This is a genomic window from Sinorhizobium meliloti, from assembly GCF_017876815.1.
Taxonomy (GTDB): Bacteria; Pseudomonadota; Alphaproteobacteria; order Rhizobiales; family Rhizobiaceae; genus Sinorhizobium; species Sinorhizobium meliloti.
The window spans coordinates 1-113,102 of the sequence record NZ_JAGIOS010000001.1; the positions used below are offsets into that span (position 1 = coordinate 1).

General features: G+C 62.7%; 108 protein-coding genes and 2 pseudogenes (1 of these 110 running past the window's edge). 52 read left to right on the forward strand and 58 right to left on the reverse strand.

Features of this window, described 5'->3' with window-relative positions; all coding sequences use genetic code 11:
- Positions 1-1,843 (reverse strand): molybdopterin-dependent oxidoreductase (locus JOH52_RS00005; RefSeq protein WP_209566030.1); only part of this gene is annotated, 1,843 nt, incomplete at its 3' end.
- Positions 1,844-1,911: 68 nt separating this feature from the next.
- Between JOH52_RS00005 and JOH52_RS00010 the strand changes: the two genes are divergently transcribed.
- The 4 genes from JOH52_RS00010 to JOH52_RS00025 are packed head-to-tail and all read left to right on the forward strand — an operon-like array spanning position 1,912 to position 4,693.
- Positions 1,912-2,781, forward strand: a complete 870-nt coding sequence (locus tag JOH52_RS00010; protein WP_010969089.1) for a 23S rRNA (adenine(2030)-N(6))-methyltransferase RlmJ — start codon at positions 1,912-1,914, stop codon at positions 2,779-2,781.
- Positions 2,782-2,832: 51 nt separating this feature from the next.
- Entirely contained in the window at positions 2,833-3,276 is a 444-nt protein-coding gene (locus JOH52_RS00015; protein WP_017266916.1) for a hypothetical protein, read from the forward strand.
- A 53-nt stretch (positions 3,277-3,329) separates the two neighbouring features.
- Entirely contained in the window at positions 3,330-4,088 is a 759-nt protein-coding gene (locus tag JOH52_RS00020; RefSeq protein WP_010969088.1) for a ribonuclease T2 family protein, read from the forward strand.
- A gap of 14 nt (positions 4,089-4,102) precedes the next feature.
- Complete coding sequence (locus JOH52_RS00025; protein ID WP_003531606.1) at positions 4,103-4,693, forward strand: glutathione S-transferase; 591 nt, start codon at positions 4,103-4,105, stop codon at positions 4,691-4,693.
- Positions 4,694-4,938: 245 nt separating this feature from the next.
- Here the strand turns inward: JOH52_RS00025 and JOH52_RS00030 are convergent, their stop codons facing one another.
- Positions 4,939-5,577: an outer membrane protein gene (locus tag JOH52_RS00030; protein ID WP_003531607.1), complete on the reverse strand. Its 639-nt coding sequence runs from the start codon at positions 5,575-5,577 to the stop codon at positions 4,939-4,941.
- A gap of 362 nt (positions 5,578-5,939) precedes the next feature.
- Between JOH52_RS00030 and JOH52_RS00035 the strand changes: the two genes are divergently transcribed.
- From JOH52_RS00035 to JOH52_RS00055, 5 genes are all read left to right on the forward strand, one after another.
- Positions 5,940-6,704: an SDR family oxidoreductase gene (locus JOH52_RS00035; protein WP_003531608.1), complete on the forward strand. Its 765-nt coding sequence runs from the start codon at positions 5,940-5,942 to the stop codon at positions 6,702-6,704.
- Positions 6,701-8,725, forward strand: coding sequence for an excinuclease ABC subunit UvrC (uvrC, locus tag JOH52_RS00040; protein WP_014526665.1), 2,025 nt, complete (start codon positions 6,701-6,703; stop codon positions 8,723-8,725). The genes JOH52_RS00035 and uvrC overlap by 4 nt, the downstream gene beginning before the upstream one ends.
- Positions 8,726-8,959: 234 nt before the next feature.
- Entirely contained in the window at positions 8,960-9,547 is a 588-nt protein-coding gene (gene pgsA, locus JOH52_RS00045; RefSeq protein WP_003531610.1) for a CDP-diacylglycerol--glycerol-3-phosphate 3-phosphatidyltransferase, read from the forward strand.
- Positions 9,544-9,804 carry a molybdopterin converting factor subunit 1 gene (moaD, locus tag JOH52_RS00050; protein ID WP_003531611.1) on the forward strand — a complete coding sequence of 87 codons (261 nt, stop codon included), beginning with the start codon at positions 9,544-9,546 and terminating at the stop codon, positions 9,802-9,804. The genes pgsA and moaD overlap by 4 nt, the downstream gene beginning before the upstream one ends.
- 4 nt (positions 9,805-9,808) lie before the next feature.
- Positions 9,809-10,276 (forward strand): molybdenum cofactor biosynthesis protein MoaE, encoded by a 468-nt coding sequence (locus JOH52_RS00055; RefSeq protein ID WP_014526664.1) that lies wholly within the window; start codon positions 9,809-9,811, stop codon positions 10,274-10,276.
- A 132-nt stretch (positions 10,277-10,408) separates the two neighbouring features.
- Here JOH52_RS00055 and JOH52_RS00060 read toward each other — a convergent pair whose 3' ends face one another.
- On the reverse strand, positions 10,409-11,305 hold the full coding sequence (locus tag JOH52_RS00060) for a branched-chain amino acid ABC transporter permease (RefSeq protein ID WP_010969084.1): 897 nt from the start codon (positions 11,303-11,305) through the stop codon (positions 10,409-10,411).
- Between the two features lie 67 nt (positions 11,306-11,372).
- On the opposite strand from JOH52_RS00060, the gene JOH52_RS00065 reads away from it, so the two are divergent.
- The gene (locus JOH52_RS00065) at positions 11,373-11,933 is read left to right on the forward strand and encodes a CGNR zinc finger domain-containing protein (RefSeq protein WP_010969083.1); all 561 of its coding nucleotides are present in this window, start codon (positions 11,373-11,375) and stop codon (positions 11,931-11,933) included.
- Positions 11,930-12,433: a hypothetical protein gene (locus JOH52_RS00070; protein WP_003531615.1), complete on the forward strand. Its 504-nt coding sequence runs from the start codon at positions 11,930-11,932 to the stop codon at positions 12,431-12,433. The genes JOH52_RS00065 and JOH52_RS00070 overlap by 4 nt, the downstream gene beginning before the upstream one ends.
- A gap of 52 nt (positions 12,434-12,485) precedes the next feature.
- Here the strand turns inward: JOH52_RS00070 and ndk are convergent, their stop codons facing one another.
- Together ndk and JOH52_RS00080 are read right to left on the reverse strand one after the other, a co-directional pair.
- Entirely contained in the window at positions 12,486-12,908 is a 423-nt protein-coding gene (gene ndk / locus JOH52_RS00075) for a nucleoside-diphosphate kinase (protein ID WP_003531616.1), read from the reverse strand.
- 102 nt (positions 12,909-13,010) lie between these two features.
- Entirely contained in the window at positions 13,011-13,700 is a 690-nt protein-coding gene (locus JOH52_RS00080; RefSeq protein ID WP_010969082.1) for a glutathione S-transferase family protein, read from the reverse strand.
- Positions 13,701-13,835: 135 nt separating this feature from the next.
- Between JOH52_RS00080 and JOH52_RS00085 the strand changes: the two genes are divergently transcribed.
- Positions 13,836-14,348, forward strand: a complete 513-nt coding sequence (locus JOH52_RS00085) for a DinB family protein (RefSeq protein ID WP_003531618.1) — start codon at positions 13,836-13,838, stop codon at positions 14,346-14,348.
- On the opposite strand, the gene JOH52_RS00090 is transcribed toward JOH52_RS00085, so the two are convergent.
- Together JOH52_RS00090 and JOH52_RS00095 are read right to left on the reverse strand one after the other, a co-directional pair.
- Positions 14,289-16,946, reverse strand: coding sequence for an AMP-binding protein (locus tag JOH52_RS00090; protein ID WP_010969081.1), 2,658 nt, complete (start codon positions 16,944-16,946; stop codon positions 14,289-14,291). The two genes, JOH52_RS00085 and JOH52_RS00090, sit on opposite strands and share 60 nt — an antisense overlap.
- A gap of 232 nt (positions 16,947-17,178) precedes the next feature.
- Positions 17,179-17,460, reverse strand: coding sequence for a hypothetical protein (locus tag JOH52_RS00095; RefSeq protein ID WP_017264791.1), 282 nt, complete (start codon positions 17,458-17,460; stop codon positions 17,179-17,181).
- A gap of 310 nt (positions 17,461-17,770) precedes the next feature.
- On the opposite strand from JOH52_RS00095, the gene JOH52_RS00100 reads away from it, so the two are divergent.
- Positions 17,771-19,660 carry an ABC-F family ATP-binding cassette domain-containing protein gene (locus JOH52_RS00100; RefSeq protein ID WP_017271815.1) on the forward strand — a complete coding sequence of 630 codons (1,890 nt, stop codon included), beginning with the start codon at positions 17,771-17,773 and terminating at the stop codon, positions 19,658-19,660.
- 19 nt (positions 19,661-19,679) lie between these two features.
- Here the strand turns inward: JOH52_RS00100 and JOH52_RS00105 are convergent, their stop codons facing one another.
- On the reverse strand, positions 19,680-20,519 hold the full coding sequence (locus JOH52_RS00105; protein WP_015241121.1) for a GNAT family N-acetyltransferase: 840 nt from the start codon (positions 20,517-20,519) through the stop codon (positions 19,680-19,682).
- A 189-nt stretch (positions 20,520-20,708) separates the two neighbouring features.
- On the opposite strand from JOH52_RS00105, the gene JOH52_RS00110 reads away from it, so the two are divergent.
- Positions 20,709-21,635: a Gfo/Idh/MocA family protein gene (locus JOH52_RS00110; RefSeq protein WP_003531624.1), complete on the forward strand. Its 927-nt coding sequence runs from the start codon at positions 20,709-20,711 to the stop codon at positions 21,633-21,635.
- A 44-nt stretch (positions 21,636-21,679) separates the two neighbouring features.
- Here the strand turns inward: JOH52_RS00110 and JOH52_RS00115 are convergent.
- The 3 genes and pseudogenes from JOH52_RS00115 to JOH52_RS00125 all read right to left on the reverse strand — a co-directional run bounded on the left by JOH52_RS00115 (position 21,680) and on the right by JOH52_RS00125 (position 24,861).
- A pseudogene (locus tag JOH52_RS00115) lies at positions 21,680-22,757 on the reverse strand (ISAs1-like element ISRm21 family transposase).
- 141 nt (positions 22,758-22,898) lie between these two features.
- Positions 22,899-23,348 (reverse strand): DNA polymerase III subunit chi, encoded by a 450-nt coding sequence (locus tag JOH52_RS00120; protein ID WP_010969075.1) that lies wholly within the window; start codon positions 23,346-23,348, stop codon positions 22,899-22,901.
- A 19-nt stretch (positions 23,349-23,367) separates the two neighbouring features.
- Positions 23,368-24,861 (reverse strand): leucyl aminopeptidase, encoded by a 1,494-nt coding sequence (locus JOH52_RS00125; protein WP_003531642.1) that lies wholly within the window; start codon positions 24,859-24,861, stop codon positions 23,368-23,370.
- A gap of 313 nt (positions 24,862-25,174) precedes the next feature.
- Here JOH52_RS00125 and lptF point away from each other — a divergent pair, with 313 nt between their 5' ends.
- From lptF to rsmA, 6 genes are all read left to right on the forward strand, one after another.
- Positions 25,175-26,347, forward strand: a complete 1,173-nt coding sequence (gene lptF, locus JOH52_RS00130; protein WP_003531650.1) for an LPS export ABC transporter permease LptF — start codon at positions 25,175-25,177, stop codon at positions 26,345-26,347.
- Entirely contained in the window at positions 26,344-27,426 is a 1,083-nt protein-coding gene (lptG, locus tag JOH52_RS00135) for an LPS export ABC transporter permease LptG (protein WP_003531651.1), read from the forward strand. The genes lptF and lptG overlap by 4 nt, the downstream gene beginning before the upstream one ends.
- Complete coding sequence (locus tag JOH52_RS00140; protein ID WP_014529827.1) at positions 27,426-29,771, forward strand: LPS-assembly protein LptD; 2,346 nt, start codon at positions 27,426-27,428, stop codon at positions 29,769-29,771. The genes lptG and JOH52_RS00140 overlap by 1 nt, the downstream gene beginning before the upstream one ends.
- A 191-nt stretch (positions 29,772-29,962) precedes the next feature.
- Positions 29,963-30,913, forward strand: a complete 951-nt coding sequence (locus JOH52_RS00145) for a SurA N-terminal domain-containing protein (RefSeq protein ID WP_003531653.1) — start codon at positions 29,963-29,965, stop codon at positions 30,911-30,913.
- Between the two features lie 9 nt (positions 30,914-30,922).
- A complete protein-coding gene (gene pdxA / locus JOH52_RS00150; RefSeq protein WP_014529828.1) occupies positions 30,923-31,951 on the forward strand; it encodes a 4-hydroxythreonine-4-phosphate dehydrogenase PdxA in 1,029 nt (342 codons plus the stop codon).
- On the forward strand, positions 31,951-32,775 hold the full coding sequence (gene rsmA / locus JOH52_RS00155; RefSeq protein WP_010969072.1) for a 16S rRNA (adenine(1518)-N(6)/adenine(1519)-N(6))-dimethyltransferase RsmA: 825 nt from the start codon (positions 31,951-31,953) through the stop codon (positions 32,773-32,775). Before pdxA ends, rsmA begins: the two co-directional genes overlap by 1 nt.
- Positions 32,776-32,996: 221 nt before the next feature.
- On the opposite strand, the gene JOH52_RS35865 is transcribed toward rsmA, so the two are convergent.
- The 8 genes from JOH52_RS35865 to fabD form a co-directional block, all read right to left on the reverse strand.
- Positions 32,997-33,125: a hypothetical protein gene (locus tag JOH52_RS35865; protein WP_003531656.1), complete on the reverse strand. Its 129-nt coding sequence runs from the start codon at positions 33,123-33,125 to the stop codon at positions 32,997-32,999.
- Between the two features lie 62 nt (positions 33,126-33,187).
- Positions 33,188-33,847: a guanylate kinase gene (gene gmk, locus JOH52_RS00160; RefSeq protein ID WP_003531657.1), complete on the reverse strand. Its 660-nt coding sequence runs from the start codon at positions 33,845-33,847 to the stop codon at positions 33,188-33,190.
- Between the two features lie 3 nt (positions 33,848-33,850).
- Positions 33,851-34,738, reverse strand: coding sequence for a YicC/YloC family endoribonuclease (locus tag JOH52_RS00165; protein ID WP_010969071.1), 888 nt, complete (start codon positions 34,736-34,738; stop codon positions 33,851-33,853).
- Between the two features lie 246 nt (positions 34,739-34,984).
- Positions 34,985-36,184: an endolytic transglycosylase MltG gene (gene mltG, locus JOH52_RS00170; protein WP_010969070.1), complete on the reverse strand. Its 1,200-nt coding sequence runs from the start codon at positions 36,182-36,184 to the stop codon at positions 34,985-34,987.
- A gap of 324 nt (positions 36,185-36,508) precedes the next feature.
- The gene (gene fabF / locus JOH52_RS00175; RefSeq protein ID WP_014526659.1) at positions 36,509-37,774 is read right to left on the reverse strand and encodes a beta-ketoacyl-ACP synthase II; all 1,266 of its coding nucleotides are present in this window, start codon (positions 37,772-37,774) and stop codon (positions 36,509-36,511) included.
- A 305-nt stretch (positions 37,775-38,079) separates the two neighbouring features.
- The gene (locus tag JOH52_RS00180) at positions 38,080-38,316 is read right to left on the reverse strand and encodes an acyl carrier protein (RefSeq protein WP_003531676.1); all 237 of its coding nucleotides are present in this window, start codon (positions 38,314-38,316) and stop codon (positions 38,080-38,082) included.
- A 336-nt stretch (positions 38,317-38,652) separates the two neighbouring features.
- The gene (fabG, locus tag JOH52_RS00185; RefSeq protein WP_003531678.1) at positions 38,653-39,390 is read right to left on the reverse strand and encodes a 3-oxoacyl-[acyl-carrier-protein] reductase; all 738 of its coding nucleotides are present in this window, start codon (positions 39,388-39,390) and stop codon (positions 38,653-38,655) included.
- A gap of 24 nt (positions 39,391-39,414) precedes the next feature.
- Entirely contained in the window at positions 39,415-40,359 is a 945-nt protein-coding gene (gene fabD, locus JOH52_RS00190) for an ACP S-malonyltransferase (RefSeq protein ID WP_010969068.1), read from the reverse strand.
- A gap of 334 nt (positions 40,360-40,693) precedes the next feature.
- On the opposite strand from fabD, the gene JOH52_RS00195 reads away from it, so the two are divergent.
- A complete protein-coding gene (locus tag JOH52_RS00195; protein ID WP_010969067.1) occupies positions 40,694-41,737 on the forward strand; it encodes an aldo/keto reductase in 1,044 nt (347 codons plus the stop codon).
- Between the two features lie 26 nt (positions 41,738-41,763).
- On the opposite strand, the gene JOH52_RS00200 is transcribed toward JOH52_RS00195, so the two are convergent.
- Positions 41,764-42,096 (reverse strand): four-helix bundle copper-binding protein, encoded by a 333-nt coding sequence (locus JOH52_RS00200; protein WP_010969066.1) that lies wholly within the window; start codon positions 42,094-42,096, stop codon positions 41,764-41,766.
- Between the two features lie 343 nt (positions 42,097-42,439).
- Here JOH52_RS00200 and rpsF point away from each other — a divergent pair, with 343 nt between their 5' ends.
- The 4 genes from rpsF to rplI all read left to right on the forward strand — a co-directional run bounded on the left by rpsF (position 42,440) and on the right by rplI (position 44,921).
- Positions 42,440-42,889: a 30S ribosomal protein S6 gene (gene rpsF / locus JOH52_RS00205; RefSeq protein ID WP_003531690.1), complete on the forward strand. Its 450-nt coding sequence runs from the start codon at positions 42,440-42,442 to the stop codon at positions 42,887-42,889.
- Between the two features lie 25 nt (positions 42,890-42,914).
- Positions 42,915-43,163, forward strand: a complete 249-nt coding sequence (gene rpsR / locus JOH52_RS00210) for a 30S ribosomal protein S18 (RefSeq protein ID WP_003531693.1) — start codon at positions 42,915-42,917, stop codon at positions 43,161-43,163.
- 193 nt (positions 43,164-43,356) lie between these two features.
- Positions 43,357-44,310, forward strand: a complete 954-nt coding sequence (locus tag JOH52_RS00215) for a YybS family protein (RefSeq protein ID WP_010969065.1) — start codon at positions 43,357-43,359, stop codon at positions 44,308-44,310.
- A gap of 35 nt (positions 44,311-44,345) precedes the next feature.
- On the forward strand, positions 44,346-44,921 hold the full coding sequence (gene rplI, locus JOH52_RS00220; protein WP_003531697.1) for a 50S ribosomal protein L9: 576 nt from the start codon (positions 44,346-44,348) through the stop codon (positions 44,919-44,921).
- 246 nt (positions 44,922-45,167) lie between these two features.
- Here the strand turns inward: rplI and JOH52_RS00225 are convergent, their stop codons facing one another.
- The 3 genes from JOH52_RS00225 to JOH52_RS00235 are packed head-to-tail and all read right to left on the reverse strand — an operon-like array spanning position 45,168 to position 48,297.
- Entirely contained in the window at positions 45,168-46,235 is a 1,068-nt protein-coding gene (locus JOH52_RS00225) for an HlyD family secretion protein (RefSeq protein ID WP_029727998.1), read from the reverse strand.
- A 17-nt stretch (positions 46,236-46,252) separates the two neighbouring features.
- Positions 46,253-47,848, reverse strand: a complete 1,596-nt coding sequence (locus tag JOH52_RS00230) for an MFS transporter (protein ID WP_014529831.1) — start codon at positions 47,846-47,848, stop codon at positions 46,253-46,255.
- Positions 47,845-48,297, reverse strand: a complete 453-nt coding sequence (locus JOH52_RS00235; RefSeq protein WP_010969062.1) for a MarR family winged helix-turn-helix transcriptional regulator — start codon at positions 48,295-48,297, stop codon at positions 47,845-47,847. The genes JOH52_RS00230 and JOH52_RS00235 overlap by 4 nt, the downstream gene beginning before the upstream one ends.
- 321 nt (positions 48,298-48,618) lie before the next feature.
- Between JOH52_RS00235 and JOH52_RS00240 the strand changes: the two genes are divergently transcribed.
- Positions 48,619-50,118 (forward strand): replicative DNA helicase, encoded by a 1,500-nt coding sequence (locus JOH52_RS00240; RefSeq protein WP_003531702.1) that lies wholly within the window; start codon positions 48,619-48,621, stop codon positions 50,116-50,118.
- A 151-nt stretch (positions 50,119-50,269) separates the two neighbouring features.
- Here JOH52_RS00240 and JOH52_RS00245 read toward each other — a convergent pair whose 3' ends face one another.
- The 3 genes from JOH52_RS00245 to JOH52_RS00255 all read right to left on the reverse strand — a co-directional run bounded on the left by JOH52_RS00245 (position 50,270) and on the right by JOH52_RS00255 (position 52,261).
- The gene (locus tag JOH52_RS00245; RefSeq protein WP_003532749.1) at positions 50,270-50,572 is read right to left on the reverse strand and encodes an AzlD family protein; all 303 of its coding nucleotides are present in this window, start codon (positions 50,570-50,572) and stop codon (positions 50,270-50,272) included.
- Entirely contained in the window at positions 50,569-51,222 is a 654-nt protein-coding gene (locus JOH52_RS00250; RefSeq protein ID WP_014529832.1) for an AzlC family ABC transporter permease, read from the reverse strand. Before JOH52_RS00250 ends, JOH52_RS00245 begins: the two co-directional genes overlap by 4 nt.
- Before the next feature lie 181 nt (positions 51,223-51,403).
- The gene (locus tag JOH52_RS00255) at positions 51,404-52,261 is read right to left on the reverse strand and encodes an AraC family transcriptional regulator (RefSeq protein ID WP_010969060.1); all 858 of its coding nucleotides are present in this window, start codon (positions 52,259-52,261) and stop codon (positions 51,404-51,406) included.
- Between the two features lie 133 nt (positions 52,262-52,394).
- Between JOH52_RS00255 and alr the strand changes: the two genes are divergently transcribed.
- The 6 genes from alr (at position 52,395) to JOH52_RS00285 (ending at position 59,729) form a co-directional block, all read left to right on the forward strand.
- The gene (gene alr, locus JOH52_RS00260) at positions 52,395-53,534 is read left to right on the forward strand and encodes an alanine racemase (protein WP_010969059.1); all 1,140 of its coding nucleotides are present in this window, start codon (positions 52,395-52,397) and stop codon (positions 53,532-53,534) included.
- A gap of 123 nt (positions 53,535-53,657) precedes the next feature.
- Positions 53,658-55,061, forward strand: a complete 1,404-nt coding sequence (gene radA, locus JOH52_RS00265) for a DNA repair protein RadA (RefSeq protein ID WP_003532745.1) — start codon at positions 53,658-53,660, stop codon at positions 55,059-55,061.
- A 68-nt stretch (positions 55,062-55,129) separates the two neighbouring features.
- Positions 55,130-55,729 carry a CvpA family protein gene (locus JOH52_RS00270; RefSeq protein WP_003532741.1) on the forward strand — a complete coding sequence of 200 codons (600 nt, stop codon included), beginning with the start codon at positions 55,130-55,132 and terminating at the stop codon, positions 55,727-55,729.
- A gap of 146 nt (positions 55,730-55,875) precedes the next feature.
- Positions 55,876-57,366, forward strand: coding sequence for an amidophosphoribosyltransferase (gene purF, locus JOH52_RS00275; RefSeq protein ID WP_010969057.1), 1,491 nt, complete (start codon positions 55,876-55,878; stop codon positions 57,364-57,366).
- An 11-nt stretch (positions 57,367-57,377) separates the two neighbouring features.
- The gene (locus tag JOH52_RS00280) at positions 57,378-58,118 is read left to right on the forward strand and encodes an SDR family NAD(P)-dependent oxidoreductase (RefSeq protein ID WP_003532733.1); all 741 of its coding nucleotides are present in this window, start codon (positions 57,378-57,380) and stop codon (positions 58,116-58,118) included.
- A 447-nt stretch (positions 58,119-58,565) separates the two neighbouring features.
- Positions 58,566-59,729 (forward strand): IS4-like element ISRm16 family transposase, encoded by a 1,164-nt coding sequence (locus tag JOH52_RS00285; protein WP_014529144.1) that lies wholly within the window; start codon positions 58,566-58,568, stop codon positions 59,727-59,729.
- A gap of 301 nt (positions 59,730-60,030) precedes the next feature.
- Here the strand turns inward: JOH52_RS00285 and pssA are convergent, their stop codons facing one another.
- From pssA to JOH52_RS00305, 4 genes are all read right to left on the reverse strand, one after another.
- Complete coding sequence (gene pssA, locus JOH52_RS00290; RefSeq protein WP_010969056.1) at positions 60,031-60,900, reverse strand: CDP-diacylglycerol--serine O-phosphatidyltransferase; 870 nt, start codon at positions 60,898-60,900, stop codon at positions 60,031-60,033.
- 9 nt (positions 60,901-60,909) lie between these two features.
- Positions 60,910-61,608, reverse strand: coding sequence for a phosphatidylserine decarboxylase (locus JOH52_RS00295; protein ID WP_010969055.1), 699 nt, complete (start codon positions 61,606-61,608; stop codon positions 60,910-60,912).
- Positions 61,609-61,714: 106 nt separating this feature from the next.
- A complete protein-coding gene (locus tag JOH52_RS00300) occupies positions 61,715-63,598 on the reverse strand; it encodes an ABCB family ABC transporter ATP-binding protein/permease (RefSeq protein WP_010969054.1) in 1,884 nt (627 codons plus the stop codon).
- Between the two features lie 197 nt (positions 63,599-63,795).
- Positions 63,796-65,505, reverse strand: coding sequence for a LysM peptidoglycan-binding domain-containing protein (locus JOH52_RS00305; RefSeq protein WP_014529143.1), 1,710 nt, complete (start codon positions 65,503-65,505; stop codon positions 63,796-63,798).
- A 242-nt stretch (positions 65,506-65,747) separates the two neighbouring features.
- On the opposite strand from JOH52_RS00305, the gene JOH52_RS00310 reads away from it, so the two are divergent.
- Positions 65,748-66,365, forward strand: coding sequence for an LOG family protein (locus tag JOH52_RS00310; RefSeq protein ID WP_003532718.1), 618 nt, complete (start codon positions 65,748-65,750; stop codon positions 66,363-66,365).
- 71 nt (positions 66,366-66,436) lie between these two features.
- Here the strand turns inward: JOH52_RS00310 and rarD are convergent, their stop codons facing one another.
- From rarD to cysS, 7 genes are all read right to left on the reverse strand, one after another.
- Entirely contained in the window at positions 66,437-67,378 is a 942-nt protein-coding gene (rarD, locus tag JOH52_RS00315; RefSeq protein ID WP_003532716.1) for an EamA family transporter RarD, read from the reverse strand.
- Between the two features lie 213 nt (positions 67,379-67,591).
- Complete coding sequence (gene cimA, locus JOH52_RS00320) at positions 67,592-69,208, reverse strand: citramalate synthase (RefSeq protein ID WP_010969053.1); 1,617 nt, start codon at positions 69,206-69,208, stop codon at positions 67,592-67,594.
- A 54-nt stretch (positions 69,209-69,262) separates the two neighbouring features.
- On the reverse strand, positions 69,263-70,225 hold the full coding sequence (gene pip, locus JOH52_RS00325; RefSeq protein ID WP_014529142.1) for a prolyl aminopeptidase: 963 nt from the start codon (positions 70,223-70,225) through the stop codon (positions 69,263-69,265).
- Complete coding sequence (locus JOH52_RS00330; protein WP_010969051.1) at positions 70,222-70,722, reverse strand: GFA family protein; 501 nt, start codon at positions 70,720-70,722, stop codon at positions 70,222-70,224. Before JOH52_RS00330 ends, pip begins: the two co-directional genes overlap by 4 nt.
- Positions 70,719-71,198: a GFA family protein gene (locus JOH52_RS00335; RefSeq protein ID WP_014529141.1), complete on the reverse strand. Its 480-nt coding sequence runs from the start codon at positions 71,196-71,198 to the stop codon at positions 70,719-70,721. The genes JOH52_RS00330 and JOH52_RS00335 overlap by 4 nt, the downstream gene beginning before the upstream one ends.
- Entirely contained in the window at positions 71,195-71,677 is a 483-nt protein-coding gene (locus JOH52_RS00340) for a GFA family protein (protein ID WP_010969049.1), read from the reverse strand. Before JOH52_RS00340 ends, JOH52_RS00335 begins: the two co-directional genes overlap by 4 nt.
- A gap of 50 nt (positions 71,678-71,727) precedes the next feature.
- The gene (gene cysS, locus JOH52_RS00345) at positions 71,728-73,128 is read right to left on the reverse strand and encodes a cysteine--tRNA ligase (RefSeq protein ID WP_010969048.1); all 1,401 of its coding nucleotides are present in this window, start codon (positions 73,126-73,128) and stop codon (positions 71,728-71,730) included.
- Positions 73,129-73,542: 414 nt separating this feature from the next.
- On the opposite strand from cysS, the gene JOH52_RS00350 reads away from it, so the two are divergent.
- Positions 73,543-73,692, forward strand: coding sequence for a hypothetical protein (locus JOH52_RS00350; protein ID WP_003532697.1), 150 nt, complete (start codon positions 73,543-73,545; stop codon positions 73,690-73,692).
- A 186-nt stretch (positions 73,693-73,878) separates the two neighbouring features.
- Here the strand turns inward: JOH52_RS00350 and JOH52_RS00355 are convergent, their stop codons facing one another.
- Positions 73,879-74,709: an SOS response-associated peptidase gene (locus tag JOH52_RS00355; protein ID WP_003532696.1), complete on the reverse strand. Its 831-nt coding sequence runs from the start codon at positions 74,707-74,709 to the stop codon at positions 73,879-73,881.
- On the opposite strand from JOH52_RS00355, the gene JOH52_RS00360 reads away from it, so the two are divergent.
- From JOH52_RS00360 to JOH52_RS00395, 8 genes are all read left to right on the forward strand, one after another.
- Positions 74,708-75,172, forward strand: a complete 465-nt coding sequence (locus JOH52_RS00360) for an NUDIX hydrolase (protein WP_003532695.1) — start codon at positions 74,708-74,710, stop codon at positions 75,170-75,172. The two genes, JOH52_RS00355 and JOH52_RS00360, sit on opposite strands and share 2 nt — an antisense overlap.
- On the forward strand, positions 75,169-75,612 hold the full coding sequence (locus JOH52_RS00365) for a TIGR02301 family protein (RefSeq protein ID WP_003532694.1): 444 nt from the start codon (positions 75,169-75,171) through the stop codon (positions 75,610-75,612). Before JOH52_RS00360 ends, JOH52_RS00365 begins: the two co-directional genes overlap by 4 nt.
- Before the next feature lie 158 nt (positions 75,613-75,770).
- Complete coding sequence (locus JOH52_RS00370) at positions 75,771-76,040, forward strand: hypothetical protein (RefSeq protein ID WP_010969047.1); 270 nt, start codon at positions 75,771-75,773, stop codon at positions 76,038-76,040.
- A 15-nt stretch (positions 76,041-76,055) separates the two neighbouring features.
- A complete protein-coding gene (locus JOH52_RS00375) occupies positions 76,056-76,799 on the forward strand; it encodes a hypothetical protein (RefSeq protein WP_010969046.1) in 744 nt (247 codons plus the stop codon).
- Positions 76,800-76,907: 108 nt separating this feature from the next.
- Positions 76,908-77,756, forward strand: coding sequence for a CAF17-like 4Fe-4S cluster assembly/insertion protein YgfZ (ygfZ, locus tag JOH52_RS00380; RefSeq protein ID WP_013844248.1), 849 nt, complete (start codon positions 76,908-76,910; stop codon positions 77,754-77,756).
- Positions 77,753-78,361 carry a YfbR-like 5'-deoxynucleotidase gene (locus JOH52_RS00385; protein ID WP_003532680.1) on the forward strand — a complete coding sequence of 203 codons (609 nt, stop codon included), beginning with the start codon at positions 77,753-77,755 and terminating at the stop codon, positions 78,359-78,361. Before ygfZ ends, JOH52_RS00385 begins: the two co-directional genes overlap by 4 nt.
- A gap of 2 nt (positions 78,362-78,363) precedes the next feature.
- Positions 78,364-78,897, forward strand: a complete 534-nt coding sequence (locus JOH52_RS00390; protein ID WP_003532678.1) for a tyrosine phosphatase family protein — start codon at positions 78,364-78,366, stop codon at positions 78,895-78,897.
- Positions 78,851-79,855, forward strand: a complete 1,005-nt coding sequence (locus JOH52_RS00395; RefSeq protein ID WP_010969045.1) for an NUDIX hydrolase — start codon at positions 78,851-78,853, stop codon at positions 79,853-79,855. Before JOH52_RS00390 ends, JOH52_RS00395 begins: the two co-directional genes overlap by 47 nt.
- A gap of 173 nt (positions 79,856-80,028) precedes the next feature.
- Here the strand turns inward: JOH52_RS00395 and JOH52_RS00400 are convergent, their stop codons facing one another.
- The 11 genes from JOH52_RS00400 to JOH52_RS00450 all read right to left on the reverse strand — a co-directional run bounded on the left by JOH52_RS00400 (position 80,029) and on the right by JOH52_RS00450 (position 94,792).
- Positions 80,029-80,526 (reverse strand): toxin-activating lysine-acyltransferase, encoded by a 498-nt coding sequence (locus tag JOH52_RS00400; protein WP_003532674.1) that lies wholly within the window; start codon positions 80,524-80,526, stop codon positions 80,029-80,031.
- The gene (locus JOH52_RS00405; protein ID WP_013844246.1) at positions 80,523-81,845 is read right to left on the reverse strand and encodes an HlyD family type I secretion periplasmic adaptor subunit; all 1,323 of its coding nucleotides are present in this window, start codon (positions 81,843-81,845) and stop codon (positions 80,523-80,525) included. Before JOH52_RS00405 ends, JOH52_RS00400 begins: the two co-directional genes overlap by 4 nt.
- A gap of 1 nt (position 81,846) precedes the next feature.
- Entirely contained in the window at positions 81,847-83,547 is a 1,701-nt protein-coding gene (locus tag JOH52_RS00410; protein WP_017265096.1) for a peptidase domain-containing ABC transporter, read from the reverse strand.
- Positions 83,548-84,428: 881 nt separating this feature from the next.
- On the reverse strand, positions 84,429-84,947 hold the full coding sequence (locus JOH52_RS00415) for a superoxide dismutase family protein (RefSeq protein WP_003532668.1): 519 nt from the start codon (positions 84,945-84,947) through the stop codon (positions 84,429-84,431).
- A gap of 103 nt (positions 84,948-85,050) precedes the next feature.
- Positions 85,051-85,950, reverse strand: coding sequence for a carboxylating nicotinate-nucleotide diphosphorylase (gene nadC / locus JOH52_RS00420; protein WP_010969041.1), 900 nt, complete (start codon positions 85,948-85,950; stop codon positions 85,051-85,053).
- A gap of 49 nt (positions 85,951-85,999) precedes the next feature.
- Positions 86,000-87,598 carry an L-aspartate oxidase gene (locus JOH52_RS00425; RefSeq protein WP_010969040.1) on the reverse strand — a complete coding sequence of 533 codons (1,599 nt, stop codon included), beginning with the start codon at positions 87,596-87,598 and terminating at the stop codon, positions 86,000-86,002.
- Positions 87,599-87,647: 49 nt separating this feature from the next.
- Complete coding sequence (nadA, locus tag JOH52_RS00430) at positions 87,648-88,727, reverse strand: quinolinate synthase NadA (protein ID WP_013844243.1); 1,080 nt, start codon at positions 88,725-88,727, stop codon at positions 87,648-87,650.
- A gap of 182 nt (positions 88,728-88,909) precedes the next feature.
- Positions 88,910-90,148 carry an MFS transporter gene (locus tag JOH52_RS00435; RefSeq protein WP_010969038.1) on the reverse strand — a complete coding sequence of 413 codons (1,239 nt, stop codon included), beginning with the start codon at positions 90,146-90,148 and terminating at the stop codon, positions 88,910-88,912.
- Between the two features lie 127 nt (positions 90,149-90,275).
- Entirely contained in the window at positions 90,276-91,127 is an 852-nt protein-coding gene (locus tag JOH52_RS00440) for an MOSC domain-containing protein (protein ID WP_003532657.1), read from the reverse strand.
- A 78-nt stretch (positions 91,128-91,205) separates the two neighbouring features.
- Entirely contained in the window at positions 91,206-91,862 is a 657-nt protein-coding gene (locus tag JOH52_RS00445; RefSeq protein WP_003532655.1) for an HD domain-containing protein, read from the reverse strand.
- Positions 91,859-94,792: a DUF2339 domain-containing protein gene (locus JOH52_RS00450; protein ID WP_017272294.1), complete on the reverse strand. Its 2,934-nt coding sequence runs from the start codon at positions 94,790-94,792 to the stop codon at positions 91,859-91,861. Before JOH52_RS00450 ends, JOH52_RS00445 begins: the two co-directional genes overlap by 4 nt.
- Before the next feature lie 98 nt (positions 94,793-94,890).
- On the opposite strand from JOH52_RS00450, the gene JOH52_RS00455 reads away from it, so the two are divergent.
- Complete coding sequence (locus tag JOH52_RS00455) at positions 94,891-96,894, forward strand: PhoX family protein (RefSeq protein WP_010969036.1); 2,004 nt, start codon at positions 94,891-94,893, stop codon at positions 96,892-96,894.
- A 305-nt stretch (positions 96,895-97,199) separates the two neighbouring features.
- Here JOH52_RS00455 and recO read toward each other — a convergent pair whose 3' ends face one another.
- On the reverse strand, positions 97,200-97,943 hold the full coding sequence (recO, locus tag JOH52_RS00460; RefSeq protein ID WP_014529139.1) for a DNA repair protein RecO: 744 nt from the start codon (positions 97,941-97,943) through the stop codon (positions 97,200-97,202).
- Positions 97,944-98,166: 223 nt separating this feature from the next.
- Between recO and JOH52_RS00465 the strand changes: the two genes are divergently transcribed.
- On the forward strand, positions 98,167-98,907 hold the full coding sequence (locus JOH52_RS00465) for a L,D-transpeptidase (protein WP_013844239.1): 741 nt from the start codon (positions 98,167-98,169) through the stop codon (positions 98,905-98,907).
- 5 nt (positions 98,908-98,912) lie between these two features.
- On the opposite strand, the pseudogene JOH52_RS00470 reads toward JOH52_RS00465, so the two are convergent.
- Positions 98,913-99,274, reverse strand: a pseudogene (locus JOH52_RS00470) (hypothetical protein).
- 9 nt (positions 99,275-99,283) lie between these two features.
- Positions 99,284-99,766, reverse strand: coding sequence for an SRPBCC domain-containing protein (locus JOH52_RS00475; RefSeq protein WP_014529137.1), 483 nt, complete (start codon positions 99,764-99,766; stop codon positions 99,284-99,286).
- Between the two features lie 51 nt (positions 99,767-99,817).
- On the opposite strand from JOH52_RS00475, the gene JOH52_RS00480 reads away from it, so the two are divergent.
- From JOH52_RS00480 to rkpK, 3 genes are all read left to right on the forward strand, one after another.
- Entirely contained in the window at positions 99,818-100,150 is a 333-nt protein-coding gene (locus JOH52_RS00480; protein ID WP_010969033.1) for an ArsR/SmtB family transcription factor, read from the forward strand.
- 71 nt (positions 100,151-100,221) lie between these two features.
- Complete coding sequence (locus JOH52_RS00485) at positions 100,222-101,247, forward strand: NAD-dependent epimerase (protein WP_010969032.1); 1,026 nt, start codon at positions 100,222-100,224, stop codon at positions 101,245-101,247.
- 145 nt (positions 101,248-101,392) lie between these two features.
- Positions 101,393-102,706 carry a UDP-glucose 6-dehydrogenase gene (gene rkpK, locus JOH52_RS00490; protein WP_010969031.1) on the forward strand — a complete coding sequence of 438 codons (1,314 nt, stop codon included), beginning with the start codon at positions 101,393-101,395 and terminating at the stop codon, positions 102,704-102,706.
- Between the two features lie 85 nt (positions 102,707-102,791).
- Here the strand turns inward: rkpK and JOH52_RS00495 are convergent, their stop codons facing one another.
- From JOH52_RS00495 to cfa2, 3 genes are all read right to left on the reverse strand, one after another.
- Entirely contained in the window at positions 102,792-103,106 is a 315-nt protein-coding gene (locus tag JOH52_RS00495; RefSeq protein WP_010969030.1) for a hypothetical protein, read from the reverse strand.
- Positions 103,107-103,346: 240 nt separating this feature from the next.
- On the reverse strand, positions 103,347-105,653 hold the full coding sequence (locus JOH52_RS00500; RefSeq protein ID WP_010969029.1) for a Tex family protein: 2,307 nt from the start codon (positions 105,651-105,653) through the stop codon (positions 103,347-103,349).
- Positions 105,654-105,858: 205 nt separating this feature from the next.
- Positions 105,859-107,115 carry a cyclopropane-fatty-acyl-phospholipid synthase gene (gene cfa2 / locus JOH52_RS00505; RefSeq protein ID WP_010969028.1) on the reverse strand — a complete coding sequence of 419 codons (1,257 nt, stop codon included), beginning with the start codon at positions 107,113-107,115 and terminating at the stop codon, positions 105,859-105,861.
- A gap of 566 nt (positions 107,116-107,681) precedes the next feature.
- Here cfa2 and JOH52_RS00510 point away from each other — a divergent pair.
- The 5 genes from JOH52_RS00510 to arsH are packed head-to-tail and all read left to right on the forward strand — an operon-like array spanning position 107,682 to position 110,992.
- Complete coding sequence (locus tag JOH52_RS00510; protein WP_010969027.1) at positions 107,682-108,683, forward strand: glycerophosphodiester phosphodiesterase family protein; 1,002 nt, start codon at positions 107,682-107,684, stop codon at positions 108,681-108,683.
- Between the two features lie 57 nt (positions 108,684-108,740).
- Positions 108,741-109,154, forward strand: coding sequence for an ArsR/SmtB family transcription factor (locus JOH52_RS00515; protein ID WP_013844238.1), 414 nt, complete (start codon positions 108,741-108,743; stop codon positions 109,152-109,154).
- On the forward strand, positions 109,154-109,855 hold the full coding sequence (aqpS, locus tag JOH52_RS00520) for an aquaglyceroporin AqpS (protein ID WP_017265739.1): 702 nt from the start codon (positions 109,154-109,156) through the stop codon (positions 109,853-109,855). The genes JOH52_RS00515 and aqpS overlap by 1 nt, the downstream gene beginning before the upstream one ends.
- The gene (arsC, locus tag JOH52_RS00525) at positions 109,852-110,274 is read left to right on the forward strand and encodes an arsenate reductase (glutaredoxin) (protein ID WP_010969024.1); all 423 of its coding nucleotides are present in this window, start codon (positions 109,852-109,854) and stop codon (positions 110,272-110,274) included. The genes aqpS and arsC overlap by 4 nt, the downstream gene beginning before the upstream one ends.
- Positions 110,267-110,992 (forward strand): arsenical resistance protein ArsH, encoded by a 726-nt coding sequence (gene arsH, locus JOH52_RS00530; RefSeq protein WP_014529132.1) that lies wholly within the window; start codon positions 110,267-110,269, stop codon positions 110,990-110,992. Before arsC ends, arsH begins: the two co-directional genes overlap by 8 nt.
- 12 nt (positions 110,993-111,004) lie before the next feature.
- Here the strand turns inward: arsH and era are convergent, their stop codons facing one another.
- The 3 genes in view from era to lepB are tightly spaced (at most 8 nt apart) and all read right to left on the reverse strand, a layout consistent with a single transcriptional unit that may run on beyond the window.
- The gene (gene era, locus JOH52_RS00535; protein ID WP_013844236.1) at positions 111,005-111,934 is read right to left on the reverse strand and encodes a GTPase Era; all 930 of its coding nucleotides are present in this window, start codon (positions 111,932-111,934) and stop codon (positions 111,005-111,007) included.
- Positions 111,935-111,942: 8 nt separating this feature from the next.
- Positions 111,943-112,659, reverse strand: coding sequence for a ribonuclease III (gene rnc / locus JOH52_RS00540; RefSeq protein ID WP_010969021.1), 717 nt, complete (start codon positions 112,657-112,659; stop codon positions 111,943-111,945).
- A protein-coding gene (gene lepB, locus JOH52_RS00545; protein ID WP_003527287.1) for a signal peptidase I crosses the window boundary here: on the reverse strand, positions 112,659-113,102 show its 3' portion. 300 nt of this gene lie beyond the right edge of the window; only the last 444 of its 744 coding nucleotides appear in the window; its start codon lies off the right edge, out of view; its stop codon occupies positions 112,659-112,661. The genes rnc and lepB overlap by 1 nt, the downstream gene beginning before the upstream one ends.

Here is a 113,102-nt window from a genome sequence, read left to right on the forward strand (position 1 = left end):
AGGACGGGGTTTCGGCGAAGGTGGAATTGAGGAAGGAACGCGCCGGCGACGTGGCCAGCCGGAACGGATGCCGCTCGTCGGCCACCTCGATGAGGTCGACGTGATCGGGAAACTCGGGAAGCTGACCGTGTGGCCCCTGAGCCCCCATCGCCTTCGGTGGCCGGTTCGGCGCGGGCGTACCCGTCCAATCCGCCTTGAACCGGAACCTGCCGTCCGGATGCCCGAAACCGTTGAGGAAATGCGCCTCGTCGAAAGCCGGTTGGCAATCGAGCCATTTCCGCTCTTTCATCTCGTCGTAGCCGATGCCGTAATTGGCGAGCAATTGGTCGATATGCTGCCGTTCCGTCAGGCGGAAGCCGGGACAGTCTGCAACGCCGAGACGCTTTGCCAGCTCTTCGATGACGAAAAGATTGGTGCGCACGGTCGGCGGCGGCTCGACGACTTTCGGCCCGAGCAGGATATGCTGGTGGCCGCCACCGCGATAAAGATCGTCGTGCTCGAGGAACATGGTGGCCGGCAGGACGATATCCGCGAGCTGCGCGGTGTCCGTCATGAATTGCTCGTGCACGGCGACGAAGACGTCGTCGCGCAGGAAGCCGCGCTTCACCAGCCGCTGCTCCGGTGCGACATTGACCGGATTGGTGTTCTGGATGAGCAGTGCCGTCACGGGGCCGCGATGGCGAAGCGCTTCGGCATCTCCGGTCAGAACGCGGCCGATCTGCGACTGGTCGAGCATGCGCACATCCGGATCGTGAAAGGCGCTGCCGACGAGTTCGCGCTTGTCCAGCCGGAAAATGTCGTTGTTCGAATGGAAGGCGCCGCCGCCCTCATGTTTCCAGGAGCCGAGCACCGTGGCAACGGAGGCTGCGGCATGGATCGCGACGGAACCGTTGCGCTGGCGGGTGAAGCCGTAGCCGAGACGGAAATAGGTCCGCGGCGTCGTTCCGACGAGTCTCGCGAAAGCTTCGATCTCCTCCACCGAAAGCCCGGTGATCGCGGAGGCCCATTCCGGTCCGCGCGTCTTCAGATGCGCTTCGAGTCCCGCGGGATCGTCGGCGAATTCAGCCATGTAGGCGCGGCCCGCATGACCGTCGCGGAAGGCGACGTGCATGACGGCGCAGGCGAGCGCCGCGTCGGTGCCGGGCTTCAGGACCAGCCCCATATCGGCCTGCTTGATCGTCGGATTGTCGTAGACGTCGATGACGACGATCTTGGCGCCGCGCTCCTTTCGCGCCTTGACCGCGTGGGTCATGACGTTGACCTGCGTCGCCACCGCATTGGTGCCCCAGATCACCACGCAATCGGACTTGGCCATCTCCCTTGGGTCCGGTCCGCGCAGGGTACCGGTCCCCATGGTGTAGCCGGTCCAGGCCATGTTGGTGCAGATCGACCCGAAGAAGCCGGAATAACGCTTGGCGTGGCGCAGCCGCTCGATGGAGTCGCGCTGCACCTGCCCCATGGTCCCGGCATAGAAATAGGGCCAGACCGCCTCCGAGCCGTGTCTCTGTTCGGCCTTGACGAACTGGTCGGCGATCTCGTCGAGGGCCGTCTCCCAGGAAATCTCCTGCCAACGCCCCTCGCCCTTCGCACCGACCCGGCGTTGCGGCACCATCAAGCGGCCGGGATGATAGATACGCTCCGCATAGCGGGCGACCTTGGCGCAGATGACCCCGGCGGTGTAGGTGTTTTCCGCCGCGCCGCGTACGCGCCCGATCCGGCCCTCGGCGGTGAGGTCGACCTCCAGCGCACAAGCCGAGGGACAGTCATGCGGACAGACCGAATGGCCGATTGTCTTTTCTTGTCTGATAGGGGTCGCAACGTTCATGGCTTTTCTATATGGCATGGCCAGGGACGCTCAAAGCCCCATTCGCCATTCATCGAAACAATTGATCGCGGCCATCGGTAACGCTTATGAACTACCGGCACATCTACCACGCGGGCAACTTCGCCGATGTCCTGAAGCACGCGGTGCTGGCGCGGCTCGTCACCTATCTGAAGCAGAAGGACAAGGCCTTCCGCGTGCTGGACACCCATGCGGGGATCGGCGTTTACGACCTTTCGAGCGAGGAAGCGCAGAAGACCGGCGAATGGCGCGAGGGCATCGGAAGGCTGATCGAGGCCGAGCTTCCCGCGCCGGTCGCCGCCATTCTCGAACCATATCTTTCCGCCGTTCGCGACCTCAATCCCGAAGGCGGCCTCATGCATTATCCGGGGTCGCCGAAGCTCGCCCGCATGTTGCTTCGTCCGCAGGACCGGCTGTCGGCCATGGAACTTCATCCGGAGGATCACGAGGCGCTGCACCGGCTCTTCGAAGGCGATTTCCAGAGCCGCATCACCCGGCTCGACGGCTGGCTGGCGCTGGGCGCACATCTGCCGCCGAAGGAAAAGCGAGGGCTCGTTCTCGTCGATCCTCCGTTCGAAGCCGAAGGCGAGTATGAGCGGCTGGTGGATGGGCTTGCCAAGGCATACCGCCGGTTCACCGGCGGCATCTACTGCCTCTGGTATCCGCTGAAGAAGGGCGCGCCGATCAGGGATTTTCACGAGTCGCTCAAGGCTTTGGAAATCCCGAAGATGCTTTGCGCCGAACTGTCGGTGCGCAGCGATCGCGTTACCCCGGGGCTCGCGGGATCGGGCCTCGTCATCGTCAACCCGCCCTTCACGTTGAAAGGCGAACTCGACATTCTCCTACCCTACCTGAAGACACAACTCGCCCAGGATCGTTTCGCTTCGGGACGTTGCTTCTGGCTGCGCGGCGAGGCGCCGCTCAATCGAGGGCCTTGACGGATAAGGTTCTGTGGCTTCAATCTCTTACGACGACTCAGGGAGGTAGCCATGACTTGCAAGCTTGCCGCAATGCTTCTCACCTCGCTTTCCCTCGTTGCCGGCATGGCCAGCAGCGTGGCCGCCGCAGACTTTGCGGAAGTTCCCGTCGCCCGGCACACCTACGACGTCGGCGTTTGCGGCAACCCCTCCGTCCTCGGCTTCATCACCCGACGCTTCGACTACAAGGCGGCGAACTACCTGCGCGCCAACATCGCCATCGCCGAGATCCGCGAAATGGGTCAGAGCCGCTTCGAACCGCGCGATTACACCCATCTGGTGGAACGCGAATATTGCTACGCGACCGCGGTGATGACGGACGGCGTTCGGCGCCCGATGTGGTATCTGATCGAGAGACCATGGGGTTTTGCCGGCGTCGGGTCCAATATCGAGTTCTGCGTCGGCGGCCTCGACCCATGGTATGTCTACGGCGCCAACTGCGCTTCGCTTCGGTGATCAGCACCTGACGCATGTCGCCCAAAAGTGCGCAGCGGCTTTGGGACAACGACATGCTTGAGTACAAAAAGCTGAAGCGCATCTCACGAATTCGATCGAACGCGACGCGTTTCTGGCTGCTGCCGGCAATCGTCGTCCTTGGTACGCTTGTCGGCTGTGGCGGTGAAGACGGCAGCCAGACTGCCCCGAACCCCTCGAAAGATTTGGCGAGAAGTGCGTCAATCGCGCCTGCGCCCGTCGGCACGGGCTTCGACTTCTATGTGCTTTCCCTCTCCTGGTCGCCGACCTGGTGCGACGCCAACGATCCCAAAGGCAAGTCCGATCAGTGCGAAACCGGCAGCGGACATGGCCTGATCGTACACGGACTCTGGCCGCAGAACGAAAACGGCTATCCGGAATATTGCCGGACGCGGCACTCGGACCGCGTGCCCGAATCGCTCGGACGGCAATATTTCGACCTCATCCCCTCTATGGGCCTTATCGGCCACCAGTGGCGCAAGCACGGCACCTGTTCTGGCCTCAGCCAGAGGGATTATTTCGCGGTCACGCGCGCCGCGCATGAGAGGCTCACCATTCCTCCGGAATTGACGACTGCGGACGGCGCGGAGAGCCTCTCCGTCCAGGCGATCGAAGCGGCCTTCGAGAAGAAAAATTCCGGGATGACGAGCGAGTCGATCGCTGTTACCTGCGAAGGCAGGCTACTCGAAGAAATCAGGATCTGCTTCGACAAGGAACTGAAATTCAGGGCTTGTCCTCAAGTCGACCGACAGGCCTGCAGACGAGACACCGTCTCGCTGCCTCCAGCACCATGATGGAAAGACATCGGATGAAGATACTCTACTCGCCCGCCTCCCCCTATTCGAACAAGGTCCGCATGGCGGCTCATCATGCCGGAATCGCGGCGGAAAGCGTTCTCACGGAAACCAATTCCAATCCGCCGCAGCTGATCGACAACAACCCGCTGGGCAAGATTCCGACGCTGATAACCGCGGACGGCCTGGCAATCTACGACAGCCGGGCGATCATGCATTTCATCGATCGTGAAACCGGGGGCAAGCTCTATCCGAAGAATCACGAAAAGCGTACCCGGATCGAGATCTTCGAGGCGCTTTGCGACGGCATTTGCGACAGCCTGCTCGCTATCGTCTACGAGAAACGCTTCCATCCGCCTGAAAAGGTGCACCAGCCCTGGATCGACCGGCAATGGGACAAGGTGGAACGGGGGCTCGACCACCTCGAAGCGAACCTGCCCAAGACCGGCAGCAAGCTCAATGCCGGTCACTTCGCGCTCGCCGCCACGCTGCGCTACATCGAACTGCGCTTCGCCGGCGAATGGCAGAAGGGCCGGCCCAAGCTGAAGAACTGGCCTGCCAAATTCGAGAAGCACTTCCCGGATTATTCGAAGTTCAAGGCTTGAGCTTTTGCGCGTGCCCCTCATCCCGCTGCCGCGACCTTCTCCCCGCAGGCGGGGAGAAGGGACACGCAGCCCCGCCTTGCCCCGAATTCAACGGCGAAACAGGCCTGGCGCTTGCCGCTTAGCCCCTTCGCCCCTTCGCCCCGCTTGCGGGGAGAAGGTGCCGGCAGGCGGATGAGGGGCACGTAAAGCAGCCCACAATACAAAAAGGCCGGGTCGCCCCGGCCTTTTCGCACTGTTGATGCGGATCAGAACTTGACGCCCATACCGAGTTTGACGCTGTGCTCGTCGTAACCGGACGAGATCGTCGAACCGCCGGCGCGGAAGTCCTTGGAGCCGTAATCCGTGTAGCGGTATTCGGCACGCGCAGTGATGTTGTCGGTGACGAAGGTTTCGGCGCCGACGCCTGCGGTCCAACCGACAAGGGTCTTGTCGTCGGAGCCTGCCGGAGTCGAAAGCTTGGCATTGCCGAGTGCGACACCGGCCGTGCCGTAGACGAGAACCGGGTTCAGGTCGACACCGACGCGACCGCGGACCGAGCCGTTGACACCCTGCTTGACGCGGCGGCCGCTGGAGCGGGAGTCGTTGCCGGTGTAGTTTACGTCGGCCTCACCGCCATAAACCATCTGACCGTCCTGAACGTTGTAGCCGCCATAGAGACCGCCACCGAAACCGACCGACTTATTGTTGCCGGTCGCATCGGCCTCGCCATGGTGCCAGTCGATGGTGCCGCCGACATAGGCGCCGGACCAGTTGCGCACTGCCGGTTCGGTATATTCGGCAGCCGGAGCAGCCGGAACTTCGTCGACCACGTCAGCGGCGTGGGCGGCCTGGAAGGCAACGAGGGCCATGGCCGAGGCCATGAGGGTGGTGGTGAGCGTACGCATACTATTCTCCTTTCGAACCGGCGTTCCGTTTTAGTTGTTTCTCAGCGGAACACCGGACATCTGCAATTAACCCGCCCGGTTGACCCGAAATTGATCAGGAAATGAGGAATCTCAAGAGCCAAAATGTGAAATTTTAGTGGCGGCAACGCGACTGAAATGCGATGTTGCAGCGCAGACACAGGTACTTTATTAACCACGATTCAATATTAACGAAAGATATACTATAGCAATACAAACTGATGCAAATTACGGCTTCCGCGTTAATTTTTCAGAAATGAATCGTCCGGCGAGAGTTCCGGCGAGCGTTTCCAGCCTATATCTTCTGCCACTCGGCATCAGGATTCGAAGAACGGGACGAAACGTTGAAAAGGACACTCAAGGCGGCGCTCGTTACCGGCGGCGCCCGACGCATCGGCAGGGCAATAGTCGAGGATCTGGCGGCGCACGGTTTCGCGCTCGCCATTCACGCGAACGGATCGTTCGCAGAAGCGGAGGCGCTCGCCGGGAAGCTTGGAAAGACCGGCGCGAGGGCGGTCGCGCTCAGGGCCGATCTTACCGAGGTCGGCGCCGCCTCCGGGCTCGTCGCGGAGGCAACGGCCTTGCTCGGTCCGCTGGATCTCCTCGTCAACAATGCCTCGGTATTCAACAAGGACAGCCTCGCCGAGTTCGACGAAGCGGTCTGGGAGCGGCACTTCGCGCTGCATGTCAAAGCCCCCTCCCTGCTCGCCCGCGATTTTGCGCTGCAGCGGCCGGCCGACGTCTCCGGTCTGATCGTCAATGTCATCGATCAGCGCGTCTGGTCTCCAAATCCGCGCTTTTATTCCTATATGTTGTCCAAATCGGCGCTGTGGACGGCAACCCAGACGATGGCCCAGGCGCTCGCCCCCGACATTCGCGTCAACGGCATCGGACCCGGGCCGACGCTGCCCAACGAGCGACAGGATCCGCGTGATTTCGAGGCCCAGGTCGAGGCGCTCATCCTCAGGCGCGGTCCGGCGCTCGAGGAATTCGGACGTGCGATCCGCTTCCTTTTCGACACGCCGTCGGTTACCGGACAGATGATTGCACTCGACGGCGGCCAGCACCTTGCCTGGGAGACGCCGGATATTCGGGAGATAGTGGAATGAACGGGCAGACGCCCACCGATGGCGGCATCCTTTACGACGCCACGGAGACCGACGACGAAGACGATCTGGTTGAAGTGACCGAGGCCGAACGGCCGGCGCCGGCAATAGGATGGGCGGAGAGCCTGCCGGAAGCGGCGGGCCTCAAGGGAGCCGAACTCATCCAGGCCTTCGTCAAGCGCCTGCCGAACGGGCCCGGCGTCTACCGGATGCTCAACGAGGCCGGCGACGTGCTCTATGTCGGCAAGGCCCGCAGCCTGAAGAAGCGGGTGAGCAACTATGCGCAGGGGCGAGGCCACTCGAACCGCATCGCGCGCATGGTCCGCGAGACTGCGCATATGGAATTCGTGACGACGCGGACGGAGATCGAGGCGCTGCTGCTCGAAGCAAACCTCATCAAGCGCCTGCGCCCGCGCTTCAACGTGCTTCTGCGCGACGACAAGTCCTTCCCCTATATCGTCGTCACCGGCGATACGCGTGCGCCGGCGCTCTACAAGCATCGTGGGGCGCGCAGCCGCAAGGGCGACTATTTCGGCCCCTTCGCCTCGGCCGGAGCAGTCGGACGCACGATCAACTCGCTGCAGCGCGCCTTTCTTCTCAGAACCTGCACCGACAGTGTCTTCGAAACACGCACGCGCCCCTGTCTGCTCTATCAGATCAAGCGTTGTTCCGCGCCGTGCACGAACGAGGTCAGCGATGCGGATTACGCGGAACTGGTCAGCGAAGCCAAGGATTTTCTCTCCGGCAAGAGCCAGGCGGTGAAGGCGACCATTGCCTCCGCCATGGCCGAGGCTTCGGAGAACCTCGATTTCGAGCGTGCCGCGCTTTACCGCGACCGGCTGGCCGCGCTGAGCCACGTCCAGAGCCACCAGGGCATCAATCCGGCCGGCGTCGAGGAAGCGGACGTCTTCGCCATCCATCACGAAGGCGGCATCTCCTGCATCCAGGTGTTTTTCTTCCGGACGGGGCAGAACTGGGGCAATCGCGCCTATTTTCCGAAAGCCGATCCTTCGATTCCCCCTGCCGAGGTGCTCAGCGCGTTTCTTGCGCAGTTCTATGACGACAAGCCCTGTCCGCGGCAGGTCCTGCTCTGCGCCCCCGTCGAGGAACAGGAACTGCTTGCACAGGCGCTCAGCGAGAAATCCGGCTACAAGGTCTCGATCCTCGTGCCGCAGCGCGGAGAGAAGAAGGATCTCGTCGAGCATGCGCTCGCAAACGCCCGCGAGGCGCATGGCCGCAAGCTCGCCGAAACGGCTTCGCAGGGGCGCCTGCTCGAAGGCTTTGCCGCAACCTTCCAACTCCCTTACGTGCCGCGCCGCATCGAGATCTACGACAACTCGCATATTATGGGCACCAATGCGGTGGGCGGCATGGTCGTCGCCGGCCCGGAGGGCTTCGTCAAAGGCCAGTACCGAAAGTTCAACATAAAATCGACCGACATCACGCCGGGCGACGATTTCGGCATGATGCGCGAGGTCATGACGCGGCGCTTCTCCCGCCTCCTGAAAGAAGAGGGCAAGCCGGATCGGTCCGCAGAGCCGGGTGAGGATGCCGGTTTCCCCGCGTGGCCCGACGTCATCCTGATCGATGGCGGCCAGGGCCAGATGACGGCAGTTCGTACGATTCTCAAGGAACTCGGCATTGAGGACTGCGTGACGGCGATCGGCGTCGCCAAGGGCGTCGACCGCGACGCCGGGCGCGAGCGTTTCTTCGCCGAAGGCCGGGAAAGCTTCACTCTGCCGCCGCGCGACCCCGTCCTCTACTTCATCCAGCGTCTGCGCGACGAAGCGCACCGTTTCGCGATCGGCTCGCACCGGGCTCGCCGGAAAAAGGAAATGGTCAAGAATCCGCTCGACGAGATCGCCGGAATCGGCCCGACGCGCAAACGCGCGCTCCTCACCCATTTCGGAACCGCCAAAGCCGTCTCCCGCGCCGGCATCAACGACCTGATGTCGGTAAACGGCATTTCCGAAACGGTCGCCCGTATCGTCTACGAGCATTTCCACGAAGACGCCGCCAAATGACGGGGCGGCGCGGTTCAGCCTGCGTTCAGGCGAAATCCGCCAAATATGACAGGCGTCACGCAATGATCTGTTGACCTTATGGTCGCAAAGTCATTCTGTACAGCTGAACCCGGAGGGGATGAGGAAAGGCGTTCGGCGTTTCCGCCCGCATCCCGCTTCGACCACTAGAATCGATCGCGCCGAGACCCCAGATGGCGGGAAATGAGGACTGTCGTGTCCAGAGAAACCGAATCCATGCCAACGCCCATAGCCTATAGCATCCCAAATCTGCTGACCTATTTCCGCATCCTCATCGTGCCGCTGATCGTCTTCTGCTTCTTCATCGAAGGCCGGCTTCACAGCTCGGATTTTGCGCGCTGGACCGCGCTCATCCTCTTTGTCGCGGCTTCGATCACGGACTTCTTCGACGGCTATCTCGCCCGCATATGGAAGCAGACCTCGAATATCGGCCGCATGCTCGACCCGATCGCGGACAAGCTGCTGGTCGCCTCGATCCTGCTGCTCGTGGCCGCCGACGGAACGATCGCCGGCTGGTCGATCTGGGCTGCCATCATCATCCTCTGCCGCGAGATACTGGTTTCCGGCCTCCGCGAATATCTTGCAGCCCTCAAGGTCAGCGTTCCGGTGACGCGGGTTGCCAAATGGAAGACGACGATCCAGATGGTCGCGATCGCCTTCCTGCTCGCCGGTCCCGCCGGCGACAAGATCGTGCCCTATGTGACGGAAGCCGGTATCCTGCTGCTGTGGATCGCCGCGGCCATCACACTCTATACCGGCTACGACTATTTCCGCGCCGGCCTGAAACATGTGGTCAACGAATGAGCACGGTAAACCTCGTCTATTTCTCCTGGGTTCGCGAGCGCATCGGCAGGCCTGAAGAAACACTGGACCTGCCGGAGAATGTCGTCACGATCGCCGACCTGCTGGGCCATCTGAAGACCCGCGGTGAGGAATATGCCGCGGTTTTCGAGCACGCGAACGTCATCCGCGCGGCGATCAACCAGGAACATGTGGAGCACGGCGAGCCGATCGCCGGCGCCCGAGAGATCGCCCTCTTCCCGCCGATGACGGGCGGCTGAAGCCATGGCCGCCCCCGTCACCGTGCGCGTCCAGCGCGACGACTTCGACATCGCCGCCGAAGTCTCGGCGCTTTGCCGTGCGCGGACTGACATCGGTGCGGTGGTCACGTTTTCGGGGCTGTGCCGGGACGAGGCCGGAGCCCTCAGTGCGCTCGAGCTCGAGCATTATCCCGGCATGGCAGAGGCGGAGATCGAACGGATATGCCACGAAGCGGTCGAGCGCTTCGGCCTGCAGGCTGCAACCGCCATCCATCGCTTCGGCCGCATGGAGCCGGGAGCGAATATCGTCCTGGTGGTGACCGCCTCGCCGCACCGGCAGGCGGCATTCGATGGCGCGAATTTCATCATGGATTTCCTGAAGACCTCGGCCCCCTTCTGGAAGAAGGAACATCACGCCGACGGCAGCGCAGGCGATTGGGTCAGCGCGAAGGATGCGGACGACGCGGCACGCGATCGCTGGACGCGCCGCTGATCTCTCACGCCGCCTGAATCACGATGTTTTTAGGTCGGGTCGACCTAAAAACATGAGCGTGATAGATTCCAAGAAGTTGAGACGCGCGATGCGGGCGGAAAACCGCGCACACTTTTCCTCTTCCCGCTCTGATCAGGGAATGATCTTTTCCCGGCGCGTGACCACGAGCACGATCACCAGAAAGCCGAATATGGCGAAGTCCCGCCAGAGGATGGGTCCATAGGCGCTCCACACCGTCTCCATGAGGCCGATGCCGGCTGCGCCCAGTGCCGCGAATAACGGCGAAGTCTGCCCGCCGATGGCGGCGATGAACAGGACCTTGACCCCGAAGGTCAGCCCGGTGCCGAAATCCATGTTGCCGTAATAGGAAGCAGCGAGAATCCCGCAGAACGCAGCGATCAGCGACGCCACGCCATAGGCGGCGATATAGACCGCTCCCGGATCGATGCCGCAAAGCGCGGCGGCCTTGCGATCCTCGGAAACGGCGCGCCAGTAGCGGCCTGCATAGGAACGGGTCAACAGCCAATGGCCGCCGGCGACAAGGGCCATCATGAGCGCGGTGTTGACGAGCTGCACGACCGTCAGCGCGACCGGAAAGGCAGGGTTCGGCCAGAACACCACCACGTCGTTCAGGAAGGGCGGCAGCCAGAGGCTTCTGGTGTCGGAGGCGAGCCGGGCCGTTTCCATCAGCACCAGCAGGCTTCCGAGCGAGGCGACGACCACGGCATTGGCGGAGGAAAAAGCCAGGGGCCGCATGACGTAGCGGCCGGCAATAAGACCGGCACCTAGCCCGAATGCGAGCGCCGCTGTCGCCCCGAGCCCGAGCGCCGCCGGCAGTACCAGCCACAGCCGGTTCCAGCCGACATCCGCGAAGAGCACGAAGATTTGCCCGGCAAAGGCGAAGAGCGCGCCATAGGTCAGGTCCGCCCGCCGTGTGACAGCAAAGGCGATCGCGTATCCGAAGGCGAGCGCCGCATAAAGCGCGGCCACGGGTACGGCATTGGCGATCTGCTGCAGAAAATAGGCCATGGCACATCCGCGTGGTGACAAGCGTACTATAACTGGTAAAATGGCTTTTACCAGTTAGGATTTTCGCATGAGCTTCACCTGGACCGCACATCGATTCTCCGGCGGCGCGCTCGCACTGGACGTCGCCAATTCCGTGGTCATGCGCTTCGATGCGGAGCGCAGGATCGATCGCTTCGACGACCCGGCCGCGATCGACACCTTCGCCGAGGCCGCAAATCTCTACGGCGCCGAACGGAACCGTTTCGGCACGCTCGTCCCGGCAAAATCAGAGCGCCGAAATGCATTCATCGGATTGCGCGAGGCGACGGACCGCCATTTCCGCGCCCTGGTGAGGACTGAGGACCGGCCGGATCTCCTGGCCGACCTGCTCGAGGCGATCGCCACCGTCCTGCGTCAACCCGCAGACACGCGCAAAGGCACGCCGCTCGATGTGGCCACGGCGCATTCGGCACTTGGCCTCATTGCCGGACCGGAGAGGGAACGCCTGAAAATCTGCCCCAACTGCGCGTGGCTGTTTCTCGACCGCAGCCGCAACCGGAGCAGGACGTGGTGCGACATGGCGGTTTGCGGCAACCGGACGAAGGCCAGGCGCCATTATCGCCGCAGCAGGGAGGAACCGAAGCCATGAAGAGCGCCATGATATCCGCTCTGCTCGCCGCAGCGGTCGCTGCCGGCTGTCAACGCGAAAGCGGCAGGGATCCGCTCGAACTGACCGGCAAGATGTTCGTGTTCAACTATCGGCTGGCCTATGCGACCTATATGGTCACACTCAACAAGACGGAGCCGGTTCCGGATGGAAGCACTGTCGTCGCAACCTTCGAAAACCCTGCCGGCGGCAATCCGCTGACGCTTGAACGGAAGCTTTTCCCGAAGCTGAACAAGGTGGTGCTGGAAAGTCCGGACATCACCTGCGTGAAGAAGCAGAGACCCTATGCCGTGACCATCGAGGTCAAAGGACCGGACGGGACATCGCTTCAGAGGCTGGAGACGACTGTCGTTTCGGACATCGATCAGGACGTGATGCCGGCGAAGCCCCTTGTCGAAGGTCCGGCCTACGACAAGAACCCGGAGGTCTTCAAGGACGGCAAGGCGCCGGCGCGCTTCGAGACCGCCACCTGTCCGACGTAAAAAGCCGGAGCGTCGCCGCCCCGGCTTGAAAATCACTTTGCTGGTTTACCGATTAGCCGACGATCTCGGTGCCGGAGAACCAGTAGGCGATTTCCTCGGCAGCCGTTTCCGGGGCATCGGAACCGTGAACCGAGTTTTCGCCGATCGAAAGAGCGTGGACCTTGCGGATCGTGCCCTCGGCAGCGTTGGCCGGGTTGGTAGCGCCCATGACTTCACGGTTCTTGGCAATGGCGTTTTCGCCTTCGAGAACCTGAACCACGGTCGGACCCGAGGACATGAATTCGACGAGCTCGCCGAAGAACGGGCGCTCCTTGTGCACGGCATAGAAGCCTTCGGCTTCGCGGCGGCTCATCCAGACGCGCTTCGAGGCGACGACGCGAAGCCCGGCATCCTCCAGCATCTTGGTGATGGCGCCGGTCAGATTGCGCTTCGTCGCATCCGGCTTGATCATCGAAAAGGTACGTTCAATCGCCATTGGCTCAATTTCCCTTGCTCTTGAGAAGTGGCGGTTCATTAGCCGCCAATTCCGCGCAAAACAAGGGGGCGCGGCGATGATTCGCCCCCTCGTGCCGTAGTTTCACGCTGCTGTCACGCTGCGGCCCAGGCCATCGTGAAGGTCAAGGCAACGCTCGAACCAGTCGGTGACGACGTCGCCTGCGGCAAGCAGGCGATGTGGCGAAACGATGCGTGCCCATTGCAGCGCGCCGAAGACGATATAATCGGCAAAGAGCGGCCTGTCGCCGCCGAGGAACGGCTGAAACTTCAGCATGTGGCGGATCGGTTCGAGCTTCGCCGAGAAGGTTTCGAGGTCTCCTCGCCCGGCCTCGGCGACCGCCTCCAGCGGCCTTCCGAAGCGCTCCTCGCGGCTCGCCCGGAAATAAGCCCGGTCGATCGGGTCGAGGCTGTCATGAATGTCCATGATCGCGATACGCCCGATCGCCGGATGCAATGTCGTTTGCGACCAGCCCTCGACGAAGCGCGCCATGGCCTTGCCGCCTTCGCCGGACAACAGGGGCGGACGATCGGGATAGGCCTCTTCGAGATAGAGAGCGATATCGAAGCTGTCGCTGACGAGCTTCTCTCCGTCGCGCAGCAGCGGAACGATCTTGGTCGCCCCCTGCTCCAGCCTCGGAATCTCGGTGAAGCCGACCGGCGCGATGTCGAAGGTTAGGCCCTTGTGGGCGAGCGACAGCTTCGTCTTCCACACATGCGGCGAAAAGGGGCGGCTCGTGTCGGTTCCGGAGAGTGCGTAGAGTTTGCGGGTCATTCAGGCTCCTGTACTTCGCTACCGGGCGACATAAGGGGAGCATCGCTTGCGGATCAATCATTAAATTTCATGAGTGGCATTTGCCACCGGAATACGAATTCGCGATAGGTTGCCGACCACACAAGGAGATTGCCGATGCTCGACCATTACCGGATGTTTGCCGATTACAATCGCTGGGCGAACCGGCGTGTCTACGCCGCCGTCTCGGAACTATCGGATTCGGAATACCGGGAAGACAAGGGAGCGTTCTTCGGCTCGCTGCACGGGACGCTGAACCATATCCTCGTGGCGGACCGGATCTGGATGAAGCGGTTTACGAAAGAGGGCGAGGCGCCGTCGCGGCTCGACGCCATCCTGCACGAAGATCTCAACGGTCTGACGGCGGCGCGGGTGGCCGAGGACGAGCGAATCATCGCCTGGATCGACAGCCTCGACGAGGAGCGTCTTGCGGGGCACTTCACCTATTCTCCGCTCACCAATCCGGTCGAGGTCACGGAACGGCTCGCACGGACGCTCGCTCACTTCTTCAACCATCAGACCCATCATCGTGGCCAGGCGCATGCGACCTTGACCGCGCTTAAGCACCCCTCACTGACGCTGGACCTGGTTTCCTTCCTGCGGACCGAGGGCAAGAAGTGGGCCGACTGAGGCGAGTCCAGGCTCGAGCCGGCCCACCGGGGCAAGCGAGATGCGCCTGTCTCGGGTCCCGGCGAGCCACGCGATGAGGCGACGCTGTCCGAGCCAGGCGGCAATCCCGAGCGCGATGCCGCCCAGGATGGAGCAGAGGGCAAAGGCGAACGGCGAGAGCAACGGCCGGATCGGCAGCAACAGCAACTCCGGCACGAAACGGTGCAGGATGTAGATGTGGAAGCCCGCTGCGGAAAGCGGCAGGATCAGCCGCCTACCCCATTGCGGCATGCGAATGCGCGGCAGGAAGAGCAGCGCGGCCAGAACGGCGATCTGCAGCAGATATTTGACTTTCGTCCCGATCCAGACGCCCTCATAGAGCCCGAGGAACAGGAATACGCCTGTCCCTGCCAGCATCACCATCGAGCGCTCTTTCCACGTTTCGGCAATTGCCGCACACCAGCCGAGCACCGCCATGTAGAAGATCCATGGAAGGGTGAATATCTGGCGGTTGCCGATATCGATGAGAAGCGGAAACGCCATCCGCGCAGCGAAGGCCGCGGCGAACAGCGCCATGCCCACGGCAAGGGGTCTCTTGGCCGCGGCGCGCCGGACGAACGGAACGGCAAACAGTGCGCCAAACACCAGCAGCATCTGACAATAGGCTTCGATGAACCAGTAGAGATAGGGCACCATGCCGTGGAGCCCGGGATCTGCGATGCCGAAATTCCCGACGAGAAAGACCGAAGCCCAGGGCACGTCGCCCCAGGCGAGCGCGTAGCCCGCCACGATCAGATAGTAGGGGACGAGTATCTGGGCGAGCGGCCGCAGCAGCTTGTCTATCGCGCCGGAGAGCAGTGCTCCGCTCTGGAATCGCGCAAGACCGAAGCCGGCGAGAATGACCATGGCGGCCGATCCCCCCGGAATCGGCCAAAGCGTCTCGTGGTGGACAACGACCAGCAGGATCGCCAGCGCCCGGATCAGGAAATCCGCACCGATCCGGCGGCTCTTGCGCTCGCGGCCGTTATGGGCGGCGAGTGCGCCGACCGGCATTTTTTCCCAGCCCTCCGGCAGTTCTCCGAGCCTCTTCTCAAGGCCGATCGAAAGCTGGACGAAACGGAGCGAATCGCCACCAAGCGATAGAAAGCTGTCCTCCGGTCGAACCTTCTTCGGATAGAAGAGCTGGGCAAAAAGCGCCTCGACGTCCCCCTCTTCCGAACTGCCGCACGTCGCCGCGGCCGGCCGCATGCGAAGGGCCGGGTAATCGATCTTGCCGGATGTCAATCGCGGCAACTTGTCCAGGCGGGAAGCCCCTACATGCATCAAGGTCAAGCCACTCGCCTCGACGAGCAGGCGGCGAACTTCATCCGGATCGCCGCTTCCCACATAGTAGGCGTGGATTTCGGTGTCGTTGCCGACGACGGCGGCGGCGACGCCGTGCTGCTCCAGTGCCGCCTCCAGAGCGTCGTGACCGATTCGCAGGCCGGCAATCTTCGATATCCGCTTTGTTCGTCCGACGATCCGGAAGACGCCGTCCGCGTCTCTTACGGCCAGATCGCCGGTCCGCAATTCCGACAACTCGGCCCCCCGCGCGAGATCGGCGCGTGACGACGCGTAGCCCATCATCACATTCGGCCCGCGATAGACAAGCTCGCCGGGCTGATCGGCGCTGGAGATTATCCTTCCATCGTTATCCTCGATCGTCAGGCTCCCGCCCGGGATCGCAATGCCAATCCGGTCTTCCCTGCCCCGGAGACGGTCCGGCGGCATATAGGCCATGCGAGCCGTTGCCTCTGTCTGGCCGTACATCACGAAAAGGCGCGCATTGCGCGCGGAGAGATGCTCATTGTAGCGGCGCACGAGTTCCGGCGCCAAACGTCCGCCGGCAACAGTCATGAAGCGCAGCGCCGGAAAATCCCGCGCCCGGAACCCAGCCTTTTCCAGAAGGTCGTAGGAATAAGGGACGCCAGCGAAATTGGAGCTGGCGCTTTGCGCAAGTTCATCGAGGAAGCCCTCGTCGAGGATGGAACAGCCCGGCATATAGACGCTCGCGCCCACGGCGAGGTGGGCGTTAAGGACGGAAAGCCCGTAGGAATAGTGGAGCGGCAGGATGAGGCAGCCTCGGTCCGCTGCCGTCAAGCCGAGATATTCCGCGATCGATCGTGCATTGGACTGGATATTCATGTGCGACAGCCGCACCCATTTTCCATGCCCGGTGCTGCCGGACGTCGAGAGCAGGACGGCAAGTTCGGGATGCGGCGCGATCGCGTCTCCCTCCAGCCGCTCCATGCGCCAACGGCCGTCAAAGCGGCGGTAGCAATATTCCGGTCTGAAGACCTCGCGGTCCCGGAGCATGGAAGCGGTGCCGCACAGGGCGACCGCGTGGCCCGCCTCGAGTGCCGCGAGATAAGCGACGACAGCGTGTTCGGAAAGGTCGGCCTCGATTGTGACCAGTCCGCGATCGCCGCGCCACCGAGAAGCGAGCCGGTCGATGCGCTCGGCAAGTTCGCGGTAACTCACGATCCGCCCGCCGCGCAAAAGCAGCGCCGGCCGGTCGCCCCGCGCAGCCAGACTTGCAACACCGAACGGAGACACCGAAAGTTCGCCTGAGCCGCCCAAAACCACCTCCATTTTAGCAAGGCGGCATATTATTGCTGACTTTGATCGTCAAGTATAAAGCCGAAGCGAATACAGGACTTTGTGCGAAACCGATTTTCGCACGGGAGTACGCCGTTTCAAAAGGCCATCCGGGGCACGAAAGGCCCGGTTCGGGGAAACCGGGCCTTTCGTTCGGGCGGAGCAAAGAGGCGCGTGGGAGGCCGCGCCTGCTCCGTGACTCGTCAGCTGCGGCTTAGCGGCTGAGGCCCTGGTAGTATTCGCCTTCACCGCCGGAAACGACCTTCGGCTGCGGAGCATAGCCGACGGAACCGGTGGACGTACGGTCGAGGGAGCCGTCAGCACGGCGAACGGCCGTCTGGTCACCGGCTCGCGCTGCGCGTTCGGTGTAGAGCGGCTTGTCGCTGACACCCTGATAATAGCTGCCGCCGGCAAAGGCTGCGGATGCACCGCCAAGAACGGCTGTGGCAACGAGGGTGGCGGCGAGAGCAGTATGGGTTGCGTTCCTCATGATCATCACTCCTGATCGGTCGTTCGCTTGAACGAAGGTTTCGTCGCGACCGTTTTGATCGGCACCATTCCGGACGCGGTGGCCTCGCCGATGGCGCCCGGTCCGATCAAAGGGTCAGAAGAGCATTCTCGTGCTCTCCGTTCGAAGATGTGGGGCCTCATCATGAGGATGGGAAGTATTGATTATCGGAACACGTTGTCCATGAATCCATAACAATCCTCACTTGAAAATGCCCTCGGCATCCTTATTCGAGCGATCGCGGCAGCAGTGGCGCGAGCCTCTTGCCTTCCCGAAAAAGTCCGGGCAAAAGGCCCGGATGATCCAGATATCCGGCCTCTCCGCCCGCATTGCGGGCCGTCTGCTCATCGATAACGCTTCCGTGACGCTTCCGGCGGGCACGAAGGCCGGGCTCGTCGGACGCAACGGCGCCGGCAAGTCGACTCTGTTCCGGGTCATCACCGGCGAGCTTGCGGCGGAAGCCGGCAGTGTTTCCTTGCCGAAGAACGCGCGGATCGGACAGGTCGCACAGGAAGCGCCGGGGACGGAAGAACCTCTGATCGAAATCGTGCTCAAGGCCGACAGGGAACGCACGGCGCTCATCGCGGAGTCGGAAACGGCGGTCGATCCGCACAGGATCGCCGAGATCCAGACGCGGCTCGCCGACATCGGCGCCCATTCGGCGGAAGCGCGCGCGGCAAGCATTCTCGCCGGTCTCGGCTTCGACCACGAGGCGCAGAAACGTCCCGCCTCCTCCTTTTCCGGTGGCTGGCGCATGCGCGTGGCGCTTGCCGCGGTCCTTTTTTCCGAGCCCGATCTGCTGCTCCTGGACGAGCCTACCAACTATCTCGACCTCGAAGGAACGCTGTGGCTCGAGGACTATATCCGCCGTTATCCGCACACCGTGATCATCATTAGCCACGATCGCGACCTCCTGAACACCGCGGTGAACGCGATCGTTCACCTCGACCAGAAGAAGCTCACCTTCTACCGCGGCTCCTACGATCAGTTCGAGCGGCAGAAGGCGGAAGCGGACGAACTGCAGATGAAGGCGAAGGCCAAGAACGAGGCGGCCCGCAAGCATCTGCAGAGCTTCATCGATCGTTTCAAGGCCAAGGCTTCCAAGGCCCGTCAGGCCCAGAGCCGCATCAAGGCATTGGAGCGGATGGGCACCGTGGCAGCCGTCATCGAAGACCACGTCCAGGGCTTCACCTTCCCGGATCCGGAGAAGCAGGTGGCCTCACCGATCGTCGCCATCCAGGGAGGCGCGGTCGGCTACGAACCGGGCAAGCCTATCCTGAAGAGGCTCAATCTGCGCATCGATGCGGACGACCGGATCGCGCTGCTCGGGTCCAACGGTAACGGCAAATCCACCTTTGCGAAGTTCATCGCCGGACGCCTCCGCGCGGAAAGCGGCGAGGTGCGGATCGCCCCGGGACTGAAGGTGGGCTTCTTCGCCCAGCACCAGCTCGACGATCTCGTGCCGACGCAGAGCGCCGTGGAGCACGTCCGCCGCCGCATGCCGGAAGCGCCGGAAGCGAAGGTGCGCTCCCGCGTGGCGCAGATGGGGCTTGCGACCGAGAAGATGGACACCGCAGCCAAGGATCTCTCCGGTGGCGAAAAGGCGCGGCTTCTCATGGGCCTTGCCGCCTTCGAGGCTCCAAGTCTGCTTATCCTGGACGAGCCCACCAACCATCTGGACATCGACAGCCGCAACGCACTGATCGCCGCCCTCAACGATTTCTCCGGCGCGGTCATCCTCATCTCCCACGATCGCCACCTGATCGAAGCGACGGCCGACCGGCTGTGGCTGGTGCGCGACGGAACCGTCGCGAACTACGACGGTGACCTCGAGGACTATCGCGGGCTGATCGTCGGCGGGCCGAAGCCGAAGGACGACAAGCCCAGGGTGAACGGATCTGATGAGGCGCTTTCCAAGGCAGACCAGCGAAAGGCCAATGCGGACAGGCGAGCCTCACTGGCACCGCTCAGGAAAAGGATCAATGAGATCGAGTCCTTGACGGGCAAACTGGAGAAAGTGATTCAGGCACTTGATGCCGAGCTTGCAGACCCGGCCCTTTACGAGAAGGCCCCGGCAAAAGCGGCTCAACGCGCCAAGGAGCGCGCCGATGCCGTCGAAAAGCTTGCGGCTGCGGAAGAGCAATGGCTGGAACTGTCGGCGGAATACGAGGAAGCGATGGCGGGGTAGCCGATCGGCGAACCTGTTTTCAGCCGAGTTCGAAGGTCGTAATCCCGTAAATGCGCGCAAGCGGCAGATCGGGCGCCGGTCCGCGATACATGCGGGCGGTCTCGAAAACCGGCTTCATGTTGTAGCGCGTGCAAAGTGCCCGTGCCGACGCATTCGGCTCGGGGACGTCCAAATAGATCCGTTCCCCGCCGGTGCCGGTTGCGAGCTTGCGAAACAGGAGATCGGCACCGGTCTCGCTGTCGGCGAGCAGCGGACCGATCTTGTAGCCTTCGCGGCACTTGCGGATCGTTCCGTAACCGGCGATTGCCCCGTCACGCAGCAGGACCACGCTTCTGCGCGTCTGCAACTGCTTGGTCCATTCGCGCAGAAATGCCTCGCGCCGCGTTGGATTGAACCTCATGTCATAATCGATCAGTGACGCCGCATGCACCGGCGCCACGTCGACAAGCTCGGTGCCGGGCGGCTCGGTCACGTTCACCACGCCGCCGTAGCGGATGTTCGCATGCGACCAGCCGAAACCCGACTTCCGATAGTTTTCCTGCTGGCCCACGACCCCGTCGAGGCCGATGGTCCGCCCCTCGGCCCTTGCAACTGCCCACTTCCAGAGATCGAGGCCGATGCCCCTGCCCCGGTACTCCTCATCGGCGATGAAAAAGCCGAGAAATGCGTAACCGCTGCCATAGCGCACGAGCGAAATGGCAGCGGCAAGTCGCTCTTCCTCGACCGCGACCCAGTAGCCTTCGGGATCGGCGGCCCAGAAAGCGTTGCCATCGTCAATACCGGGATTCCATCCCTCCCTGGCGGCCCAGTCGATGATCGTGTCGAGCTCGGCCCGTGTCGCAAGACGAATATGTGGCATTCTGAAATCCTGACTTCGCTCCGAAGAACCCCCCTCGAGAGGCAAGAAGACGGACAAGATAGATTTGCGTTCCATCTTGTCCACCCAAGCGGCTAGGCTAATTTTTGCAACGGGAAGCCGGCTTGTCGGTATTTCCCAATCTGCTAAAAGGGTCCGGAATAAATCATACTAATCAGGGCGGAAGACACCATGTCCCCAATCAACATTGCCATCGTTGGCGTCGGCAAGATCGTGCGCGACCAACATCTGCCGGCGCTTGCGAAGAACGCGGACTACCGCCTGATCGCAGCCGCAAGCCGCCACGGAACGGTGGACGGCATCGACAATTTCAAGTCGATAGAGGCCATGATCGACGCCGTGCCGGCGGTCGAGGCGGTTTCGCTCTGCATGCCGCCGCAATACCGCTACGAGGCGGCGCGTACCGCACTTGCCGCGGGCAAGCATGTCTTCCTCGAAAAGCCGCCGGGCGCGACCTTGAGCGAGGTCGCGGACCTGGAGGCGCTGGCGGAGGAGAAAGGCGTTTCGCTTTTCGCGAGCTGGCACTCGCGCTATGCGCCGGCAGTCGAAGCCGCAAAGGCGTTTCTGGCGTCGGCCGCGATTCGCAACGTCCGGATCATCTGGAAGGAAGATGTCCGCCACTGGCATCCGAACCAGGAGTGGATCTGGGCAGCCGGGGGGCTCGGTGTCTTCGACCCGGGCATCAATGCACTCTCGATCATGACCCACATCCTGCCCCGGCCGGTCTTCATCACCTCCGCGACGCTGGAATTTCCCGAGAACCGGGACGCGCCGATCGCCGCCACGATCGCCTTCAGCGATGCCGAAAAGCTCGATGTCGCTGCCGAGTTCGATTGGCGTCAGACGGGCAAGCAGAGCTGGGACATCGTCGCTGAAACCGACGCGGGCGGAATGGTCCTCTCCGAAGGCGGCGCCAAACTCGCGATAGACGGCAAGATCGTCCACGAGGAGCCCGAGCAGGAATACCCCATGCTCTATCGGCGTTTCGCCGAGATCATCAAGGCCGGCAGATCGGACGTCGACCTGGCGCCGCTCCGGCACGTGGCCGACGCCTTCATGCTCGGCCGACGCAAATTCGTCGAGGCGTTTCACGACTGATGGAAAGGGGCTTTGACCCCTCCCCAACCCCTCCCGGGGCAGGGCTATCGCATATGAGCGATAAGAGAAGTGAGGAATTCGTCATCCCAGCCCGCCTTTTTAATTTTCCGGCGGATGGAGGCCTTGTCGGGGTGCGATCGCAAGAGGTTGAGAGCGATCTTGCGCAAGAACGCAATGTTCTGCGGGCCGTTGTCCTTGCGGTTTCTGGCGGCGTCCTCGCGGAAGTGGACATCCAGAACCCAATGCAGGTTGTTTTCGATTTGCCAATGGGTTCTTACAACCTCGATCAGCGCGCTCGGCGACATGGTGGTTGAGAGCAGGAAGTAGCGGACATGGCTGGTCAAATGGCCGTTGGTATGACGGCTTGTGGTCTCGACGCAGCCGATGGCCTGCAGGCCCGGAAAGTTGATATCGCCGGCAGCCACAACGCTGGCGCGGCGTGTCTCGATGCGGTCATGGGCAGTCTCGGCTGCAATCTGGATGCTCTCGACGTGGCCGGCGTCCTCGATGCGGGCGAGCGCCTGGGCCAAGAGGCCGGGCTGGTTGGCCTTCAGTGCCAGAGCATAATCGCCGCCGGCAGCGAGGATGGCGCGGGCGGTGTCGGGCCGGCAATGCAGGGCATCGGCGGTGACGATAGAGCCCTCCAGTGCCAGCAGCGCGAGCGCATCGAGAGCCCCTTGCACCTCATTGCGGCCCGGCGCGAGCTTTTGGCCGATGACCAGACCGGGACCGGCAGCCCAGACATTGACGAAGTGGAGTGGCGTGGCCTTGGCGGCGCGCCGGTAGGCACCGCGCACCGCCTTGCCATCGATCGCTACCACCCCTTCGAGACCCTGCGCAAAGCTCGCCGTGAGACGGCGAAAGGCCGCGTCAAAGGCATCCGGATCGAGATGGCGGAAGACTGTGGAGAAGGTGTCATGGCTGGGAATGCCATAGGGCAGCGGCACGATTGTCTTCAGCCATTTTTTCTTGGCGACACCCGAAATCGGCCATATCGGTACAGCTTTCCGCACCGCAGACAATCGCCGCAACGGCAATGAACAGGATCGACGTCAACGGATGGCGCGCATTGCGACCGCGCGGATCTGGCAAATCTTCAAAGCAAGCGGCAAATCTACTCATCGAGACCTCCAAGGCAGCGGAGGACTTCATGAATCGATTTGCCGCAACAAAACAACCACTTATTCGCTATATGCGATTCCCCTGCCCCTTGTGGGGAGGGGTTGGGGAGGGGTCTGTCACAGGCCATCGATACTCGACCGATCACGCCTTCTTTTCCCACCTTCCGTCACGGTTCTGCTGCCAATAGGTGAGATTGTGCCCCTCGCCCTTGAGCCGCTTCCACTGATCGCGCGCCGCCTCGAGCTGTTGCTGGTCGTAGCCGTCGAACATGAAAACAACCCGCTCATATTCGGAAACCGGCGGCGGCTCGGCGCCGTCGACGACAAAGCGCACAGTCGCGGCATTCCGGTTGCCGTCATCGGCAACGACGAGAATCGGTTGCACCGCCGCGAACTCGCCGGCGTCCGTACCGTGCGGCAGGAAGCTGTCGTCCCGATAGACCCATAGATGCGTATCCAGCGCATCGCGCCTTTCGGCGTCTATCGTCTGCACGACCACCCGCCAGCCGCGCTCTATGCTCTTGTCGAGCAGCGGCGGCAGGGCGTCTTCGAGCTTCGATTCCGTCAGGTGGTAAAAAAGGATCTCGGTCATTCCGATCTCGGGCGAACGGTCACGATTCGTAGTTCGCGCGCACCAGCTGGTCGAGGAGACGAACGCCGAAGCCGGACCCCCAGGACTGGTTGATCTCGTCGGTCGGCGAACCCATGGCGGTGCCGGCGATGTCGAGATGCGCCCAGGGCGTGTCCTTGACGAAGCGCTTCAGGAACTGAGCCGCGGTGACCGAGCCGCCGTGCCGGCCGCCGGTGTTCTTCATGTCGGCGAACTTGCTGTCGATCATCTTGTCGTATTCCTTGCCGAGCGGCATCCGCCACAGTCGCTCTTGCGTCGCCAAACCGGCGGCGAGCAACTGCTCGGCCAGCCGGTCGTCGTTCGAGAACAGCCCGGCGTAATGATTGCTGAGCGCCACCATGATCGCGCCGGTCAGCGTTGCGAGATCGATCATCAGCTGCGGCTTAAATCGGTCATTGCAGTACCAGAGGGCATCGCCGAGGACGAGCCTGCCTTCGGCGTCGGTGTTGATCACCTCGATCGTCTGCCCGGACATAGACGTCACGATGTCGCCAGGCCGCTGGGCACTTCCGTCCGGCATGTTCTCCACGAGCCCGATGATCCCAATGGCATTGACGGCCGCCTTCCGCGCGGCAAGGACATGCATCAGGCCGGTCACTGCCGCCGCCCCGCCCATATCGCCCTTCATTTCCTCCATGCCGGAAGCGGGCTTGATCGAAATGCCGCCGGTGTCGAAGACGACCCCCTTGCCGATGAAGGCGACCGGCTTTTCCTTGGCCTTTCCGCCCTTCCATTGCATGACGACCAGCCGCGGCGGACGGGACGAGCCTTGCGCTACGCCGAGGAGTGCGCCCATGCCGAGCTTCTTCATCTCCCGCTCGGTCAGGATCTCGACGTCGACGCCGAGTCTTTCCAGTTCCTTCGCGCGCGCCGCGAACTCCACGGGGCCCAGTACGTTGGCGGGCTCGTTGACGAGATCGCGCGCCAGAAACACGCCTTCACCGACCGCCTGGGCAGTCATAAAGGCCTTTTTCGCTGCGATCACCGTGCCGGTGACGATGGTGACCTTCACCGGCTTCTGCGCCGCCTTCGGTTCGTCATCCGATTTCCGGGTCTTGTAGCTCTCGAAGCCGTAGGCGTTCATTTCCATGCCAAGGGCGAAATCCGCGGCTGCCTTGCCGGTGACTTCGAGCCCCGGCGCATCCAGGAAAACCGTGATCTTTTCGGCAGACCGCAATTTCGCAGCCGCGGCGCCACCGGCCTTCAGCCAGTCGTGATCGCCGACGCCGCCCGCGTCCCCGAGGCCGAGCAAGACAATCCGATCGGCCGGCGAGCCGTGCGGCGCAATGACGTCGAGGGTCGAGAGCGCCTTGCCCGTGAACTTCCCGATCTTCGCCGCCTTCGCCAGGACGCCCTCCGGATCGACGACAGCCGCCCCGGCTGCTTCCTTGGCTCCTGCAACCTGCAGGAGAACCGCGGCGCCGCCGGCCGGGCGGTGGGATTTGCTGAAAGAAAATTCGAACTTCATCGGCATGCAGGACTCCAGGCACTTTCTGACGGTGGCGCCCGGCCTGTTACCGGACGGCTACAGTGACCGACATTCGCGACGTCGGCGGTGATCGAAGCTGTGGGGCGCACCCTTCTCGCTTTTCAGGCGCTTGGCAAGATGCTCGCACATGTTTACATGCGGTTAACCGAAGTTCTTCGGCTTATATTTTCCCTGTTGTCGCAGATTCCGATTCGCGGCACGGGGACGAAGACGGTTACATCGGCCGGCAAGAAATTGCACACTCGTCCGCAACCGAACGGCATACGAATTTGAGCAGGACCTTGGACCGGATACGGCTATGAAGCTCATCGAACGCTACATATTCCGGCGCGCCACGATCATGTTCCTGGCGACGCTCCTGCCGTTGATGGGCATCGTGTGGACCACGCAGGCGCTCACCAATGTGAACCTCGTTACCGACAGCGGTCAGTCGATCATCGCCTTCCTGAAGCTCGCGACGCTGATTCTGCCGTCGGTCGTGCCGATCATTCTGCCCTTTGCCCTCGTGATCGGCGTGACGCAGACGCTGAGCGCGATGAACACCGATTCGGAGCTTACGGTGCTCAGTGCCGCCGGCAGTTCGCGCATGTCCATCATCCGGCCGGTGATGTTCCTCGCGGCAGGACTGAGCGTCCTCTCCTTCGCCATCGACAATTTCGTCGAGCCTTATTCGCGCGTTGCCGTACGCAAGATGATCGCGACGGCCCATGCGGACCTGCTCGCCTCCGTCGTCCAGGAGAACGCATTCCGCAAGATTACCGACGGGCTTTACGTGCAGGTCGGCGCCCGCCGAAGCGGCGGCGTACTGCAAGGCATCTTCGTCGCCGATGCGCGTGATCCGAATTTCGAGCTCGTCTATTATGCGCGCGAGGGGGCCGTCGACGAGGAACGCTCCGCGCTGGTGATGAAGGATGGGGAGGTCCACCGCAAACTGCCGGACGGCGACGTTTCCATCATCAAGTTCGACTCCTATGCCTTCGATCTGACGGACCTGACCAGGATGGCGGGGGAGGCCAATATCCGCGCCAAGGATCGCGATCTCTTCTATCTGCTTGATCCCGATCCCGACGACGAAGCCTACAAGCGAGCTCCGCTCGCCTTTACGGCGGAGCTGCACCGGCGCTTCACCGAATGGACCTTTCCGTTGCTCTTCGGCCTCATTGCACTTGTGGTCAGCAGCGATGCCCGGTCGCACCGCGAAGCACGGGTGCACCCGATGGTCAGCGCCCTTGGAGCGGCTCTGGTCATCCGGTGGATGACGTTCTACGCGGCCAACAGCGCCGAAGATTCGGTATGGTTCGTGCCGCTCATGTATCTGGTCCCGCTGGTGACGGGAGCGCTTGCCATACAGCAGCTTGCCAGCAACCGGCGCCTCGACATCCCCATGACCTGGCAGGAAAAGCTCACGGACCTCATGGTCAGGCTTCGGCTGGTGCGGCCGGCGGGTGCCGACGGGGAGCAGCCCTCATGATTTTCAACACGCTCGGACGCTATTTCTTCAAGCGCTATGCACGCACTACGTTTTGGTTCCTCGTCGGAATTTTCGCGCTGATCTTCATCATCGACTTCAGCGAACTGACCAGCCGCATGTCGAACCTGCCACATTACACGGTGTCGGGCGCGCTACTGATGACCACGTTCCGCATTCCGACGATCCTGCAGCAAACGGTTCCCTTCGTTGCGCTCTTCGCGGCGATGGCTGCATTGATCTCCCTTAACCGGCGCTATGAACTCGTCGTAACCCGGGCGGCGGGCATTTCCGTCTGGCAATTCCTGCGTCCGTTCGTCGTCGGCGCCCTGCTCTTCGGCGTGCTTGCCGTGGTCGTGATCAACCCGCTTGCCGCCTGGGGAACCAAGAAGGCGGAAGCGCTCGAAGCGGAGTGGGGCTCCACCCGTTCGGCTGCCGCGAACTCGATTCCCTGGCTCCGGCAGATCTACGACGGCACCGACACGATCATCGGCGCACGCTCCGTCCAGAACGGCGGCACCGAGCTGATCAACGTGACCGTTATCCACTTCGATCCACAGGGCGCAATCACGCTCCGGCAGGATGCGAAGTCGGCGAAACTCGAAGATGGTTACTGGCTTCTTAACGGCGTCGTCGAGACGGAAGTCGGGCGCCTGCCGCGTCGTATGGAAACGGCACAGCTTCGCACCAATCTGAAGCCGGATTTCGTCCAGGAACGTCTGGCAAAGGCTGATTCCATTCAGTTTTTCGACCTTCCGCGGAAAATCGAAGTGGCGCGGTCCTTCGGCTTTTCCACCAACGGCCTGGAAACGCAATTTCACTCTCTCATGTCGCTGCCGCTGCTCCTCGTCGCGATGACGCTGATCGCCGCCTGCGTCTCGTTAAAATTTAGCCGGTTCAATCAATCTCGGTCGGTGATTCTCGGTGGAATCCTGTCGGGCTTCGTGCTTTATGTCGTCACCGTGCTTGTCAAAGCATTCGGGAGCAGCGGCATTGTGCCTCCGTTCGTTGCAGCCTGGCTGCCGGTCGTTGTAGCAATGGCGCTGGGCTCGACGATTCTACTGCATCAGGAGGATGGCTAGTGGCGGCAGGCAACCGCAAACGCATGAAGCTTACCAACGCTGCCCTGCTTGCAGGCGTGGCGCTGCATATGCTTGCCATCGGAATGAATGCGCCAGCCAAGGCGCAGGATGCAGCGGCGCGAATCGACGATCTGCAGCCGAATATCCCTGCCGACGCCAAGCTGCTGCTGACCGCCAATGAGCTTGTCTACAATCGCGACACGGAAAAGGTGACCGTGCGCGGCAATGTCCAGATCGAATACGGCGGCTACAAGATGGTCGCCCGGCAGGTAGATTACGACCAGAAATCCGGTCGTATCCTCGCGACCGGCGACATCCAGCTCATCGAGCCGGGCGGCAACATCGTCTATGCCGACAGGATGGACGTCACCGACGACTTCGGCAACGGCTTCGTCCAGGCCCTCAGGATCGAAACGACCGATCTGACGCGCCTGGCGGCGGAGACCGGCGAAAGGCGCAATGGCGAGGAATTCATCCTCAACAAGGCCGTCTACACCGCATGCACTCCGTGCAACACCAAGCCGGAACATCGCTCTCTGTGGCACATCAAGGCCCAGCGCATCATTCAGAACGGACGCACCCGTACCATTCGGCTCGAGCACGCCTATTTCGAACTCTTCGGCAAGCCGATCGCCTACATTCCGGTGATGGAAATCCCGGACCATACGGTCAAGCGCAAGAGCGGTGTCCTTTTCCCGCAGTTCCGCTACACGCAAAAGCTCGGCGCCGGCGTGGGAGTACCCTATTACTGGGCGATCTCGCCCCATATGGACGCGACGATCACCGGCACCGGACTGACCCGCCAGGGCTTCCTCCTCGAGGGTGAGTTCCGGCAGCAATTCCACAACGGCCTGCATACGCTGAACGTCGCCGGCATCAGCCAGTTGGACAGGGAGCAGTTCACGCCGGGCACCGTCGACGCGCTGGAAACCAATCGCGGCATGATCGCCTCGCGGGGCAAATTCGAGATCAATCCCCGCTGGAGTTTCGGCTGGAACGTCCTCGTCCAGTCGGACAACAACTTCGCCAAGACCTACGATCTGTCGACCTTCGACGGCACGACCTATGTGAACCAGGCCTATCTGACCGGCCTCGGCAAACGCAATTATTTCGACCTGCGGGCCTTCTATTTCGACATTCAGGATGCCGACCCGGACAGCATCGACGAAAACAAGCAGCCAGTCGCGCAAGTCCTCGACTATTCCTACACTGCACCGGAGCCGATCCTGGGCGGCGAACTCAACGCCGATTTCAACCTGACCAACATCAAGCGCAACCGCCTCGACAGGGTGAATGTGCTGGGCGTCGAGCGCTTCCGTGGGCTCGAGGGTACCTCGCACAGGCTCACCGGCGAGCTCGAATGGAAGCGGACATTCATTGCGCCCGGCGGGCTTGTGCTGACACCGCTGCTCGCGGCACGGGGCGATGCCCTCGGCATGAATGTGGATGACCCGGTCGGTTATACCGGCAACTTCACCAGCAGCGATGCCGAGACGCGCAGAATGTTGACCGCCGGACTCGAGGCGCGCTATCCGATCCTCTTCGCTGGAGAGACGAGCACCCATGTTCTCGAACCGATCGGCCAGCTATATGCGCGCCCGGACGAGCAATATGCGGGCGGACTGCCGAACGAAGACGCGCAGAGTTTCGTCTTCGACGCGACCAACCTCTTCGATCGCGACAAATTCTCCGGTTACGATCGCATCGAGGGCGGTACACGCGCGAATATCGGTCTGCGGTATACCGGAAGCTTCGACAGCGGCTACGGCCTGCGCGCCATTGCCGGCCAGTCGTTTCAGCTTGGCGGCCTGAACTCCTTCGCGACGGACGATCTCGTCAAGGCCGGGGCGGATTCGGGCCTCGAAACCGACAGTTCCGACTATGTCGCCATGCTGGGTATCGACGCCCCGTCCGGTCTGATGGCGAGCCTCTCCGGACGGCTGGACGAAAGCGACTTCTCGCTGCGCCGGGCCGATGCCACGGTCGGCTATCTCGGGCTGAACTGGCAGGCCGCTCTCACCTATACGCGGATCGAAGCGCAGCCGACCTATGGCTCGCCGTTCGATCAGGACGAAATCCAGACCGCTGCCGCCTACCGGTTCCACGAATATTGGTCGGTATTCGGCGCGGTGACCTACGACATCGACGCGGGCGTCGTCTCCCGCAACGGCCTCGGCATCACCTATGACGACCAGGACACGCTGTTCTCGATCGTCTACAAGCAGGAGCGGGATACCGACAGTTCGCTTGCGAACGACTGGTCGATCGGCGCCCGCATCAGCTTCCGCACGCTCGGTGACGTCTATGTCGGCGACACGAGATTTGACGAGCTGGACTACTTCTAAAGTGGCCCTGACCCGCCCTTACCGCATCGATCATGCGGTCTTGTCATTGTTTGGCCGCATGTATTATGCATTTGCCTCACATTGACACCTACGGCGCCGCGCGTCTTGCGTGACGCGCAGAGCTCGCCGTAGCGAAGTCGGCAGTGTGGCAACTGAAGCCGCCGGCAACGGGAGGCAGAACGAGCAGGGGAATGATGATGGGCGGGAAAAACGCGATCGTGAGGTTGCTTTCGGCGGTTGCACTGGCGGGTGCGCTGAGTGTCGCAGCGGGTACGGTTACCACGGCAATGGCGGCGAGCACGGTCGAGGTGGTCGTCAACAGCACCGTGATCACCTCCGGCGACGTCGCCAAGCGGGTCGCCTTCCTGAAGCTTCAGCGGCAAAGCGGCGGCGCAGCCGAAGCCAAGCAGCAGCTCGTCGACGAGGTACTGAAGCGCGCCGAGATCGCGCGCGTTCAGCAGTCCGTCAGCACCGACGAGGTCGATGCCGCCTTTGCGCGTTTCGCCGCCGGTAACAAGCTTTCGCCGGAGCAGCTCGGCAAGATTCTTGACCAGGCCGGCGTCGGGGTCGACCATTTCAAGCAGTATATCGCAGTCCAGATGAGCTGGCCGCGCGTCGTCAACTTCCGCTACGGCAGCGCCAGCCGCCTTTCCGGCGGCGACCTCGTCAAGCGCATGATGCAGGGCGGCGGCAACAAGCCGGTCACGACGGAATATTTCCTGCAGCAGGTCATCTTCGTCATTCCCGAATCGAAGCGCGGCGCCATCACGGCGAAGCGGCAGGCCGAAGCCAATGCCTCGCGCTCGCAGTTTCCAGGCTGCGATACCTCAAAGGCCTTCGCGGCGAACTACCGCGACGTCTCGATCCGCAGCCTCGGCCGAATTCTTGCACAGCAACTGCCCGAAGACTGGAAGCCGCTCGTCGAAAAAGCCGGCGACGGCATGACCACGGGTACGCGGGTTACCGAGAAAGGCGTCGAATATCTGGCAATCTGCAAGAAGCGTCAGGTCAACGACGACGCCGCCGCCGAGATCGTCTTCCGTGCCGAGGACCTCGGCAAGAAGAAGTCCGAGGGGGAAGACCCGAACAGCGCCAAATATCTTGAAGAACTGCGCTCGAAGGCGCAGATCGTCAACAAATAACGAGCCAGCATGAGCGAGACGAGCATCGGGCCGGTCGCCCTGACCATGGGCGATCCGGCCGGGATCGGTCCGGATATCACCCTTTCCGTATGGGCGAAGCGGGCCGATCGGCCGACGCCGCCGTTTCTCTATGTAGGCGATCCGGCGGTGCTTGCCGCCCGCGCCAAGCTCCTGGGCCAGACCGTGCCGATATGCGAGACCGATTGTCCCGGGGCCGTCGCCGCTTTCCGGCAGGCGCTGCCCGTTTGGCCGGTCCGCTCCCCTGCCCCCGTGATTCCCGGTAATCCCGATGCGGCAAATGCTTCCGCCGTGACCGATGCGATCGACACCGCCGTCCGGCTCGTGCTGGCGGGAGAAGCGTCCGCCCTCGCCACCAATCCGATTTCCAAGGCAGTGCTCTACGAGGCGGGGTTCCGCTTTCCGGGCCACACCGAATATCTCGCGGACCTCGCTGCGCGCGCAACGGGGGTTGCCGCCCTGCCGGTGATGATGCTGGCAGGACCGAAGCTGCGCGCGGTCCCGGTCACGATCCATATCCCGCTCAAGGACGTTCCAGCCGCGCTGACGCCGGATCTGATCTACGAGACCTGCACGATCACCGCGGCCGACCTCAGGAGCCGCTTCGGCCTGCCGGCGCCGCGCCTGGCGATTGCCGGTCTCAATCCGCATGCGGGCGAAGGCGGCGCGCTCGGCCGCGAGGACGATGCCGTCATCCGGCCGGTCATCGATCGCCTGCGCGCCGAGGGGCTGGACGTCGTCGGACCCTTGCCGGCGGACACCATGTTCCACGATCGCGCGAGAGAGACCTACGACGTCGCCATCTGCATGTATCACGATCAGGCATTGATACCGGCCAAGGCGCTCGGTTTCGATGACAGCGTCAATGTCACGCTGGGCCTGCCCTTCATCAGAACCTCGCCGGATCACGGGACCGCCTTCAGCCTGGCCGGGAAAGGGATCGCGCGCGAGGAAAGCCTTCTTGCGGCCTTGCGGCTTGCAGCAGAACTTGCCCGCAATGCCGGCGGGACGAAGCGCTGATGGCGGCTCTCGACGGTCTGCCGCCGCTACGCGACGTCATCCAGCGGCACGGTCTCGACGCGAAGAAGGCGCTCGGCCAGAATTTCCTCCTCGATCTCAACCTTACCCAGAAGATCGCGCGCACCGCCGGTCCGCTGGAGGACGTGACAGTGATCGAAGTCGGTCCGGGTCCCGGCGGCCTTACACGGGCGATCCTCGCTCTTGGGGCAAAGAAGGTCGTCGCGATCGAGCGCGATTCGCGCTGCCTGCCGGCACTCGCCGAGATCGGCGCCCATTATCCGGGGCGGCTCGACATCATCGAGGACGACGCACTGAAGGTGGACTTCGAAGCGCTTGCCGACGGACCGGTGCGCATCATCGCCAATCTTCCCTACAATGTCGGCACACAGCTTCTCGTCAACTGGCTGCTGCCGGGGCTCTGGCCACCCTTCTGGCAATCGATGACGCTGATGTTCCAGCGCGAGGTCGGCCTCAGGATCGTCGCCGGCGCCGATGACGATCACTATGGCAGGCTCGGCGTCCTCTGCGGCTGGCGGACAAAGGCGCGTCTGGCATTCGACGTGCCGCCACAGGCCTTCACACCGCCGCCCAAGGTGACATCGACGGTCGTCCATCTCGAGCCTGTCGAGGCTCCAATTCCCTGCTCGCCCGCGGTTCTCGAGAAGGTCACCCAGGCAGCCTTCGGCCAACGGCGCAAGATGCTCCGCCAGAGCCTGAAGCCCCTCGGTGGCGAGGCGCTGCTTGCAAAGGCGGGCATCGATCCGCAACGCCGCGCGGAAACCTTGACCGTCGAAGAATTTTGCCGATTGGCCAATTGTCTGTAGAGCCGGACGCTTAACCCACCCTCGCCCTCATCTCTGTGCTTGTCACAGAGATCCAGCAGCGCCGCGTCTGCGGTGCGGAAAAGCCTTTCCAGCCCAAGGACTTGGGCTGGCTGGATTCCTGTGACAGGCACAGGAATGAGGGTAGGAGGAGCGGGCGTTACACCCATGTCTGCTGCGGGAAAGCAAGCCCGGCTTATAGGACGTTTCGAGGGGACCGCGCTCTATTCGGCCTTCAGGAATTCGCCGACTTCGAGCAACACGAATTCATTGTCGTCCGCCTTGTCGAGCGAACGCCCGGCGGAGAAGGTCGCGGCAGCGGGATGAGGGGCCGCACCTCGGCGCACGTCCAAGGCCTCTCCATCCGCCTGCCGGCACCTTCTCCCCGCGAGGGGCGAAGGGATAAGCGGCGCGCTCAGAGAGGATTTTCCGTCAGCAGTCCGTTGACGAATTCGAAGAGGCCGGGGCGCCGGTCGCGGCGAAGGCGCTCGGCTTCGACGATCGCCCTGACGGAGGAGAAGGCCCGGTCGAGATCGTCGTTGACCACGATGTAATCGTATTCGCGCCAGTGCTCGATTTCGGCGCGCGAATTGGCGAGCCGGGTCGCGATGACCTCTTCACTATCCTCGGCGCGCCGGTGGAGCCGCGACTGCAGCTCCGCCATGGACGGCGGCAGGATGAAGATCGATACCACGTCGCCCGCCATTTTTTCCTGCAGCTGCTGGGCGCCCTGCCAATCGATGTCGAAGAGCATGTCCCGCCCTTCGCCCATCGCCTTTTCGACGGCGTCACGCGGCGTGCCGTAGTAATTGCCGTGCACTTCGGCCCATTCCAGCAGCGAGTCCGTTGCCCTCAGCGCCTCGAACTCTCGGATCGACTTGAAAAAATAGTGCCGCCCCTCGATCTCGCTCGGCCGCCGCGAACGCGTCGTCACGCTCACTGAAATGCTCAAGTCCGGATCGGCTTCGAGCAGGTTGCGCGCGATCGTAGACTTCCCCGCACCCGAGGGCGATGAAATGACGAGCATCAGCCCGCGGCGAGCGATCTTGATGGGCGAAACGGTCGCCGGTTTCATATCCTACTCCAGATTCTGAACCTGTTCGCGGAACTGGTCGATCACGACCTTCAATTCGATACCGGCGGCAGACACGGCGGCGGCATTCGATTTCGAACAGATGGTATTCGATTCGCGGTTAAATTCCTGTGCAAGGAAATCGAGCTTGCGTCCGACCGGCCCGCCCTTTGTCAGGAGGTCGCGGGCAGCCGCAATATGCGAGCCCAGCCGGTCGAGTTCCTCCCGAAGATCGGCCTTCGTCGCAAGCAGCGCGACCTCTGCATGCAGCCTTTCGCGATCGATGCCGGACGCGTTGGCCATGATGACCGAAACCTGCTGCGCCAGCCTGTCGGCGATCGCCTGCGGGCTGCGGGACGGATCGTTTTCGACTACCGCGGTCAGTTTCTCGATGCGATCCACCTGGGCTAGCAACACCTGCCCGAGCGCCTTGCCCTCTTCTTCCCGCATCGTCCGCAGATCGGCGAGCGCGCCTTCCAGGCCGGCGAGTATCTCCGCGTCGCGTTCCGCGCGCTCGTTCTCGCTCTCCTCCGGCTCGCGGAAGTCGACAATGCCGCGAATGGAAAGCAACGTATCGAGTTTGAGCGGCGCCGGATCGATGACATCGCCCAATCGTTCGCGAAGCTTCAGGACGGCGGCGAGCGCTTCCTCGTTGAGAACTGCCTCCGTCGAAGCTTCAGTACCGCTCAGCGAAAGGCCGACCTGCAAGTTCCCTCGCGAGAAATACTGCGAGGCGAGGCGTCGGCAGTCGGGCTCGATACGTTCAAGTCCCGGCGGCAGGCGAAGCCGCATGTCGAGACCTTTGCCGTTGACCGAACGGAGTTCCCAAGCCCAGCGATAGCGTCCGCTGCTCCCCTCTTTCCTGGCAAAGCCGGTCATCGATTGGAGCGGCATCGTTTCCTCCGTTGGCAGTGATTCGATAAAGCACAACGATCTCTGCACCTCCGAGCGGAGGCACGACATTGTCATTGAGGGAAGCACTATGGCGACAGCGCCGAACTCCGCAAGGAATATCCGCGCGGCGGCGAGTCCGTCCACATGAGGCTGAGGCGCGCCGCATCAATGTATGCGACGCGCCTCAGGTTTTGCTTTCGTGCACGTCGTTATACCAAACCGCTGCGCGGTTTTTGGCGACATGTATTATTGCTGGGTCCCGGTCTGCGTGACGGCATCCTGTGCAGCCTCGGTGGCCTTGGCCGCCTCCGCCGCCCTCTCCGCCTCGAGCTTGCGCCAGCGCCGCACATTGGCATTGTGCTCGTCGAGCGTCTCCGCGAAGACATGCCCACCGGTGCCGTCGGCGACGAAGTAGAGCTCGGGCGTGCGCGACGGATTGGCGACGGCTTCGAGCGCTGCCCGGCCCGGATTTGCGATCGGCGTCGGCGGCAGGCCTTTGATGAGATAGGTGTTGTACGGCGTCTGCTTGTCGAGGTCGGACCTCAGGATTGCCCGGTCGGCGGGTTTGCCGTCGCCGCCGAAGATACCGTAGATGATCGTCGGATCCGACTGCAGCCTCATGCCTTTTTCCAGGCGATTGATGAACACCGAAGCGACCCTCGGTCGCTCGTCCGCGCGGCCGGTCTCCTTCTCCACGATCGACGCAAGAGTTACGAATTCCTCTATGGTCGATACGGGAAGGTCCGGATCCCGCTTCTCCCAGATCTGCTGCACCAGCGCCTTCTGGGCAGCGGTCATCTGCTTGACGATCTCGTTACGGTCGGTTCCCCGGGTGAACTTGTAGGTGTCCGGCTTGAGGGAGCCTTCGGGCGGCAGCTCCGCCGGCAGATCGCCGACAAGAACCGGGTCGTCGGCAAGCCTGTGGAACATCTGCTTCACGGTCAAACCCTCCGGCAGCGAAACGGAGTAGAGGATCGACTTGCCGGACTTCAGAAGCTCCATGATCTCCTGCATCGATGCATGCGCCTTGATTTCATACTCGCCGGCCTTGAGCGTGTCATTGCTCAGATAGGCTTCCGAAACGAACCGGAATACGCGGCTGTCGGTAATGATCTCGTTGCGCTCCAGGTTGCTGGCGATTTCGCTGATGCCCGCGCCGCTGCGAACGATGAAATTCTTGTTCGCCTCCAGCGGCCCCGGCTTTTCATATTCGTGCATCGCGTAATAGACGGCCCCGGCGGCCGCGAGCGCCACGAAGACGACCACGGTCATGACGAAGTTGAGAAAGATGACGACCTGGCTGCGGGCCTTGCGCGAACGCTTCGGCGGATGGGGAACTCTTTCGGGACGCAGCGCTTCGTTGGCCGACTTCGGAATGATCGGCCCGTTGCTCCCGGTTTCATTGCGGCCGAATTGCACCGCGCTGTTATCGTTTGAGTCGCTCACGATTGTCCCGATTCCGAAATTCGCAACCTTATCAAACCGCCGCCGGTGCGAATTTCGGATTAGACCGGCGACCAGTGAATGTTACGGCGGCCTCTGCGGCTCCGGTGAAGGAGCGGCCTGCCCAGCGATGAATATCCTACAATTACCAGATGTGGCTTGCGCGAACATGCCCCTTGGCGGCGTCCCCGAGTCGTCGCCACTCCAGCGACAGCTTGTAGTGAGCATTGCGGCAAAAAGCGGGATCGCGGGTCGATGCAGATCGGAAGATGTGCCCGAATTCCGCTTACCTTGGCAACCCGTTTCGCAACACGCCCGCCCGAGGGATCAATGGCCGGTGTAACGGCGCAGAATCAACGACGCGTTGGTGCCGCCGAAACCGAACGAGTTCGACAGGGCCACATTGATCTCGCGCTTGCGCGCGACATGCGGCACGAGATCGATCTTCGTCTCGACGGAAGGGTTGTCCAGGTTGAGCGTCGGCGGGGCTATATTGTCGCGAATTGCGAGCGCCGAGAAGATGGCTTCGACCGCGCCGGCTGCGCCGAGCAAATGTCCGATGGCCGACTTCGTCGAGGACATGGAGATCCTCGACGCGCTGTCGCCGACCAGCCGTTCGACCGCGCCGAGCTCGATCGTGTCGGCCATCGTCGATGTTCCGTGAGCGTTGATATAGTCGATGTCCGCAGCCGTGACGCCCGCGCGCTTCAGCGCCATCTGCATGCAGCGGTAAGCGCCTTCGCCGTCTTCGGACGGAGCAGTGATGTGGAAGGCGTCGCCGGACAGGCCGTAACCGATCACTTCTGCGTAGATCTTGGCACCGCGCGCCCTTGCGTGCTCCAGTTCTTCCAGAACGACGATGCCCGCACCCTCGCCCATGACGAAGCCGTCACGATCGGCGTCATAGGGCCGCGAGGCCTTCTCGGGATTGTCGTTGTGCTGTGTCGAGAGCGCCTTGCAGGCGGCGAATCCTGCGAGCGATATCCGGCAGATCGGAGATTCCGTACCACCGGCCACCATCACGTCCGCATCCCCGAGCGCGATCAGCCGGCTGGCGTCGCCGATCGCATGCGCGCCGGTCGAGCAGGCCGTCACGACGGAATGGTTGGGACCCCGCAGCTTGTGGCGGATGGAAACCTGACCGGCTGCGAGATTGATCAGCCGGCCGGGAATGAAGAACGGGGAAATACGCCGCGGGCCCTTGTCGCGCAGGGTGTAACCCGCATCGACGATACCTTCCAGCCCGCCGATGCCGGAGCCGATCAGGACGCCGGTCGAAATCTGGTCTTCGTCGCTTTCGGGTTTCCAGCCGGCATCCGCCAGCGCCATGTCGGCAGCGGCCATCGCATAGACGATGAAAGGATCGACCTTGCGCTGTTCCTTGGGCTCCATCCAGTCGTCGGCATTGAACGTGCCGTCGCTGCCATCGCCGAAGGGAATGCGGCAGGCAATCTTGGCGGGAAGGTCCTCGACCTCGAACTCGGTGACCTTGCGGGCCGCGTTGTCGCCGGCCAGAAGACGCGCCCAGCTGACTTCGGTTCCGCAACCCAGAGGAGATACCATGCCGGTACCGGTGATAACGACACGTCTCATACCCGTGACCCACCCTGACTGTTCAATTCAACCGCCGGACCGGACCACGCGACGATCGCGACCCGCGCATGCATTGCAAATCTCATTACAGCGTCGTGAAGACGCGCAAAGGTCGCTGTGACCTTATGGTTCCTTGCATGTTCTTGTCCCTGGACGGACTCCTATCAGGATACATGCAGTAGTGACGACCAGAGGGAAAGGCGGGACGCTTTGCCGATCGCAACCCGCAGTGCATGCGGGCCAGCCCACTGCCCCAGGGCTGAACGGGCCGCGAGTGCGGCCCGCCAATGACTCAAGCCAAAAGGTCAGGCCTGGGCTTTCTCGATGAACTTGACGGCGTCGCCAACGGTGAGGATCGAATCTGCTGCGTCGTCCGGGATTTCGACACCGAATTCCTCTTCGAATGCCATGACCAGTTCGACGGTGTCGAGCGAGTCCGCGCCGAGGTCATCGATGAAGCTTGCGCCTTCGCTGACCTTTTCGGCGTCGACGCCAAGATGATCAATAACAATTTTCTTCACGCGTTCTGCGATATCGCTCATGTCGGAGTTCCTCGACCTTATGTTTCTCTACGGCGCTGTTACCGGCACCGGCACTCTATCACGCCTGATAGACCAAGTTGGTCCAACGGGCAATCCATCCAACCGAAACCGCGGAAACCCAGGGCAGCAAGAGCTGCCGGACACCTGGCCGGAACGGTCGACTGCGCGCAGTCATGGCCCGATTAACACGGTTTATGCCTGCCGCAAAGGGCGAAAATGCCCGTTATTCCCTTGGTCAACATTGAATTTCAGGCATTTGGCACAAACAAACGAAGAGGCTGATCGGAGGTCGCGGCACAGGCCGAAGCCCAAGGAGCCGCGCACTCCATCGCCTCGTCAGATCATCGCCATGCCGCCGTTGACGTGGATCGTCTGACCGGTGACATATCCCGCTTCGTTAGAAGCGAGATAGGCCACGGCGGAGGCGACTTCCGCTCCGCTTCCCATCCGCCGCATCGGGATCGCAGACATGATCCCTTCCTTCTGCTTGTCGTTCAGCTTGCCCGTCATCGCGCTTTCGATGAAGCCCGGGGCGACGCAGTTGACCGTGACGTTGCGGGTGGCGATTTCCTGTGCAAGCGACTTGGAGAAGCCGATCATGCCCGCCTTCGAGGCGCAGTAATTCGCCTGCCCCGGATTGCCGGTGACACCGACGACCGAGGTTATGTTGACGATGCGGCCGAAGCGACGGCGCATCATCGGATGCGTGAGCTCGCGCGTCAGCCGGAAGACGGCCGTGAGATTGACTTCGATGACGTTGTCCCAGTCCTCGTCGCTCATGCGGACGAAGAGCCCGTCCTTGGTAATGCCGGCGTTGTTGACGAGGATATCGACGCCGCCGAGATCGGCTTCCGCCTTCTCTCCGAGCGCCTTGACTTCCGCGCGATCGGAGAGGTTTGCCGGGAATATCTGAACCCGCTCGCCGAGGGTGTTGGCAAGCGTTTCGAGCTTCTCGACGCGGGTACCATGGAGTCCGACGACGGCGCCCTGGGCATGCAGCATGCGGGCGATTTCCTCGCCGATACCACCGGAAGCGCCGGTAACGAGAGCCTTGCGGCCTGAAAGATCGAACATGGATTTCTCCTTATAGTAGGGCGCTCAGGCCAAGAGGACGGCAAGCGCCGCATCGATATCGGCGGGCGAATTGACGGCGATGCCCGTGACGGTCTTGTCGATCCTCCGGGCAAGTCCCGTCAGGACCTTGCCCGAGCCGATCTCGTAAAGCGTCGTAACTTCATGGGCCGCAAACCACTCGACCGTCTCGCGCCAGCGCACCTGCCCGGTCACCTGCTCGACAAGCAGGCGCGCGATCTCGCCCGCATCGCTTACCGGCGCAGCAAGCACGTTCGCGACGACCGGAACCACGGGATCGCGCTTCTCGACCGTCGCGAGCGCCTTGCGCATGGCCTCGGCGGCCGGCGTCATCAAGGCGGAATGGAAGGGGGCGGACACGGGCAGCATAAGCGCGCGCTTGGCACCCTTTTCCGAAGCGAGGGCCGCGGCCTTCTCCACAGCAGGCTTCTCGCCCGAGATCACCAGCTGGCCGCCGCCGTTGTCGTTGGCGATCTGGCACGAGCCGAACGATGATGCGTCACGGCAGACCGCTTCGACATCGTCATGCTCCAGACCGATGATCGCCGCCATCGCGCCCTTGCCGACGGGGACGGCCGCCTGCATCGCATTGCCGCGAATGCGCAGAAGACGCGCCGTGTCGGCGAGCGAGAACGTACCGGCGGCACAGAGCGCCGAATACTCCCCGAGCGAGTGGCCCGCGACGAAGGAAACCTTGCTCTTGAGGTCGAGGCCCTTGGCTTCTAGCACGCGGATTACCGCCATGGACACTGCCATCAGCGCCGGTTGCGCATTCGCCGTCAGCGTCAACGTCTCCTCAGGCCCGTTCCACATGATGTCGGAAAGCTTTTCGCTGAGCGCGTCGTCGACCTCGGCAAAGACAGCCGCGGCCTCCGGAAATGCTTCGGCCAGATCCTTGCCCATGCCCACGGCCTGGCTGCCCTGGCCGGGGAACGTGAATGCGATGCTCATCAAGAGTGCCCCTTCCCTGGATCGCGGCTGGCTCGGAGCAACCAAATAGCCGGGATCGTTTCAATTGCGCGAGCAGGTGCAGATGAACCGCCCGGACCCTGCTGCCGCCGCGTATTTTCCTCTCCATTCACATTCCTGAACAGCAAGTCAAGCGCGGAAGCCGCGCTTGACCGGTTGCTTGCGGTCTTTTGCCCTTGATCTTCGCCAATCAAGGCTTAAGTTTGCCCCGCTTTGCCGCCGCGTCGTTCCGGAACTTCCCGGGCTGCGGCCAACCGTCATTTCCAAGGCGGAGCGCCTTCCTCCCATGGCGCGAACCCGCTCCACAAGGAACGTCATGCGCTACAACAAACTCGGCCGCACCGGCATCAAGGTTTCGTCCATCTGCCTCGGAACGATGACGTGGGGCTCGCAGAACACGCCGGCCGAAGCCCACGAACAGCTTGATTATGCTTTCGACCGCGGCGTCAACTTCATCGATACCGCCGAACTCTATCCGACCACGCCGCTTTCAGCGGAGACCTACGGCAACACCGAACGCATCATCGGCGATTGGCTGGCCGCGCGCGGCCGACGCGACGACGTGGTGGTTGCAACCAAGGTCGCCGGCTCCGGCCGTGCCTACATCCGCAATGGCGGCCCGGTCACCCCGGAAGGAATCGGCGAGGCGGTCGATGCGAGCCTCGCGCGGCTCAGGACCGACTATATCGACCTTTATCAGCTGCACTGGCCCAACCGCGGTCATTACCACTTCAGAAACGCCTGGTCCTATGACCCCTCCCACCAGAACAAGGAGGAGGTTGCGGCTGATCTCAAGGCCATTCTGGACAAGCTCGGCGAACTCGTCAAAGCGGGCAAAATCCGCGCTGTCGGCCTTTCGAACGATACGGCCTGGGGCGCGATGAAGATGATCGACCTCGCCAACAGATACGGCTTCCCGCGCGTCGCGACGATTCAGAACGAGTACAATCTGCTCTACCGCAGCTACGATCTCGACCTCGCGGAAGTGTCGCACCACGAAGATATCGGCCTGCTCGCCTATTCGCCGTTGGCGGCCGGGCTCTTGAGCGGAAAATATCTGGACGGTGCCAGGCCGGCCGGATCCCGCCTGTCGATCAACGGCGACCTCGGCGGCCGCTACACGCCGCATCAGGAGCCCGCCGTGGCCGCCTATGCCGCACTCGCCCGCGAACACGGTCTTGACCCGGCCCAGATGGCAATCGCCTTCTGTCTCACGCGCCCCTTCATGGCCTCGGCCATCATCGGCGCCACGTCGATCGAGCAGCTGAAGAACGACCTCGGCGCCGCCGACGTCACTCTTTCCCAGGACGTGATGAACGGCATCCGGCGCCTGCATCGGCTCTATCCGGCGCCGATCTGAAACACTCTCGCGCCGGAGCGGCGGCTTCATGCCGCCATCTGGCGGCAGCTCTCGGCACACCGCCTGCAGGCGTCGACGCAATCGCCCATGTCGCCGATGCGCTCGCAATCGTCCGCGCATTCCGCGCAGATCTCGGCGCACTCGCCGCACAGGTGCTTGTGGTGCGGCGTGCCAAGCAGCATGAAATGCGCCGCGTCCCTGCAAATCTCCGCGCAGGCCATCATCAGCCGGAAGTGCGGCGGCTTGGTATGCTCGCCGCCGGCTTCGAGGCAATGAGTCATCGCCGTCGAAAGGCAGACGCGATAACAGGCAAGACAATTCTCGATGCATTCCTGCATCTTCGGATCGAAGGGGGCCATTTTCTTCTCCCGGATGGGTGGAAGCCCACTCAACAGCGCAAGGGCGCTTTTGTTCCGGCTGAGCGCAGCCCGGACACCAATCCGACGAGGCGGCTTGCATTTCGGCAGAAAACCCGTATAAGCGCGCTGTTCGAAACGCCCGGTCTTCTGGCTGGTGGCTGAACGGAGGGCCGGTTTCCATTCGGAAGCCGCGAGGAATGTAAAGGCATTCCGGCCTCCCGTGTCTCCGCTCTCGACCGTCTCGATACAACACTTTCTTGCCGGCTCTCATAGCCTTTAAGAACAGTCGTTGAGGCTTAGCCGCCGAGGTCCGGGCTGATTAACGCAAGAAAGGCAAGCCACAATGGCTCTTTATGAACACGTATTCCTCGCTCGGCAGGACATCACGCCGCAGCAGGTCGACGCTCTCGTCGAGCAGTACAAGGGTGTAATCGAAGCGAACGGCGGCAAGGTCGGTCGGGTCGAAAACTGGGGCCTGAAGTCCCTCACCTACCGCATCAAGAAGAACCGCAAGGCTCACTACGTCCTCATGGACATCGATGCCCCGGCACCGGCCGTGCACGAAGTCGAGCGTCAGATGCGCATCAACGAAGACGTCCTGCGCTACATGACGATCGCCGTCGGCAAGCACGAGGAAGGCCCGTCCGCGATGATGCAGAAGCGCGACCGCGACGATCGCCCGCGCCGCGACGGCGACCGTCCGGACCGTGGTGGGTTTGGCGACCGTGGTCCGCGTCCGGACCGTGGCGATCGCGATGACCGTCCGCGCCGCCCGCGCGAAGACCGCGCTTAACAAGAAGCTTTAGGAGATAAAGACAATGGCTGAAGTTTCTTCCGCTCCGGTACGCCGTCCGTTCCACCGTCGCCGCAAGACCTGCCCCTTCTCGGGTGCAAACGCTCCGCGGATCGACTACAAGGACGTCCGTCTCCTGCAGCGCTACATTTCCGAGCGCGGCAAGATCGTGCCCTCGCGCATCACGGCCGTTTCCCAGAAGAAGCAGCGCGAACTCGCCCAAGCGATCAAGCGCGCCCGCTTCCTCGGCCTGCTGCCCTACATCGTATCGTAAGGCGGCCGGCGCTCCGTCGATCGGCTGACTCGACGGAAACCAGCTTCGATCGAGGCGCTCTCTCAAGGGTGCCTCGATTCCTCCCTTCCGCGGTGGGCGCGGATCGGAAACGCGCCGGAACGGCGCACAAATCCCATGTTGGGGCAATGGCCGGATGGTCGCCCCTAACTGCCTCTCAAGCAGGACAGCGAACGTGAAGACCTGGAACAGGACATCGCTGCTGACCGGCGTTCTCGCCGGCATTACCGCCGCCCTCTTGTCGATGGGCGCGAATACGCAGTCGTCTCTTGCGATCGTTCTCTACGCCGCCTCCGCGCTGCCGATCCTGATTGCGGGTCTCGGTTGGGGAAACGCCGCCGCCATCGCTGCCATCGTGGTCGCGGGCGGGGCAGCAGTGGCGCTCGTGTCACCCTATTTCGCACTGCTGATCGTCGTCGTGACGCTCGTCCCGGCCGGCTGGCTCAGCCACCTCTCCAATCTTGCGCGCCCGGCTTCCGAACTCGGCGGTCCCGAGGGTTCACTCGCCTGGTATCCGCTCTCCGACATCCTCGTGCATCTTGCCGGACTGGTGACGGTCGGCATGGTCATCGTCGGCTACATTGTCGGGTACGACTCGAGCGTCTCCGACATCATGGTCGACATGGTGATCGAGGCGGTGAAGGCGCAGGAACCGCTCTACAATCCGGATGCCGCGGCGATCGCTCAGCTCAAGTCGATATTCACGCTGGCGCTGCCGCTCGTGCAGGGTGCGATCTGGGTATTGATGCTGTTCGCCGCCTACTACCTCGCGACCCGCATCGTACAGCTATCCGGCAAGGCGCTTCGGCCGCGGGAGGACGTTCCCTCGTCGCTCAGGATGCACCGCAACGCCATCTTCGTTTTTCTCGGCGGCCTGGCCCTCACCTTCTTCGGCGGTGCGCCGGCTGTGATAGGTGCGCTCGTCTGCGGCACCTTCGGCGCCGGCTTCCTGCTCTCGGGCTTCGCCTCCTTCCATTTTCGCACGCGCGGCAAGTCCTGGCGGCTTCCCGTGCTGTGGATCGCATACCTGTCGGTATTCGTCTTCACGATTCCGGCTTTCTTCTTCCTCCTGTCCGGCCTGATCGATACGCGCCGCGCCATCGCACTCACGCCCACGGGAAAAAACTGACCAACGAAACAAAACAAAACTGAAAGGAAATCAAAATGGAAGTCATTCTCCTCGAACGCATCGCCAAGCTCGGTCAGATGGGCGAAACCGTAAAGGTTCGCGACGGCTTCGCGCGCAACTACCTGCTGCCGCTCGGCAAGGCGCTCCGCGCCAATGCCGCCAACAAGGCGCGTTTCGAATCCGAGCGCTCGACGCTCGAAGCCCGTAACCTCGAGCGCAAGTCGGAAGCCCAGAAGGTCGCCGATTCGCTTGACGGCAAGTCCTTCATCATCGTCCGTTCCGCTGGCGAGACCGGTCAGCTTTACGGCTCGGTTGCCGCCCGCGACATCGTCGAGACGCTGGCTGCCGAAGGCTTCAACATCAACCGGAACCAGGTCGACCTCAACCAGCCGATCAAGGCTATCGGCCTGCACAAGGTCACGCTGCACCTGCACGGGGAAGTCGACGTGGCGATTGAAATCAACGTTGCCCGTTCGGCCGAAGAAGCCGAGCGCCAGGCCAAGGGCGAAAGCCTGACCTCGGCCGACGCCATCTACGGCGTGGACGAAGACGCGCTGAAGCCGGAAGACTTCTTCAACCCGGAAGCCGAGCTCGAGTCCGAAGAAGAATAAGACCCGAGCGGACTTCAAGGAAAGAAGCCCGGATCGGATCCGGGCTTTTTGTTTGCGGGCAAATCCTCGCGGATCCTACTGCATGTGTCCTTTAATCGGATCCGATTAAAGGACAAAAACATGCAGCAGATCAAAGTGCTACAGCGACCTTTGCGCGTCTGATAAGACGCGCGGCGCTGTAGAGCGGGATGAGGAAAAGTGTGCGCGGTTTTCCGCCCGCATCCCGCGTCTCAACTTCTTAGAGCTCTATCCGGCGGACGCGATTGCCGCCTGCGGTTCGCCCGCCTTGTCGACCCTCACCACGACAGAGAGCCCGGGAGCAAGGCGATCGGCCATCGGCTGTTCGGGGTCGACGGCGATGCGCACGCCGAGACGTTGCGCCACCTTGGTGAAATTGCCGGTGGCGTTATCCGGCCGGATGATGCTGAATTCCGATCCGGCAGCGGGAGAGAAGCGCTCGATGTGGCCTCTCAGCACCTGCCGGTTCAAGGCGTCTACCGAAATGGTGACGGGCTGACCAACCCTCATTCCGTCAAGCTGCGTCTCCTTGAAGTTGGCGACGATCCAGACCTCGTGCGGCACGACCGAAAGCAGCTGCGTGCCGGCGGTGACATATTGTCCGACACGGGCGCCGATCTCGCCGAGCCTGCCGGCACGCGGCGCAACGATCCTGGTGTTGTCGAGGTCGATCTCGGCGAGCTCCACGGCCGCCTCGGCGCCGGCTACCGAACCCTCGAGGCCGGCGCGGGCGCCGAGCGTCGTCGCAAGCGACTGGCGCGAAACCTCGAGATTGGCGATCGCCTGCTTGACGCCCGCGTCCGCCTGCTCGAAGGCCGCCCGGGCCTGGTCGGCGTCGCTCCGCGTCGCGACACCTTTGTCGGCGAGCGGACGAATGCGGTCCCAGGTGGCTCTCGCCGTTGCCAGAGCCGCTTTGGCCCCGTCGAGCTGGGCCTCGCTCGCAGCGATTCCGGCCTTTGCCGACAGCTCCTGTTCGAACGAGTTCGCCAACGCCGACCTTTGTGTCGCGAGTGTCGCTTTTGCCTGCGCAAGCTTCTGGACGTAAATCCGGTCATCGATCCTGACGAGGAGCTGACCAGCCCTTACCTCCTCGTAGTCGCGCACCGGCACCTCCGCGACATAGCCGGAAAGTTGCGGGCTGATGGTCGTGACATAGCCGCGGACATAGGCGTTCTCCGTGGTTTCGACGGAGCTCGCGAAGGGCGGCAGACGCCAGGCGTAGAGGACGAGCGAAAGACCGGCGAGGCCGGCAAGAAGAACGATAAGCGTGGTGGGAGAGCGGAAATTTTTCAGCATGATAACGACTTCATTGTTCAAGATGTGGCCGCCGGTACGATGTCGGGATCGTGCCTGGCGAGCTGTTTGACTGCGATTTGGATGAGCAGCACCGCGAGCGCGAAAAGCGCTATGATCGCCGCCAACAGGAAGGCATCGTTGTAGGCGAGGATGTTGGCCTCGCGGGTGATCGTCTGTCCGAGCAGGGCCACGCCCTCCCCGTTCAGCAACGCCCTGTCGACGATTGCCTTGGCGTAGGCGCCCGACAACTGCCCGATGCGCTGCGCGACCAGAGGATTGCTCAGAACGATCTGCTCGGCCAGAATGTTGGCGTGAAACTTTTCCCGCAGTGTCACGAAGGTTCCGAAGGCGGCCGAGCCCATCAGGCCGCCGATGCTTTGGGTGAAGAGAAAGACGACGATGAAGCTCAGGATGTAGCTGGGGCCTTTCGCGAGTGCCGCCGTGAAACCGCGGGCCATGGCCGGCGGCAGGAAAAGGGCCGTGCCGGCGGCGACCAGCGCCTGGCTCACATACATCTGCTCCGGACGCGTGAGGCTCGTCGCATGGCTGTCCATATAGGCGCCGGCGGCGAGCATGCCGAGGGCGACCACGTGGACGGCGTCCGCGTGCCCCGGCTTCATCAGCGCCGCACAGAGCAGACCGCCCCCCAGCGATGAGGCCAGAATGATCCAGTAAAGTGTCGCGAGCTGATCGTACTGCAGCCCGAGCAATTGATAGAAGTTGGTGGCGATCGCCGACTGTTCCGAGGCGACGAGGCGGAAGATCAACAGCACGGCGGCAAAATGCACGATCTCGCGCGAGGCCAACCAGCGTATGTCGATCAAGGGCTGCTCGCGATTGAGCTCGATCAGTACGACGGCCGTGAGGGTCACGACCGACAGGGCGAGCAGCATGCCGAGCCAGGGTGCCTCGAACCACCAATAGAGCCTGCCCATCACGAGGACGACGGCAACGCAGCCGAAGCCGACGGCGAGCAGCAGGTAGCTGAGAATGTCGGCACGCTGAATGACCTTGGCATGAGGCACCGGCGTCAGGGGCAGCAGATAGATGATCGGCAACGCGATCAGCGCGAGCGCCATCTCGAGCGTGTACAGCCCGTGCCATTGTCCGATCTCGATGAGCTCAGGCGAGATCAGCCGCGTCATCGGAGCGGCCAAGGTCGTGCATGTCAGGGCGAGTGCGAGGGCCACCGTCAGCTTTCGCGCCGGTGGAAAGGCTTCCAGCATATAGAGAAAGCCGAGGGTCGACATCGGCGCGGCCGCAATGCCGCTGATGAAGCGGACGACGACCGCCGAATGAAGGTCCGAGACGAAGACGTTCATCAGTGAAGCGATGACGAATCCGACGATGCCGATCTCTGCGAAGCGGCGAAGACCATACTGGGCGCGGATCTTCACGAGAGCGGCCGAAAGGCTGACATTCGGCGCCATGTAGGCAGCGGCAAGCCAGGCCGCCTCCACCGACGTGGCCGAAAGCGACCCCTGGACCTGCGCAAGATTGGCCGACGCGAGATTCATACCGAGCCCCTGTGTCAGAAAGAGGAGAGCGGAGCCGGCGATATAGAGAGCCGATTTGCCGATACGCATCGAGCCGGGAGCGGCAACGGCATTCATCGGTCGCCACTCCGACCGATCGACTGGATGTTCGTCGCGATCTTGCAGACGACCTTCAGCGCGACGGCGATTTCCTGCGGCTGCAGCCCGCCCAGAACCTCTTCGCGGATGTCGCTCGCGAGCTTCTGGATCTCATCCGCCACGGAGCGGCCGACGTCCGTCATGTGGATCTGCTTCGCACGCCGGTCGGAAAGCTCGACCCGGCGCTCGATGAATCCCTGCTTTTCCATGCCGTCGAGAAGCCGAACGATCGTCGGCGTCTCGATATCGAGCTCTTCGGCCAACTCGCGTTGATTGAGACCTTCTTTCCTGGCGAGCGCGAACAGCATCCGCGCACGCGGCAGCGTCAGGCCGCGCTCCTTCACCCGCGCGTCGAACACCGAGCGCAGTTTGCGGTTGACGGTCGCAAGTGCGTCGAACAGTTCACGATTGTCGTTTGGCTTCGGCATTTAGTATCTTTTCCATATTACTAGCATGCTAACTATCTGGACACTATTTAATCCGGCCATGGGCATTTTTCAAGATGCCGATCGAGGACGCGGGGATGCGAATCAGGTAGTTTTACCCATGGCCGCGGCGTCAACCAGCATCGCGTGAGAATGTATTTTTTTACAACTTCTCCCTTGTCCCCCTGTGGATCAGTCGAACAACGGGCAAAGGCGACAGGCCGGGTTGTATGGCACGCCACTGTTGCGTGCCTGCACTAGACGCGGCGCGCAACAGTCAGCAAACCGGGTGCCTCACGGGATCATAAGCGGAAACGGAAAACGATGAACGACGCAGCGCGAAAGCTCGCCCCTTTGGCCAAGGATCAGGCGGAACAGCATTATCGCGAGGCGCCGAACAATCTGGAAGCGGAGCAGGCCCTGCTCGGCGCCATTCTCGTCAATAACGACGCCTTCTATCGCGTCTCGGATTTCCTGAAACCCGTACACCTTTATGAGCCGTTGCATCGCAGGATCTTCGAGATCGCCGGCGAAATCATCCGCATGGGCAAGACTGCCAACCCGGTGACGGTCAAGACCTTCCTCAAGGCCGACGAGAAGGTCGGCGACCTGACGGTTGCACAATATCTCGCGCGCCTTGCCGCCGAAGCAGTGTCCATCATCAATGCGGAGGATTACGGCCGCGCGATCTACGACCTGGCGCTCCGCCGGTCGCTGATCACCATCGGTGAAGACATGGTGAACATCGCCTACGACGCACCGCTCGACATGCCGCCGCAGAGCCAGATCGAGGACGCCGAACGGCGGCTGTTCGAACTCGCCGAAACAGGGCGCTACGATGGCGGCTTCCAATCGTTCAATGACGCGGTAGCGCTCGCGATCGACATGGCCGGACAGGCGTTCGAGCGGGACGGTCATCTCTCCGGCATTTCCACCGGCATCCATTCCCTTGACGGGAAGATGGGCGGACTCCAGCGATCGGACCTGATCATCCTCGCCGGCCGTCCGGGCATGGGCAAGACCTCGCTCGCGACGAACATCGCCTACAACATCGCCGCCGCCTACGAGCCGGAAGTACAGCCCGACGGCTCCTTCAAGGCCAAGAACGGCGGCGTGGTCGGCTTCTATTCGCTCGAAATGTCGTCCGAACAGCTCGCCACCCGTATCATCTCCGAGCAGACCGAGGTCTCCTCCTCGAAGATCCGCCGCGGTGATATTTCGGAGGCGGATTTCGAGAAGCTCGTCGCCTGCTCCCAGATGATGCAGAAAGTGCCGCTTTATATCGACCAGACCGGCGGTATCTCGATCGCCCAGCTTGCCGCGCGCGCTCGCCGATTGAAGCGGCAGCGCGGCCTCGACGTGCTCGTGGTCGACTACATCCAGCTCATGACCGGTTCGAAGAAGTCCGGCGAAAATCGAGTACAGGAAATCACCGAGATCACCACCGGCCTCAAGGCGCTCGGCAAGGAGCTGAACGTGCCGATCATCGCGCTTTCGCAGCTCTCGCGCGCGGTGGAAAGCCGCGAGGACAAGCGGCCGCAGCTCTCCGACCTGCGTGAATCGGGCTCGATCGAACAGGACGCCGACGTCGTCCTCTTCGTGTTCCGCGAGGAATATTACGTGAAGAACATGGAACCGCGCGACGAATTCGATCCGAAATACGAAGAGTGGAAGATGCAGATGGAGAAGGTGAAGGGCACGGCCGACGTGATCATCGCCAAGCAGCGCCACGGACCGACCGGCACCGTCAAGCTCGCCTTCCAGTCGGAATTCACGCGCTTCTCGGATCTCGCCGATCCGTCGTTCACGCAGTACGAGCATTGACAGGCTGATTGCGGCCCCTCATCCCGCTGCCGCGACCTTCTCCCCGCAGGCGGGGAGAAGGGGCAAGCCGCATGCAAACAGGTCCCCTCGCCCCGCTTGCGGGGAGAGGGTTAGGGTGAGGGGCATTTTCTCAAGGCGCAGCGACGCCTCTCTACCCCACGAACACCCTCGCAACCGCCACGACAATCACGCCGGCCGCCACGGCCGCGAGCAGCGGCAGCCTCGTGGCGACAAGCGCTGTGGCGAGGGCCGCGAGCGTTTCGGCCGGCCCGGTGACCAACGCCGTCGGCGCGATGACGGCCATCAATACGGCCGGCGGGATCGCCTCCAGCGCCCGCTTCTGCTTCGGACCTATCGTCACGAAACGGATGAGGACAAGACCGCCGAGCCGGGTCAGCACCGTCGCAACGGCCATCGCGGCGATCGCAAGAAACGTGTGCGGATCGAGCGTCATGCGCGGGCTTCCTGACGTTCACCGGTGAAAAGCGCCGCAACGACGCCCGCCGCCGAACCGGCTGCGATGTACCAGACGCCGGGGAGGAACTGGCGTGCGAGGACCGCGGCCGCGGCGCTCGCAGCGAGAATCGCGCCGGTTTCACGTCCCTTCCAGAAGCCCATGACCAGGACGATGAAGACCGCGGGAAACGCAAAATCGAGACCGAGCGCTTTCGGGTCTCCGAGGAATGCGCCGGCGAGCGAGCCGGCAAGACCGGCAAGCACCCAGGCCAGATAGAACGGCACCGCAAGGCCCGCATACCAGGCAGGCGTGAGACGCGACTCACCTGCCCGGACCTCGGCCATGGCCCAGATCTCGTCGGCAAGGAGAAGCATCGCGGCATATCTCGCCGGCCCCGAGAAGGCCGGCATCTTCGTGCCGATCGATGCGCTCATCAGAAGATGACGGATATTGACGAGCAGCGCCGAAAATCCGAGAGCGGCCCAGGAGGCGGGATGAGTCCAGATGTCGAGCGCAACGAATTGCGAACCGCCGGCGAAGACCAGCGCGCTCATCATCACGACTTCGAGGCTCGACAGGCCCTTGGTCGCGGCAACGGCCCCGAAAACGAGCCCGATCGGCATCACCGCCACGATGAGCGGTGCCATCGCCCTGAAACCTCCCCAGAATTCCTCGACTGCCCGCGACTTCTTCACGCCTGGGATCTCCCGTACTTGCAACACTAACCTTCTGAAACTACGCGCTTCCGGACGGAAAACCGTCACACGCTTTTCCTGGAAGTGCCCAGGAAGTAACCAGGCAGAAGACCGCCGTCTTGAACGAAAGTGATCAGGCTGAGCGATAGGCACCCGGCGTGACGCCGGTTCGAGCCTTGAAATGGCGGCTGAAATGCGCCTGATCGGCGAAACCGCAGTGATAGGCGGTGTCCGCCGCAGACCAACCTCTGCGCAGGAGCGCCTTTGCTTCCCGCACCCGCTTGTCGGTGAGAAAAGCATGCGGGGTGATGTGGAATTCCTTTCGGAAGGCGCGGATCAGATGGGCGCGGCTGAGGCCCGCCAGCTTCGCAAGCTCCTCCAGCCCGATATCGTGCGTGTAGTTTTCAACAAGATAATCGCGTGCCCGGTGCACGGCTGAGCTCTCGCGCGTCTGCAGGGGGACGATGATAGCGTTGCCGTGGCGCTCGAAGAGCCTGGCCAGGAACCCGAACATGCTTTCGTCCGCTTCCAGGGTACCGACCTTGCCTTCCAATGCACGGTGCGCACGATGAAAGCCGAGCGCAAGCTCTCTATCGGTGAGAAGCAGCCGCGAGAAGGACGGCGTTCCCTTGAAGGAGCGGCCGGTCACATCCTCGAGTATCTCGACCAGCAGGTCCGTGGGTGGATAGACCATCCGGTAGCGGTAGCCTTCGTGACCCGGATGCCCGTCGTGGATTTCATCCGGATTGATGAGATAGAGATCTCCCGGGCCCGTCTGCGATCGTTCCCCCTTGATCGTGCTGATCTGGGAACCCGCTTCGATCGCACCTATGCTGAACGTGTCGTGCGCGTGCGGTGCGAATTCATGCGTGATGAAGGTCGCGCTCAGGCACTCCATGCCCTTGAAGCGCGGGTCGCGCCAGAAACGGGTCCGCTCGGCTCCCTCGAGCGGCATGGCCTCGATGGCCTTTTCCTGTGAGATCGTTTCCATCGGACGATCTTATCGGGCGAGGAGAGCCTCGTCTTGCATGAAAGTGCTTTCGGCCAGAGCATTGCGTCGGCCGTTTGCGGCGCGGGGCACTTGGATGTATTGCTGCCGATATCGCCCACGCAGAGTTTTCGGTATGCAAAGCCCCGAGTTTCTTTCCGCCTCCAGCAGGCTCACCGTCGACCTCACCGCGCTCGCCGACAATTGGCGGGCGATGAACGAGCGGTCCGGAAAAGCCCGCGCCGCCGCCGTTCTGAAGGCCGATGCCTACGGTCTCGGCGTCGTGCATGCCGCTCCGGCTCTCTATGCCGCCGGCGCGCGCGATTTCTTCGTGGCCAGTGTCGAAGAAGGGGCCGATCTTCGCCCGCTTGTTCCGGATGGGCGAATCTACATTCTCGCGGGAATGTGGCCCGGCAACGAGGAGCTCTTCTTCGAGAACGATCTCGTGCCGATCATCAACTCGGAAGAGCAGCTGGCGGTCTTCATGGCAGCGCTTTCCGAACGGGGCGACCACCCCTGCGTTCTCCACGTCGACACGGGCATGAACCGGCTCGGCCTGTCGCCTGAGGAGGCGCTTGCCCTCGCCCACGACCCTGCGCGGCCTGCGAGTTTCTCGCCGGTCCTCGTCATGAGCCATCTGGCCTGCGCCGACGATCCCGGACACCCGATGAACCGCTATCAGCTTCAGCGTTTCCGCGAGGTGACCGCCGCCTTCGAGGGCGTGCCGGCGAGCCTTGCAAATTCCGGCGGCGTGTTCCTCGGTGCGGACTACCACTTCGACCTCACCCGGCCCGGCATCGCGGTCTATGGCGGCGAGGCGGTAAATGGCGCGGTCAATCCGATGAAAGCGGTCGTCACCGCCGAAGCGCGCATCGTGCAGGTCAGGACGGTTCCATCCGGCGGAACGGCAAGCTACGGCGCCTCGGTCCGCTTCGGCCGCGACAGCCGCATTGCGACGGTCGCGATCGGCTATGCCGACGGCTACCACCGTTCGGTTTCGGGCGGCGGCGTCACCCTCAGACAGGCGATGCCCTCGGGCGCCTTCGGTTTCCTGCATGGTATGAAGGTGCCGCATGTCGGTCGGGTGACGATGGATCTGAGCCTGTTCGATGTCACGGACCTGCCGGAAGCGGCCGTACGTGCCGGCGATTATATCGAGGTCTTCGGGCGCAATGTCGTCATCGACGACGTCGCGCGCGCCGGCGGTACCATCGGCTACGAGCTGCTGACGAGCCTCGGCCGGCGCTATCATCGGACCTATGTCGGAGGCGCTTGAACAAGGCGCAAAGGAATATCGTCCTTTCAAACAGGATTTCGCGGCATTATGTGACCGCCAAGAGTGATTCTCGGGCGGCGGCAATTCCGCCATCTGCCCGCAAACATCCGAAAGCCGACATCTATGGCGAAAGCCCGCACCCAGTTCGTCTGCCAGAATTGCGGCACAGTCCATTCCCGCTGGGTGGGCAAGTGCGACGGCTGCGGCGAGTGGAACACGATCATCGAGGATAATCCCACGGCGGGGATCGGCGGCGGTCCCATGCGCACGCCGAAGAAGGGGCGTCCCGTCGCACTTACGACGCTGTCCGGAGAGATCGAAGACGCGCCGCGCATCCAGACCGGCATTTCGGAACTCGATCGCGTGACCGGCGGCGGCTTCGTTCGCGGATCCGCACTGCTCGTCGGCGGAGATCCGGGCATCGGCAAGTCGACCGTGCTGATGCAGGCGGCCGCGGCGCTTGCACGCCGGAAGCACCGGGTGATCTATGTCTCGGGCGAAGAAGCGATCGCCCAGGTCCGCCTGCGTGCTCAGCGGCTCGGCGCCGCCGACAGCGACGTGCTCCTTGCCGCCGAGACGAATGTCGAAGATATTCTCGCGACGCTTTCCGAGGGCAAGCGCCCGGACCTCGTCATCATCGATTCCATCCAGACGCTTTGGAGCGACATCGTCGACTCCGCGCCCGGCACGGTGACGCAGGTGCGCACCGGTGTGCAGGCGATGATCCGCTTCGCCAAGCAGACGGGCACGGCGGTCGTGCTGGTCGGCCACGTGACAAAGGAGGGCCAGATCGCCGGCCCCCGCGTCGTCGAGCACATGGTCGACGCCGTCCTTTATTTCGAGGGCGACCGCGGCCATCATTACCGCATCCTCAGGACGGTGAAGAACCGTTTCGGACCGACCGACGAGATCGGCGTTTTCGAAATGTCCGACAAGGGCCTGCGCGAGGTCGCCAACCCGTCGGAGCTGTTTCTCGGCGAACGCAATGCGAAATCGCCGGGTGCAGCGGTTTTCGCCGGCATGGAAGGCACGCGCCCCGTGCTTGTCGAGGTACAGGCGCTGGTCGCGCCGACATCGCTCGGAACGCCGCGCCGCGCCGTGGTCGGCTGGGACTCGGCCCGCCTTTCGATGATCCTCGCCGTGCTGGAAGCCCATTGCGGCATTCGCCTCGGCCAGCACGACGTCTACCTCAATGTCGCGGGTGGCTATCGCATTTCCGAACCGGCGGCCGATCTCGCTGTGGCTTCCGCACTGGTTTCGTCGCTTGCCGGGCTTGCCCTGCCGCCCGATTGCGTCTATTTCGGCGAAGTCAGCTTGTCGGGTGCAGTCCGGCCGGTTGCGCATACCGCCCAACGTCTCAAGGAAGCCGAGAAACTCGGTTTCTCCCAGGCAGTCCTGCCATCTGCATCGACCGAGTTGCCGAAGAACGGCAACGGCCGCTGGAGCGAGATGGAAAGCCTGCCGGATCTGGTGGCGCGTATCGCGGGATCGCGGCGTGCCCTGCAACAGACGAATGACGAGGACTGACGGAATAGCCGCGCCCTGGAGCATCAACGGGATGTGCCGCCTGGCGGTGGAGTCGGAGTAAGGACAACATGCCCATCACAATTCTCGACGGTATCGTTCTCGGCGTCGCGCTGTTTTCAGCCGTCCTCGCGATGGTTCGCGGCTTCTCGCGCGAGGTTCTGTCGGTGGCGAGCTGGGTCGGCGCAGCCGCCGCGGCCTATTTCCTCTATCCGCATCTTCTGCCCTACGCCAGCCAGTACACGACCAGCGGAACGGTCGCGATGATCGGCTCGGCGGCCGTGATCTTCCTGATTGCACTGATCATCATCTCCTTCATCACGATGCGGGTGGCCGACTTCATCATCGACAGCCGCATCGGCGCGCTCGACCGCACGCTCGGCTTCCTGTTCGGGGCCGCTCGCGGCATTCTGCTCGTCGTCGTCGCCATGCTGTTCTTCAACTGGCTCGTGGCGCCGCAGCAGCAGCCCGTCTGGGTGACCCACGCGAAGTCGAAACCGCTGCTCGACAATCTCGGCAATCAGTTGGTAGCGCTCCTGCCGGAAGAGGCCGACGCCACCATTCTCGACCGCTTGCGCGGCAAGGATACGACCGGCGAAGGCGAAAGCGAGACGCCGCCGGCTCAGACGGAACAGGCGCCCGGCGAGGAAGCACCGGCGACGAACGGCTGAGATCGACAGGAAAGTTTGCAATAAAGCCCGCTGTGCGGGCTTTATCCATTTGGAATGACGCTTGTCAGTGTTTTCGGGTAAGATCGCTTGAAGACTGGCGGCCCGATCACGATATGCGCACCGGCACGTAGCAAAGGCGAATTGCGATGACCGATCTCAGATCCAGCGAAATCCATGACGAACTCGACGGCGACACCCTCCATGAGGAGTGCGGCGTTTTCGGCATTCTCGGCCATCCGGACGCCGCCGCGCTGACGGCGCTCGGCCTGCACGCTCTCCAGCATCGAGGGCAGGAAGCCGCCGGTATCGTCACCTTCGACGGGCGGCAGTTCTATTCGGAGCGCCGGATGGGTCTCGTCGGCGACCACTATACCGATCCCACGACGCTCGCGAAGCTGCCCGGTTCGATGTCGATCGGCCATGTACGCTATTCCACCACCGGTGAGACGGTCCTGCGCAACGTCCAGCCGCTGTTTGCCGAGCTGCAGGAAGGCGGAATCGCAATCGCGCACAACGGCAACTTCACGAACGGCCTGACGCTGCGGCGCCAGATCATCGCAGACGGTGCCATCTGTCAGTCGACATCCGACACCGAAGTCGTGCTGCACCTGATCGCGCGGTCGAAACACGTCTCTTCCAGCGATCGCTTCGCCGACGCTATCGCCCAGGTCGAAGGCGGCTATTCGATGCTGGCTCTGACCCGCACCAAGCTGATCGCCGCCCGCGACCCGAACGGCATTCGCCCGCTCGTCATGGGCGAACTCGACGGCAAGCCGATCTTCTGCTCGGAGACCTGCGCGCTGGATATCATCGGCGCCAAATTCGTTCGCGATATCGAGAACGGTGAAATCGTCATCTGCGAAATTCAGCCGGACGGGTCGATCACCATCGATGCCCGCAAGCCGCAGAATCCGCTGCCGGAACGCCTTTGCCTTTTCGAGTACGTCTATTTCGCCCGGCCGGATTCGGTCGTCGGCGGCCGCAACGTCTACGTCGCCCGCAAGAACATGGGCAAGAACCTCGCCATCGAGGCCCCCGTCGAGGCGGATGTCGTGGTGCCCGTTCCGGACGGCGGTACGCCGGCTGCAATCGGCTATGCGCAGGAAAGCGGCATCCCCTTCGAGCTCGGCATCATCCGCAATCACTATGTCGGGCGGACCTTCATCGAGCCGACGCAGCAGATTCGCGCCTTCGGCGTCAAGCTCAAGCATTCTGCGAACCGGGCGATGATCGCCGGCAAGCGCGTCGTGCTCGTCGACGATTCCATCGTCCGCGGCACCACTTCGGTCAAGATCGTCCAGATGATGCGCGAGGCAGGCGCCCGCGAGGTGCATGTGCGCGTCGCGAGCCCGATGATCTTCCACCCGGATTTCTACGGCATCGACACGCCCGACCGTGACAAGCTGCTCGCCAACCAGCATGCCGACCTCGCCTCGATGTGTCGCTTCATCGGCGCCGATTCTCTCGAATTCCTCTCGATCGACGGGCTTTATCGTGCCGTCGGCGGCGAGAAGCGCGACCCGCAGGCGCCGCAGTTCACCGATCACTATTTCACCGGGGACTACCCGACCCGCCTTCTCGACCAGGGGGCAGCGAGCAACGTTCGCAAACTCTCGGTTCTCGCCAGCAACGGATAACGAACAACAACATGACGCCCAATCTGAAAGACCGGATCGCCGTCGTCACCGGCGCATCGCGCGGGATCGGCTACTTCACTGCTCTTGAACTCGCCAAGGCCGGCGCCCACGTCGTCGCCTGCGCCCGCACCCTCGGCGGTCTCGAAGAACTGGACGACGCGATCAAGGCTTTCGGCGGTTCGGCAACGCTCGTCCCCTTCGATCTCTCGGACATGGCCGCCATCGACAAGCTCGGCGGCGCCATAAACGAGCGCTGGGGCAAGCTCGACATCATGGTCGCCAATGCGGGCGTCCTCGGCACGATCTCGCCGATCGGCCATGTGGAAGCCAAGGTCTTCGAAAAGGTGATGGCGATCAATGTCACCGCGACCTGGCGCCTGATCCGGTCGCTCGAGCCGTTGCTCGTCCGTTCGGATGCCGGCCGCGCCCTCATCCTCTCCTCGAGCGCTGCGCACAAGTGCAAGCCCTTCTGGGGGCCCTACTCCGCCTCCAAGGCTGCGGTCGAGGCGCTGGCACGCACCTGGGCCTACGAGACACAGCGCCTGCCGCTGCGCATCCTCAGCGTCGATCCGGGCGCCACGCGCACCGCCATGCGGGCGCAGGCCGTGCCCGGCGAAGATCCGGAGACCCTGCCGCATCCCTCCGAGGTGGCTCAGGCGCTGTTGCCGCTGCTCGGCCGCGAGCAGACCGAGACGGGGAAGCTCTTCATCGTTCGGGAAAAGAAGATCGTCGACTACCGCATGCCGGAATAGGCTGGCGGCACCTCCCCCTCATCCGGCCTGCCGGCCACCTTCTCCCCGCAAGCGGGGCGAAGGGGACTCGCGGTGATGCACCGCTTCTCGGGCGCTCAAGAGGAAATGGCCATCCAGCAGCTTGTCCCTTCTCCCCGTCACAACGCTACGGCATGCACATATCTCTTGTTGTCCAGCCCTTCGCGGATTTACTCCGGAGTGGCGGCATCTGTATTTCCAGCAGTGGCGAGGCTTGCGGATGGGTCCTTGGGATCAAACCCGTATGCGCTAACATTGGCATTAGCGGTCACCCGCCCCTCATCCGCCTGCCGGCACCTTCTCCCCGCAGGCGGCAGGGCTGTCCGGGGAAAGTTCCGGGTGAATCGAAATGTCGCAGGCGCATGCCCCGTCAGACGGCGTTTTTCCGTCTATTTTCTGGTTGTCGAGACTCAGAAAAGGAGACGGAGCATGCGGTTCACCCCTAGCATTTTCGCCCAGCTGCTGAAAGCGATTGATCGCCGCAGCTTTCAGGCGATTGTGGGTCGTCATGCCGGGGATGCCTACGACAAGTGCTTTACCAGCTGGGATCATCTGGTGGCACTGATCTATGCCCAGTTGAGCGCCACGACCAGCCTGCGCGGGTTGGAGGCGAGCTTCAACGCCAACAGTCAGCATCATTACCATCTCGGCAGTGGCCGGCTGATGCGCTCGACGCTGTCGGACGCCAACCGCCGCCGCCCGGTCGCCGTCTTCGCCGAGACCTTCGCGCTTCTGGCCGGTCAGCTCGACCGGCAGACGCGCCGGGAGGGCACCAAGATGCTGCGGCTGATCGATTCGACCCCGATACCGCTGGGTAAGCTGTACGATTGGGCCAAGTCGAACGGCCGCATCCGCGGCATGAAGCTGCATGTCGTCTATGATCCCAAGGCCGATTGTCCAGGCATCCTCGACATCACCGACGCCAACGTCAACGACGCCCAGATCGGCCGCACGATCACCATCGAAAAGGGCGCAACCTATGTCTTCGACAAGGGCTACTGCCATTACGGCTGGTGGACGGCGATCGCCGAAGCCGGCGCCAGTTTCGTCACCCGGCCGAAGACCAACATGGGACTGGCTTTGGTCGCTGAACGCCCCGTTGAGCAACCTCAAGGCGATGGCTTCCTGGTCCTCGAAGACAGCCAGGTCAGCCTCGCCAGCAAGGGCGATTCCAAGCTGCCGATCGGCTTGCGCCGGGTAATCGTCAAGCGCCAGGACGGCGATACGATCACGCTTCTGACCAACGACCTCGAGCGCTCCGCCGTCGAGATCGGCCAGCTCTATAAGGATCGCTGGCAGATCGAGCTTCTGTTCCGCTGGATCAAACAGCACCTCAAGATCCGCAAGTTCCTCGGCAACAACGACAACGCCATCCGCCTGCAGATCTTCGCGGCGATGATCGCCTATGCACTGTTGCGCATCGCCGCCCGCCTCGCCCGCGTCCCTCTACCGATCCTGCGCTTCACCGACCTCGTCACCCAGTGCCTGTTCCAGCGCAAAAGCATCGCCGAAATCCACAAGCCGCCGCAGGTCAATCCAAGCCGACCAAAACCCCGGACCATCCCAAACCAAATGGTCTTCCGCTATGCATGAATTTTCCCCGGACAGCCCTGCGCAGGCGGGGAGAAGGGACAAGCGGCGCCAACTGAACCCCGCATTCACCGCCCGCCCGAGGGAGCGAGCGGGCGCGGCATATCCCTTCTCCCCGCCTGCGGGGAGAAGGTGGCGGCAGCCGGTTGAGGGGCAATCCCGACCGAGCGGGGTTGAGGCGGTTGGGTTCCCGAGGGATCCCATTCATGAGCAGTATCCGCCGCACCGGCGCGCAAGAGATATGTGCCTGCCGTAGCGTTCTGACGGGGAGAAGGTCGCGGCAGCGGGATGAGGGGCATTCGCCCTATTCGCTATCACCCGGCAAACCATCGTTCCCGTGACCGCCCGGCCAGTCGCCGTATTTGCGCTGCCAGGAACGGGCGCCGAAGGGCAGGCTCACCAGATAGGCCACCGCAGTCACGACCATCGTCTCCCAGGTATAGGTCATCAGCGTCGCAACGTAGAAGACGACGACCAGGATGACGGGAAGGACCAGATCCCGGCGGACGCGGTTCTCCGACTTGCCGGACCAGACAGGAAGACGGCTGACCATAAGGAAGGCGATCAGGACGGTATAGACCGACGCGATCAGCGCAAAGGTCCTTTCCGGCGCAAGACCGAGCAGGCCAAGATAGACGGGCAGCAGAACCAGCATCGCACCGGCCGGCGCCGGAACGCCGACGAAATATTCCGACTGCCAGGACGCCTTGACCTGGCGCTCCGCCATGACGTTGAAGCGCGCCAGCCTCAGACCGACGGCAATGGCGTAGATCAGGGCCGCAATCCAGCCGAGGGAACGCGCCTGATCGAGCAGAAACACGTAGAGGACGAGGGCGGGCGCGACCCCGAAATTGATGATGTCGGCAAGCGAGTCCATCTGGACCCCGAAACTCGAGGTCGCCTTTAGGAGACGCGCGATGCGCCCGTCGATGCCATCGAGGAAAGCGGCAAGGAGCACCATCGCAACCGCGAGCTCGAATCGATTCTCGAATGCCAGCCGGACGCCCGAGAGGCCGGCGCAGATCGCCAGGACCGTGATCATGTTCGGGACCATCAGCCGGAGCGGAATCTCCCGCAACCGGGGCCCCCGGGCCTTGTCGTGCGTGCCGGTGGCGCCCACGTGCTCAGCGGCTTCCGGGATTCCTGCGGATTGTTCGTGGCGGGGCTCTTCCATGACCTGTCCTCACGCGCGCCGGCTGATGACCGGGCCCTTCGCCGATCCGAATTCGGCGAGCACCGTCTCGCCGCCCGTGGCCGTCTGACCGACCGTTACGCGCGGTTCCGCACCGGCAGGCAGGAACACGTCGAGACGCGAGCCGAAGCGGATGAGGCCGAAACGCTCGCCCGCCTCGAGCGACGCGCTCTCGCGCGTCCAGCAGAGGATGCGGCGGGCGACGAGACCGGCGATCTGGACCACGCCGATCTGCCCGTGTTTCGTCTCGATGACGAGGCCGTTGCGCTCGTTTTCCTGGCTCGCCTTGTCCAGCTCGGCATTCACGAACTTGCCGGCACGGTAGGCGATTCGGCGTACCGTGCCGCCCATCGGCGCACGGTTCACGTGGCAGTTGAAGACATTCATGAAGACCGAAATGCGCAGCATCGGCTCCGAGCCGAGGCCCAGTTCCTCAGGCGGCATCACGGTGGCGACCGACGATACGGTGCCGTCCGCCGGGCTGATGACGAGATCGTCGTCGATCGGCGTCATGCGCTCCGGATCGCGGAAGAAATAGGCGCACCAGGCGGTCAGAACGAAGCCGATCCACATCAGCGGCTCCCAGAGGAAGCCAAGCGCCAGCGAAACGACAAAGAAAATCGCAATGAAGCGGTAGCCTTCCCTGTGGACCGGTACGAGCGTGTTGCGCACTGTGTCGATCAAACTCATGAACTCTACTCTCCATATTTGCTTTGCGACGTGAACTAGCGCGAATCAGACAGCCCGGCAATGTCGAAGACCCGGAGACAGAGGACTCGCGGCAACCTCGCTGTGGTCAGAGCGCCGGCATTCCCCGGTCGACGATGCCGAGATCGTCGCTCTCACGCACGCGCTTCAACTGTTCCTCGGCCTGCGTTGCCTCGCGCTGGCGGCTCCACATGGAAGCATAAAGTCCGCCGCGGTCGATAAGTTCGCCATGGGTGCCGCGTTCGGCGATCACGCCGTCCTTCAGGACGATGATCTCGTCGGCGTTGATGACCGTCGACAGGCGATGGGCGATGACGAGGGTGGTGCGATTGCGCGACACGATATCCAGCGCAGCCTGGATTTCCTGTTCCGTCTTCGTGTCCAGCGCCGAAGTCGCCTCGTCGAGGATCAGGATCGGCGGCGCCTTCAGGATGGTTCGCGCGATCGCGACGCGCTGTTTCTCGCCGCCCGAAAGCTTCAGCCCGCGCTCGCCCACCATGGCGCGGAAGCCTTCCGGCAGGTCGCGGATGAAATCGGCGATCTGCGCCGCCTCGGCGGCTGCCTCGACCTCCGCATCGCTCGCGGTCACCCGGCCGTAGCGGATGTTGTAGGCGATCGTATCGTTGAAGAGCACCGTGTCCTGCGGCACCATGCCGATTACGGAGCGGAGGCTCTTCTGGGTGACGTCACGCACGTCCTGACCGTCGATGGTGATCGATCCTTCCTGGACATCGTAAAAGCGGTAGAGCAGCCGCGACAATGTCGACTTGCCGGCTCCTGAGGGGCCGACGACTGCAACCGTCTTTCCGGCGGGCACCTCGAAGCTGATCCCTTTCAGGATCGGCCGTGCCGGATCGTAGGCGAATTGGACGTTCTTGAAGGCGATTGCGCCTCGCTCGATCTTGAGCTCCTTCGCATTCGGCCGGTCGACGACCTCCGCCCGAACATCGAGCAGATCGAACATATGTTCGATATCGGTAAGGCCCTGGCGGATTTCGCGATAGACGAAACCGATGAAGTTCAGCGGGATCGCGAGCTGGATCAGCATCGCGTTGATGAACACGAAATCGCCGATCGTCTGCTCGCCGCGCTGCACGGCGAGCGCCGATATCGTCATCATCACCGCCGTGCCGGCACCGAAAATCAGCGCCTGGCCGAAGTTCAGCCAGCCGAGCGACGTCCAGACCTGCGTCGCGGCCCGCTCGTAGCGCTCCATCGACTTGTCGAAGCGCTTCGCCTCCATCTCCTCGTTGCCGAAATATTTGACGGTCTCGAAGTTGAGCAGCGAATCGATCGCCTTGGTGTTCGCATCGGTGTCGCTGTCGTTCATCGAGCGCCGAATGGCGATGCGCCAGTCGCTCGCACGTACCGTGAACCAGATGTAGAGCCATACCGTGACAGCGGTCACCAGGAGATAGGTGAAGCCGTAGCCCCACCAGAAGATCACCGCCGTCAGCAGGAACTCGATGAGCGTCGGTACGCTGTTGAGGATCGTGAAGCGGACGATCGTCTCGATGCCCTTGGTGCCGCGCTCGATGATGCGCGAAAGCCCGCCCGTGCGCCGCTCGAGATGGAAGCGCAGCGAGAGCTGGTGCATGTGAACGAAGGTCTTGTAGGCAAGCTGCCTGACGGCATGCTGGCCAACACTGGCGAAAAGCGCGTCGCGCAACTGGTTCAGGCCGGCCTGCAGCAAACGGGCGAGGTTATAGGCGAGCACCAGCATCACGGCGCCGGTCAGGAACTGCGGCAGGAAACCGAGCGCGTCGGGCTTGTTGTTGAGCGCATCCGTCGCCCATTTGAAGAAATAAGGGACGAGAACGAGCACCGCCTTGGCGATTACCAGGATCACCGTCGCCCAGACCACTCTCAGTTTCAGATCGATCCGATCGGCCGGCCACATGTATGGCCACAGATTCGCTATGGTTTCGATCGGATTGGCACTGTCGGCGGAAACCGTCTTCTTCTGCGCCACGTCTCTGTCCGCTTCATTTTTGTTGACGAAGACCGCAGGCGAACCGCAGCCGAGATCACGTTGTTCTCTAGCGCGTCATCGTCCCACACCAGCTTCAATGAAAAGCGGCGCCTTTTAAGGAAGACGCCGCTTTTCCTGACAGATAGGCCCGGCTTCCCGCCGACGCAATGGAGGCGCCGGCAAAAGAAGGGCGAAACTCAGTGCCGCATATGCTTGCGGTGGACTTCCCGCGATTCCTCCTCGGAAAGCGCCTCGTCCGGAACCCCGAAGACCTGGCCCGGACGGATCAGGTCGGGATTTTCGATCTGCTCGCGGTTCGCAAGGTAGATCGTGGTGTAGCGCAGACCGGCACCGTAGACGCGGCGCGAGATTTGCCACAGCGTATCACCGCGGCGGATGATCACTGACGTCTTGCTTTCCTTGAGCGGTGCCTGCTCGATGGTGGCCGGCTGTTCCTTCGCCGCATCCGAAGCCGGCGCCGCCGCCTGTTCGACCACGGTTGCGTTTGTCTCGCCCGCTGCCGAAGGCTCCGGCTGCTTCGAGGCATCATTCGCCTGCACCGCCAAGGGCTCGGCGGATGCCACCGAGGTGCCGACATTCTGGCGCGTCAATGCGGACCCAAGAGCGCCATCGACCTTCTCCACCGCCGCTGCGACGCTTGACGGGTCCTGCGGCGCAGCCTTGAGCGCGTCCAGCGCCGTTGTCGCCGCCTTGGACGCTTCAGCGGCGGCCGCCGCCAAATCGGCATCGGAGCCGTCGGCCGGCTTGAATTCGGCCAGCGACTGGAGGGCGAATTCGGTTGCCGAGCGGGCCGCGGCGAGTTGCTCCATGGAAGGCTGCTTCCCGTCGGCAAAAAGCGCTTTCAAGAGGGTCAGTGCCTTGCCCGCTTCCGCCTTCAAACGGTCGAGACCCGTCGTGGGTGCTGCAAGCGTCGAACCGGCGATGGCGGCAACCTGCGCACCTGCCGGCCGGTCGAAGGGCACGGAGGCACGCATCGCCACCTTGCTCGCATCTTCGTTCATCATATCGGCGCGGATGATATGGCTGCCGACCGAGAGCTCGATCAAGCCGTCGACGACAAAATGTCCCTTGTCGTCGGCTTTCACCTCACCCAGCAGCTTGTCGTCCGCGTAAATGCGGACAAGGGCGCCGGGCTTGGCGTTGCCTGCGACATACATCATGCCGCCTTCGATCTCGACCGCCGTCACCTGCAGCCCGGGAATGGTTGCCGGAGAGGCGGGAGAAACGGAAGCCCCGCCGGGCTCGCCGGCCGGTACCGTGCCCGGCTCGGCGGCTGCCTGCATCGGCTTCGGCTCAGCTTCCGGCGTCGTGATCAGCCGGCTCGCCTTGCCGGCCTTGGATACCATTGCCAGCAGCTGCCCGCTCGAATCCTTAGGAACCGAAACAGTCGCAACCTCCTCCGACGTCTTGCTGTGTCCGCCTGAGCCGACGCTTCTGAGCGTCAGTTGGTGGTCGCCTGCCGAGAGCGGCTTGTCGAAGACGGCGGCAAAATCGCCGCCCGCGCCGACATTGGCGGTGCCGACGACCGTGTCGCCGCTCAGGATCTCGAGCTTCGTGCCGGGCTGGGCTCTGCCCGCGACGACCGTCGAGCCGTCCGGTTCGACGCGCAGGACGTCAAACCCCGGAACCGTCCAGTTCGCCACCGGGTCGGATGCGGCCGCATTGCCGCCGGAGGCCGCCGTCGCCTGTTGCGCTGCGTTGCCTTGCAGGGCGGACGGATCGGTCTTCGTTGCCGCCGCCGTTTGGCCGGGCTGCTCGCCTGCGTCGGATTGGGCCACCGCCCCTTTGTCGCTGTCACGCAGATTCGGCTGAACCACAAAGATCATCAATGCGGTCGCGATTGCCAGGACGCCAAGGGCCACCCAGCTGGCCTTATTCTTAATCATGCCACTCTCCACAGGGCGGAGCGCCTTTATGCTCCCCGCATGCCCCACCGGCCGGCGCTGCGGCGCCAGGTGCATTATAGCGCAACCGCAGCACACTGTCCGAATTCTTCAATGTATTACTGAAATTGCTAACGTTTCTTATAGTTCTATACAAGCGCTCACTATGATTCCGGCGCTCGACAGCCGGAGATTTTTCGTCCATTTTCCTTGACCCGTGCTGCACTGCAATCTCTGGTGGGACCATGAACAAGGAAACCACGCCGATTCTATCCGTTTGCGTTTATTGCGGTTCTCAGCCCGGGCGTGACGACGCCCACATCCAGGCCGGCCGCACCCTCGGCAAATCGATCGCCGATCATGGCCTGCGCCTCGTCTATGGCGGCGGCACGCGCGGGATCATGGGCGCCGTGGCAAGCGGCGTGCTTTCATCCGGCGGACACGTCACCGGCATCATTCCGGAATTCCTGATGGACAAGGAAGCGACGCGTCACTCGCTGGGCCAGCTGAACGAACTGATCGTTACCGCCGACATGCATGAGCGCAAGCACAAGATGTTCGAGCGCGCCGACGCCTTCGTCGCCCTTCCGGGCGGGATCGGCACGCTCGAGGAGATCGTCGAAATCATGACCTGGGCGCAGCTCGGCCGCCACAGGAAGCCGATGGTCTTCGGCAATGTCAACGGCTTCTGGGATCCGATGCTGGAGCTGATCGACCACATGCGCGACCAGGGATTCGTCCACACGGCGCATCTCGTGCAGCCGCTGGTGATCGACCGGGCGGAAGACATCGTCCCCGGCATCCTTGCCTCGGTTCGCGCCAACGGGCGCGAGGGCGAAGCCGAGATCATCTCCAGGCTCTGATCTAGTGCGGGATGAGGAACAGTGTGTGCGGTTTTCCGCCCGCATCCCGCTCTAACTTCAAACTCTGCCGATCATTCGGCCGGCGTCGGTTGAGCCGCTCGCCGCGCCCTGCTCTCCGCAAGCATCGCTCCCGAATAGATGAAGAGCGCGGCCCAGATCAGGGCGAAGGCGACGAGTTTTGCCGTTCCAAAGGGTTCGTGGAAAACGAAGACGGCGATCAGGAAGATCATCGTCGGAGCGATGTATTGCATGATCCCGATCGTCGAAAGCCGGAGCAGCTTCGCGCCATTGGCATAGATCATCAGCGGCACGGCGGTGACGATCCCGCAGGCGAGGAGAAGCAGGACATCCGTCATGTTGGAGTCGCCGAGGAAGTGGCCCTGCCCCGTCGCCTCGAGCCAGATGACATAGCCCGCAGCCGGGATGCTGAGCAGCAGGACTTCGAGGAAGAAGCCCTGGTTCGGCCCGACCGGCAGCGTCTTCCGGAAGAACGCGTAGAAACCCCAGGAAAAGCACAGCCCGATCGAAACCCAGGGAAGACCGCCCGCGTCGAAGGCAAGCACGCCCACGGCGAGCGCGGCGAGGCCGATCGCCACCATCTGCGCCGGATTTGGCCTCTCCTTCAGCAGCAGCGCACCGAGGAAGATGGAGAACAGAGGGTTGATATAGTAGCCGAGCGCCGTCTCGATCGCCCGGCCCGCGCCGATCGCCCAGACATAGATGCCCCAGTTGATCGTGATGAGAGCCGCCGTGACCGTGGCCATCATCAGCACGCGTGGAGAGCGCAGCGCAACCTTCACGTCCTGCGTGCGGCCGAGCCACACGAGCACGAGGCCTGCGAGCGGCACCGACCAGACGATACGATGCGCCACGACTTCGGCCGCAGGGATATGCGAAACCGCCTTCATGAAGAAAGGCAGGAAACCCCACAACAGGTAGGCTGCCAGCGCGAAGGCGAAACCTTTCGGGGAATCGACATTCTCTGCGGGCAAATTCGCGTTCGGCTCAGCCATGATTTTGATCCTGAAATTCCACCGGAGCTAAGCGGGAAGCGCTCCGGTCGCAATCGACGGCCAACCCTCTCGGGAGCAATTGCCGTCAGTCCTCCTGCGTCCTACTCCAACGGACGGTGATGCACCAATTCATTTCCGTGAACCGATGGATGAACGGCGTTGATGCGGACGGAGCTGGATATCCCGCGCAACCCAACATCATCGTGATCCAAACTACTCGGCCGCGATCGATCCGACCTGATCGCGGTTTTTGAGCAGCTTGTAGACGATACTGTCCATCAATGCCTGAAATGAGGCGTCGATGATGTTGTCGGATACGCCGACCGTCCACCAGCGCGCCCCTGAGCGGTCCGTCGATTCGATCAGGACGCGGGTGACGGCCTCGGTGCCGCCGTTGAGGATGCGCACCTTGTAATCGGCAAGTTCCAGATCGGCGATCTCGGACTGGTACTTGCCGAGATCCTTGCGAAGCGCGAGGTCGAGCGCGTTGACCGGGCCATGCCCCTCGGCGACCGACATCATCGTTTCGCCGTCGACGATCACCCTGACCACGGCCTCCGATACCGTCTTCAGCTTGCCGTTCGCGTCGAAGCGGCGCTCGACCATCACCCGGAAGCTCTCCACCCGGAAAAAATCGGGCACGGTGCCGAGAATGCGGCTCGCGAGCAGCGCGAAGCTCGCATCCGCACCTTCATAGGCATAGCCCGTCGCCTCGCGTTCCTTGACGATCGAGATCAGCTTGTCGAGCCGCGGATCGTCCTTGGAGACCGTGATGCCGCGCCGCTTGAGAGCATTGATGAAGTTGGCCTTGCCTCCCTGATCGGAGACCATGACCTTGCGCAGGTTGCCGACGCTTTCCGGCGCGACATGCTCGTAGGTCCTCGGATCCTTGAGCAACGCGGAGGCGTGAATGCCGGCCTTGGTGGCAAAAGCCGAAGCGCCGACATAGGGGGCCTGGGGATCCGGAGAGCGGTTGAGCAACTCGTCGAAGGCATGGGCGAGCTTGGTCAGTTCCTGGAGCCTCTCGGCATCGATTCCCGTCTCGAAACGGCTCGAATAGGTTTCCTTCAGGGCAAGCGTCGCAATCAGCGTCACGAGATTGGCATTGCCGCAGCGTTCGCCGATGCCGTTGAGCGTGCCCTGGATCTGACGAACGCCGGCTTCCACCGCAGCCAGCGAGTTGGCCACCGCCTGCCCCGTATCATTATGCGCATGGATGCCGAGATTTGCACCGGGCACTCCCTCCGCAATCACGGCCGAGACGATCTCGCGGATCTCGGGAGGCTGCGTGCCGCCATTCGTGTCGCAAAGCACGACCCAGCGCGCGCCGGCCTCGAAAGCCGTTTTCGCGCAGGCGAGCGCATAGGCGGAGTTCGCCTTGTAGCCGTCGAAGAAATGCTCGCAATCGACCATCGCCTCGCGGCCGGAAGCCACGACCGCCTCCACGGAAGCGCGGATATTGTCGAGATTTTCCTCGTTCGTACAGCCGAGCGCCACCTCGACATGATAATCCCAGCTCTTGGCGACAAGACAGATCGCATCGCTCTTGGCGCTCAGCAGCGCGCTCAGGCCCGGGTCGTTGGAGGCGGAGACGCCGGCGCGCTTGGTCATGCCGAAGGCGACGAAGGAGGCCTTGTCGGTGCGCCGGCACTTGAAGAACTCCGTATCCGTGGGATTGGCGCCGGGATATCCGCCCTCGACATAATCCATGCCGAATTGATCAAGCAGCGACGCAATCGCGATCTTGTCCTCGACGGAAAAGTCGATGCCGGGCGTCTGCTGCCCGTCCCGAAGCGTCGTGTCGAAGAGATAGATGCGTTCCCTGGTCATGTCTCGATTTCCAACGTACAGATCACTGATCGTTTGCGGGTCTTCCTACCCGCCCTATTCGGCCTTGCCGGCGCATTTATCGGTCGCCCGGATGAGCCGGTCGAGAATGCCCGGCTCCGAATAGGCATGCCCCGCCCCCTCGATGAGGTGGAATTCGGCTTGCGGCCAGGCCTTGTGCAACTGCCAGGCATATTTCGCCGGGCACGGCATGTCGTAGCGGCCGTGCACGATGACCCCCGGAATTCCGTGGAGCTTGTGGGCATCGCGCAGCAATTGCCCCTCTTCCAGCCAGCCGGTATTGACGAAGAAATGGTTTTCGATGCGGGCGAACGCATGAGCGAATTCGTCTTCCTCGAAGGGCGTACTGGTGGCCGGCTCCGGCAGAAGGGTGATCGTCTCCCCCTCCCAGATGCTCCAGGCCCTGGCCGCCGCAAGCCGCGTCGCACGGTCCTCGCTTGTCAGGCGGCGGTGATAGGCCCGCATCATCTCGTGGCGTTCTTCCGGCGGGATCGGCGCGACGAAGCGTTCCCACTTTTCGGGGAACATTTCCGAGACGCCGAACTGATAGTACCAGTCGAGCTCGGCCTTGGTCAGGGTGTAAATGCCCCTGACGACGAGCTCGGTTACCCGCTCAGGATAGGTCTCGGCATAGGCCAACGCCAGCGTCGAGCCCCAGGAGCCGCCAAAGACGAGCCACTTGCCGACCCCGGCAAATTCCCGCAGCCGTTCGATATCGGCCACGAGGTGCCAGGTCGTGTTGGCCTCTATCTCTGCATGCGGCGTCGACCTGCCGCAGCCGCGCTGGTCGAACAGCATCACATCGTAGAGCGACGGATCGAAGAGCCGGCGGTGGTTCGGCGAAATCGTACCGCCCGGGCCGCCGTGGAGGAAGACCGCCGGCTTGGCGCCGGGCGTGCCCACCCGTTCCCAATAAATCGAATGGCCGTCGCCGACATCGAGGTGCCCGGATGCATAGGGCTCGATCTCGGGATAGAGGGTACGCAATGGAGAACTCACGATAGATCTTCCTCGGGCGGCCAGTGCACCGTGTCGTAGTCGGGATGCTGGCGGTTGGATTCCAGGACTATGAGATGGCGCTCGGCAGCCGCTTCGCTGCCGTCGTCCGTCTCTTTTTCGGGGAGCTGCGGCAGATGCGAAAACCAGAACATCCGCGACTCGACGCCGGACTGGTAGACCGGCTGGACGTCATCCGGATCGTCGAGCGAACCGAGCGCGATGTTCAGGAAGCTCGCATCCGGCATGTCGTAGAAGAGCGGCGTCCCGCAATCGCGGCAAAAGCCGCGGCGCACGAGATCGGACGAACGGTACCAGGCGGGCTGGCCGCGCGTGATGCGGAAGCCTTCGCGCGCGATATTGGCGAGCGGCAGAAAGTAGTTGCCCGCCGCTTTCTGGCACATGCGGCAATGACAGATATGCGGATCGCCCAGCGTGCCCTCGGCGCGGTAGCGCACCGCGCCGCACTGGCAACCGCCGGTGAAGATGCGTCCGATCATCGTGCCCAGACTCCGCCCGGAGGCCACTGCTCCGTCTCATGGTCCGGATCCTGAAACGAGATGATCTGCTCCTGCCGCCCGTAATAGTCGGGATCGTCGTGAACCGGCTGCTCGAAGATCGATTCGACCCAGGGAAGCCGGGACTGGTAATTGACTTGGATTTTCGGCGCGAGATCGGAGCGGTCGTCGAAGGCGCCGATGGCGATTTCGAGGCCGCCGGGATGCCGATAGGTCAGCGGCGTGCCGCATTTCGGGCAGAAGCCGCGATCGATATTAACTGATGACTGAAAGTAGCTCGGCTCGTCACGGGTCCACTCGACCCCGTCCTTCGGCGCCGTCACCAAGGCGGAGAAGAAAGAGCCGAACTGCTTCTGGCACATGCGGCAATGGCAGATCGAGGGGCGCCCGAGCTCTCCGCGGATGCGGAAGCGGACGGCCCCGCACTGGCAGCCTCCAGTCCTGACGGCAGTGTTCATCCTCTTTCCTCCGGTGGCCAGGTTTCGGTGTCGTGGTCGGGGTGCTGATAGGAAACGAGATCGGCAAGAAACGAGACAGCCTCGGGGTCGGCCATGGTCTCTTCGCCGGGCAGCTTGGATACGTGATCGACATAGGGCAGTTTCCCTTCGACGCCCCATTGGATGGTCGGCGCGATGCCTTCCGGCCTGTCGAATGCAGCGATCGCGAGCGCCATGCCATCCGGCGCCTCGTAGGTCAGCGGTGTTCCGCAGTCGCCGCAGAAGCCGCGCCAGACCACATTCGAGGACCGGAAGCGCTTGCGCTCGCCGCGGGTCCATACGAGCTTCGCGCCGCGTACGGAAACGAGCGGCAGGTAGAAATTGCCGCTCGCCTTCTGACACATGCGGCAATGGCAGACGGAAGCATCGCCGAGTTTGCCCTCGACGCGGAAACGGACCGCACCACACTGGCATCCGCCCGTATTGATCTCGTCAGCCATATCGCCCTCCTCTTTCCTCCGGCGTGCCGGCAGCGCCATCATCCTTAAAACTAGACCTGAGACCGCTTCACCTCCCAGGTGGTCACTCTTTCGCCGGTCTCGGGATCCTTGCCGTCCTTGAGCTGGATGCCTCTGGCCAGGAGATCGGCACGGATGCCGTCGGCCTCCGCGTAGTTCTTGGCCTTCAGAAGCTCCAGGCGCTCACGTACACGGCCGTCGATCTCGTGAACGACCGCCTCGTCGAGTTCGACCTCCTTCGGCACCACGCCGAGAAGCGCCGCGCTCGCGGCGAAGGTCCCGAGATGGCGCGAGTCGGCGGAAGCCTTTTGCGCCAGCGCATGCAGCGCCTGAATGGCGGCCACGGTATTGAGGTCGTCCGCGAGGGCGGTGACGACGGCCGGGTCCGCCTCGCCTGCAGCGTCGCCGTAAACCGGCCATTTCGACAGCAGATGCTCGGCCTCCTCCAGCCGCTTGATCGAGAAGTCGATCGGTTCGCGGTAATGGGTCATCAGCATCGCCAGCCGAAGCACCTCGCCCGGCCATTTGCGGCCGCCGAATTTTTCCGTGTGAAGAAGCTCGTAGATGGTGATAAAATTGCCCTCGGACTTCGACATCTTGCGGCCTTCGACCTGCAGGAAGCCGTTGTGCATCCAGACATTCGCCATCACCTCGGTGCCGTGGGCGCAACGCGACTGGGCGATCTCGTTCTCGTGATGCGGGAAAATCAGGTCGATGCCGCCGCCGTGGATGTCGAAGACGTCGCCGAGATAGCGCCCGCTCATCGCCGAGCATTCGATGTGCCAGCCGGGTCGCCCGCGACCCCAGGGGCTATCCCAGCCCGGCTCGTGCTCGGCGGAGAGCTTCCAGAGCACGAAATCGCCCGGGTTTTTCTTGTGCGCTTCGACGGCGACGCGGGCACCGGCCTGCTGCTCGTCGAGATTGCGCTTGGAGAGCTGGCCGTAATCGTCCATCGACCGCGTATCGAAGAGGACTTCCCCCTCGGCCTCGTAGGCATGGCCCTTGGCGATCAGCTTTTCGATGATCTCGATCATCCCGGCGATGTTTTCGGTCGCGCGCGGTTGCACGGTGGGATCCAGGCAACCGAGCACAGTCGCATCTTCGAGGAATTGCGTCTCGGTCTTCTCGGTCACATGACGGATCGCCTCGTTCAGCGGCAGCCCGGGATAGTCGCGCAATGCCCGCGCGTTGATCTTGTCGTCCACATCGGTGATGTTGCGGGCATAGGTGACGTGATCCGCGCCATAGACGTGACGAAGCAGCCGGAACAGGACGTCGAAGACGATGATCGGCCGTGCATTGCCGATATGGGCGTAGTCGTAGACCGTCGGGCCGCAGACATACATGCGGACGTTTTGAGGGTCGATCGGCCGAAAATCGGCCTTTTCCCGCGTCAGCGTGTTGTACAGCTTCAAAATCGGCATTCCGCCCATCCCAGATCTCCAAGTCTGCATGCAGCCGTCGCAATATAGTCGCCGGGTGGCCCCGCGCGTTTGTCATCTTGGATTTATGGAGACGAAAACGGCCAGGCCAGCGGATCGCTAGCGAATAATGTTCCGGCAAATAATGCAGATAACCGTTTTCATGGCGACCCTTATCGCGCGTCGCCCGGCGCCGGTCAAGAGGCGAGCCACGTGCAAGCGAAAGTCGTCAATCTGCAACCATGACGGCCATGGATTTGTCACGATTTGGCTTATCTGGAAATCATCGGAGGGGAAGGAGATTCGCGAATGCAGCCGGATACTGCATCAGGTCCTGTTTCCCGAGGAACAACAGGGACATGGTTTTCGTTGAAAATTCACGAGGGCTAATGTTCCCAATAGGGAAAACACCAAGGAAGACATGCAATGAAGGCCGCCAAAATTGCCGAACGCAAGCCGCCGCCGTCCGATCTGCTGACGAAATACCGCCCGCTTGGCCTGAAGGCCGTCCTCGCAGCCGCGCTGCAAGTCAGGGCGAAACCGGCGGACAAGAAGATCGCGAAGCGTTCGGCTTAGTTCCGATCTGGGCAGCCCCTCATCCCGCTGCCGCGACCTTCTCCCCGTTCTGAGGGGGAGAAGGGACAAGCCTCGGCTTCACCGCTCACTCTTGAGCGGCTGAGGGCAGAGCGGGGCCGCGAGTCCCCTTCGCCCCGCTTGCGGGGAGAAGGTGGCCGGCAGGCCGGATGAGGGGCGGTCCTTGGCTCAAAACAGCGACATCTGCCCGCCGTCGTCCCGATCGTCAGAGCGCCCCCTCTTCGGGATCGGCGCTATGGGCGCGACCTCGTCCTGGAGCTCAGGGCCGGTGTTGCCGACCTTGTTGACCTTGTCCGAAACGGGGATTGCTTCGAAATAATCCTCCGCCGCCGGGACCATGAGGTCGGCCACCTCGCGGGGTTCCTGGCTCTTGCAGTCGAGCCAACGGGAAAAGTCTTCGGGCTGGATCACGACCGGCATGCGGTCATGGATGTGACTGACGGCGCGGTTCGCATCGGTCGTAAGGATCGCCGCGGTGTCGACCTCCGAACCGTCGGCGGAAGACCATGTCTCCATGAGCCCGGCGAAGGCCACGATCCCGCCCTTTTTCGGCCGGACCCAAAAGGCTTGCGAGGCCTCCCGGCTGCCCTTCACGGGGCGGCGCCATTCGTAGAAACCGGACGCCGGCACCAGTACACGGCGATGGCGCATTGCGGCGCGGAAGGCGGCCTTGCCGATCGCGGTTTCGGCCCGAGCGTTGATGAGCAGCGGAAACTTGCTCGGGTCCTTGACCCAGCCTGGGGTGAAGCCCCAACGGACGAGCACGGCCTTGCGCTCCGGCAGGTTGCTGCCCGGCTCCGGCCGATCGGAGGCCACGATCACGATTATCGGCTGCGTCGGCGCGATGTTGAAGCGCGCAGGAAATCCCTCCGCCTCAAGCAGGCCAAACAGTTCCAGCAATTCCTCCGGCGTGGCCGTAAGCGCAAAACGTCCGCACATGACATCGATGTGGCACTTCACGTAGTATGGGTCAACGACCGAGGTGATTTTCGATTCCATGATGACCAAACAACCCGAGCGCGCCTCCTCCGCCATTCTCGAACGGAACGGCCGCTATCTTCTTGTCCGGCGGGCCAACCCGCCGTCAGCAGACATGTACGCTTTTCCCGGCGGCAGGGCGGAGCCCGGCGAGACGCCTGCGCAAACGGCATTGCGCGAACTCGCCGAGGAAACCGGCATCAGCGCCCGCGATCCCGTGCTCTTCGAAATCTATGACCTGCCCGCTATAGGCCCGCAGGAGCGTCACTTCCTGCTCTCGGTCTTCACCGTCGAAGCCGATCCTGATTTGGTCGCGATCGCCTGCGATGATGCCGCCGGCGTTGGCTGGTTCACACCGGAGGAGATCTTCACCTTGCCCATTCCGGAAAGCGTGCGCGACTGCGTGGAGAAGCTGACGGCCGGCCGGCCAAGGCGTGTTCCCGGGTCAGCGACCGGCGTCAGTTCCGATTTGAGGGGTTCATGATCGATACGCGACTCCCGTCCAGACTGTTGCTGACAGGCATCCTCCTCGCGACCGCCGCGGGCGCGGCGGCTCAGGAAAAGCAGCCTGCCCCGCAGACGACCGCTCCCTCTCCCTCCCCGGCGCAGGAGGAAAAGCCGACTCCCTACGACCAGCGGTTGATCCGCCTCGCCGAAATTCTCGGCTCGGTGCATTATCTGCGCAATCTCTGTCTAGACCAGTCCGAGGACGGCTGGCGCCGCTCCACGCAGGAACTGATCGACAAGGAGGCGGCCGGAGAGCCGAAACGGCGCGAGCGCATAACCGCCGCTTTCAACCGGGGCTATCGGACCTTCGCCTCGGTCTATACCAGGTGTACGGAGCCCGCGACGCTCGCGGAAGAACGCTACCGTGCCGAAGGTGCAACACTCGCTTCTGAAATCGTCGCCCGCTTTGGAAATTAGGCAGATATTAACCTCTTTTTCCCTGACCCCGTGTCGTTTCGGGAAAAGGCTGCTAAGTTTGTTAAGAGAGTGATAAGAAGTAACCGGCCTGTCTGCCCGTTCAGTTGCGGTTCAGCGGATAGGCGCTAGGTTAGCCACGTGCACGTATTGGAAGCCGCATGGAACGAATGATGGAACCAAGCCTGACAGACATCGACGACATGATCGTCCACGAGAAGATGCAGGCGGCGCTCGAGCACCAGAACGAGGCTTGGGCGGATGGCATGGCCGACGGCATCGAGCCCGAAATCATCGCCGATGCGGCGATTGCGCTTGCCATGCGCGAAACCGTCCGGCTTCATGGCGAAGAAGGTGCCGAGGCAATGCTTAATTCGCTTCGCGAGCGCATGCTCGCCGGAGAATTCTCGCCAGAGCGGACGATTCAGTAACATCAGGACTGCCCGATGAACCGGAACCCTGCAAACCGGGCCCTCCCGGTTGGTCTTGTTGTGCTGCTGGCGGGTGCGACTATGACTGCCACGCCCGTGCTGGCTCTCAGTGAGTTTCAGGGCGCCCCTGCTCCCATTGCCGGCGAGCAGAACGCAGCCCCAGGCGATGAGGCCGAAGAGGCCGCGCCGGAAGAACGGACCCCCCTTGAAATTCCAATGCCCGACCCTCTCGTCGACAGGACGGCCGTCGAGTTGAAGGACGATGAGATTGCCGCGCCGGACGTGGTGGAGCCTGTCGAGGTGCTGACGGATGTCTCGAAGATCCCGGTGCCGGTGGCACGCATGCGCGAACTGATCGTCGAGGCGGCGGCTTCGGGTGACATCGAGCGGTTGCGCCCTCTGCTCGGCAAGGGCCCCACCCAGACCCAAGTTACCGCCACCGCCGGGGAAGACGACCCGATTGCCGCACTCAAAAGTCTTTCCGGCGACCAGGACGGCATCGAAATTCTGGCCATCCTCCTCGATGTCATGTCGACGGGCTTCGTGCTTGCGGACAAGGGTACTCCCGAGGAGGCCTATGTCTGGCCCTATTTCGCCGAGAAGCCGCTCTCGTCGCTGACCGCCCCGGAAAAGGTCGACCTCTTCCGACTGGTGACCGCCGGCGACTTCGCCGGGATGGAGGAGTTCGGCACCTATAATTTCTACCGCGTCGGCATCACGCCGGATGGAAAGTGGAAGTTCTTCGTCGCGGGAGATTGAGCGCGTCTCGTGCCGGAGAGACGGAATGCCGGCGGATCCCGCTCGGGCATGCTTGCCCTTCCCCGGCAGACATCCTACCTCTTCAGGATAGAGAATAGGACTCGACATATGCCAATGGTTTGCCTCGACGACCGCGCAATCATCCGCGTCTCCGGAAAAGACGCGGAGACCCTTCTTCAGACGCTGATCACGACGGACATCGCCGCGCTGACCGCGGACGAGGTCAGGCCCGGTGCGCTGCTGACGCCGCAGGGCAAGATCCTTTTCGATTTCCTGATCTCCCGCGACGGCGAAGCGTTGCGCCTGGAGACGACGGAGGATCAGGCCGAGGCGCTCGTCAAGCGCCTGACGATGTACAAGCTGCGATCGGCAGTGGACCTGTCGCTCAATTCGCCGGCGCCGGTCACGGTCGTGTTCGGAGAAGACGCGCCTGCCGAGAGCTATCGCGATCATCGGTTCGAGAAGGCGGGCGTATCCGTTTTCCGCCTCTATCGCGACGTGCCTGCAGCGGAAGCGGGCATCGCCGACCTTGACCGGCTGAGAATCGCGGCGGGCATCGCCGTTGCCGGCCGCGACTACGACCTGCAGGACGCCTTTCCGCATGACGTGCTCATGGACCTGAACGGCGGCCTATCCTTCCGCAAGGGCTGCTATGTCGGGCAGGAGGTCGTTTCGCGAATGCAGCACCGCGGCACCGCGAGACGCCGCCTCGTCATCGTCGCCGGCGCGGCGACGCTGCCGCCGAGCGGAACGAACATTTCCGTCGACGGGCGGCCGATCGGTTCTCTCGGCACCGTACTGGATCGGGACGGCCTGGCCATCGTCAGGATCGACAAGGCGGGCGAAGCGATCGCCAAGAGTGAGGCCATTCTTGCAGGCGACGTGCGCCTTACCCTGACGCTGCCCGCCTGGACGGGGCTTGCCTTTTCGAGCGAGGCAGGAGAGGCGAGCGCATGATGAGTGCGCGTGCGTGGCAGCGTATGCTTTCCGGGCGGCGGCTCGATCTTCTCGACCCCTCACCGCTCGACGTCGAGCTTTCCGACATCGCCCACGGACTTGCCCGCGTGGCGCGTTGGAACGGGCAGACTTCCGGCGACCACGCCTTCTCCGTTGCCCAGCACAGTCTCGTTGTCGAGGAGATTTTCCGTCGCACCAATCGCTGCGACGCCCAGGATTGCCTGATGGCCCTGCTTCACGACGCGCCGGAATACGTCATCGGCGACATGATCTCGCCGTTCAAGGCCGTCGTCGGCGGCGGCTACAAGACCGTGGAGAAGCGCCTGGAGAATGCTGTCCACCTGCGCTTCGGGCTTCCGGCACACACGCCCAGGGAACTCAAGGAGCGGATCAAGAAGGCCGACCGTATCGCCGCCTATTTCGAAGCGACGGAACTTGCCGGCTTTTCCGCAGAGGAGGCCCGCAAGTTCTTCGGCCAGCCGCGCGGCATCACCCGCGAGATGTTGCTGATCGATCCCCTGCCCGCGGTCGAGGCGCAGCGCCTCTTCGCCACGCGCTTCAATGCGTTGGAGTCCGAACGCGCCAAGGCGAGGCAGGAGGCGTGACCATGACGGCAATCGTCGTCTCGCCGCTTCAGCGCATCGCGGAAATGGCCGTCCGGCACGGCTGCCGCGAAATGCTGAGCCTGCTTGCGAAGGGCCAGAATTTTCATCGCCCGGCCGTCATCGACCATGCGAAGCATCTGACGATCGGCGTCAACGACATCAGCTTCGCCGGTACGGGCGGCCTGATTGCGCCGCAGGAAGAACACGTTCATCGGATCATCGATTTCGCCCGCAAATGGGACCGGACGCGGCCGATGCTCATACATTGCTGGATGGGCGTCTCCCGCTCGCCTGCGGCCGCGCTGATCGCCGCACTCGCCGTCGAACCGGACCAGGACGACCACGCGCTCGCCAAGCGCCTCCGCGCCGCCTCGCCCTTTGCGACGCCGAATGCGCGGCTCGTGGAAATCGGCGACCGGGCGTTGTCGCGCAAGGGTGCGCTCGTCGCCGCGGTGCGAGCCATCGGCCGCGGCGCGGATGCCGACGGCAATGCGCCTTTCGTCCTGCCCCTGCAAGACGTGCAACATGCCGGGTGAAGCGCAGCCGGTCACGGTCGAGATCGGGCTCAATGCCGTGATCGTCGCGGTCGTCAGCCGCAGCCCGCGCATCCTCGCCGTCAGCGAGGCGGACGGCGACGCTCGCGACAGCCTGCCCTTCGGCCCCTTCGATCCGGCCCGCCACCGTACTTTCGAGGCGAGCCTGCGGGCGCGCGTCGAGAAGCGTACGGCGCTCAAGCTCGGCTATATCGAGCAGCTCTACACCTTCGGCGACCGTGGGCGCCAGCGTCTGCCCGGCGAGGAAGGCAAGCACATGGTGTCCGTCGGCTATCTGGCGCTGACGCGCACCGACGCCGAGAACAACGAGAGGCTGGCCGAAGCGGGCGCCCATTGGCGCGACTGGTACGGCTATCTGCCCTGGGAAGACTGGCGTCTCGGACGCCCCGCGATACTCGACCAGAGCATCCTGCCCGCGCTTGCCCGATGGGAGTCCGGAGACGAAAAGTCGGCCTCGGCACAGCGTCGTTCACGGATACGCCTCGCCTTCGGCCTTGACGACTTTCCCTGGGACGAAGAACGCGTGCTGGAGCGCTACGAACTGCTCTACGAGGCGGGACTGGTGCGCGAGGCCGTGATCGACGGCCATTGCCGCGATCCGGAGAGCCCGGCTGCAGGGCTGGCGATGCGCCACGACCACCGCCGGATCGTCGCTACCGCCGTCGCGAGACTGCGCGGCAAACTCAAATACCGGCCGGTGGTCTTCGAGCTGATGCCGCCGGCGTTCACCCTCACCGACCTGCAGGCAACCGTCGAGGCAATCTCAGGGCGCCATCTTCACAAGCAGAACTTCCGCCGCCTCGTCGAAGGAGCGGAGCTCGTCGAGCCGACGGGGGAGACCCTGGCATCGACCGGGGGCCGTCCGGCCGCACTCTTCCGCTTCCGCCGCCAGATCCTTGACGAGCGTCCCGCGCCCGGCCTCAAGGTCGGCGGGCGCTGACGCTGCCGCGTCGCTGGCATACGCGCAAACGGCAGTTGTGACGGGTCTGCAGCGCGGGCTTACCGTCGACGGCATCAACTGCCGCTATAAGTGGCGTAGCCGTAAGCGAGAGCAGCGGCACTTGGTAATGGCTGCTTCTCTTACGCCGCTATGCTGCTCATTCGCGGATTGGCTCAATCATCATGAGTTTCGATATCGGCTCCAATGCGGAAAGAGCGGGTTGGTCGGGTAACCAAAGGGTTTTTCCAAACCTGCACTCGTCTAATGGCACCGTCAGCTTTTCTCCTGATCGCATAAGCCTTGTTGTGATCGGCGAAATAGTTTTGATGGAGATCCCGCTTGATCCGCGGAAGTATATTCCCGACGGGAGCGACGATATCGATGAACCAGAGATGGTTCCCCGAAGCCCACTTGCCCGGTGGGGGATTGCATCCTTCGCGGAGCAGTGCTTCATGGTCGTCGTTGTCAACAAGTGCCCAGGTAACGAATGCGTTCGGTCGCCCTTCTTCGTCGAAGTACACTTTGCACTGACCGGCTTGAAGCGCAGGTATGATGTTACGACTTATGTCCGCAACGAACCAGTGTTTGTAGTCGCAATCCATCATGAGCGCAGTGACCATTCCGAGCGCTTCAAAAAAATCTAGGCGAACCTCCTTTGTCTTCTCCGTCAACGTTCCCCTAATCCGTCTTGAATTGCCTTGATTATTGGCTCGAAGAAGTAACTAATGAGCCGCCGTTCACCCGTTATCACATCGATCGTCGCAGTCATGCCGGGCGAGAACCCTATGTCGCGCCCGCCTATCCCAATTGTCTCTTGGTCGAGTACAAGGTGGATTGCGTAGACCCATTTCCCTGGGACGATGTCGCCGCGCGCATCCGCACCAACTCTAGTCACCCGACCGCGAACAATACCGAAACGTTCGGCCGGAAAGGCGTCAAACTTCACAAATGCCTCTTGCCCTTTTTCAAGAAAGCCGATGTCACGGTTGTCGAAGAAAGCTTCAATCTCCATGCCATCGCCGGAAGGTACGATGGACATGAGTGTTGAACCTGCTTCCACGAAACCGCCGATGGTAAATACCGTGAGGTTCTCGACCTTGCCATCTGCTGGTGCGCGAATCGCGAGCAAGGCCAGTTGGTTCCTAGCCGCGCTCAGTTCCGCTTCCAGCCCTGCAAGGGACGTGCTCGCCTCGTTCAGTTGTTTCTGATAGTTCTCGACTGCGGTCGAAATGATGCTCTGCCGCTGTCTAGCCAACGCGTTCGCTTCCGCTGCAAGGATATTCAATTCGCTCTCGGAGATGAGCACCTCCAGTTCGCGTGCTCTTTGCTCACGCAATCGCTCGAAGTAGTCTACTTCGCTGATGGCTCCCTTGTCCTTCAACTTGCCGGCTGACAAAAATTTCCTGGAGGAAATATCCAGATCAGACCGAGCTTTCTGCAGTCGCGCCTGCTGGGTTATTCGCGATTGTTCGACACGATCAAGTTGCGCATTGATCCGCGCAACCTGATCTCGAAGAGACGTTAGCACAGCCTCTATAAGTGCCTCCGCTCCGTCGATAACCTCCAGGTCATGCCGCTCCCTTTCGAAGGCAGCTCTGCCTGCCGCAAGCACATCATCGTTTGCGACTGCAACATTTGTCAGCGCCGCAATGATTACTCGGGCAACCGTCGCCCCGCGACGTTGGCGACGAACCTCGGTCAGCCTGAGCTTGATCTGGCTCTCAACCGAGACGGTATCCATGCCGACTAACAAGTCACCAGCCTTCACCGGCTGCCCCTCTGTGACCAGGATGCGTATGATCCTCCCGTTGGTCTGTGGCTGAACGAGCTGAACCCTGCTGACTGGAATAACCTTGCCTTGACCTCGGGCCACTATTTCGATCTTGAGCCAATAGCCTCCAACGAAAATCGCGACCAGACCCGAAATCAGAACCCAAGTGGTTAAGCGCACGGTTGGCGAGACTGGCCTCTCGATGACGGCTTCCTTCATACTAAGTCTGCCTGGAACTATCGCTGGGGCGCTGCAATTGAGCAATGTTGACCATGTTCACGTCACTGCCAAACAGCTCGGGATTGTGAGTGACAATAATCACGGTGCTCTTGACGGCGTGCCGCTTAATCGCAGCAATGACGATGTCAGCAGATGCGGAATCAAGCGCGCTGGTGGGTTCGTCGAGGATCAGTGCACGGGATGGCGACACAAGGGCCCGTGCAAGTGCAATGCGCTGGCGCTGACCACCAGAAAGGTAAGCGCCACGTTCGCCAACGTCCGTGAGTATGCCATTTGGCAGCTCCCCAATAAACAAATCGCAACCGCTTTCGACCAAAGCCGAACGGATTTCCTGATCCGTTGCGGCGGCGTTGCCCAAGAGAATGTTGTCCTGAACGGAACCCGAAAATAGTTCCGGCTCCTGCGGAAGATACGCAATCGCTTGCCGCACGCTGCGTTCATCGTAGTCAGTGAGTTTATGTCCGTTCGCCTCAACCACTCCGCAATCCGGCCTGTAAATGCCGCTGATAAGCTTGGCGAGAGTAGACTTGCCACAGCCCGATGGGCCGGTAATCACCGTTGGGCGGTCCGGGGATATCTCCAGAGTGAGGTCAAGGATAACAGGTTGCTCGGGTAGATAGCAAAACGATACGGCCTCCAAGTGGAGACTCAGCCGGCCGGACACGGGGAGCGGCGGCTTGGAAATATCGGTTTCTGCTGCGGCATTCAATAAATCGCCTAACCTCAGCCGAGCGATCCGAAGTGCCTGCCATTGTTCCCACACTGCCGACAGGGAGAGGATCGGCCCAGCCACCTTGTCGGCCAGCAGGTGAAATGCAATCAGCTGCCCGAGCGTGATCTCATTTCGCAAGACGAGATGAGATCCGAAAAAGACGATCGATATAACCGAAACGTTGCCTAAAAGTCCGCCGGTAAAGCCATTGACAATATGGAGCTTGGTTACTTCAAAACCGGCAAGGAGACTATCTGCCAATGTACGGTTAAGCCGCTCCGATTGTACCGCCTCGCATCCAAGCGCCTTGACGGTGACTACGTTAGCCAACGTCTCCACGAGACGAGACTGGTGCCTGGAATAGTCCAAAAAAGCCCTCTGCATGCGTCGTCGTGTCAGCGGCCCAATGACACCGAACGCGATTACTTGCAGAGGCAGAACGATCAAAACGATAAGCGTCAGCATAGGGCTGATGGTTATCAGAGCAGCGACGTAGATAATCGCGAACAGCAAATCGACCAAAATGCTGGAAACGGTTCCTGTTAGGAATGCTTTGACCGTGTCGATTTCGGAAATGCGGGTTAGCGTTTCCCCCACCCGCCAACATTGAAGTTGCCTCAACGGCAGATGAAGGACATGCCGGAAGATTCGGCCGGCGAGATCCAACGTCAGCCGATTGCCCATGTGGTTTCCGAGATAGGCCGCCAGCGCGTCCAGAATAGCGGACAAGATCGCGGTAACGCCGAGAACAACTACGATCAGCAGCAGTGTTGCTTCCCGCTGGAACGGCAGGACCCGATCAATGACAGCCTGAAAGACAAAAGGCTGTACCAAGCCAAGCAACCGCATCACAATCGCTACGATCATGAGTTCGATCATTAATGGTGTGTAGAAAAATGTGGTGCGCGTGAACCACGAAAGAGGTGCTAATCGGAGATTATCCACCACTTCGTAAGTATCCCCCACCACACTCGAAGATCGTCTCCCGCAATTATCCCTGATACCAGAATCAATTTGACTCCTCAACCAAAAAGCACAATATATTGTTTAGTGACCATCAGCGTCTTTATGCTGAGATAGGCGACGCTATAGCTCTGCTATCGGGGATCTAGACGAGATTATACCCTATAATTGCCGCCATTATTGTGTTTTTGTCGATGACAATCGTGGATTATATTATAGAAATTGCAGGGTTGTCTCCGCCAAAATGGGTTACCCTTCTCATCTATGCCATAATCAACTACGTGATTTATTTGGTCGTACTGCATTTTGCTAACGTTTGAATGGATTGCGACCTATCAGAGGTAGAAACGTTACTGGATTGGAGAACTGCGATGGGAAGTTCAGGTGGGTCAGGCGGGTCAGGCAACAACAATCCCAGTGCGGGGCGTGTTGGTAGTGCAATAGGGGTAGTTGTTGGAGGAACGATCGGCTCCGCTTATGGTGGACCGATGGGCAGCCGTGTCGGCGGCGTAATAGGTGGGCTCGCTGGTTACGCCGTAGGGAGCTCCGTTGGCAACGGAGCGCCAGATTACCGCGGCTATAACCCCATGGGAGACTATGGTGGCGGCGGCTCTCCCGGCCCTGGAGCTGGAGGGTTTGGCGGCCGCTAACCTTCGATAATGACAGAACGGAAACGCGGCGAGGTTTTTGCTTTGCCGCGTTTTAGCGTGTGGTTGGCGGCAATGACTTGGCAGCGACAGTTGGGACGAAATGTTTTGGGTTCGTTGCGGCTCAACGCCAGCCAAGCCAGCTGGCCTGCTTACCCGAAACAGCCCGCCAATACGTTCCTCGTTCGTGCGGCCCCCAAGGTGGCTCGGACGCGCACAGAAACGTACTGGCGACATGCACTACTTCACCACCGCGCAGGCCAGCCGGTCGCCGGCATCGCCGGAGGGCTGGCTGCGATTGTCGTCCGAATGCACATGGATCACCAGGGCCCGGCCGCGAAGGGCGGTAGCCCTGTCGTCGAGGGACACGAAGCTGTTGAAGACCTGGGCGCGCAAGGTTCCATCGGCACCGACATACTGGTTCGGCATGTCGCCGGCATGCGGGCCATTGGAAGCGAGGAAGCCGTGCTCGGCATTCTCATCTTCGCCGGCAAAATGCTTTCCCGCCGACTCGAACCCGTCCTTGGGATCGCAGCGCCCCATTTCGTGAGCGTGAAAAGCCACCCAGGTATCCTTCGGCAGGCCGCTTATCTCCATCTCGATCAGCACGCCCTTGCCGCCTGCCGTCAAAGTGGCCCGGCCGATGTCCGTGCCGTCCTTGCCCACGAACTCGGCCGTCGCCGTCTGCGAGGACTGTTGTGCCGAAGCGGCACCCGCCATTCCTGCCGCACAGGCGATCGCAATCATCGTTCTCATCATCGGAGTTCTCCCTCTCACTCGCGGGTCGATAGGAGACAACGCGCGGCTGCCGGGGTCGTTCCGCAAAAACGCGGCTGAGTTGCAGACAATCCGGCAAATTGGGCTAAATCGACACGTCCAGACCGATGTCGAGCGTCGGTGCGGCCATCGTGATCTTCGATGTCGAGATGTAGTCGACGCCCGTTTCGGCGATTGCCCGAATGGTTTCTATCTGCACGTTTCCCGACGCCTCCAGCCTGGTGCGGCGCAGGTCGCCGGGATAGGAAGCGACGGACAGTCCCCAATGTGCCGCGTTGATCGCGACGGCCTCACTGAGCAGTTCCGGCCCCATATTGTCGAGCAGGACCACGTCCGGAGAGGCGGTCAGCGCCTCGCGCAACTGTGCGAGGCCGTCGACTTCAACCTCGACCTTGACGAGATGGCCGCAATAGGCCCGCGCGGCCCGGACGGCGCCGGCAACACCGCCGGAAACGGCGATGTGGTTATCCTTGATCAGCACCGCGTCATCGAGGCCGTAACGATGATTGGAGCCGCCGCCGAGGCGAACGGCGTATTTTTCGAGAGCGCGAAGGCCGGGGATCGTCTTGCGCGTGCAGCAGACCTTGGCGCCCGTATGGGCGATCTCATCGGCGAACGTCGCCGTGTAGGTCGCAATCCCCGAGAGATGCATGAGAAAGTTGAGCGCCACCCGCTCGGCCGAAAGAAGCCCTCGGGCGCGGCCGGAAATTCGCGCGACCGTCGTACCCGGCGCCACCCGGTCGCCGTCCGCAGCGAGCGCTTCGAAGCGGATCGACGGATCGATGAGGCGGAAGGCGGTTCGCGCCAGTTCCAGCCCGGCAACCACGCCCGCTTCGCGCACGCTCATATTCGCGGCGGCCGTCCGGTCCGGCCCGATCGTCGAGAGGGTGGTGATGTCACCGGCCCGGCCGAGATCTTCCAGAAGGGCCGCTTTCACCTGCTCCTCGACCATGAGAGCGGGTAGTTCCGGGCGAAGGGCGGTCATTATGTCGTTCCTGCGATTGGAGTAGCTTCTAATTTTGCGTTTGCCGCCGTCATGCCGGCTCGCTCTCGGCCACTTCCGCGGCCAGACGCTCCGCCTGGGCGAGCGTCAGGTAGGTCCGGCGCCGCCATTCCGGCCGCTCGTCCGGGCAATCGGCCCGAAAATGACCGCCGCGGCTTTCCGTGCGCTGGAGCGCGGCGATCGCGATGAGCTTGGCCGTGGTAGCGATATTGGCGAAGCGCAGGCGCTTGTTCGTCCGCTCGAGTTCCGCAATCCCCCGGATCGCGCGGGTCAGGCTTTCGCGCGTACGCACGACCCCGACGCAGTCGCTCATCAATTGCCGCAGCACCTTGAAAGGCGGGCTGTCCTCGACCGTCACGGGATCGTCGTTCTCGCCGGCATTGTCGCCCCATGCGGTCAGCTTCGGGGCCGGCAAGCTGCCCTTGATATTTTCCGCGATCCGCGCCGCGAAGACGACCGCCTCCAGCAGCGAATTCGAGGCAAGGCGGTTCGCGCCGTGAACGCCGGTCGATGTCACTTCGCCCGCCGCCCATAGGCCGTCGATGGAGGTCCGCCCTTCCCCGTCCGTCAGCACGCCGCCCATGTGGTAGTGCACGGCAGGCGTGACGGGGATCGGCTGCCTCACCGGATCGATGCCCGCTGCCATGCACGAGGCGTAGACGGTCGGGAACATCTCGGGGAAATGCCTGCCGACGGCCTTTGTGCAATCGAGGAAGGCGCCGCGTCCGGCTTGAACCTCCGCAAAGACGCCACGCGAAACGATATCGCGCGGCGCGAGCTCTCCATCGGGATGGATGTCGAGCATGAAACGGCGGCCTTCCGAGTTGATCAGGGTGGCGCCATCGCCGCGCAACGCCTCGGTCGCAAGCGGCGCCGGGTCCTTGCCGATGTCTATCGCGGTCGGATGAAACTGGACGAACTCGGGATCGGCAATGATGGCGCCCGCCCGCGCCGCCATGCCGACGCCCTGGCCGCATGCTTCCCATGGATTGGTGGTGACGGCATAGAGATGGCCGACGCCGCCCGAGCAAAGAACGACGGCGCGGGCCGGGAAGGAAACGCGGCTCTTCGACTGGCCGGCATCCGGCCGCGCGATCACGCCGGAGATGAACCGGCCCTCGCGCACCAGTTCCTCGACCACATAGCCCTCGATCACCCGGATCGACGGGGTATTGCGCACCGCGGCAATCAGCGCCTCCATGATCGACTTGCCGGCCATGTCGCCCTTGACGCGGACGATGCGCCGCTCGGAATGCGCGGCTTCCCGCGAAAGCAGGAGCTTTCCCTCAAGGTCGCGGTCGAAGGGAACCCCGAATTCGAGCAGGTCGTGGATGCGGGCCGGGCCCTCTGCGACCATCATGCGCGTCATCTTCTCGTCGACGATACCGGCACCGGCCGCGACGGTGTCTGCGACATGCTTCTCGAATGTATCGCCCTTGCTCATCGCCGCGGCGATCCCGCCTTGCGCCCAGGCCGAGGAGGCGCCGTAGCCGATCGGCGCGGCGGCAAGGATCGTGACGGGACGCGGCGCCAGTTTCAGCGCGCAGAAAAGCCCGGCAAGGCCGCCGCCGACGATGACGATGTCATCGATCCCGTTGAAGGACTGCGGGCGGAAATGGTCGGTCAGCATGGCTCGATAACTCCTCCACGGGCCTGCACGGGGTTTGCCCCGGCATTGATCACTGCTTGAGGTTCACCATGCGCTCGACCGCCAGCCGCGCGCGGTCGGCGATCGCCGGATCGACCAGAACCTCTTCCGTCATGTTAAGCAGGCTGTCGAGTATCTTCGGCAGCGTGATGCGCTTCATGTGCGGACACAGGTTGCACGGCTTGACGAAATCGACCCCCTTGACCTCCGCCTGGATATTCGACGCCATCGAGCATTCCGTCACCAGCAGCACCCGCTGCGGCCGCTTGTCCTTGACGTAATTGATCATGCCCGAGGTCGAACCGGAGAAATCGCAGACGGCGATGACGTCGGGGTGGCATTCCGGATGGCCGACGATCTCGATGCCGGGATTGGCTTCCTTGTAAGCCAGGAGTTCGGCTGCCGTGAACCGCTCGTGCACCTCGCAATGACCTTTCCAGGTCAGGATCTTCTTGTTCGTCTGACGCGCCACGTTCATCGCCAGATACTCGTCCGGGATGCAGAGCACGGTGTCGGACTCGAGGCTTTCGACCACCGCCAGCACGTTGGAGGACGTGCAGCAGATGTCGGTCTCCGCCTTCACGTCGGCCGAGGTGTTGACATAGGTGACGACCGGCACGCCCGGATAGCGTTCCCTGAGGAGCCGCACATCCGCTCCGGTGATCGACTCCGAAAGCGAGCAACCTGCTTTCGCATCCGGAATGAGCACCGTTTTTTCCGGATTGAGCAACTTTGAGGTCTCGGCCATGAAGTGCACGCCGCACTGGATGATGATCTCCGCGTCGACCTTGGTGGCGTCGCGCGCAAGCTGGAGCGAATCGCCGACGATGTCCGCCACGCAGTGAAAGATGTCCGGCGTCTGATAATTGTGGGCCAGGATGACCGCGTTACGTTCCTTCTTCAGCCGGTTGATCGCATGAACGTAGGGCGCATAAGCCGCCCACTCGAACGCAGGAATGAAGTCCTTTACCTTTTCGTAAAGGTGCTCGGTCTCGCGCGCGACAGCCGGGGTAAAGGCGAGATCCGGTTTCTCGATGACGCCGAAGCGTGCCGCAGCGCTCACGAAGGCCGGAGGGGGCGCCGCTTCCTTGCGAAGGTCAAGAGTGGTCATCGGGCTCTCCTCTCCCGCCGTTTCCGGCAAATTTTAATTATGCTCAACCTGAGCATAAATAGGTCAAAACAAAAGCGGCTGAGCCGCCGGAACTGATTTAGAAAGTTTTGTGACAGATTTCAAGCGTGCAGGACGGAAACGATGCGCCCGCATATCGCGGGCGCATCACAACATTTTATCGATCAGGCAATTGCCGGGCGGGCGACGGCACGCTCTTCGATCGGCCAGTGCACGATGGCCGCGAACACTCCGAGGGCCACGCCCACCCACCAGACCGGATCGTAGGAGCCGAAATGGTCATAGAGATAGCCACCCATCCATACGCCGAGAAATGAACCGATCTGGTGCGACAGGAACACGATGCCGCCGAGCAGGCCGAGATGCCGCGTTCCGAACATGATCGCCACCAGCCCGTTGGTCGGCGGCACCGTCGAGAGCCACAGGAGGCCCATGACGACCGCGAAGACGATGACCGAGGTCGGCGTTTGCGGCAGCAGCAGGAAGGCCGAGACGACGACTGAACGGGCCAGATAGATCAGCGCCAGGAAATAGGGTTTCGAATAACGCTGGCCGATGATGCCGGCCGAGAACGAGCCGATGATGTTGAAGAAGCCGATCAATGCCAGCGCGATCACCGCATAGCGGGCGTCGATTCCGATATCGCCGATATAGGCCGGGAAATGCGCGGTGATGAAAGCGACCTGATAGCCGCAGACGAAGAAACCCGAGACGAGCAGAAGATAGCTCTTGTGCCCGAGTGCTTCCTTGAGCGCTTCCCCGACTGTCTGCTTGAACAATGCCTCCGACTGGCGCCCGGAAGAGGCATTGCCGCGCAGCGGAATCGCAAAGAGCGGAACGAGCAGCATCAGGAGGCCGAGATAGACGAGACTGTCGGACCAGCCATAGGCGGAGATGAGGCCCTGGCTCAGCGGCGCGAAGAGGAACATGCCGGCCGAGCCGGCGGCGGTGCCTATGCCGAAGGCGAGCGAGCGCTGCTCGGGCGCGACGTTGCGGGCAAAGGCGGAAAGCACGATGCCGAAGGAACCGGACGCAACGCCCAGACCGACCAGGACGCCGCCGCCGATATGCAGCCATATCGGCGCATCCGCGAAGGCCATAAGGATCAGTCCCGCGGCGTAGACGAGGCCGGAGAGCGCGAGCACGCGCCATGTGCCGAACTTGTCGGCGATCGCGCCGAAGAACGGTTGGCCTAGACCCCAACAGAGATTTTGAAACGCCATTGCCAGGCCGAAGGTCGTCCGGTCCCAACCCTTCTCGGCAAGCATCGGCAGCTGGAAGAACCCCATCGCGGAGCGCGGACCGAAAGTCAACATGGCGATGATGGAGCCGGCGACGATGATGAGCCACGGCAGGCCGCTGCGCTCGACCGGGCGGCTGACTGCAGAAGAAACAGCGGACATGGGCAAGCTCCTGATGATGAGGGGCCATCCTATGGCGGCGCCCGCCTTGGGGGAAGCCAATTAAATTGACGATGCGATCACAGGAATTGATGCGCCGGCCGCAAGCGCAGGTTCCTGCGGATGCGTCTCAGCCGGCGGAACGCACCTTCATCGGCCAACGCTCATCGCGACGGCGCACGACCTCGACCGCGTCGCCTAGCCTCAGGATACCCTCGCCTCTAGGCACGGCGTTCCAGCCGAAGAGCACGCCGGGAACGCGCCGGTCGGCAGACATGCGCTTTTCCGAAAGACCCTGGATCGGGTTGCCGCCGATGCGCTCGCCGGTCGTCTGATCCTGCGTGGTCATGATGCAACGGGCACAGGGCTTGACGAGATCGAAGGCGATGCCGGCGATCACGATGCTCTCCCAAAGATCTTCAGCCCAAGGCTCATCGCAATCGATAAGGATATTGGTGCGGAAGCGCTCCATGCCGACCGGTTCCTGCCCCTTCTCGGCCAGCGTGCAGTTGAGATCGGCGAGCGAGCCCGTCGTCGTGACGAGAATCGGAAAGCCGTCGGCGAATGCGACGGGGGCTGCCGCTCCTGCCCATTCCGCGCCGACGAAGCGCTCGGCCTCAGCGTCCATGTGGACGAGCTTGACCGGGCGGCCGAACCAGCCGGACAGCACGTCGTTTGCAGCACCTCCGGCGACCGCCGCATTGACGTCGCTCGACCAGACCCGGACATCGAGGCGGTCATCCGGGTCGAAGCGAACGGAGAGCTCCTCGCCGTTCATCCTGAGGTGCACGCCGCCATCGACATGTTCCGCCTCGACCCGCGCCAGCGCCTGCAAATCGCGTTGAGTGATGAAGTGCCCATCGGGTGCAACCAGCATGAAGCGCCGGTCGCCGGCCAGCCCGTCGAGATTGACCGTCACGGCCGTCTGCGGCACCGCGCGGCCGCTCTTCAGGGGATGGATGTTGAGGCCGGTCACGTGCATGGCGATCTTCCGAGTTCAGAAAATGATTCCGGCCGCTCCCAATCTGATTCACCAGTCGGCGCCAACCGATTGAAGCTTTTAGATTTCGTCCAGCAGCATGGCAAGCACGCTGCGGAGCCGCGCCTGCCGTTCAAGGGCGAGCCGCCGCCCCGCGGCAGTCTGAAAACCGTCGGCGAGGCGAAAAAGCTTCGTCTCGAAATGGTCGATTGCGAAAGCCTTGTCGTCGAGCGCCCGGCTTTCTGCCAGCGGGTCGAGCGGATCGTAGAGGGCGCTGCTCATGCGCCCGGCGATGTAGAAGCAACGCGCGGCGCCGACCATGCCGATCGCATCGAGGCGATCCGCGTCCTGGAGAATTCTGGCCTCCAGCGTTTCCGGCGCGAGATTGGCCGAAAAGCTGTGGGTCAGAATGGCGTGCGCGACGGATGAAATATCGGCCGCGCTCCAGCCGAGGCCATTGAGGATCGCCGACGCCTTTTCGGCCGCCAGCCGCGACGCTTCCGCCCGCAACGGCGAATTCTTTTCGACGGAAACGCAGTCATGCAGCAGCACGGCAGCGGCGAGCCGGCGCGTGTCGCCGCCCTCCTCCGCCTGGATGCGAAGAGCGTTCTTCCAGACGCGGATGAGGTGTGACGCATCGTGCGAGCCGTCATCGGCGGCAAAGGCATGCGGAAGGAGTTCGCCGGCGAGTTCGGCGTGAGGAGCGAATGGGGCTGCCAGCCCGGAAAACCGGGTCATGCGCGGCGGGCCCCTTCACCCGCGTTGCCGGCGCTGCCCGACAATATCTTCTGGTAGAAGCGCCCGATGCCTATCAGCACGGCCCCAAGGCCGATGAAGGACAGCGCCCGCAGGAAGCCTTCGAGATTGGACATGTCGACCAGGAAGACCTTGAGCACCGCGACGAAGACGAGAACGGCTGAAGCAATCCGGATGCTCTTTGCGTCGAGACGCGAGCCGGCCACGAGCAGCAGCACGCCGAGTACGAGCCACACGACCGAATAGGTGTAGGTTTCACCTTGCAGGAACCCCTTCCAGTCGGCGACGTTCTGGCCCTGCCAGAAGCGGCGAACGCTTAAGGTTGCCCAGGCGAAAGCAAGGATGGCGCCGCTGACGGCGAGCGCCACGACATAGGGCAGCGGACGTCTGCCGCGCGCATACCAGGCAAGCCCGAAATAGCCGATGGCGGGCAGCAGATAGCCGATGAGGAGCAGATCGAAGAAGGGTAGGCTTCCAAGCAGTTCTCCGCTGAAATAGGGATTGAGGCCGACAAGGTGCGCCCCAAGCACGGAGAGCATGGACAAAACGCCGAGCGCCATGCCTCCATAACGGAACACCGGGCTCGGCGATCTTCCGTCGAGCGTCATGAATATTCCCGACGCGCCGATGGCGAGAAGCGTGTAGATCGCCTGTTCGCCAAGTGTCGGGACGGAGCTGTCGAGCACGCCGCGGTTCATTGCATGACGTACGAGGATTGCAAGCGTCAACAGGACGAAGAGGCTTGCGAGCGCCTGCAGCAGGTTGCGCACACGCAGGTCCGGCCAGGCCTGTAGAAGATAGGCCGAGGCGACGAGCAACAGTGCCGGGATGCCGTAACCCGGAAGCAGCGCGTTGAACACCGGCGTCGTTCCGAGATTGCCCGGCCCGACGATCGTCGGCTCCCAGGCAATTCGGGCGAGAATGACGACCGCGCCTGCGACCGTCCCCCAGGGGAGAACCGGCCATGAACGCAGGCGTGTCGCAAAGCTGTATCCGGCCCCGAGCAGCGCGATCGCCAGGGTGGTCACCAGACCGTCGGTCCAGGCGTGAAGTCCGATGACGAAGAGGCCGAAGGAGCCGAGTGCCGGCAGCCCCCCATCGACATCGGCATCCCCTGCCCCGGCGCTCCGGCGATAGAGCCATTCCACAAGGCCGAGAAGGAAGATGCCGCCGGCAAAGGCGGCAAGTCCATGCGGCAGGTCGAAGGCGAAACTGCCTGTCATCACGAACGACATGGCCAGAAGCGCATTCGGCACCACGGCGGCGATGCCGGCCCAAAGGGCCGCGAATTGCCGATCCCCCGCCGGCCGCCGGGCAAGCACAAAGCCCCCGAGGAGGATGAAGAGCGCCGACAGGGTCATCGCGGTCAGCATGGCAGTGCGGCCGGGGACGACGATCTCGGGCGGCGAACCGGCGAATGAGGGATCGAGATAGGCAAGAACACCACTGAGAGCGGTCAGGCTCCAGGTGCCGGCGACGGCGCCGAAGGCGGCAAGCAGTGCCGCATAGATCGCCGCCGGCCGCAGGGAGCCTGCCGCCGCCAGCGCAACGACGATCACCACGAAGTCGCTCACCGGGAAACGCGCGGCATCGACCGCCGGGCTGATAAACAAAAGGGCGAGAACGGTCGCGACGATCGCCGCCGATATGCTTATGGCAAGATAAGGCGGCGTGAAGAGCCTCTCCCACGCGCCCGGCTCACTGGCAGCACCGATTTGCGTTGTCCCGCTCGGCTCCGCGGTCCGCTCCGCCCGGCCGGGCCAGATCAGCGCGACACCCGCGATCATAACGAGGAGCGCGAAGGTGACCGGAGGCGCTTCGAAAGGCGTCGCGAGCGCTACATAGGCAAGTCCCCAGAGCCCCAGGCCCGCATTGGCAAGCGTCGGCACCACGCTCCATCGACGCAGGCGCGACGCGGCGAGCGTGGCGAGCCAGGCGACGGCGAGGAAGCCGAACAGCACCCAGGGACGCGGCTCTCCGCTCGAGACGAAGAGCGGTGTCAGGAGCGACGCCAGAAGGCCGAGACCGGCGAGCGCCTGCCCGTGCAGCAGCGAGAGCCCGACGGTGGCAAGCGAAACCAGCGCCAGCAGGACGAAGGCCGCGCCGGTGCCGATGAAATCGTAAATACCATAGGCCGCATAGACGACGCCAAACAGCGTGACGGCACCGGCGGCGGTCAGCACACCGGGAATCATCGCATTGCGGAACCGGTCGGCGATGGCAGGCACGTCGCGCCGCCGGATCACCTCTCCGGCCACCCCAAGCGCAAGCCCGAAAATGGCGGCAAGCGTCAGGCGGACCGCCGGGCTCAAGAGCCCGGCCTCGATCGAATACTGCACGAGAAAATAGCCGCCCAGCGCCAGTGCCAGCCCGCCGACCCAGACCGGCCATCGGCCGCCGATCCGGCTCTCGAGGCTTTCGGCCCGCGCTGCCGCTGCGGAGGGCGCTACCGGGCCGTCGATTGCCCCGTCCCCACTTTCGCGGCCGGCGGCGGATTCGTCATGGGAGGTCCCCGCGCCTTCCCGCGCCCGGGACCATGGGCCGTCGGCTGTCGCCTCCGTCCCGGCAACGGATGGAACGCCAGCCTCCGACGGCCGGCCGGTCGCCAGGTCCGGCCCCGGCTCTCCCATACCCTCTTTCGCGAGCCGCGCGATCTCCGCCTTAAGGCTCTCGATTTCGCGGTCAAGGCGCTCGGCCGACCTGCGGCCGCCGAGGAAAGCGGCGAGCGCCATCACGAAGGCTAGAAGAGCTATGGCCTCGAGCATCAGGTCCCCCGGCATCATCATGGTCAGATCGATTCGGACAACGTTAGCGCGAAACGGCCGCTGAAAATATCCTGCGCCTGACATCTGCGGGCTTACGGAGCCGTGGGAGCGTTCCGGCATCGCGACCCGTTGCAGCAATCTCTTCATCCAATTGTCGCAGAGCTGTCATGAACTCGCTGGTAAAGCGGGACCGGGACGCCCGAAGATCAACGGGCGCATCGATCGTCTCAATGGGGAGAATTTCCATGGACAAATATCTCGGACCTACGGATGAAACCGAATTCAAGACGCTGACCGAGCGCAGAGAGGAACTGGAAGACGCCGGCCGGAACTGTTCCGCCAATCCCACCATGGGCGACATCATCAACCGCCGTTTCTCGCGCCGGTCGTTCATCGGCGGCTCTCTGGCCGTTGCTGCCATCTCCACGACGGTCAGCCCGCTTGCCCTGCTGACGGCGGACGAGGCCCGGGCTGAGGGTGAAGCGTCGCCCTTCGACTTCAAGGAGATCGAAGCCGGCGTAGACGAGACCCACCATGTTGCCGAGGGCTACGACGCCGACATCCTGCTGCGCTGGGGCGACAAGGTCTTCGCCGACAGTCCGGAATTCGATCCGCTCAAGCAGACCGCCGACGCCCAGAGCCGGCAGTTCGGCTACAACAACGACTATGTCGGCTTCATTCCGCTCGAGGGCAATCCGGACCACGGCCTGCTGGTCGTCAACCACGAATATACCAATGCCGAGATCATGTTCCCGAACTTCGCCCGTGTCGAAAAGGTGACGGAGGACGGCAAGGAAGAGGACAAGGTCGTACTCGGCGAATACACCAAGGAACTGGTCGATATCGAAATGGCTGCCCATGGCGGCACGGTCATCGAAATCCGCAAGGTCGACGGGAAGTGGCAGCCTGTCCTCGACGGCAAGTACAACCGCCGCATCACGGCCACTACCGAAATGCAGCTTTCCGGCCCGGCGGCCGGTCACGAGCGGGTCAAGACACCGTCCGATCCGACCGGCAGGAAGGTCTTCGGCACCATCAACAATTGTGCCGGCGGCGTCACCGCCTGGGGCACCTACATGATGGCCGAGGAAAACTTCAACGGCTATTTCGGCGGCGAGCTTGCCGAGGATCATCCGGAATTCAAGCAGATGAAACGCCTCGGCACGCCGGGCGGGCAGTATGAATGGTCGAAATTCTACGACCGCTTCGACGTTTCCAAGGAGCCGAACGAAGCCAACCGCTTCGGCTGGGTGGTCGAGGTCGATCCGCTGAACCCCACCTCCGTTCCGAAGAAGCGCACCGCGATCGGACGCTTCAAGCACGAGGGCTGCGAGTCGATCGTCAACAGGGACGGCCGGGTCGTCCTCTATAGCGGCGACGACGAGCGTTACGACTATGTCTACAAGTTCGTGACGAAAGGCACCTACAACCCTGACGACCGCGCCGCGAATATGGATCTCTTCGATGAAGGCACGCTCTACGTGGCCAAGTTCGACGAGGACGGCACGGTCACCTGGATGCCTCTCGTCCATGGCGAAGGTCCGCTGACGGCCGAGAACGGCTTCGCCTCCCAGGCCGACGTGCTGATCGACACCCGTCTTGCCGCCGATGCGCTCGGCGCGACCAAGATGGACCGGCCGGAAGACGTCCAGCCCAACCCGAAGACCGGCAAGGTCTATGTCATGCTGACCAACAACACGAAGCGCAAGGAGGACGAGATCGACGCCGCCAATCCGCGTGCCAAGAATGCCTTCGGCCACATCGTCGAGATTTCGGAAACGGACGGCGACTTCGCCTCGACGAAATCCCGCTGGGACGTACTGCTGAAGTGCGGCGATCCGAGCGTCGCCGAGGTCGGTGCCTCCTTCTCCACCGCGACGACCAGGAACGGCTGGTTCGGCATGCCGGACAATTGCGCCATCGATGCCGAAGGCCGTCTCTGGGTCTCGACCGACGGCAACAACGAAAAGGACACGGGACGCACCGACGGGGTCTGGGCCGTCGAGACCGAAGGCGAAGGCCGCGGCACCTCGAAGCTGTTCTTCCGCGTGCCGGTCGGCGCCGAAATGTGCGGCCCGAGCTTCAACCCGACGAGCGACACCTTCTTCCTCGCGGTTCAGCATCCGGGCGATGCCGGTCTCGCAACCTACGAAAAGCCGGCGACGCGCTGGCCGGATTTCCGCGACGACATGCCGGTGCGCCCGGCCGTCGTCGCCGTGACCAGGCAGGGTGGCGGCAAGATCGGCTGAACCAAGCCTCAGAGTTCGGAGCGCGGCGCTGGCGCACGCGCTCCGGCAAGCCTCGTTGGTCGCGGTGTAGCGGTGCCCTTTCCTCTGCTCGGTCGTCCCTGTGCTCGTCACAGGGATCCAGCCAGACCAGGTCATTGAGCTGAAAAGATTTCCCCGCGCCGCAGACGCGGCGCTGCTCTCATCTCTGTGCCAAGCACAGAGATGAGGAAGGGGAGAAGACAGGTCGCATACCCGCAAGCGGAATCGATCGCAACGCCCACGCCTCCCCATCTTCCTGCGCCCCGTCACAGGGATTGAAACAACCGTTAAGCCGCCGACGATGCGGACTTCAGCGCCTTCAGCGTCGCATGGACGAACCCGTCACGGGCCGACGCGGCATCGACGCCCCGTGGCTCGTAAACATGGCGGTTGAGGAAATAGGCGGTGAGACGGAAGGCAGCGGCGAGGCTTTCGTGATCGGCAGCTCTGCTTCCTCCGGAAAGGAAATCCGGAAGGGCGAGCATGCGATCGGCGTAAGGGGCACCCGCTTCGCGGCAGATCGCGCGGCCCGATTTCGGCGATACGTAGACAAGTTCGCTGCGCGCACCCGTCGCCCCACATCGGGAAAGATCCAGGCCGAAGCCGAGATCGTTCAGCACCGCGAGTTCGAAGCGCACGAACAATTCGCCGGCGTCTGCCGGGTCCTGGAGGTGATCGACGATGACGGCGAGCGCCTCGTAGAGATGGGGATGCGGGTCGCGCTCCGGCAGGAGCCGCAAGAGTGCGCCAAGCGCCTGAATGCCGTAGACGGAAGTCGCCGTCTCGATCAGGCTCGCGGCGCGCAATTGCAGCGGCTCGACGCGGAATTCGCCGAGATGCTCGTCGAGCCTCGCCCGCCAGCTCACCTCCACGGAATTGCCCGGCTGCAGCACCGGCTGCATCGTACGCGAGCGGCCCGAGCGCACGAGCCCGAGATGCCGCCCGTGCCCGGGCGTCATCACCTCCGCGATGACAGAGCTTTCGCCATGCCGCCGGATGCCGAGAATTATGGCTTCATCGCTCCATTGCATGAAAGAGGCATACACCCGCCGCGGAAACCGGAGCAAGCGAAGAAACGCCCCCTGTTTCGAGCCTCGTCCGGTGCGGCGGAAGCAAACTGTAGCCTTTCCGCTACACTTGCTGTGCGCCTCAATTCTATTGTCGCTTTTGCCGGATTGCGACGTCTTCCAATGCGGGTTCCGAGGTCTTAGACGTGCCTCCTCAAGAATGACAGTCAGCAGGAACAATTCGACTATGTGTGTGTCCGGGAATCGCGCCAGCCGCCTGATGCAGCTTTGCGCAGTTTTGGCCCTCTCCGCCGCGCTGGCGGGTTGCGTTAGCAACAGCCAGCAGGTCCGACCGAAAGGGCCGGATCCTTATTTCGTGGCAATGTATGGGGCGAAGTCCGAGGAGAAGTTTCCGCTTCCCGCCACCGACATCAGCAAGGTCGAACCGCGTTTTCTGCGGCAACAGGTTCCTTACGTCACGCATGAGCCGCCGGGTACGGTCGTGATCGACACGGAAAATCGCTTTCTCTATCTCGTGCAGGGCGGAGGCATGGCGCTTCGTTACGGCATCGGTGTCGGCAAGGCCGGGCTGGAGTTCGAGGGCGAGGCGCGCGTCGGCCGCAAGGCGGAATGGCCGCGGTGGACGCCGACATCCGACATGGTCGCGCGCGAACCGGAGCGCTACGGACCGCTCGCGGGAGGCATGGACCCCGGCCTGCGCAATCCGCTCGGACCGCGCGCGCTCTATCTCTACCAGGGAAACCGGGACACACTGTTCCGCATCCACGGCACCACGGAGGCCTGGTCGATCGGCAAGGCGGTGTCGAGCGGCTGCATCCGCCTTTTCAACCCCGATATCATCGACCTTTACAGCCGCGTTCCGGAAGGCTCGCGCGTCGTCGTGCTCCAGGCGGAACCGCCGATGAGCCAGCCGATGGATGCACCGATGTCGACCGCTGCCGACGGCAGCGGTTCGCTTTCGTTCTAACACGTCTACCAGGCATCCGGCTCGCGCACGAGGTGGACGATATTGGCGGGGTTCATGATCCATCCGCCGCGGAAGCCCTCGCCCAGTTCCTCGACCTGATCGCAGCGCACCACCTTGTGCGCTGCGAGGCGATCGAGCGCCGCCCCGTGATCTTCGGTGAAGAGCTCCAGCCATATCTCTGCCTGGCTGTAATGCGGCGCTTCGTCTATCCACAAACGATTGGGGCCGAGAACGAAGCCTTTCGCCGGTGCCTTCTCGTCGAAAGGGGGAGACCGACGACGTCCCGGTAGAAGGCGATCACCGCCTCGTATTGATGGCTCGGAACCTTCATGGCGATGTTGATACCGCCCTTGATTTCGGTGGACATAGACCCCTCCTACAGTTGCGGTTCGAGCGCGGGCTTGCCGGAGAGTTCGCTCACATAATAGCCCTCCCGCAAATTGATGCCGTATTCGACCCAGGCCTTCATGCAGGCGAGCATCTGCGACCAGCCCTCGCAATTGAGATAGGAGCTCTTCTGCCCCTGTTCGTTTTCCCGCCAGCCGCTCTCGGCGATCGTCACCATGGTGGCGCCGTCGTCGAGCGGCTGAAAGCGCATTTCAACCCGCGTCTGGTAGGGAGACTCGCCTTCACCGGTCATGGCGTCCCAGCAAAAGACGATCCGCTCGTTAGGCTCCACGGCCTCGACCTTGATGGGAACCTCGCCCCACCACGTCACGGTGGTGCCGGCAACCAGCGGCCCGCTGATGCCGCCGAGCGTTACGAAATAGCGGCTGAGCTGATCCGGATTTACCACCGCGTCGAAAACCTGCCCGACGGGACGGGCAATCCTCCCATTCATTCGAAATTCGAAAGCCATGACGTCCTCCTCACGATTGTATCTGCCGATAATATGTTATAAAAACATAACATGTCAAACGATTCGAAAGACGATGCGGTTTTCAAGGCGCTGGCGAACGGCCTGCGCCGACAGATGCTCGACGTGCTGAAGGAGGAACCGCAAACGACGGGCATGCTCTGCGAACGCTTCCCGACCCTGGATCGCTGCACGGTGATGCAGCACCTCAAGGTTCTGGAGGAGGCCGATCTCGTTCTCGTCAGGCGCGAGGGCCGCGAGCGGTGGAACCACCTGAACGCCTTGCCCATCCGCGCCATTCACGATCGTTGGATCAGCCAGTATGCCGGCCACGCAATGTCCGTTCTGACAGCCCTCCAACGTGAGCTCGACGAGCCCCGCGAGTGACGGAATTGACTTTTCATCGGCCGGCTTTCTGCGTATGAACTGTCGAGTGGGGCAAACTGGGGGAAATCGTCATGCGTTACCTCATCACCGGCACTGCAGGATTCATCGGTTTTCATGTTGCAAAACGGCTGATCGACGAGGGGCATTTCGTCGTCGGGTTCGACGGCATGACGCCCTATTACGACGTGACGCTGAAAGAGCGCCGGCACGCGATCCTTCAGCGCTCCAACGGCTTCAAGGCGGTGACGGCCATGCTCGAGGACCGGGCCGCACTGGACCGGGCGGCGGAGCTTGCCGAGCCGGAAGTCATCATCCACCTCGCCGCCCAGGCGGGCGTCCGCTACAGCCTCGAAAACCCGAAAGCCTATGTGGACGCGAACCTCGTCGGGTCGTGGAACATGCTTGAGCTCGCCAAGGCGATCGCACCGAAGCACCTGATGCTCGCCTCCACTTCTTCGATCTACGGCGCCAACGAGAAGATCCCGTTCGCCGAAGCGGACCGGGCCGACGAACCGATGACGCTCTATGCCGCGACGAAGAAGTCGATGGAATTGATGGCGCACAGCTATGCGCATCTTTACAAGGTGCCGACCACCTCTTTCCGCTTCTTCACCGTTTACGGCCCCTGGGGGCGGCCGGACATGGCGCTCTTCAAATTCGTCGACGCCATACACAACGGCCGGCCGATCGACATTTATGGCGAGGGCCGGATGAGCCGGGACTTCACCTATATCGACGACCTTGTCGAAAGCATCGTCCGGCTGTCGCATGTTCCTCCTTCGGAAGAGAACCGGGTGGCACCGGAAAAGGCCACGGACACGCTTTCGCGCCATGCGCCGTTCCGCGTCGTCAATACCGGCGGCGGCCAGCCGGTAGAATTGATGACCTTCGTCGAAACGGTCGAGAAGGCGGTGGGCCGTCCGGCAATCCACAACATGCTGCCGATGCAGCAGGGCGACGTCCCGCGCACCTTCGCTTCGCCGGACCTGCTCGAGGCCCTGACCGGATTCAAGCCGTCCGTTTCGGTCGAGGAAGGGGTTGCGCGCTTCGTCGAGTGGTATGATCAGAATTATCGCCGTGCACACACGACCGTCTGATGGTAAAACAAGCGATATTTGTGCGAAGCGCGTGCTTCCGCACCCAATTGCAATTCGGTTTTTCTTTACTTTTTTCTCGATGACATCCTTTTATTAGATAAAACTTAATTGATCAGCGTTCCAAGAACAATCAAAGGAAGAGCGGATGAAAATCACGATGATCGGTGCCGGCTATGTCGGCCTTGTTTCCGGTGTGTGCTTTGCGGATTTCGGCCATGACGTCGTCTGCGTCGACAAGGACGAAGGCAAGATCTCGGCGCTGAAGAAGGGTCAGATTCCGATTTTCGAACCCGGGCTGGACCATCTCGTCGCCAGCAACGTCGCGTCCGGGCGCCTGAACTTCACCGACGATCTCAAGACCGCCGTGGCCGCCAGCGACGTGGTTTTCATTGCCGTCGGAACGCCGTCACGGCGCGGTGACGGGCATGCGGATCTTTCCTATGTTTACGCAGCTGCACGCGAAATCGCCGCCAACCTTCAGGGCTTCACCGTCGTGGTGACCAAGTCGACGGTTCCGGTCGGTACCGGAGACGAGGTCGAGCGCATCATCCGCGAGACCAATCCCGCGGCTGACGTCACCGTCGTCTCCAACCCGGAATTCCTGCGGGAAGGTGCCGCGATCGAGGATTTCAAACGGCCCGACCGGATCGTCATCGGGGTCGACGGCAGCGACGGTCGCGCGCGAGAGGTGATGACGGAAGTCTATAGGCCGCTCTATCTCAACCAGTCGCCGCTCGTGTTCACGACACGCCGCACTTCGGAACTGATCAAATATGCCGGCAACGCCTTCCTGGCGATGAAGATCACCTTCATCAACGAGATTGCCGATCTGTGCGAGAAAGTCGGTGCCAATGTGCAGGACGTCGCCCGCGGCATCGGGCTGGACGGCCGCATCGGGTCGAAGTTCCTGCATGCCGGGCCGGGATATGGCGGCTCCTGCTTCCCCAAGGACACATTGGCGCTGGTCAAGACCGCGCAGGACCACGACACCCCCGTGCGGCTCGTCGAAACCACGGTCGCCGTCAACGACAACCGCAAGCGGGCGATGGGACGCAAGGTGATCGCGGCGGCCGGCGGCGATATCCGCGGGTCCAAGATCGCGGTCCTCGGCCTGACCTTCAAGCCGAATACCGACGACATGCGCGACAGCCCCGCGATCGCGGTCGTTCAGGCGCTGCAGGACGCAGGCGCCCGGGTCACCGGCTACGACCCGGAAGGAATGGAAAACGCGCGCAAGCTGATAGAGGGGCTGGACTGCGCGCGCGATCCCTATGAAGCGGCGGCAGAGGCGGACGCTCTGGTGATCATCACCGAGTGGAACGAATTCCGGGCGCTGGATTTCGACCGTTTGAAGTCTACCATGAAGACGCCCCTGCTCGTCGATTTGCGCAATATCTATCGCAAGGACGAAGTCGCAAAGCACGGCTTCCGCTATGCAAGCATCGGCAGGCCGGACTGACCGGCAACGCACCGTCGCATTGATTGGCCAGCAGAGGGAAGCTGCACGGGCTTCCCTCTGCGCGCCTCGCGCAGGAGGCTGGCGGTCAGGCCTTCGGGCCGACCTGGACGACCTGCTCCCAGCTTTTTCCGGCAAAAATGACGCAGCTTCGCCCGGAAACATCGGTCACGATCAATGTCCAACTGCCTCCGTCGGCTGCATAGAGTTCCATGACCGCCTGCGGGTTGATCTGCCCGACGGCGGCCTGCTTTTCTTCATATTGTCGAGTAAGCAGCTCGATGACCTGCGATCGCTCAGCGCAATTCACAACGGCCTGTGAGTCTGCCGTATGGGGGTAGGCCGTTACTGCCGCCGTCAGAAGGACGGCAAGAGAGAGGCCGCGGACCACATTGCGTACCATGACGCACCTCCTTTCGCCGGGAAGTCCCGGCGGAAGAGGATTTCCGCTGACCTGTTCCGCCGTATACCGGCATTCGATGGTCGACACCTTCACGCGACGAAGCGATGTCGCCATCTGAAAAGTGTGACGGAAGCGGATTACATCTCAATTGGCTAAATTATAGAACGTAACCTGAACCGTCACACCAGCATCGATGCCCGGGTAACGATCCTTCCATGCGGGCCGTTCCATCGGCCGCTCTCATTTTTTCTTCATCGCCGCCATCAGCGCCGCGCCGAACGCGCCTTGCGCCGGCTCCTGCGGTGTTTGCGACCGGGCCGACCCGCCCCGGTTTCCGCCCTTCGGTGCCGCCCCCCTCGCCTCGCGGGGCGTATCGGTGCCGCCTTCCTTGCGCATGGAAAGCCCGATGCGCTTGCGCGCGACATCGACCTCCGTGACGCGGACCTGCACGACGTCACCCGCCTTGACGACCTCATGCGGATCCTTGACGAAGCGGTCGGCCAGTTGCGACACGTGGACGAGGCCGTCCTGGTGCACGCCGATATCGACGAAGGCGCCGAACGCTGCGACATTGGTCACCGTGCCCTCGAGCCGCATCCCGACTTTCAGATCCTTGATGTCGTCCACGCCTTCCGCAAAGGTCGCCGTCTTGAAGCTCGGGCGCGGATCGCGGCCCGGTTTCTCGAGTTCGGCCAGGATGTCCTTGACCGTCGGCAGGCCGAAGCGCTCGTCGACGAAAATGCGCGGGTCGAGTTTTTTCAGCTCGGCGCTATCTGCCATCAGCGAGCGCACGTCCCGGCCGCAGGCTGCAACGATCTTCTTGGCGACGCCATAGGCCTCCGGATGTACGGCCGACGCATCGAGCGGCTCGGACCCGTTCGGTATCCGCAGGAAGCCGGCGCACTGCTCGAAGGTGCGCGCGCCGAGACGCGGCACTTTCAAAAGTTCCTTGCGGCTGGCGAAGGCCCCCATCGCATCCCGGTGCGCGACGATTGCCTCGGCCGAGGACTTGCCCAGCCCCGAGACACGCGCCAGGAGCGGCGCCGAGGCGGTGTTGAGATCGACCCCAACGGCGTTCACCGCATCCTCGACAACGGCATCGAGCGAGCGGCTGAGCTTCGACTGGTCGACGTCGTGCTGGTACTGGCCGACGCCGATCGACTTCGGTTCGATCTTGACGAGCTCGGCCAGCGGGTCCTGCAGCCGGCGGGCGATCGAGACGGCGCCCCGCAGGGAAACGTCGAGGCCCGGGAACTCGGCGGCCGCCGTCTCCGAAGCGGAATAGACCGATGCGCCCGCCTCGGACACGATCACCTTGGTAGGCTTCGGCGCCGGCATGGCAGCGAGCATGTCTGCGACGAGCTTCTCCGTTTCACGGCTACCGGTACCGTTGCCGATCGCGATCAGTTCCACCTTGTGCTTGCGCACGAGCGCCGCAAGCTCCGCCTGGGTACCGCGGATGTCGTTCTTCGGCGGAAAGGGATAGACCGTGGCGGTGTCGAGCAGCTTGCCGGTGCCGTCGACGACCGCGACCTTGACGCCGGTTCGGATGCCGGGGTCGAGGCCCATCGTCGCGCGCGAGCCCGCCGGTGCCGCGAGCAGCAGGTCCTTGAGATTGCGCGCGAAGACGCGGATGGCCTCTTCTTCGGCCCGCTCGCGCAGCTCGCGCATCAGGTCCAGCGACAGCGAGAGCGAGAGTTTGACGCGCCACGTCCAGCCGATCACCTCCAGCAGCCACCGGTCGGCGGGTAACCGATCGCCGACATTGTACGCCGCCGCGATCATGCGCTCGGTCGGCCTCAGCGAAGGCGACGCCTCCTGATCGACTACGATATCGACCGAGAGGACCTCTTCGTTCCAGCCGCGCAGCATCGCCAATGCGCGGTGCCCGGCCACCGTCGCCCAGCGCTCGGAATGGTCGAAATAGTCCGAGAATTTGGCGCCGGACTCCTGCTTGCCGTCCACGACCCGGGCGCGCAGGAAGGCTACCTCCCGCATGTGGTTCCGCAACCGCCCGAGAAGGTCGGCGTTCTCGCTCATGGCTTCGGCAATGATATCGCGGGCGCCGTCGAGTGCGGTCTTGACGTCCGGCACATCGGCGGTGAGGAAAGCGGCCGCGCGTTCGGCCGGCGCGACCGATCGATCGGAAAGGATTGCTTCGGCCAGTGCACCCAGACCACGTTCGCGCGCGATTTCCGCCTTGGTGCGGCGCTTCGGCTTGTAGGGCAGGTAGATGTCTTCGAGTTCGGCCTTGGTAACCGCGCCGGCGATCTTGCCTTCGAGCTCGTCGGTCATCTTGCCCTGGCTGCGGATCGAATCGACGATCGACGCCCGCCGCGCTTCAAGCTCACGCAGATAGGTGAGCCGCTCCGACAGGACGCGCAGTTGCGTATCGTCGAGGCCGCCGGTGACCTCCTTTCGGTAGCGGGCGATGAAAGGCACGGTTGCCCCGCCATCCAGCAATTCGACGGCCGCCGCGACCTGGGCGGCGGTCGCCTTGATTTCGCTGGCGATGATGGCGGCGATGGGCTTTGCGGTCGTGACCATTCTATCGTTCCGTTTCCTGTTTCGGCCGGACCGTACTGGCGCAGACCATCAAGGCCAAGTGAAGGCCGGTGGCCGCCCGGGCGAACTCCACAGAAGATCATGAGACGGTGCCGCCGTGTCAGCGAGCGGGCGCTCGCCACACGTCCCTCGCCCCGCATTTGGGGCGAGGTGCCGGCAGGTGGATGAGGGGCCTTTCGCCCGCCCGTCAGACCGCGACGAGTTCCAGCCGTTCGCGGGTTTTTTCGAATTCCAGCAATTCGCGCTCCTTGATGGCGATATAGTCGCGCGACACGGGCACCGTCGCGAGTGAGGGCGAGAGCTGGAGCTGGAAGACGAAGTGCTTGTCGTAGAGAAAGGCCGTTTCCGAGGCGGCGAGATAGAACTCCCACATGCGGAAAAAGCGCTCGTCATAGAGCCTGACCGCCTCCTCCCGCTGCGCCAGGAACCGCTCGCGCCAGGCCCTGAGCGTCCAGGCGTAATGCAGCGGCAGAATCTCGATGTCCTTGACGAGCAGGCGGTTGCTCTCGACCCGTGGCAATACCTCCGACAGGGCGGGAATGTAGCCGCCGGGAAAGATATACTTCTCGATCCATGGGTTGGTCGCCCAGGGTTTGTAGATCTGGCCGATCGAATGCAGCAGCATCACTCCGTCGGGGTTCAGGAGTTCCTTCATCTTGCGGAAGAAATTGCCGTAATTTCCGATACCGACATGTTCGAACATGCCGACGGAGACGATGCGGTCGAATTGCCTTCCCTGCATGGTGCGATAGTCCTGCAATTCGAAACGCACCCGGTCGGAAAGTCCGCGCCTGGCGGCACGCTCGCGCGAGACCTTCAACTGCTCTTCGCTGAGCGTGATGCCCGTGACTTCGACCCCCGACGATTCGGCGAGGTACATCGCCATGCCGCCCCAGCCGGAACCCACTTCCAGTACCTTCTGACCGGGCTCGAGCAGCAGCTTTGCCGCTATGTGCCGCTTCTTGGCGCGCTGCGCCTCGTCGAGCGAGATACCCGGCGGATGGAAATAGGCACAGGAATATTGCCAGTCCTCATCGAGGAAGAGATTGAAGAGCTTGCCGTCCAGATCGTAATGGTGGGCGACGTTGTAGCGGTTACGGTTTACCGGCAGCCGGCTCTTCATCTGCTGGCGAAATATGTGTCCCAGCGCGACGATCGAATTGGTGAAGGTTGCCGCCTTGTCGAGATCATTGCTCTTGACGATGGCCAGCACGTCGAAAATATCGCCCTCCTCCACGAGAACGCGACCGTCCATGTACATTTCGCCGAATTTCAGCCCTGGGTCGTGAAGGACGGCTTTTTCCGCTCCTGCATCAGCGAAACGGATGGCCGCGGGCTTGCCCGTGCCATCGCCCAGAACCACCTTTTCACCCGACGAGAAAACGACCGTCAGCTTGCCTTTCTCGACAAGCCGGCGAAGTAGATTCAACAATCCCGCATTCATATCCTACCTCAGCTCAGACCTAAACGGACCATCGGTTCCTTCACGGGGGAGCGGGTGAGCGGCTGGTCGGCTTCAGGGCAGAAATGCGGCAGCTGTGCCTGGAAGCGCGCGGCCACATCCGGAAGCGGCGAGAAACCGGCTCGAGCGCGACCTCACGGTTTCCGGCGAGTCCTCGCGAAGCGAGGCAAGGACCAGCTGCGGGAATTCGTCAGGCCAGCCCATCGGGCTCCTATCCATCAGAACTTCCATTAACTTAGCTGTGTTCGGCGGTTATTCAATGGGGCTTTTTTGTGGCCCCTCAAAGATTTGTTTGCTTAGCAAATTCGAAAGCACCGAGGCAAGACCGTGCGCGTGGGGCCGGCCGGTGCATCGAGGCTATCTTTCTCCCCCTTTCGAGACGGGTGTTGCAGGACCGCTTCCGAGCGCCTACCTGCGATTCGTGGTGGCCGGCCGATCATGCGCCGGGTGACAGAGCGGTGCCGATCCCTTGTAACACTCGTATACCTACCGGTAACATCGTCACGCCACATTGTCGCGGCAAGCCCGTCGCGAGAGGAGGATACACGATGAAGAAGATCGCAGCGGTTGCGCTCGTCGTCGTCATCGCCATCGTCTGGCTTCTCAATACGTCGCTTCTGGCGCCGCCCCCCTCCGGCAATGCAAAGATCCTCGCCCATCGCGGCATCCACCAGGTTTTTCACTCGGAAGGTCTCGACAACGACACCTGCACCGCCGAGCGCATCGAAACGCCGCGCCACAGCTATCTCGAAAATACGATTGCCTCGATGCGCGCGGCGATGGAGAGCGGCGCGGACGTCGTCGAGCTCGACGTCCACCTGACACCGGATCGCCAGTTTGCCGTGTTTCACGACTGGACGCTCGACTGCCGGACGGATGGGAGCGGCGTCACCCAGGAAACCCCGATGTCCGAGCTGAAGACACTGGACATCGGCTACGGCTATACGGCCGACGGCGGCAAGTCCTTCCCCTTCCGCGGCCAGGGGGCCGGCCAGATGCCGACGCTGACGGAAGTTTTCAAGGCCCTGCCCGAGGGCCGCTTCCTGATCAATTTCAAGAGCGAGCGGCGGGAGGAAGGAGCGACCCTCGCCGTCCTGCTCCGGTTCCACCCGGAATGGCGCAAACAGGTGTTCGGCGTCTATGGCGGCACTGCTCCGACGCAGGAAACGCTCCGGCTGGTTCCGGGGCTCAGAGGCTATGATCGACAATCCACGATCGCCTGCCTTGGCCGCTACGCCGCCTATGGCTGGACCGGCATCGTACCGGACGCCTGTCGCGATACGCTGATCATCGTGCCCGGTAATTATGCAAGGTTTCTGTGGGGCTGGCCCGACCGGTTCGCGGCCCGCATGCAGGCCGCCGGCAGCGAAATCATCCTGCTTGGCCCTTACAGCGGCGGCGATTTCACCTCCGGCATCGACAGCACCGATGATCTCGCCTTCGTTCCCGAGGGCTTCTCCGGCTACGTATGGACCAACAAGGCGGAAACAATCGCTCCCCTTCTCGGCAAGCGCCCCGGCGCAGCGACCGATCAGGCCAATCGGCAGTAGCAGAAGAGCGCAACCTTTCTCTTGCGTGGGTCACCACATGTCGATATATCTCGACAAATGGACACAGTTGACACTATCGCCGCCTTCGCCGCTCTCGCTCAGCCGACGCGGCTCGACGCTTTCCGGTTCCTGGTCAAGCATGAACCGGACGGACTGCCGGCAGGGGAGATCGCGCGGCTTCTGAACGTTCCGCACAACACCATGTCCACCCACCTCGCGCAGTTGCAGCGCGCAGGGCTGGTGACAACGCGCCGGCAGAGCCGGTCGATCATCTACCGCGCCGACCTCGACGGATTGCGCCACGTCGTGAGCTTTCTGCTCAAGGACTGCTGCGCCGGACATCCGGACGTTTGCGCGCCGCTCGTTGCAGATCTCACGCCATGCTGTTCGCCAATGGACAGACCGGCATCCCGCAGCCATCGCTCCGAAGGCGGCGGAATGGACGGCGAAGCCGCGGATCGGAAGAATTGATGCAGGAGTTCGACCTGACACGGCGCTGTGTTGCAGAAGCGCTCGGCACCGGCCTTCTCGTCGCGGCGGTCGTCGGGTCGGGGATCATGGCCGATGCGCTTACCGCCGACGACGCCCTGGCGCTCGTTGCCAACACGATCGCCACCGGCGCAATCCTCGTCGTCCTGGTCACCATTCTCGGCCCGCTGTCAGGAGCGCATTTCAATCCGGCGGTGTCGCTTGTCTTCGCCCTTTCCGGCAGACTTACGCGACGGGACTGCGCCACCTATGTCATCGCGCAAGTGGCCGGCGCGATTGCCGGGACTGCCCTCGCCCACCTGATGTTCGATCTTCCGCCGCTCGACATGTCCATGAAGGTGCGCACCGGTCCGGCGCAGTGGCTCTCCGAGGGAGTCGCGGCCTTTGGACTCGTCGCCACCATACTTGCCGGCATCCGTTTCCACCGCGAGGCCGTGCCCTGGCTCGTGGGTCTCTACATCACTGCCGCCTACTGGTTCACCGCATCCACGTCCTTCGCCAATCCCGCCGTGGCACTGGCGCGGTCGTTCACAAACACCTTTTCCGGCATCCGCCCGGGCGACCTGCCGGGGTTCGTGATCGCCGAACTGCTCGGGGCCGTCTGCGCGCTCGCGCTGATGCGATGGCTCTTGCAGCCCGCCCGACCCATCATTCGTCAAACCTCCCCGGAGACCGCTCCATGACCGTCACCATCTACCATAATCCGGCTTGCGGCACCTCGCGCAACACGCTGGCCATGATACGCAATGCCGGCATCGAGCCGACCGTCGTCGAATATCTGAAGAACCCTCCTTCACGCGCCGAGCTTGAGGCGATGATAGCCGCCGCCGGGCTGACGGTGCGCCAGGCGATCCGCGAAAAAGGCACACCCTTCGCCGAACTCGGCCTCGGAGACCCGTCGCGGAGCGACGAGGAACTGCTCGATGCGATGCTCGAGCATCCGATTCTCATCAATCGTCCCTTCGTCGTGGCGCCGCTCGGCACACGACTTTGCCGGCCTTCCGAGGTCGTGCTCGACATTCTGCCCGACACCCACAAGGGTCCGTTTTCCAAGGAGGACGGCGAAGCCGTCCTCGACGCCGGAGGCAAGCGCATTGTCTGACGACGATTCGAGCCATGACCTGCCTGCCGCGAACCTGCAACAGCTGCGGCTGCCGGATAGCGCCAGCCTGCGCCCGGCCTTTTCGACCCACAGGCCACGCATCCTGATCCTCTACGGGTCGCTGCGGACCGTATCCTACAGCCGCCTTTTGGCCGAGGAGGCCCGGCGTCTGCTCGAATTTTTCGGCGCGGAAGTGAAGGTCTTCGATCCATCCGGTCTGCCGCTTCCCGACGCGGCGCCGGTGAGCCACCCCAAGGTGCAGGAACTGCGCGAATTGTCGATCTGGTCCGAAGGACAGGTATGGGTGAGCCCGGAGCGGCACGGCGCGATGACCGGGATCATGAAGGCTCAGATCGACTGGATCCCGCTTTCCACCGGCTCCATCCGGCCGACTCAAGGAAAGACGCTTGCCGTGATGCAGGTTTCGGGAGGCTCGCAGAGCTTCAATGCGGTGAACCAGATGCGCATTCTCGGCCGTTGGATGCGCATGATCACGATTCCGAACCAGTCATCCGTCGCCAAGGCGTTCCAGGAATTCGATGCGAACGGCCGCATGAAGCCGTCGAGCTATTACGATCGCGTCGTCGACGTCATGGAAGAGCTGGTGAAATTCACGCTTCTGACGCGTGACTGCTCCGCTTACCTGACCGACCGTTACAGCGAGCGCAAGGAATCGGCTGCGGGGCTCGAACACCGCGTGACGTTGAAGAGCGTCTGACGTTCCTTCCCGCTACTTCGGGAAGTCGAGCCCCATTTCGCGGAAGCGCTCCGGATCGTCGCCCCAGTTCTCACGCACCTTGACGAACAGGAAGAGGTGCACCGGCTGCTCGAGGATTTCGGAGATTTCCTTGCGCGCGGCGGTCGAGATCGCCTTGATCGCCTCGCCGCCCTTGCCGAGGGCGATCTTCTTCTGGCTGTCGCGTTCCACGTAGATCACCTGTTCGATGCGCACGGAACCGTCCTTGCGCTCCTCCCATTTCTCCGTTTCCACGTGAGATGCATAGGGAAGCTCCTGATGCAGCCGAAGGAAGAGCTTCTCGCGGGTGATCTCGGCGGCGAGCTGGCGCATCGGCAGATCGGAGATCTGATCCTCGGGATAGTACCATGGACCTTCCGGCAGCGTCTCGGCGAGATAATCCATCACGTCTTCGCAGCCGGAACCCGTCAGCGCCGAGATCATGAAGGTGCGCTCGAATGCGACCACGTCGTTCGCAGCCGCCGCAAGCTTCAGCAAATCCTCGCGGCGAACTTGATCGACCTTGTTGAGGACGAGGACCTTCGGCTGATGTACCTCCTTCAGGCCTTCAAGGATCGCCTCCGCGTCACCCTTGATCCCACGCTCGCTGTCGATCAGCAGCATGATCAGATCGGCGTCCTTGGCTCCGCCCCAAGCCGTGGTGACCATGGCGCGGTCGAGCCGGCGCCGCGGCTTGAAGATGCCGGGCGTGTCCATGAAGACGATCTGCGCGCTGCCGTGGATTGCAATGCCGCGGATGATCGCCCGCGTCGTCTGCACCTTGTGGCTGACGATCGACACTTTCGCCCCGACAAGGCGATTGACCAGTGTCGACTTGCCGGCATTCGTCGCCCCGATCAGCGCCACGAAGCCCGAGCGCGTCGGCACTGCGCCGGCGGCCGTATCCTTTTGAGTGTCCGTCATGATATCCGTCAATTTCCGGCAGAGCGCTTCTGCCACACACCTTCGCGTTCCAGCAATTTCATGGCCGCGACCTGCTCGGCCCCACGCTTGGAACGATCGACCCCCGTCTCCGGCGCGATCCCGTCGACCTCCACCGTCACGGTGAAGCGCGGATCGTGATCGGGGCCGGAACGGTCATCCGTCCTGTATTTCGGCGCGACACCGAACTTGGCATGCGCCCATTCCTGCAGTTCCGTCTTGGCGTCCCGCCTGGCGCCGTCTGCGCTTGCAGCCCGATGCGTCCAATGCTCGAGCACGAAACGTCGCGCCGCATCCAGGCCGCCATCGAGATAGATCGCGGCGATCAGCGACTCTACCACATCGGCGCGCACATTCATCATGTGCTTGCCCGTGATCTTCTTAACATCCGAGCCGGTACGGATGAATTCATGCAGCGAGAGCTCATCCGCCACCTTGGCGCAGCTCTCCGCGCTGACGAGCTGGTTCAGGCGCACCGAGAGCTCGCCTTCGTTGGCATCGGTGAAGGTCTGGAACAGGAGTTCCGCGACGCAGAGCCCAAGCACCCGGTCTCCCAGGAATTCGAGCCGCTGATAGTTGATCGCACGGCCGCTGCGAGCGCTCGAATGCGTCAGCGCCCGGTCGAGACGTTCCTTCTCGGCGAACCGGTAACCGATCGCGGCCTCGAGCCGCGCCCGGTCCTCCGTGTTCAACGAGCGGCCCTTCATCAGTGGACGACCTTGAACAAACGATCGTAACGCAGGTTCGCCGGCCATTTCCAGATCTGCCGGAACGAGGTGTCGTTGCCGAGCGAGAAGAAGATCAGGCTCGCCCGGCCGACAAGATTTTCAGCCGGCACGAAGCCGACGTCGAAACGGCTGTCGGCGGAGTTGTCCCGGTTGTCGCCCATCATGAAATAATGACCTTCCGGGACGATGAATTCACGGGTGTTGTCGCCGCGCGAATCCGGGAACTGGTCGAGCGTGTCGTAGGTCATGCCGTTGTCCATCGTCTCGCGATAGACCGGAACATCGCCGCCCGTGTCGTACTGGTCGTCCGCGCGGAACGTGCCGTCCGGCACCCGTTCGACCGGCTTGTCGTTGACGTAGAGAACGCTGTTCCTGACCTGGATGCGGTCGCCCGGCAGGCCGACGAGGCGCTTGATGTAGTC

Coding starts and splice junctions, on each gene's coding strand:
- JOH52_RS00255 (WP_010969060.1), bottom strand. CDS start 52,261: ATGGAAACGATCTCACAGGAAAAGGCCATCGAGGCCATGCCGCTCGAG.
- JOH52_RS00365 (WP_003532694.1), top strand. CDS start 75,169: ATGATCGATACGCGACTCCCGTCCAGACTGTTGCTGACAGGCATCCTC.
- JOH52_RS00370 (WP_010969047.1), top strand. CDS start 75,771: ATGGAACGAATGATGGAACCAAGCCTGACAGACATCGACGACATGATC.
- alr (WP_010969059.1), top strand. CDS start 52,395: ATGCAAAGCCCCGAGTTTCTTTCCGCCTCCAGCAGGCTCACCGTCGAC.
- pdxA (WP_014529828.1), top strand. CDS start 30,923: ATGAGCGAGACGAGCATCGGGCCGGTCGCCCTGACCATGGGCGATCCG.
- JOH52_RS00015 (WP_017266916.1), top strand. CDS start 2,833: ATGACTTGCAAGCTTGCCGCAATGCTTCTCACCTCGCTTTCCCTCGTT.
- JOH52_RS00020 (WP_010969088.1), top strand. CDS start 3,330: ATGCTTGAGTACAAAAAGCTGAAGCGCATCTCACGAATTCGATCGAAC.
- JOH52_RS00280 (WP_003532733.1), top strand. CDS start 57,378: ATGACGCCCAATCTGAAAGACCGGATCGCCGTCGTCACCGGCGCATCG.
- JOH52_RS00100 (WP_017271815.1), top strand. CDS start 17,771: ATGATCCAGATATCCGGCCTCTCCGCCCGCATTGCGGGCCGTCTGCTC.
- JOH52_RS00450 (WP_017272294.1), bottom strand. CDS start 94,792: ATGAAGAGATTGCTGCAACGGGTCGCGATGCCGGAACGCTCCCACGGC.
- JOH52_RS00165 (WP_010969071.1), bottom strand. CDS start 34,738: ATGCCGCTCCAATCGATGACCGGCTTTGCCAGGAAAGAGGGGAGCAGC.
- uvrC (WP_014526665.1), top strand. CDS start 6,701: ATGAACGGGCAGACGCCCACCGATGGCGGCATCCTTTACGACGCCACG.
- JOH52_RS00510 (WP_010969027.1), top strand. CDS start 107,682: ATGAAGAAGATCGCAGCGGTTGCGCTCGTCGTCGTCATCGCCATCGTC.
- rsmA (WP_010969072.1), top strand. CDS start 31,951: ATGGCGGCTCTCGACGGTCTGCCGCCGCTACGCGACGTCATCCAGCGG.
- fabF (WP_014526659.1), bottom strand. CDS start 37,774: ATGAGACGTGTCGTTATCACCGGTACCGGCATGGTATCTCCTCTGGGT.
- JOH52_RS00350 (WP_003532697.1), top strand. CDS start 73,543: ATGAAGGCCGCCAAAATTGCCGAACGCAAGCCGCCGCCGTCCGATCTG.
- rarD (WP_003532716.1), bottom strand. CDS start 67,378: ATGGCTGAGCCGAACGCGAATTTGCCCGCAGAGAATGTCGATTCCCCG.
- JOH52_RS00120 (WP_010969075.1), bottom strand. CDS start 23,348: ATGACCGAGATCCTTTTTTACCACCTGACGGAATCGAAGCTCGAAGAC.
- JOH52_RS00230 (WP_014529831.1), bottom strand. CDS start 47,848: ATGAATGCCGTTGCCGCTCCCGGCTCGATGCGTATCGGCAAATCGGCT.
- JOH52_RS00025 (WP_003531606.1), top strand. CDS start 4,103: ATGAAGATACTCTACTCGCCCGCCTCCCCCTATTCGAACAAGGTCCGC.
- rkpK (WP_010969031.1), top strand. CDS start 101,393: ATGAAAATCACGATGATCGGTGCCGGCTATGTCGGCCTTGTTTCCGGT.
- JOH52_RS00330 (WP_010969051.1), bottom strand. CDS start 70,722: ATGATCGGACGCATCTTCACCGGCGGTTGCCAGTGCGGCGCGGTGCGC.
- JOH52_RS00465 (WP_013844239.1), top strand. CDS start 98,167: ATGTGTGTGTCCGGGAATCGCGCCAGCCGCCTGATGCAGCTTTGCGCA.
- aqpS (WP_017265739.1), top strand. CDS start 109,154: ATGCAGGAGTTCGACCTGACACGGCGCTGTGTTGCAGAAGCGCTCGGC.
- JOH52_RS00110 (WP_003531624.1), top strand. CDS start 20,709: ATGTCCCCAATCAACATTGCCATCGTTGGCGTCGGCAAGATCGTGCGC.
- JOH52_RS00030 (WP_003531607.1), bottom strand. CDS start 5,577: ATGCGTACGCTCACCACCACCCTCATGGCCTCGGCCATGGCCCTCGTT.
- nadA (WP_013844243.1), bottom strand. CDS start 88,727: ATGACCACTCTTGACCTTCGCAAGGAAGCGGCGCCCCCTCCGGCCTTC.
- JOH52_RS00080 (WP_010969082.1), bottom strand. CDS start 13,700: ATGACCCGCAAACTCTACGCACTCTCCGGAACCGACACGAGCCGCCCC.
- nadC (WP_010969041.1), bottom strand. CDS start 85,950: ATGACCGCCCTTCGCCCGGAACTACCCGCTCTCATGGTCGAGGAGCAG.
- cysS (WP_010969048.1), bottom strand. CDS start 73,128: ATGGGCGGAATGCCGATTTTGAAGCTGTACAACACGCTGACGCGGGAA.
- rplI (WP_003531697.1), top strand. CDS start 44,346: ATGGAAGTCATTCTCCTCGAACGCATCGCCAAGCTCGGTCAGATGGGC.
- JOH52_RS00270 (WP_003532741.1), top strand. CDS start 55,130: ATGCCCATCACAATTCTCGACGGTATCGTTCTCGGCGTCGCGCTGTTT.
- rpsR (WP_003531693.1), top strand. CDS start 42,915: ATGGCTGAAGTTTCTTCCGCTCCGGTACGCCGTCCGTTCCACCGTCGC.
- JOH52_RS00455 (WP_010969036.1), top strand. CDS start 94,891: ATGGACAAATATCTCGGACCTACGGATGAAACCGAATTCAAGACGCTG.
- lptF (WP_003531650.1), top strand. CDS start 25,175: ATGAAGCTCATCGAACGCTACATATTCCGGCGCGCCACGATCATGTTC.
- JOH52_RS00225 (WP_029727998.1), bottom strand. CDS start 46,235: ATGCTGAAAAATTTCCGCTCTCCCACCACGCTTATCGTTCTTCTTGCC.
- recO (WP_014529139.1), bottom strand. CDS start 97,943: ATGCAATGGAGCGATGAAGCCATAATTCTCGGCATCCGGCGGCATGGC.
- fabD (WP_010969068.1), bottom strand. CDS start 40,359: ATGAGCATCGCATTCACGTTCCCCGGCCAGGGCAGCCAGGCCGTGGGC.
- JOH52_RS00515 (WP_013844238.1), top strand. CDS start 108,741: ATGGACACAGTTGACACTATCGCCGCCTTCGCCGCTCTCGCTCAGCCG.
- JOH52_RS00480 (WP_010969033.1), top strand. CDS start 99,818: ATGTCAAACGATTCGAAAGACGATGCGGTTTTCAAGGCGCTGGCGAAC.
- JOH52_RS00395 (WP_010969045.1), top strand. CDS start 78,851: ATGCGCCTTTCGTCCTGCCCCTGCAAGACGTGCAACATGCCGGGTGAA.
- JOH52_RS00340 (WP_010969049.1), bottom strand. CDS start 71,677: ATGGCTGACGAGATCAATACGGGCGGATGCCAGTGTGGTGCGGTCCGT.
- JOH52_RS00010 (WP_010969089.1), top strand. CDS start 1,912: ATGAACTACCGGCACATCTACCACGCGGGCAACTTCGCCGATGTCCTG.
- rpsF (WP_003531690.1), top strand. CDS start 42,440: ATGGCTCTTTATGAACACGTATTCCTCGCTCGGCAGGACATCACGCCG.
- JOH52_RS00445 (WP_003532655.1), bottom strand. CDS start 91,862: ATGACCCGGTTTTCCGGGCTGGCAGCCCCATTCGCTCCTCACGCCGAA.
- JOH52_RS00195 (WP_010969067.1), top strand. CDS start 40,694: ATGCGCTACAACAAACTCGGCCGCACCGGCATCAAGGTTTCGTCCATC.
- JOH52_RS00390 (WP_003532678.1), top strand. CDS start 78,364: ATGACGGCAATCGTCGTCTCGCCGCTTCAGCGCATCGCGGAAATGGCC.
- gmk (WP_003531657.1), bottom strand. CDS start 33,847: ATGAAACCGGCGACCGTTTCGCCCATCAAGATCGCTCGCCGCGGGCTG.
- pgsA (WP_003531610.1), top strand. CDS start 8,960: ATGCCAACGCCCATAGCCTATAGCATCCCAAATCTGCTGACCTATTTC.
- JOH52_RS00310 (WP_003532718.1), top strand. CDS start 65,748: ATGAACAAGGAAACCACGCCGATTCTATCCGTTTGCGTTTATTGCGGT.
- radA (WP_003532745.1), top strand. CDS start 53,658: ATGGCGAAAGCCCGCACCCAGTTCGTCTGCCAGAATTGCGGCACAGTC.
- JOH52_RS00180 (WP_003531676.1), bottom strand. CDS start 38,316: ATGAGCGATATCGCAGAACGCGTGAAGAAAATTGTTATTGATCATCTT.
- fabG (WP_003531678.1), bottom strand. CDS start 39,390: ATGTTCGATCTTTCAGGCCGCAAGGCTCTCGTTACCGGCGCTTCCGGT.
- moaD (WP_003531611.1), top strand. CDS start 9,544: ATGAGCACGGTAAACCTCGTCTATTTCTCCTGGGTTCGCGAGCGCATC.
- JOH52_RS00250 (WP_014529832.1), bottom strand. CDS start 51,222: ATGGCACCGCTCATCGTGGCGGTGATGCCGATCGGGCTCGTTTTCGGG.
- cfa2 (WP_010969028.1), bottom strand. CDS start 107,115: ATGAATGCGGGATTGTTGAATCTACTTCGCCGGCTTGTCGAGAAAGGC.
- JOH52_RS00385 (WP_003532680.1), top strand. CDS start 77,753: ATGATGAGTGCGCGTGCGTGGCAGCGTATGCTTTCCGGGCGGCGGCTC.
- JOH52_RS00500 (WP_010969029.1), bottom strand. CDS start 105,653: ATGGTCACGACCGCAAAGCCCATCGCCGCCATCATCGCCAGCGAAATC.
- JOH52_RS00055 (WP_014526664.1), top strand. CDS start 9,809: ATGGCCGCCCCCGTCACCGTGCGCGTCCAGCGCGACGACTTCGACATC.
- ndk (WP_003531616.1), bottom strand. CDS start 12,908: ATGGCGATTGAACGTACCTTTTCGATGATCAAGCCGGATGCGACGAAG.
- JOH52_RS00435 (WP_010969038.1), bottom strand. CDS start 90,148: ATGTCCGCTGTTTCTTCTGCAGTCAGCCGCCCGGTCGAGCGCAGCGGC.
- JOH52_RS00375 (WP_010969046.1), top strand. CDS start 76,056: ATGAACCGGAACCCTGCAAACCGGGCCCTCCCGGTTGGTCTTGTTGTG.
- JOH52_RS00305 (WP_014529143.1), bottom strand. CDS start 65,505: ATGATTAAGAATAAGGCCAGCTGGGTGGCCCTTGGCGTCCTGGCAATC.
- JOH52_RS00485 (WP_010969032.1), top strand. CDS start 100,222: ATGCGTTACCTCATCACCGGCACTGCAGGATTCATCGGTTTTCATGTT.
- JOH52_RS00240 (WP_003531702.1), top strand. CDS start 48,619: ATGAACGACGCAGCGCGAAAGCTCGCCCCTTTGGCCAAGGATCAGGCG.
- lptG (WP_003531651.1), top strand. CDS start 26,344: ATGATTTTCAACACGCTCGGACGCTATTTCTTCAAGCGCTATGCACGC.
- JOH52_RS00495 (WP_010969030.1), bottom strand. CDS start 103,106: ATGGTACGCAATGTGGTCCGCGGCCTCTCTCTTGCCGTCCTTCTGACG.
- JOH52_RS00425 (WP_010969040.1), bottom strand. CDS start 87,598: ATGCTGACCGACCATTTCCGCCCGCAGTCCTTCAACGGGATCGATGAC.
- purF (WP_010969057.1), top strand. CDS start 55,876: ATGACCGATCTCAGATCCAGCGAAATCCATGACGAACTCGACGGCGAC.
- JOH52_RS00105 (WP_015241121.1), bottom strand. CDS start 20,519: ATGCCACATATTCGTCTTGCGACACGGGCCGAGCTCGACACGATCATC.
- JOH52_RS00070 (WP_003531615.1), top strand. CDS start 11,930: ATGAAGAGCGCCATGATATCCGCTCTGCTCGCCGCAGCGGTCGCTGCC.
- JOH52_RS00335 (WP_014529141.1), bottom strand. CDS start 71,198: ATGAACACTGCCGTCAGGACTGGAGGCTGCCAGTGCGGGGCCGTCCGC.
- pssA (WP_010969056.1), bottom strand. CDS start 60,900: ATGGAAGAGCCCCGCCACGAACAATCCGCAGGAATCCCGGAAGCCGCT.
- JOH52_RS00065 (WP_010969083.1), top strand. CDS start 11,373: ATGAGCTTCACCTGGACCGCACATCGATTCTCCGGCGGCGCGCTCGCA.
- JOH52_RS00125 (WP_003531642.1), bottom strand. CDS start 24,861: ATGCCGATGAAGTTCGAATTTTCTTTCAGCAAATCCCACCGCCCGGCC.
- JOH52_RS00415 (WP_003532668.1), bottom strand. CDS start 84,947: ATGATGAGAACGATGATTGCGATCGCCTGTGCGGCAGGAATGGCGGGT.
- JOH52_RS00235 (WP_010969062.1), bottom strand. CDS start 48,297: ATGCCGAAGCCAAACGACAATCGTGAACTGTTCGACGCACTTGCGACC.
- ygfZ (WP_013844248.1), top strand. CDS start 76,908: ATGCCAATGGTTTGCCTCGACGACCGCGCAATCATCCGCGTCTCCGGA.
- rnc (WP_010969021.1), bottom strand. CDS start 112,659: ATGAAGGGCCGCTCGTTGAACACGGAGGACCGGGCGCGGCTCGAGGCC.
- JOH52_RS00360 (WP_003532695.1), top strand. CDS start 74,708: ATGATGACCAAACAACCCGAGCGCGCCTCCTCCGCCATTCTCGAACGG.
- era (WP_013844236.1), bottom strand. CDS start 111,934: ATGACGGACACTCAAAAGGATACGGCCGCCGGCGCAGTGCCGACGCGC.
- JOH52_RS00405 (WP_013844246.1), bottom strand. CDS start 81,845: ATGAAGGAAGCCGTCATCGAGAGGCCAGTCTCGCCAACCGTGCGCTTA.
- JOH52_RS00475 (WP_014529137.1), bottom strand. CDS start 99,766: ATGGCTTTCGAATTTCGAATGAATGGGAGGATTGCCCGTCCCGTCGGG.
- JOH52_RS00285 (WP_014529144.1), top strand. CDS start 58,566: ATGCGGTTCACCCCTAGCATTTTCGCCCAGCTGCTGAAAGCGATTGAT.
- JOH52_RS00440 (WP_003532657.1), bottom strand. CDS start 91,127: ATGCACGTGACCGGCCTCAACATCCATCCCCTGAAGAGCGGCCGCGCG.
- JOH52_RS00095 (WP_017264791.1), bottom strand. CDS start 17,460: ATGATCATGAGGAACGCAACCCATACTGCTCTCGCCGCCACCCTCGTT.
- JOH52_RS00295 (WP_010969055.1), bottom strand. CDS start 61,608: ATGAGTTTGATCGACACAGTGCGCAACACGCTCGTACCGGTCCACAGG.
- JOH52_RS00245 (WP_003532749.1), bottom strand. CDS start 50,572: ATGACGCTCGATCCGCACACGTTTCTTGCGATCGCCGCGATGGCCGTT.
- JOH52_RS00085 (WP_003531618.1), top strand. CDS start 13,836: ATGCTCGACCATTACCGGATGTTTGCCGATTACAATCGCTGGGCGAAC.
- JOH52_RS00060 (WP_010969084.1), bottom strand. CDS start 11,305: ATGGCCTATTTTCTGCAGCAGATCGCCAATGCCGTACCCGTGGCCGCG.
- arsC (WP_010969024.1), top strand. CDS start 109,852: ATGACCGTCACCATCTACCATAATCCGGCTTGCGGCACCTCGCGCAAC.
- JOH52_RS00355 (WP_003532696.1), bottom strand. CDS start 74,709: ATGGAATCGAAAATCACCTCGGTCGTTGACCCATACTACGTGAAGTGC.
- cimA (WP_010969053.1), bottom strand. CDS start 69,208: ATGACCAGGGAACGCATCTATCTCTTCGACACGACGCTTCGGGACGGG.
- JOH52_RS00200 (WP_010969066.1), bottom strand. CDS start 42,096: ATGGCCCCCTTCGATCCGAAGATGCAGGAATGCATCGAGAATTGTCTT.
- JOH52_RS00145 (WP_003531653.1), top strand. CDS start 29,963: ATGATGATGGGCGGGAAAAACGCGATCGTGAGGTTGCTTTCGGCGGTT.